General features: G+C 63.3%; 116 protein-coding genes, 1 other RNA gene and 1 riboswitch (2 of these 118 running past the window's edge). Of the genes, 60 read left to right on the top strand and 57 right to left on the bottom strand.

Features of this window, described 5'->3' with window-relative positions; genetic code table 11:
- A protein-coding gene (locus NKJ37_RS04840) for an AAA family ATPase (RefSeq protein ID WP_023811813.1) crosses the window boundary here: on the bottom strand, positions 1-532 show its 5' portion. It extends 308 nt beyond the left edge of the window; only the first 532 of its 840 coding nucleotides appear in the window; its start codon is at positions 530-532; its stop codon lies off the left edge, out of view.
- A gap of 148 nt (positions 533-680) precedes the next feature.
- Between NKJ37_RS04840 and ssrS the strand changes: the two genes are divergently transcribed.
- The 4 genes from ssrS (at position 681) to NKJ37_RS04820 (ending at position 3250) form a co-directional block, all read left to right on the top strand.
- A non-coding RNA gene (gene ssrS, locus NKJ37_RS04835) (6S RNA) lies at positions 681-836 on the top strand.
- 96 nt (positions 837-932) lie between these two features.
- The gene (locus NKJ37_RS04830) at positions 933-1520 is read left to right on the top strand and encodes a 5-formyltetrahydrofolate cyclo-ligase (protein WP_128305328.1); all 588 of its coding nucleotides are present in this window, start codon (positions 933-935) and stop codon (positions 1518-1520) included.
- 69 nt (positions 1521-1589) lie between these two features.
- Positions 1590-2414 carry a TIGR00282 family metallophosphoesterase gene (locus NKJ37_RS04825; RefSeq protein WP_023811815.1) on the top strand — a complete coding sequence of 275 codons (825 nt, stop codon included), beginning with the start codon at positions 1590-1592 and terminating at the stop codon, positions 2412-2414.
- 74 nt (positions 2415-2488) lie between these two features.
- Complete coding sequence (locus NKJ37_RS04820) at positions 2489-3250, top strand: TerC family protein (RefSeq protein ID WP_128305329.1); 762 nt, start codon at positions 2489-2491, stop codon at positions 3248-3250.
- A gap of 15 nt (positions 3251-3265) precedes the next feature.
- Here the strand turns inward: NKJ37_RS04820 and NKJ37_RS04815 are convergent, their stop codons facing one another.
- The 4 genes from NKJ37_RS04815 to NKJ37_RS04800 all read right to left on the bottom strand — a co-directional run bounded on the left by NKJ37_RS04815 (position 3266) and on the right by NKJ37_RS04800 (position 5095).
- Positions 3266-3697 carry an SRPBCC family protein gene (locus NKJ37_RS04815; RefSeq protein ID WP_352440979.1) on the bottom strand — a complete coding sequence of 144 codons (432 nt, stop codon included), beginning with the start codon at positions 3695-3697 and terminating at the stop codon, positions 3266-3268.
- Between the two features lie 61 nt (positions 3698-3758).
- Complete coding sequence (locus NKJ37_RS04810) at positions 3759-4121, bottom strand: hypothetical protein (RefSeq protein WP_352611386.1); 363 nt, start codon at positions 4119-4121, stop codon at positions 3759-3761.
- Between the two features lie 53 nt (positions 4122-4174).
- Positions 4175-4567: a VOC family protein gene (locus tag NKJ37_RS04805; RefSeq protein ID WP_352772974.1), complete on the bottom strand. Its 393-nt coding sequence runs from the start codon at positions 4565-4567 to the stop codon at positions 4175-4177.
- Positions 4568-4612: 45 nt separating this feature from the next.
- Complete coding sequence (locus NKJ37_RS04800) at positions 4613-5095, bottom strand: SRPBCC domain-containing protein (protein WP_352440976.1); 483 nt, start codon at positions 5093-5095, stop codon at positions 4613-4615.
- 52 nt (positions 5096-5147) lie between these two features.
- Here NKJ37_RS04800 and NKJ37_RS04795 point away from each other — a divergent pair, with 52 nt between their 5' ends.
- From NKJ37_RS04795 to NKJ37_RS04780, 4 genes are all read left to right on the top strand, one after another.
- A complete protein-coding gene (locus tag NKJ37_RS04795; RefSeq protein ID WP_352611388.1) occupies positions 5148-5471 on the top strand; it encodes an ArsR/SmtB family transcription factor in 324 nt (107 codons plus the stop codon).
- Positions 5472-5679: 208 nt separating this feature from the next.
- Complete coding sequence (locus tag NKJ37_RS04790; RefSeq protein WP_127296206.1) at positions 5680-6429, top strand: YebC/PmpR family DNA-binding transcriptional regulator; 750 nt, start codon at positions 5680-5682, stop codon at positions 6427-6429.
- Between the two features lie 105 nt (positions 6430-6534).
- Positions 6535-7320, top strand: a complete 786-nt coding sequence (locus NKJ37_RS04785; protein ID WP_352772971.1) for an RDD family protein — start codon at positions 6535-6537, stop codon at positions 7318-7320.
- Complete coding sequence (locus NKJ37_RS04780; RefSeq protein WP_023811826.1) at positions 7317-7613, top strand: Rdx family protein; 297 nt, start codon at positions 7317-7319, stop codon at positions 7611-7613. The genes NKJ37_RS04785 and NKJ37_RS04780 overlap by 4 nt, the downstream gene beginning before the upstream one ends.
- Positions 7614-7631: 18 nt before the next feature.
- Here NKJ37_RS04780 and NKJ37_RS04775 read toward each other — a convergent pair whose 3' ends face one another.
- Entirely contained in the window at positions 7632-7793 is a 162-nt protein-coding gene (locus NKJ37_RS04775; protein ID WP_502895188.1) for a glycine zipper domain-containing protein, read from the bottom strand.
- 5 nt (positions 7794-7798) lie between these two features.
- Positions 7799-8278, bottom strand: a complete 480-nt coding sequence (locus NKJ37_RS04770; RefSeq protein ID WP_352554264.1) for an anthrone oxygenase family protein — start codon at positions 8276-8278, stop codon at positions 7799-7801.
- 128 nt (positions 8279-8406) lie between these two features.
- Between NKJ37_RS04770 and NKJ37_RS04765 the strand changes: the two genes are divergently transcribed.
- Complete coding sequence (locus NKJ37_RS04765) at positions 8407-9048, top strand: TetR family transcriptional regulator (RefSeq protein WP_352554263.1); 642 nt, start codon at positions 8407-8409, stop codon at positions 9046-9048.
- 64 nt (positions 9049-9112) lie between these two features.
- Here the strand turns inward: NKJ37_RS04765 and rpmE are convergent, their stop codons facing one another.
- On the bottom strand, positions 9113-9334 hold the full coding sequence (gene rpmE, locus NKJ37_RS04760; RefSeq protein WP_023811830.1) for a 50S ribosomal protein L31: 222 nt from the start codon (positions 9332-9334) through the stop codon (positions 9113-9115).
- Positions 9335-9540: 206 nt separating this feature from the next.
- Between rpmE and NKJ37_RS04755 the strand changes: the two genes are divergently transcribed.
- Positions 9541-11340, top strand: a complete 1800-nt coding sequence (locus tag NKJ37_RS04755) for an ABC transporter transmembrane domain-containing protein (RefSeq protein WP_352554262.1) — start codon at positions 9541-9543, stop codon at positions 11338-11340.
- Between the two features lie 31 nt (positions 11341-11371).
- On the opposite strand, the gene NKJ37_RS04750 is transcribed toward NKJ37_RS04755, so the two are convergent.
- The gene (locus tag NKJ37_RS04750; protein WP_352772967.1) at positions 11372-12859 is read right to left on the bottom strand and encodes a carboxypeptidase M32; all 1488 of its coding nucleotides are present in this window, start codon (positions 12857-12859) and stop codon (positions 11372-11374) included.
- 142 nt (positions 12860-13001) lie between these two features.
- On the opposite strand from NKJ37_RS04750, the gene NKJ37_RS04745 reads away from it, so the two are divergent.
- Positions 13002-13355, top strand: coding sequence for a DUF1304 domain-containing protein (locus NKJ37_RS04745; protein WP_352554260.1), 354 nt, complete (start codon positions 13002-13004; stop codon positions 13353-13355).
- Positions 13356-13435: 80 nt separating this feature from the next.
- On the opposite strand, the gene NKJ37_RS04740 is transcribed toward NKJ37_RS04745, so the two are convergent.
- From NKJ37_RS04740 to NKJ37_RS04700, 9 genes are all read right to left on the bottom strand, one after another.
- The gene (locus NKJ37_RS04740) at positions 13436-13864 is read right to left on the bottom strand and encodes a hypothetical protein (protein ID WP_352772964.1); all 429 of its coding nucleotides are present in this window, start codon (positions 13862-13864) and stop codon (positions 13436-13438) included.
- 248 nt (positions 13865-14112) lie between these two features.
- A complete protein-coding gene (locus tag NKJ37_RS04735) occupies positions 14113-15144 on the bottom strand; it encodes a peptidoglycan -binding protein (protein ID WP_023811834.1) in 1032 nt (343 codons plus the stop codon).
- Between the two features lies 1 nt (position 15145).
- Positions 15146-16171: a MotA/TolQ/ExbB proton channel family protein gene (locus NKJ37_RS04730; RefSeq protein WP_013529124.1), complete on the bottom strand. Its 1026-nt coding sequence runs from the start codon at positions 16169-16171 to the stop codon at positions 15146-15148.
- A gap of 104 nt (positions 16172-16275) precedes the next feature.
- Entirely contained in the window at positions 16276-16962 is a 687-nt protein-coding gene (trhA, locus tag NKJ37_RS04725) for a PAQR family membrane homeostasis protein TrhA (protein WP_164780293.1), read from the bottom strand.
- A 106-nt stretch (positions 16963-17068) separates the two neighbouring features.
- Entirely contained in the window at positions 17069-17869 is an 801-nt protein-coding gene (locus NKJ37_RS04720) for an inositol monophosphatase family protein (protein WP_352772961.1), read from the bottom strand.
- Positions 17870-17955: 86 nt separating this feature from the next.
- On the bottom strand, positions 17956-18522 hold the full coding sequence (gene efp, locus NKJ37_RS04715; protein WP_352611396.1) for an elongation factor P: 567 nt from the start codon (positions 18520-18522) through the stop codon (positions 17956-17958).
- Positions 18523-18696: 174 nt separating this feature from the next.
- Complete coding sequence (locus NKJ37_RS04710) at positions 18697-19737, bottom strand: tetratricopeptide repeat protein (protein WP_352554257.1); 1041 nt, start codon at positions 19735-19737, stop codon at positions 18697-18699.
- Position 19738: 1 nt separating this feature from the next.
- On the bottom strand, positions 19739-20386 hold the full coding sequence (locus NKJ37_RS04705) for a thiamine phosphate synthase (RefSeq protein WP_352772959.1): 648 nt from the start codon (positions 20384-20386) through the stop codon (positions 19739-19741).
- Positions 20387-20520: 134 nt separating this feature from the next.
- Positions 20521-21426: a DMT family transporter gene (locus NKJ37_RS04700; RefSeq protein WP_352772956.1), complete on the bottom strand. Its 906-nt coding sequence runs from the start codon at positions 21424-21426 to the stop codon at positions 20521-20523.
- Between the two features lie 134 nt (positions 21427-21560).
- Between NKJ37_RS04700 and NKJ37_RS04695 the strand changes: the two genes are divergently transcribed.
- The 3 genes from NKJ37_RS04695 (at position 21561) to NKJ37_RS04685 (ending at position 23719) form a co-directional block, all read left to right on the top strand.
- Positions 21561-22040 carry an Lrp/AsnC family transcriptional regulator gene (locus NKJ37_RS04695; protein WP_127296193.1) on the top strand — a complete coding sequence of 160 codons (480 nt, stop codon included), beginning with the start codon at positions 21561-21563 and terminating at the stop codon, positions 22038-22040.
- 62 nt (positions 22041-22102) lie between these two features.
- A complete protein-coding gene (locus tag NKJ37_RS04690) occupies positions 22103-22831 on the top strand; it encodes a class I SAM-dependent methyltransferase (RefSeq protein WP_352772953.1) in 729 nt (242 codons plus the stop codon).
- A gap of 117 nt (positions 22832-22948) precedes the next feature.
- Positions 22949-23719 carry a sulfite exporter TauE/SafE family protein gene (locus NKJ37_RS04685; RefSeq protein WP_352772950.1) on the top strand — a complete coding sequence of 257 codons (771 nt, stop codon included), beginning with the start codon at positions 22949-22951 and terminating at the stop codon, positions 23717-23719.
- Positions 23720-23755: 36 nt separating this feature from the next.
- On the opposite strand, the gene NKJ37_RS04680 is transcribed toward NKJ37_RS04685, so the two are convergent.
- On the bottom strand, positions 23756-24307 hold the full coding sequence (locus NKJ37_RS04680; protein WP_352554254.1) for a DUF2269 family protein: 552 nt from the start codon (positions 24305-24307) through the stop codon (positions 23756-23758).
- A gap of 332 nt (positions 24308-24639) precedes the next feature.
- On the opposite strand from NKJ37_RS04680, the gene NKJ37_RS04675 reads away from it, so the two are divergent.
- From NKJ37_RS04675 to ruvB, 9 genes are all read left to right on the top strand, one after another.
- Entirely contained in the window at positions 24640-25020 is a 381-nt protein-coding gene (locus NKJ37_RS04675; protein WP_352772947.1) for a hypothetical protein, read from the top strand.
- 398 nt (positions 25021-25418) lie between these two features.
- A complete protein-coding gene (gene rcdA / locus NKJ37_RS04670) occupies positions 25419-25952 on the top strand; it encodes a protease adaptor protein RcdA (RefSeq protein WP_352678064.1) in 534 nt (177 codons plus the stop codon).
- Between the two features lie 76 nt (positions 25953-26028).
- The gene (ruvC, locus tag NKJ37_RS04665) at positions 26029-26538 is read left to right on the top strand and encodes a crossover junction endodeoxyribonuclease RuvC (protein WP_127296188.1); all 510 of its coding nucleotides are present in this window, start codon (positions 26029-26031) and stop codon (positions 26536-26538) included.
- Positions 26539-26594: 56 nt separating this feature from the next.
- Complete coding sequence (locus NKJ37_RS04660) at positions 26595-26864, top strand: AbrB/MazE/SpoVT family DNA-binding domain-containing protein (RefSeq protein WP_023811846.1); 270 nt, start codon at positions 26595-26597, stop codon at positions 26862-26864.
- The gene (locus NKJ37_RS04655; RefSeq protein WP_023811847.1) at positions 26842-27261 is read left to right on the top strand and encodes a type II toxin-antitoxin system VapC family toxin; all 420 of its coding nucleotides are present in this window, start codon (positions 26842-26844) and stop codon (positions 27259-27261) included. The genes NKJ37_RS04660 and NKJ37_RS04655 overlap by 23 nt, the downstream gene beginning before the upstream one ends.
- A 27-nt stretch (positions 27262-27288) precedes the next feature.
- Complete coding sequence (ruvA, locus tag NKJ37_RS04650; RefSeq protein WP_023811848.1) at positions 27289-27909, top strand: Holliday junction branch migration protein RuvA; 621 nt, start codon at positions 27289-27291, stop codon at positions 27907-27909.
- Between the two features lie 8 nt (positions 27910-27917).
- The gene (locus tag NKJ37_RS04645; RefSeq protein ID WP_352772943.1) at positions 27918-28262 is read left to right on the top strand and encodes an AbrB/MazE/SpoVT family DNA-binding domain-containing protein; all 345 of its coding nucleotides are present in this window, start codon (positions 27918-27920) and stop codon (positions 28260-28262) included.
- A complete protein-coding gene (locus NKJ37_RS04640; RefSeq protein ID WP_127296186.1) occupies positions 28259-28663 on the top strand; it encodes a type II toxin-antitoxin system VapC family toxin in 405 nt (134 codons plus the stop codon). Before NKJ37_RS04645 ends, NKJ37_RS04640 begins: the two co-directional genes overlap by 4 nt.
- Complete coding sequence (ruvB, locus tag NKJ37_RS04635; protein WP_352772941.1) at positions 28660-29697, top strand: Holliday junction branch migration DNA helicase RuvB; 1038 nt, start codon at positions 28660-28662, stop codon at positions 29695-29697. Before NKJ37_RS04640 ends, ruvB begins: the two co-directional genes overlap by 4 nt.
- 99 nt (positions 29698-29796) lie before the next feature.
- Here the strand turns inward: ruvB and NKJ37_RS04630 are convergent, their stop codons facing one another.
- Positions 29797-31047 carry a glycoside hydrolase family 5 protein gene (locus NKJ37_RS04630; protein WP_352772938.1) on the bottom strand — a complete coding sequence of 417 codons (1251 nt, stop codon included), beginning with the start codon at positions 31045-31047 and terminating at the stop codon, positions 29797-29799.
- Between the two features lie 57 nt (positions 31048-31104).
- Here NKJ37_RS04630 and ybgC point away from each other — a divergent pair, with 57 nt between their 5' ends.
- The 9 genes from ybgC (at position 31105) to ftsH (ending at position 41135) form a co-directional block, all read left to right on the top strand.
- Entirely contained in the window at positions 31105-31587 is a 483-nt protein-coding gene (gene ybgC / locus NKJ37_RS04625) for a tol-pal system-associated acyl-CoA thioesterase (protein WP_352772936.1), read from the top strand.
- Positions 31588-31859: 272 nt separating this feature from the next.
- On the top strand, positions 31860-32570 hold the full coding sequence (tolQ, locus tag NKJ37_RS04620) for a protein TolQ (protein WP_352772933.1): 711 nt from the start codon (positions 31860-31862) through the stop codon (positions 32568-32570).
- Between the two features lie 10 nt (positions 32571-32580).
- A complete protein-coding gene (gene tolR / locus NKJ37_RS04615) occupies positions 32581-33033 on the top strand; it encodes a protein TolR (protein ID WP_352750569.1) in 453 nt (150 codons plus the stop codon).
- A 7-nt stretch (positions 33034-33040) separates the two neighbouring features.
- Positions 33041-34198 carry a cell envelope integrity protein TolA gene (tolA, locus tag NKJ37_RS04610; RefSeq protein ID WP_352772930.1) on the top strand — a complete coding sequence of 386 codons (1158 nt, stop codon included), beginning with the start codon at positions 33041-33043 and terminating at the stop codon, positions 34196-34198.
- Between the two features lie 70 nt (positions 34199-34268).
- Positions 34269-35552, top strand: a complete 1284-nt coding sequence (gene tolB, locus NKJ37_RS04605) for a Tol-Pal system beta propeller repeat protein TolB (RefSeq protein ID WP_502895187.1) — start codon at positions 34269-34271, stop codon at positions 35550-35552.
- Positions 35553-35802: 250 nt separating this feature from the next.
- Complete coding sequence (pal, locus tag NKJ37_RS04600; RefSeq protein WP_013529149.1) at positions 35803-36309, top strand: peptidoglycan-associated lipoprotein Pal; 507 nt, start codon at positions 35803-35805, stop codon at positions 36307-36309.
- 225 nt (positions 36310-36534) lie between these two features.
- Entirely contained in the window at positions 36535-37629 is a 1095-nt protein-coding gene (ybgF, locus tag NKJ37_RS04595) for a tol-pal system protein YbgF (RefSeq protein ID WP_128305347.1), read from the top strand.
- A gap of 57 nt (positions 37630-37686) precedes the next feature.
- Positions 37687-39081 carry a tRNA lysidine(34) synthetase TilS gene (tilS, locus tag NKJ37_RS04590; protein ID WP_128305348.1) on the top strand — a complete coding sequence of 465 codons (1395 nt, stop codon included), beginning with the start codon at positions 37687-37689 and terminating at the stop codon, positions 39079-39081.
- A 125-nt stretch (positions 39082-39206) separates the two neighbouring features.
- The gene (ftsH, locus tag NKJ37_RS04585) at positions 39207-41135 is read left to right on the top strand and encodes an ATP-dependent zinc metalloprotease FtsH (protein WP_023811859.1); all 1929 of its coding nucleotides are present in this window, start codon (positions 39207-39209) and stop codon (positions 41133-41135) included.
- A gap of 248 nt (positions 41136-41383) precedes the next feature.
- Here ftsH and NKJ37_RS04580 read toward each other — a convergent pair whose 3' ends face one another.
- Together NKJ37_RS04580 and NKJ37_RS04575 are read right to left on the bottom strand one after the other, a co-directional pair.
- Positions 41384-41836: a hypothetical protein gene (locus NKJ37_RS04580; RefSeq protein WP_023811860.1), complete on the bottom strand. Its 453-nt coding sequence runs from the start codon at positions 41834-41836 to the stop codon at positions 41384-41386.
- A 239-nt stretch (positions 41837-42075) separates the two neighbouring features.
- Positions 42076-42921: a hypothetical protein gene (locus tag NKJ37_RS04575; protein ID WP_128305350.1), complete on the bottom strand. Its 846-nt coding sequence runs from the start codon at positions 42919-42921 to the stop codon at positions 42076-42078.
- 367 nt (positions 42922-43288) lie between these two features.
- On the opposite strand from NKJ37_RS04575, the gene glmM reads away from it, so the two are divergent.
- From glmM to serA, 5 genes are all read left to right on the top strand, one after another.
- A complete protein-coding gene (gene glmM, locus NKJ37_RS04570) occupies positions 43289-44641 on the top strand; it encodes a phosphoglucosamine mutase (protein WP_023811863.1) in 1353 nt (450 codons plus the stop codon).
- A gap of 270 nt (positions 44642-44911) precedes the next feature.
- Complete coding sequence (locus tag NKJ37_RS04565; RefSeq protein ID WP_023811864.1) at positions 44912-45748, top strand: outer membrane protein; 837 nt, start codon at positions 44912-44914, stop codon at positions 45746-45748.
- A 210-nt stretch (positions 45749-45958) separates the two neighbouring features.
- Positions 45959-46732 carry an outer membrane protein gene (locus NKJ37_RS04560; RefSeq protein ID WP_023811865.1) on the top strand — a complete coding sequence of 258 codons (774 nt, stop codon included), beginning with the start codon at positions 45959-45961 and terminating at the stop codon, positions 46730-46732.
- 201 nt (positions 46733-46933) lie between these two features.
- Complete coding sequence (locus NKJ37_RS04555; protein WP_023811866.1) at positions 46934-48109, top strand: phosphoserine transaminase; 1176 nt, start codon at positions 46934-46936, stop codon at positions 48107-48109.
- A gap of 67 nt (positions 48110-48176) precedes the next feature.
- Positions 48177-49778, top strand: coding sequence for a phosphoglycerate dehydrogenase (gene serA, locus NKJ37_RS04550; protein WP_023811867.1), 1602 nt, complete (start codon positions 48177-48179; stop codon positions 49776-49778).
- 48 nt (positions 49779-49826) lie between these two features.
- Here the strand turns inward: serA and NKJ37_RS04545 are convergent, their stop codons facing one another.
- Positions 49827-50291, bottom strand: a complete 465-nt coding sequence (locus NKJ37_RS04545; RefSeq protein WP_352441038.1) for a DUF2231 domain-containing protein — start codon at positions 50289-50291, stop codon at positions 49827-49829.
- Between the two features lie 151 nt (positions 50292-50442).
- A complete protein-coding gene (locus NKJ37_RS04540) occupies positions 50443-51348 on the bottom strand; it encodes a DMT family transporter (RefSeq protein ID WP_352772925.1) in 906 nt (301 codons plus the stop codon).
- A 208-nt stretch (positions 51349-51556) separates the two neighbouring features.
- On the opposite strand from NKJ37_RS04540, the gene NKJ37_RS04535 reads away from it, so the two are divergent.
- Both NKJ37_RS04535 and NKJ37_RS04530 read left to right on the top strand, forming a co-directional pair.
- Positions 51557-52855, top strand: a complete 1299-nt coding sequence (locus NKJ37_RS04535) for an adenylosuccinate synthase (protein ID WP_023811870.1) — start codon at positions 51557-51559, stop codon at positions 52853-52855.
- 76 nt (positions 52856-52931) lie between these two features.
- Positions 52932-54581, top strand: coding sequence for a hypothetical protein (locus NKJ37_RS04530; RefSeq protein ID WP_352772922.1), 1650 nt, complete (start codon positions 52932-52934; stop codon positions 54579-54581).
- A gap of 29 nt (positions 54582-54610) precedes the next feature.
- Here the strand turns inward: NKJ37_RS04530 and NKJ37_RS04525 are convergent, their stop codons facing one another.
- From NKJ37_RS04525 to NKJ37_RS04510, 4 genes are read right to left on the bottom strand one after another with little or no spacing between them, the layout of a single operon-like run.
- On the bottom strand, positions 54611-54910 hold the full coding sequence (locus NKJ37_RS04525; RefSeq protein ID WP_127297430.1) for a CcdB family protein: 300 nt from the start codon (positions 54908-54910) through the stop codon (positions 54611-54613).
- Positions 54910-55152 (bottom strand): type II toxin-antitoxin system CcdA family antitoxin, encoded by a 243-nt coding sequence (locus NKJ37_RS04520; protein WP_128305512.1) that lies wholly within the window; start codon positions 55150-55152, stop codon positions 54910-54912. Before NKJ37_RS04520 ends, NKJ37_RS04525 begins: the two co-directional genes overlap by 1 nt.
- Positions 55153-55210: 58 nt before the next feature.
- A complete protein-coding gene (locus NKJ37_RS04515; protein WP_352772919.1) occupies positions 55211-57031 on the bottom strand; it encodes an ABC-F family ATP-binding cassette domain-containing protein in 1821 nt (606 codons plus the stop codon).
- 1 nt (position 57032) lies between these two features.
- Positions 57033-57677 (bottom strand): thiamine diphosphokinase, encoded by a 645-nt coding sequence (locus NKJ37_RS04510; RefSeq protein WP_127297429.1) that lies wholly within the window; start codon positions 57675-57677, stop codon positions 57033-57035.
- Positions 57678-57764: 87 nt separating this feature from the next.
- A riboswitch (TPP riboswitch) is annotated at positions 57765-57879 on the top strand.
- A 43-nt stretch (positions 57880-57922) separates the two neighbouring features.
- Here NKJ37_RS04510 and thiB point away from each other — a divergent pair.
- From thiB to NKJ37_RS04490, 4 genes are all read left to right on the top strand, one after another.
- The gene (gene thiB / locus NKJ37_RS04505; protein WP_127297428.1) at positions 57923-58921 is read left to right on the top strand and encodes a thiamine ABC transporter substrate binding subunit; all 999 of its coding nucleotides are present in this window, start codon (positions 57923-57925) and stop codon (positions 58919-58921) included.
- Between the two features lie 243 nt (positions 58922-59164).
- Positions 59165-60784 carry a thiamine/thiamine pyrophosphate ABC transporter permease gene (thiP, locus tag NKJ37_RS04500; RefSeq protein WP_352772916.1) on the top strand — a complete coding sequence of 540 codons (1620 nt, stop codon included), beginning with the start codon at positions 59165-59167 and terminating at the stop codon, positions 60782-60784.
- Positions 60777-61568, top strand: coding sequence for a thiamine ABC transporter ATP-binding protein (thiQ, locus tag NKJ37_RS04495; RefSeq protein ID WP_352772913.1), 792 nt, complete (start codon positions 60777-60779; stop codon positions 61566-61568). The genes thiP and thiQ overlap by 8 nt, the downstream gene beginning before the upstream one ends.
- A 257-nt stretch (positions 61569-61825) precedes the next feature.
- Positions 61826-63295: a M48 family metalloprotease gene (locus NKJ37_RS04490; protein WP_352773072.1), complete on the top strand. Its 1470-nt coding sequence runs from the start codon at positions 61826-61828 to the stop codon at positions 63293-63295.
- 21 nt (positions 63296-63316) lie between these two features.
- On the opposite strand, the gene NKJ37_RS04485 is transcribed toward NKJ37_RS04490, so the two are convergent.
- Positions 63317-64180 carry an RNA polymerase factor sigma-32 gene (locus NKJ37_RS04485; RefSeq protein WP_023814301.1) on the bottom strand — a complete coding sequence of 288 codons (864 nt, stop codon included), beginning with the start codon at positions 64178-64180 and terminating at the stop codon, positions 63317-63319.
- 323 nt (positions 64181-64503) lie between these two features.
- Here NKJ37_RS04485 and NKJ37_RS04480 point away from each other — a divergent pair, with 323 nt between their 5' ends.
- From NKJ37_RS04480 to NKJ37_RS04470, 3 genes are all read left to right on the top strand, one after another.
- Positions 64504-65277: an amino acid ABC transporter substrate-binding protein gene (locus tag NKJ37_RS04480; RefSeq protein WP_128305517.1), complete on the top strand. Its 774-nt coding sequence runs from the start codon at positions 64504-64506 to the stop codon at positions 65275-65277.
- 139 nt (positions 65278-65416) lie between these two features.
- Entirely contained in the window at positions 65417-66097 is a 681-nt protein-coding gene (locus NKJ37_RS04475; RefSeq protein ID WP_031213968.1) for an amino acid ABC transporter permease, read from the top strand.
- On the top strand, positions 66094-66867 hold the full coding sequence (locus NKJ37_RS04470; protein ID WP_352772910.1) for an amino acid ABC transporter ATP-binding protein: 774 nt from the start codon (positions 66094-66096) through the stop codon (positions 66865-66867). The genes NKJ37_RS04475 and NKJ37_RS04470 overlap by 4 nt, the downstream gene beginning before the upstream one ends.
- Before the next feature lie 96 nt (positions 66868-66963).
- On the opposite strand, the gene NKJ37_RS04465 is transcribed toward NKJ37_RS04470, so the two are convergent.
- From NKJ37_RS04465 to NKJ37_RS04435, 7 genes are all read right to left on the bottom strand, one after another.
- Positions 66964-68306, bottom strand: a protein-coding gene (locus tag NKJ37_RS04465; protein WP_502901976.1) for an IS3 family transposase whose coding sequence is annotated in 2 segments (ribosomal slippage) — positions 66964-67818 and positions 67821-68306 — 1341 coding nt in all. Because the reading frame shifts where the segments join, the coding sequence is not laid out codon by codon here.
- Positions 68307-68386: 80 nt separating this feature from the next.
- Positions 68387-68968, bottom strand: coding sequence for a CarD family transcriptional regulator (locus tag NKJ37_RS04460; RefSeq protein ID WP_013529179.1), 582 nt, complete (start codon positions 68966-68968; stop codon positions 68387-68389).
- Between the two features lie 366 nt (positions 68969-69334).
- Positions 69335-69673 (bottom strand): ferredoxin FdxA, encoded by a 339-nt coding sequence (gene fdxA / locus NKJ37_RS04455; RefSeq protein WP_023699302.1) that lies wholly within the window; start codon positions 69671-69673, stop codon positions 69335-69337.
- A gap of 234 nt (positions 69674-69907) precedes the next feature.
- Positions 69908-70294 carry an RNA-binding S4 domain-containing protein gene (locus NKJ37_RS04450; RefSeq protein WP_127297242.1) on the bottom strand — a complete coding sequence of 129 codons (387 nt, stop codon included), beginning with the start codon at positions 70292-70294 and terminating at the stop codon, positions 69908-69910.
- Between the two features lie 16 nt (positions 70295-70310).
- Complete coding sequence (locus NKJ37_RS04445) at positions 70311-73745, bottom strand: helicase-related protein (RefSeq protein ID WP_352772907.1); 3435 nt, start codon at positions 73743-73745, stop codon at positions 70311-70313.
- Between the two features lie 716 nt (positions 73746-74461).
- Entirely contained in the window at positions 74462-75187 is a 726-nt protein-coding gene (phbB, locus tag NKJ37_RS04440; RefSeq protein ID WP_023814310.1) for an acetoacetyl-CoA reductase, read from the bottom strand.
- 93 nt (positions 75188-75280) lie between these two features.
- Positions 75281-76459 carry an acetyl-CoA C-acetyltransferase gene (locus tag NKJ37_RS04435; protein ID WP_352772904.1) on the bottom strand — a complete coding sequence of 393 codons (1179 nt, stop codon included), beginning with the start codon at positions 76457-76459 and terminating at the stop codon, positions 75281-75283.
- A gap of 301 nt (positions 76460-76760) precedes the next feature.
- Between NKJ37_RS04435 and phaR the strand changes: the two genes are divergently transcribed.
- On the top strand, positions 76761-77372 hold the full coding sequence (gene phaR / locus NKJ37_RS04430) for a polyhydroxyalkanoate synthesis repressor PhaR (protein ID WP_352772901.1): 612 nt from the start codon (positions 76761-76763) through the stop codon (positions 77370-77372).
- Between the two features lie 19 nt (positions 77373-77391).
- Here phaR and NKJ37_RS04425 read toward each other — a convergent pair whose 3' ends face one another.
- Positions 77392-78531, bottom strand: a complete 1140-nt coding sequence (locus NKJ37_RS04425) for a citrate/2-methylcitrate synthase (RefSeq protein WP_352772898.1) — start codon at positions 78529-78531, stop codon at positions 77392-77394.
- Positions 78532-78623: 92 nt separating this feature from the next.
- Between NKJ37_RS04425 and NKJ37_RS04420 the strand changes: the two genes are divergently transcribed.
- The 3 genes from NKJ37_RS04420 to NKJ37_RS04410 all read left to right on the top strand — a co-directional run bounded on the left by NKJ37_RS04420 (position 78624) and on the right by NKJ37_RS04410 (position 81868).
- The gene (locus tag NKJ37_RS04420; RefSeq protein WP_352772895.1) at positions 78624-79712 is read left to right on the top strand and encodes a citrate synthase/methylcitrate synthase; all 1089 of its coding nucleotides are present in this window, start codon (positions 78624-78626) and stop codon (positions 79710-79712) included.
- A gap of 196 nt (positions 79713-79908) precedes the next feature.
- Positions 79909-80691, top strand: coding sequence for a 3-hydroxybutyrate dehydrogenase (locus NKJ37_RS04415; RefSeq protein ID WP_502901975.1), 783 nt, complete (start codon positions 79909-79911; stop codon positions 80689-80691).
- 46 nt (positions 80692-80737) lie between these two features.
- Positions 80738-81868 (top strand): patatin-like phospholipase family protein, encoded by a 1131-nt coding sequence (locus NKJ37_RS04410; protein WP_128305526.1) that lies wholly within the window; start codon positions 80738-80740, stop codon positions 81866-81868.
- A gap of 23 nt (positions 81869-81891) precedes the next feature.
- Here NKJ37_RS04410 and NKJ37_RS04405 read toward each other — a convergent pair whose 3' ends face one another.
- The gene (locus NKJ37_RS04405) at positions 81892-82491 is read right to left on the bottom strand and encodes a TetR/AcrR family transcriptional regulator (RefSeq protein ID WP_352772892.1); all 600 of its coding nucleotides are present in this window, start codon (positions 82489-82491) and stop codon (positions 81892-81894) included.
- Positions 82492-82613: 122 nt separating this feature from the next.
- Here NKJ37_RS04405 and NKJ37_RS04400 point away from each other — a divergent pair, with 122 nt between their 5' ends.
- The 6 genes from NKJ37_RS04400 to NKJ37_RS04375 all read left to right on the top strand — a co-directional run bounded on the left by NKJ37_RS04400 (position 82614) and on the right by NKJ37_RS04375 (position 90800).
- Complete coding sequence (locus NKJ37_RS04400; RefSeq protein WP_352772890.1) at positions 82614-83075, top strand: (2Fe-2S)-binding protein; 462 nt, start codon at positions 82614-82616, stop codon at positions 83073-83075.
- Positions 83076-83077: 2 nt separating this feature from the next.
- Positions 83078-85351 (top strand): xanthine dehydrogenase family protein molybdopterin-binding subunit, encoded by a 2274-nt coding sequence (locus NKJ37_RS04395; protein ID WP_352772887.1) that lies wholly within the window; start codon positions 83078-83080, stop codon positions 85349-85351.
- Complete coding sequence (locus tag NKJ37_RS04390) at positions 85348-85956, top strand: hypothetical protein (protein ID WP_352772884.1); 609 nt, start codon at positions 85348-85350, stop codon at positions 85954-85956. The genes NKJ37_RS04395 and NKJ37_RS04390 overlap by 4 nt, the downstream gene beginning before the upstream one ends.
- A gap of 154 nt (positions 85957-86110) precedes the next feature.
- Entirely contained in the window at positions 86111-87283 is a 1173-nt protein-coding gene (locus NKJ37_RS04385) for an efflux RND transporter periplasmic adaptor subunit (protein WP_031213157.1), read from the top strand.
- Positions 87284-87369: 86 nt separating this feature from the next.
- On the top strand, positions 87370-90549 hold the full coding sequence (locus NKJ37_RS04380; protein WP_128305531.1) for an efflux RND transporter permease subunit: 3180 nt from the start codon (positions 87370-87372) through the stop codon (positions 90547-90549).
- A gap of 92 nt (positions 90550-90641) precedes the next feature.
- On the top strand, positions 90642-90800 hold the full coding sequence (locus NKJ37_RS04375; RefSeq protein WP_023810914.1) for a DUF3309 family protein: 159 nt from the start codon (positions 90642-90644) through the stop codon (positions 90798-90800).
- A gap of 63 nt (positions 90801-90863) precedes the next feature.
- Here NKJ37_RS04375 and NKJ37_RS04370 read toward each other — a convergent pair whose 3' ends face one another.
- Positions 90864-91823 (bottom strand): SDR family oxidoreductase, encoded by a 960-nt coding sequence (locus NKJ37_RS04370; protein ID WP_352772881.1) that lies wholly within the window; start codon positions 91821-91823, stop codon positions 90864-90866.
- A gap of 76 nt (positions 91824-91899) precedes the next feature.
- Entirely contained in the window at positions 91900-92109 is a 210-nt protein-coding gene (locus tag NKJ37_RS04365) for a DUF680 domain-containing protein (RefSeq protein ID WP_023810916.1), read from the bottom strand.
- Positions 92110-92223: 114 nt separating this feature from the next.
- Here NKJ37_RS04365 and NKJ37_RS04360 point away from each other — a divergent pair, with 114 nt between their 5' ends.
- Positions 92224-93132, top strand: a complete 909-nt coding sequence (locus NKJ37_RS04360; protein WP_352772879.1) for a LysR family transcriptional regulator — start codon at positions 92224-92226, stop codon at positions 93130-93132.
- Here NKJ37_RS04360 and NKJ37_RS04355 read toward each other — a convergent pair.
- The 3 genes from NKJ37_RS04355 to NKJ37_RS04345 all read right to left on the bottom strand — a co-directional run bounded on the left by NKJ37_RS04355 (position 93096) and on the right by NKJ37_RS04345 (position 95512).
- On the bottom strand, positions 93096-94271 hold the full coding sequence (locus NKJ37_RS04355; RefSeq protein ID WP_023810918.1) for an MFS transporter: 1176 nt from the start codon (positions 94269-94271) through the stop codon (positions 93096-93098). The two genes, NKJ37_RS04360 and NKJ37_RS04355, sit on opposite strands and share 37 nt — an antisense overlap.
- Before the next feature lie 123 nt (positions 94272-94394).
- Positions 94395-94703, bottom strand: coding sequence for a DUF1244 domain-containing protein (locus tag NKJ37_RS04350; RefSeq protein WP_352772877.1), 309 nt, complete (start codon positions 94701-94703; stop codon positions 94395-94397).
- A gap of 11 nt (positions 94704-94714) precedes the next feature.
- On the bottom strand, positions 94715-95512 hold the full coding sequence (locus tag NKJ37_RS04345) for an N-formylglutamate amidohydrolase (protein ID WP_352772874.1): 798 nt from the start codon (positions 95510-95512) through the stop codon (positions 94715-94717).
- A 245-nt stretch (positions 95513-95757) separates the two neighbouring features.
- On the opposite strand from NKJ37_RS04345, the gene NKJ37_RS04340 reads away from it, so the two are divergent.
- Positions 95758-96246, top strand: a complete 489-nt coding sequence (locus NKJ37_RS04340) for a DUF1036 domain-containing protein (RefSeq protein WP_127260459.1) — start codon at positions 95758-95760, stop codon at positions 96244-96246.
- On the top strand, positions 96243-97679 hold the full coding sequence (gene pyk / locus NKJ37_RS04335; RefSeq protein ID WP_023810921.1) for a pyruvate kinase: 1437 nt from the start codon (positions 96243-96245) through the stop codon (positions 97677-97679). Before NKJ37_RS04340 ends, pyk begins: the two co-directional genes overlap by 4 nt.
- Before the next feature lie 44 nt (positions 97680-97723).
- On the opposite strand, the gene NKJ37_RS04330 is transcribed toward pyk, so the two are convergent.
- The 3 genes from NKJ37_RS04330 to ykgO all read right to left on the bottom strand — a co-directional run bounded on the left by NKJ37_RS04330 (position 97724) and on the right by ykgO (position 99761).
- Positions 97724-98788, bottom strand: coding sequence for an alpha/beta fold hydrolase (locus NKJ37_RS04330; protein WP_352772871.1), 1065 nt, complete (start codon positions 98786-98788; stop codon positions 97724-97726).
- Between the two features lie 131 nt (positions 98789-98919).
- On the bottom strand, positions 98920-99525 hold the full coding sequence (locus NKJ37_RS04325) for a tetratricopeptide repeat protein (RefSeq protein ID WP_352677372.1): 606 nt from the start codon (positions 99523-99525) through the stop codon (positions 98920-98922).
- Between the two features lie 110 nt (positions 99526-99635).
- A complete protein-coding gene (ykgO, locus tag NKJ37_RS04320) occupies positions 99636-99761 on the bottom strand; it encodes a type B 50S ribosomal protein L36 (RefSeq protein WP_006327841.1) in 126 nt (41 codons plus the stop codon).
- 240 nt (positions 99762-100001) lie between these two features.
- On the opposite strand from ykgO, the gene NKJ37_RS04315 reads away from it, so the two are divergent.
- On the top strand, positions 100002-100424 hold the full coding sequence (locus tag NKJ37_RS04315; RefSeq protein WP_352772868.1) for a lysozyme inhibitor LprI family protein: 423 nt from the start codon (positions 100002-100004) through the stop codon (positions 100422-100424).
- Positions 100425-100430: 6 nt separating this feature from the next.
- Here the strand turns inward: NKJ37_RS04315 and NKJ37_RS04310 are convergent, their stop codons facing one another.
- The 11 genes from NKJ37_RS04310 to NKJ37_RS04260 form a co-directional block, all read right to left on the bottom strand.
- Positions 100431-101510: a 5-(carboxyamino)imidazole ribonucleotide synthase gene (locus tag NKJ37_RS04310; RefSeq protein ID WP_352772865.1), complete on the bottom strand. Its 1080-nt coding sequence runs from the start codon at positions 101508-101510 to the stop codon at positions 100431-100433.
- Positions 101507-102004: a 5-(carboxyamino)imidazole ribonucleotide mutase gene (gene purE, locus NKJ37_RS04305; protein ID WP_023810926.1), complete on the bottom strand. Its 498-nt coding sequence runs from the start codon at positions 102002-102004 to the stop codon at positions 101507-101509. Before purE ends, NKJ37_RS04310 begins: the two co-directional genes overlap by 4 nt.
- 101 nt (positions 102005-102105) lie before the next feature.
- Positions 102106-102999 carry a ribokinase gene (locus NKJ37_RS04300; protein WP_352772863.1) on the bottom strand — a complete coding sequence of 298 codons (894 nt, stop codon included), beginning with the start codon at positions 102997-102999 and terminating at the stop codon, positions 102106-102108.
- Positions 102996-103871, bottom strand: a complete 876-nt coding sequence (locus NKJ37_RS04295) for a MurR/RpiR family transcriptional regulator (protein WP_013529211.1) — start codon at positions 103869-103871, stop codon at positions 102996-102998. Before NKJ37_RS04295 ends, NKJ37_RS04300 begins: the two co-directional genes overlap by 4 nt.
- Positions 103868-104836 (bottom strand): ABC transporter permease, encoded by a 969-nt coding sequence (locus NKJ37_RS04290; RefSeq protein WP_128305974.1) that lies wholly within the window; start codon positions 104834-104836, stop codon positions 103868-103870. Before NKJ37_RS04290 ends, NKJ37_RS04295 begins: the two co-directional genes overlap by 4 nt.
- 23 nt (positions 104837-104859) lie before the next feature.
- The gene (locus NKJ37_RS04285; protein ID WP_352722452.1) at positions 104860-106359 is read right to left on the bottom strand and encodes a sugar ABC transporter ATP-binding protein; all 1500 of its coding nucleotides are present in this window, start codon (positions 106357-106359) and stop codon (positions 104860-104862) included.
- A gap of 69 nt (positions 106360-106428) precedes the next feature.
- Entirely contained in the window at positions 106429-107481 is a 1053-nt protein-coding gene (locus NKJ37_RS04280; protein WP_352677376.1) for a sugar ABC transporter substrate-binding protein, read from the bottom strand.
- A 41-nt stretch (positions 107482-107522) separates the two neighbouring features.
- Positions 107523-108512 (bottom strand): TIM barrel protein, encoded by a 990-nt coding sequence (locus NKJ37_RS04275; protein ID WP_352442014.1) that lies wholly within the window; start codon positions 108510-108512, stop codon positions 107523-107525.
- A 218-nt stretch (positions 108513-108730) separates the two neighbouring features.
- Entirely contained in the window at positions 108731-109936 is a 1206-nt protein-coding gene (locus NKJ37_RS04270; RefSeq protein ID WP_128305970.1) for an aminotransferase class V-fold PLP-dependent enzyme, read from the bottom strand.
- Between the two features lie 25 nt (positions 109937-109961).
- On the bottom strand, positions 109962-110423 hold the full coding sequence (locus NKJ37_RS04265; RefSeq protein WP_128305969.1) for a RidA family protein: 462 nt from the start codon (positions 110421-110423) through the stop codon (positions 109962-109964).
- A 38-nt stretch (positions 110424-110461) separates the two neighbouring features.
- Positions 110462-110593, bottom strand: partial view of an amino acid ABC transporter ATP-binding protein gene (locus NKJ37_RS04260; RefSeq protein WP_128305968.1) — the final stretch only. It continues 663 nt past the right edge of the window; 132 of the gene's 795 nt are visible here — the last part of the coding sequence; its start codon lies off the right edge, out of view; it ends in the stop codon at positions 110462-110464.

Genomic DNA, 110593 nt, shown 5'->3' with positions numbered 1-110593 from the left:
GGATGTAGTGGAAGAAGCAGCGGCGCAGGAACGCGTCCGGCAACTCCTTCTCGTTGTTGGAGGTGATGATGACGATCGGCCTGACGGCGGCGCGGATGGTTTCGCCGGTCTCGTAGACGAAGAACTCCATCCGATCGAGTTCCTGCAGGAGGTCGTTGGGGAATTCGATGTCGGCCTTGTCGATCTCGTCGATCAAAAGCACGACCTTCCTGCCGGCGGCGAACGCCTCCCAGAGCTTGCCGCGCTTGATGTAGTTCCTGATGTCGTTGAAGCGCTCGTCGCCAAGCTGGCTGTCGCGCAGGCGCGAGACGGCGTCATATTCGTAAAGGCCCTGCTGCGCCCTGGTGGTCGACTTGACGTGCCATTCGATGAGGTCGAGGCCAAGTGCTGACGCCACCTGGCGGGCCAGCTCCGTCTTGCCGGTGCCTGGCTCGCCCTTGACCAGCAAGGGCCGCTCCAGCGCGATCGCCGCGTTGACGGCCACCATCAGATCCTTGTCGGCGACATAGGCCGCCGTGCCTTCGAAACGCATTCTTGCTCCTCGGTTGATCATGGCAACCGTAAGGACGCGGCTCACCCTGTGCAAGGGTGCGCCGGCCGCGACGAATGGGCTTGAACCCTGATGGAAACATATGCCCGTCTCACTGGCGCTTAGCCGGCCGGCAGCCTATATTGGGCGGGACGGTCTGTGCTTCCCGGCAGGAGAACATTTTCCCCGGGGCCTTAACGATCCTTAGGGAGCTGTCCCTGGGAAGACCCGTGGGTTTTCTCACACGGCGCCCACCTACTTTGTAGGTTCCCGGGATCGCTCTCTCCACCGGTTGTGTGGATCGTCACTTATTGCCACGCGTCCCGCATTTCGGTGGATGATTGCGGTGGAAAACGTCGCTCCCAAAACTCCATCCAGATCTGACCTTTTCTACCCTGGCTGCATGACCTCTCTCAAAGACCTGAAAAAGCAACTTCGCCGTGAGGCCCTCGGACGCCGCGATGCGCTCGATGAGTTCTGGCGGGTGGAGGTCGCGCTTGAAATGGCAGAGACGGCACGCGATCATCTCCATGTCGAGCCAGGCCAGATCGTTTCCGGCTTCTGGCCGATGCGTTCTGAAGTCGACGTTCGGCCGTTGATGTTTGCCTTGCGTGAAAAGGGCGCGCGGCTTTGCCTGCCGGCCATTCTCGACAAGACCACCATTGTCTTTCGCGAACTGGTGCGCGGCGCGCCGATGGTCGAGATGGGTTTCGGCACGGTCGGCCCTCACGAGGAAGCCGAGGTGCTCGACCCCTCTGTGATGCTGGTGCCGCTCGCCGCTTTCGATGCGCGCGGCCATCGCATCGGCTATGGTGCCGGCTATTACGACCGCGCCATCGCCAAGCTGATCGACAAGGGACAGCCGCCGCGGCTGGTCGGCATCGCCTTCGACTGCCAGGAGGTGGCAATGGTGCCGGATGAGGAACATGACGTCGTCATTCCGGAAATACTGACCGAGAGCGGGTTGCGCCGCTTCGCGCCAAAATTGTAGATAAGTACAAGGGACGCATGATCTTCACTGGCGTCATGCAGCTTTCGCTGACCTTCGGTGCGGGATCATATGAGACTTCTCTTCCTCGGTGACATGGTTGGAAAGACAGGACGGACGGCGGTGTGGGAACAACTGCCCGGCCTGATCTCCGACTTCAAACTCGATTTCGTCATCGTCAATGGCGAGAACGCCGCGGGCGGCTTCGGCATCACCGAAGATATTTTTCGCGAGACGATCGCCGCCGGTGCCGATGTCGTCACCACCGGCAACCATGTCTGGGACCAGCGCGACGCGCTCGCCTTCGCGCCGCGTGAAGAGCGCTTCCTGCGTCCCTCCAACTTTCCCAAGGGCACGCCCGGGCGCGGCTCCGGTGTCTATATCGCCAGGAGCGGCGCGCGCGTGCTGGTCGCCAACATCATGGGCCGGGTGTTCATGCATCCCGAGCTCGACGATCCGTTCCAGGCCGGCGAACGCGAGCTTGCCGCCTGTCCGCTCGGCGAGCAGGCGGATGCCGTGATTATCGACTTCCACGCCGAGGCGACCTCGGAAAAGATGTGCTTCGCGCATTTCGTCGACGGCCGCGCCAGCCTCGTCGTCGGCACCCACACCCACCAGCCGACCGGCGATCACCAGGTCCTCAACGGCGGCACCGGTTATATGTCCGACGCCGGCATGTGCGGGGACTACGATTCCTCGCTCGGCATGGACAAGGAGGAGCCGCTCAACCGGTTCCTGTCGAAGGTGCCGAAAGGCCGCTTCGAGGCGGCGACCGGACCGGCGACCTTGTGCGGCGTTGGCGTCGATATTTCCGACCGCACAGGGCTGACCGAGCGGATCGCGCCGTTTCGTCGCGGGCCACGGCTGGAAGAAACCGCACCGTCCTTCTGGTCCTGACATTGATATAGGCACGCTTAGTACCTAACTGCCGGCGACACTGCTCTAGATCGTTAAAAGAGGGGACGACCTCCATGCAGCTCATCGAATTCCTGGCGCCGCATTTCCAATTCGTGTCCGACCCGACCGCCTGGGTCGCGCTGCTGACGCTGATTGTGCTCGAGGTCGTGCTCGGCATCGACAACCTGATCTTCATCTCGATCCTGACCAACAAGCTGCCGGAAGCACAACGGGCCCGTGCCCGCCGGCTCGGCATCTCGGCGGCGCTGATCATGCGGCTGGTGCTGCTGGCCACCATTTCGATCATCGTCCAGCTGACCACGCCGGTGTTCACGGCCTTCGGCCACGGTTTTTCCTGGCGCGACCTGATCCTGATCGCCGGCGGCCTGTTCCTGGTCTGGAAGGCGACCAAGGAGATCCATCACACGGTCGATCCCGACGACCACAAGGATACGATGATGGGCGAGACGCTGCAGATCAGCCTTGCCGGCGCGATCTTCCAGATATTGCTGCTCGACCTGGTCTTCTCGATCGATTCAATCATAACCGCCGTCGGCATGACCGACGAGATCGCCATCATGTACATCGCCGTGATCGTGGCGGTGAGCGTGATGATGCTGGCGGCCGGGCCGCTGGCCAACTTCATCGCCAAGAACCCGAGCATTGTCATGCTGGCGCTGGGCTTCCTTCTAATGATCGGCATGACGCTTATCGCAGACGGCATGGGTTACCATGTGCCCAAGGGCTACATCTATGCGGCGATGGGCTTTTCGGCATTGGTCGAGGGGCTCAACATGCTGGCGCGGCGACGTAAGAAGTCGGGCGGCGGGCATTAGGCAGACCCTGAATACCTAATGTCCTGGCACGCCCTTCGGGTGACGGTCGCCGATCAGGCCGAGCGTCAGGCCCTGTTCCAGCCACGCCTTGGCGCCGGCCAGTACCAGCGTGAAGCCGCCGGTTGAGCCGACGGCCTCTTTCACCTGCTCGTCGCCATTGCCGGCAAAGCCGAAATTGCGAACCTCGAGAAAAGTCGTCTCGTCGGGCATTTCGGTGAAGGTCCAGACCACCGTGGTCGGCGGATCGCTCCATTGCATGACGATCTTTTCGTTCGCGACGATCTCGCTGACGTCGACCGTCGTCGACACGCCGTACATGCGCCATTCCCAGCGGATCTGCTTGCCGCTGTCCAGCCGGCCGCTGCCATGAGTGAACCAGAATTTCGTTGTAATGGCGGGGTCGACGATGGCCTCGAACACCTCGGCGACAGGCCGCCGGATCAGCATGCCGGCTTCGGCGGTCGGTTTTTCTGGATGTCCATCGGATGCTCCTTTCGTGGCTTGGCGCTCACCAGGCGTCCGGTTCGCGCAGCATGTGGATGATATTGGCGGGGTTGGTGATCCAGCCGCCGCGGAAGCCCTCGCCCAGGGGCTCGATGGCATCGCAACGCACAACACCGGCCTTGGCTAAATGATCCGCAGCCATGGGGAAATCCTTGGTGAACAGCTCCAGCCATACCTCGGCCTGGCTCATCATCGGCGCCTTATCGATCCACAGACGGTTGGGGCCAAGCTCGAAGCCGATGGCCGGCGCCTTGTCCGTGAAAGGCTTCAGGCCGACGACGTCGCGGTAGAAGGCGATCGTCGCCTGATACTGGTGCGGCGGCACCTTCATGGCGATGTTGATGCCGCCGGTGATCTTCGCGGTCATAGCTGGCTCCCTTGTCGTGTTCAGCTGTTGTTGGTCGGCTTTGCCCAGGCTGGTTATGCGAGATTGACCTGCCAGGAGACCCCGAACCTGTCGTTCAGCCATGCGAAGCGGCGGCTGAAGCCGTAATTGTCGGGCGGCATCAGAAACCCGCCGTCCTTTGCCAGTGTCTCGACAATTCGGTTCAGTTCGTCCTCAGAGGAACAGTCCACATAGAGCGAGACCGACGGCGTGAACGTGAAGGCGTGGTGCCCGGGGCTGTTGAAGACCATGACTTCCAGGCCAGCGATCGACACGCGCGCCAGCTTGACCGTTCCGTCCGGGCCATCTTCGCCGGGGCCGTAATTTGTGACGTCAAGGACGCCGCTGTCAGGAATGGTCTCGCAATAGAGCGTCATTGCCTCTTCGGCCTTGCCCTCGAACATCAGGAATGGCGTTACTTTCTTCATCGTTGACCTCCGTCTTGCTCCCTGGCGGTGAGATATGGGGGCCGCTCAGATATTGGTCTCGTTGGCGGGTTCGCCCTTCATCTCGCTGCGGTAGTAGCCGTCGCGCAAATTGATGCCGTATTCGACATAGGCCTTCATGCAGGCCAGCATCTGCGACCAGCCCTCGCAATTGAGGTAGGACTTCTTCAGGCCGACCGCGCCTTCTTGCCAACCGCTCTCGGCGATGGTGACGAAGGTGCCGCCGTCGTCGAGCGGCTCGAAATTCATCTCGATGCGGGTCTTGTAGGCGGGTTTGCCGTCGGCGTCGGTGGCATCCCAGCGCAGCACGATGCGGCTGTCCTTGACCACTTCGTCGACCTCGACCGGCACCTTGCCCCACCAGACGACGCCGGCGCCAGCTTCCAGCGGGGCGCTGGCGCCGCCGATCGTGGTGAAGTAGCCGCTCAGTTTCTTCGGATTGACGACTGCGTCGAAGACGTCGGCGACCGGCTTGCCGATGCGTCCGGAAACACTGAATCCAAGTGACATATCCACAACTCCTTCCCTTGATCGGCCCAACAATATGTTATAGAAACATAACATGTCAAGCCGATCGCAAGACGACAATGTTTTCAAGGCGCTGGCGCATCCGCGCCGGCGTGAAATACTGGATCAGCTGAAGGACGCGCCGAAGACGACCGGCATGCTGTGCGAGGCCTTTCCCGACATCGATCGCTGCACCGTCATGCTGCATCTCAAGGTATTGGAGGAGGCCGACCTGATCGTTGCGCGGCGCGACGGCCGCGAGCGCTGGAACCATCTCAACGCGCTGCCGATCAAGCAGATCCACGACCGCTGGATCAGCCAGTATGCCGGACATGCGCTCAGCATCATCGACCGGCTGAAGTCGGACCTCGAGGCGTGAGCGGCCGCAGCATGCCATGCAGTGCCATGTCTTGCGCGGTGCGGCTGGACGAATTGAGCCGATTTATCTATAAGCCGGCCATTCCGACAGAGAACGCCGTGCTTCCACGAGTTGCACCTGGGACGCTCTGAAATTTTGAATTCGGGCATTGCGGCAGACGAGGTCAGATCGCTTCGCTTCGGGATGCTCTAGCCGAGAAGACGACACCATGGCTGGCCATTCACAGTTCAAGAACATCATGCACCGCAAGGGCCGCCAGGACGCGGTGCGGTCGAAAATGTTTTCCAAGCTGGCGCGCGAAATCACCGTCGCCGCCAAGAGCGGGACGCCCGATCCATCGATGAACCCGCGCTTGCGCCTTGCGATCCAGAACGCCAAGGCGGTGTCGATGCCGAAGGACAACATCCAACGTGCCGTCAACAAGGCCTCGATGGGCGACGCCGAGAACTACGAAGCCGTGCGGTATGAGGGCTATGGCCCGGGCGGCGTCGCCGTCATCGTCGAAGCGCTGACCGACAACCGTAACCGTTCGGCGTCGAATGTGCGCGCCGCCTTTACCAAGGCCGGCGGAGCGCTCGGTGAAACCGGCTCGGTGTCGTTCATGTGGGACCGTGCCGGCGAGATCTACTATCCGGCCTCCGCAGGCAGTGCCGACAAGGTCATGGACGCGGCAATCGAAGCCGGCGCCGATGATGTCGAGTCGGATGAGGAAGGCCACACGATCTATTGCGCCTTCGAAAATCTCGGCGAGGTCTCGAAGGCGCTGGAAGGCGCACTCGGTGAGGCGGAATCGGTGAAGCTGATCTGGAAGCCGCAAAACAATATTCCGGTCGACGAGGACCGGGCACAGTCGCTGATGAAGCTGGTTGCCACGCTCGAGGACGACGACGACGTGCAGAGCGTCTACGCCAACTTTGAAGTCGACGACGAGACCATGGCCAAGCTCAGCGCGGCATAGGACTGCAAGGTGGTGGCCAACGGCGCTACAGGCGGGGTAGCATGGCCTCGCTGCTTGAGACTTCCGCCAAAGGTGTAGCGCAGTCGGTTGTCGGCGAGGGGGAAGATGACTGACGAAGGCGTTGAACTTGCAGTGACCTGGCCTCGTCCAGGCGGCCTTTGGCGACGGCTTTTCGCTTCGCTTATCGACTACCTTGTCATCTTCGTCGCTCTTTATGCGTTGGTTGCGGCCTTGTTTCTGATGACCGACGGCGGAGTGAAAGGCAGCTTCTGGCTGAACTGGAAAACCTGCCAGTCCGCCAGTCTGAAAGGAACAGGCGATCCTGTCCTTTCCCGCTACGATTGGCAGGTTTGTGCAACATCCTTCTTCGGTCTTCCGGTGGCCAGATGGGCAGCCGGCACGAGCACGGACGCTCAATCGAAGGCAGTATCAACCCTTTCGATAGACCTTGATTCAAACGGAAATTTTCGAACTGCGGCACTGGATCTAGGCTTTCTCCAAGTGCTGGTCCTTGCGACCTATCTTCTTGTGATGGAAGGGGCCTTCAGTCGGTCGCTTGGCAAGGGGGTCCTGGCCCTCTTCGTCCATGACGAGCTGGATTGGCATAGGGAAGGCCTCGCTTTGCAAAAAACCGTTTGTCGGCAGTTGGTAAAATTCCTGGGCTATCTACCCGCCACGCTGGTCGGAGCTTTCTTTGCTTTCCAGACCTGGAAAACCGCTCCGGCGCCCATGCTGAACTATTCCCGACTGGAAATCGTAATCGCCTTTACCGCGTCTGCCCTAGCTATTCTCTGGCCATGTTGGATCGCGCTGACCGTCGCACTCGGCAACGAGCCAATACATGACCGGGTTGCCGGCACGACCGTGCGCGTTCTGGAGGTGGACCAATGAACGCGTCAGGGAAGCATTGCGTCGTCATCACCTACTGCACGCAGTGCCAGTGGCTGTTGCGCGCCGGCTGGATGGCTCAGGAACTGCTGTCGACCTTCGGCACCGATCTCGGCGAGGTGACATTGGTGCCCGGCACTGGGGGCATCTTCACCATCAGCTGCAATGACGTGCTGGTCTGGGACCGCAAGCGCGACGGCGGTTTTCCGGACGCGGCCAAACTGAAGCAACTGGTCCGCGACGTCATCGACCCGGATCGCGACCTCGGTCATTCCGATCGGAAGACAAAGGCGTAGAGGTCGCCGGCGCTGCCGTCACTTGCGTGGCCACGCACCGAAGGCGGCGCCAATCGCAATACCCACGGCGACGCCCATCGGAAGGTCATCCAGAGCGGTGCCGATCGCGGCACCGACACCAACTCCGATTGCCATGCCGAAGGCCATATTTGCGTATTGATCCTTCATCGGTCGCTCCATCGTCGTCAACGCGTGGCGAACCAGAAGGATGCCAGCGCGGCCATGCCGCTGATGGCGCGGACATGGTTCCACATCACCCATTCATTGAGGTAGCGTGGCCACAGGGCTGCGCCATTGCTGCTGGCTGGATCGACGGCGGCGAGCGCATCATTCAGCGGGACGTTGAAGATCATCGTCACCACCACGATGCCGATGAGATAGAGCAGGCTGCCGGCAATCAGCCAGAGCGAACCCGGCTGGCTCCAGCCAATCACCGCACCGATGGCGACAACGATGCAGACGAGCGCCGTGCCGAACAGCGCTGTCATGAACAGCGGGGTCACAGCTGTGACATTGATCGAATTCATCGCGGCAATGCCGCTTGCGGCCGGCATGCGGGCGAGGCCCGGCATGACGAAGCTGGAGAAAGCAAAGAAGACGCCGCCGACGACGCCTGAGCCGAGTGCGGCAATGAAGATGAGGGTGGGAAGAAGTTTCGCGATCATGTCATTTGCTCCATATGCCCGTTATGTTTTCCTTCGCGCCAAAACATGAATAATCCTCACGTTTGCAAAACGTGATAAACCCTCGTATTTTGTGAGTCAAGCGATTTTGATGCATTTGGAGTCAGTCATTGGAAGACACGGCAGCCCCCGTTTCCCCGCAGGAGCAGGTTGCTTCACCGCGCCGGGCGCCGAGCCAGCAGCGCAGCCGCGAGCGGGTCGAGCGCATGCTGGCGGCTGCCTCGGCGCTGATCGCCGAGCAAGGCAGCGATGCCATGCGCATGGGAGAAGTGGCGGAACGGGCCGGTGTGTCGATCGGCTCGCTCTACCAGTTCTTTCCGGACAAGCGGGCGATCATCTGGGCGCTGGCCGAGCGCTACACCGCCGAAAGCCAAGCCTGCATCTCGGCGGCACTCGCCGGCGTCAGCGACGCCGAAGGCCTGCAGTCCGCGTTTTCAGAGTTAGTCGACATCTATTACCGGCTGTTCCTGGCCGAGCCGGTGATGCGCGACATCTGGTCGGGCACGCAGGCCGACAAGGCGCTGCGCCAACTCGAACTCGCCGACAGCCGCGCCAACGCCGAATTCCTCACCGCGGTGCTGAAACGGCTGCGGCCGGCGGTCGATCCGGCGACACTGGAAACCACGGCGTTTCTGGTCTGGCAGATGGGCGAGGCCGCCATGCGGCTGGCGATCTCGGTTGAGCGCCAGGAGGGCGACAGGCTGGTCGCCGCCTACAAGCGCATGGCGCTAAGGGAATTGCTGGCCGAGTAGCGCCGCGCCGCAACAAAAAACCCGCCACGGAGGGGGGTTTTTGATCCGTGAAAGCTCGTTGAGCTTAGATGCCGAAACCTTCGAAACGCTTCTTGAACTTCGACAGGCGGCCGCCGCGGTCGAGCAGGGTCTGCTGGCCGCCGGTCCAGGCCGGGTGGGTGGTCGGGTCGATATCGAGGTTCATCGTATCGCCTTCCTTGCCCCAGGTCGAACGGGTCGTGTATTCGGTGCCATCGGTCATGACGACCTTGATGGTGTGGTAGTCGGGATGAATAGCGCTCTTCATGGCTCGGTTCCTGGCTTGCCGGCGCTGCCGACGGGCATAAGCCTGCGTCGATGCGCCTCTTTTTAAAACTCGAAGCCGCAGCTATTGAGGAGCCACGGCTTCTAAAACGGTCGGCGAGCCTATACATCAGCCGGAATTGAATCACAAGGCCGCGGCAAGCGCATATTGAGGCGCAGACCCCAAGGGCGGCTGGAGGAAACATCGGGATGGCGCAAATCACCAGCGCAGACGAGCGCCGGCGTTCGCTCAAGCCGCTCCGGCGCCTGTTCCCGTACATCACGCACTATCGCACGCTGGTCGTCGGCGCCATCATCTCGCTGGTCATCGCGGCGGCAACCACGCTGGCGCTGCCGCTGGCGGTGCGACGCATGATCGATCATGGTTTTTCGTCGTCCAGCACCACCTTCATCGCCGAATATTTCGCCGCCCTGGTGGCGATGGCCGCCCTGCTGGCGGCGGCATCGGCCGGCCGCTACTATTTCGTCATCACGCTGGGCGAGCGCGTCGTCGCCGATATCCGGCGCGATGTGTTTGCCCATGTGACGACGCTGTCGCCTGCCTTTTTCGACACCGCCCAGTCGGGCGAGATCGTGTCGCGGCTTGCCGCCGACACGACGCAGGTCAAGTCGGCGGTCGGAGCGACGGCCTCGGTGGCGCTGCGCAACGTAATCCTCGGTCTTGGCGCGGTGGGGATGATGGTCATCACCAGCCCGAAACTGTCAGGCCTCGTCATTGTCGCTATACCTGTCATCGTGCTGCCGTTGGTCGCTTTCGGCCGTTCGGTGCGGCGCAAATCACGCCAGGCGCAGGATACGCTGGCCGATGCCACGGCCTATGCCAGCGAACAGATCGGCGCGGTGCGCACGCTGCAGGCCTTCACCAATGAGAAGCTGGTCACCGGGCATTTCTCGGCCGCGGTGGAAGCTGCTTTCGAGGCGGCACGCTCCTCGATCTTCGCGCGCTCCTTCCTTACCTTCTTCGCCATTTTCACCATCTTCTCGTCCGTTGTGGCGGTGCTGTGGTTCGGCTCGCGCGACGTGCTCGAAGGCTCGATATCGCCGGGTACGCTCGGCCAGTTCCTGCTCTATTCGGTGTTCGCCGCCGGCGCGCTGGGGGCGCTGTCGGAAGTGTGGGGCGAGCTCGCGCAAGCGGCGGGTGCCGCCGAACGGCTGACCGAGATCCTGGCCGAGAAGCCGGCGATCCAGGCGCCCGCCGATCCGAAGCCGCTGCCCGCGGTGGCCAAGGGCGCGATCGTCTTCGACAATGTCTCCTTCTCCTACCCGGCAAGGCCCGACCGCGCCGCCGTGCACGGCTTGAGTTTTCAGGTCATGCCCGGCGAGACGGTGGCGATCGTCGGGCCGTCAGGGGCCGGCAAGAGCACGGTGTTTTCACTGATCCTGCGCTTCTACGATCCCGAAACAGGCAAGATCCTGATCGACGGTGTCGACGTGCGCGAGGCCGATCCCGTTTCGGTCCGCCATCGCATCGCGATCGTGCCGCAGGACGTCACCATTTTCGCGGCAAGCGCGCGTGACAATATCGGTTTCGGCCGGCCGGGAGCCAGCAAGGCCGAAATCGAGACGGCGGCGAAGGATGCACTTGCCGATGAATTCATCCTCAAGCTGGAAAAAGGCTATGACAGCCAGGTCGGTGAGCGCGGCGTGACGCTGTCAGGCGGCCAGCGCCAGCGGGTGGCGATCGCCCGCGCCATCCTGCGCGACGCGCCGATCCTACTGCTCGACGAGGCCACCTCGGCACTCGACGCCGAAAGCGAGACGCTGGTGCAGACCGCGTTGGAACGCCTGATGCAGGGCCGCACCACGATCGTCATCGCCCACCGCCTGGCAACGGTGCTGAAGGCCGACAGGATCCTGGTCATGGATGGCGGCTCGATCGTCGAGGAAGGCACGCATCAGAGCCTTGTCGCCAAGGGCGGCATCTATGCGCGTCTGGCCAAGCTGCAGTTCGAAACCGGCGCCAGCGCCTTCAGAGGCGCGGCGGAGTAGGCAGAAACATCTGCCGCTGTGCCGGCAGCCACTATACGGCTCCGTATCGCTGCTTCAGATGGTTCACGAAATAGGTGGCGTTGAGCTTTTCGCCGGTAGCGCGTTCGAGCAGATCCGGCGTCGACCAGCGTGATCCCTGCGACCAGATTTTTTCGCGGCGCCACTCGTTGATCGCCTTGAAATTGCCTTTGGCGAGATCGTCATCGGCGGCAGGATGATCCCGCGTCAGCGCCGCCCATTGCTGCGCCGCCATCATCGCGCCCAGCGTGTAGGAGGGGAAATAGCCGAAGGCGGCCCCTGGCCAATGCACGTCCTGCATCGGCCCGTCGGCCGGATTGTCGATGGTGGAAAGACCGAGGTAATCGCGCATCTTGGCGTCCCAGGCTTCGGGCAGGTCGGCGACCTCCAGCCGGCCCGCGACGAGCTCCTGCTCCAGTTCGTAGCGCAGGATGACATGCAGGGGGTAGGTCACCTCGTCGGCATCGACACGGATCAGGCCGCGCTCGACGCGATGCACATGCGGCAGGATATCGTCGAGCGACCAGGCCTCACCGAGATGCTTTTCAACCACCGGCAGCGCCCAGTTCCAGAAGGCCGGGTTGCGGCCGAGCTGTTTTTCGACGAACAGGCTCTGGCTTTCATGCACGGCCATGCCGCGCGCCTTGCCGAGCGGCCAGTGCGACCATGCCTTGGGCAGGTTCTGTTCGTAGAGCGCATGGCCGGTCTCGTGAAGCACGCCCATCAGCGCCGACAGGAAGTCGGACGTCTTGTAGCGGGTGGTGATGCGCACGTCGCTCGGCACGCCCCCGCAGAAAGGATGGTGCGACACCGACAGCGACCCGTGTGTCAGGTCGAAGCCGACCGCCGCCATCATGGCAAGGCCGAGCTCGCGCTGCCGGTCGATCGCATAGGTGCCTGAGAGCGGCTTCAGCGGGCGCTTGCGCAGCCGCGCGTCCTGGACCGCCAGCGCCTCCGGCACGAAGCTTTTCAGGAAAGCCTTCAGGTCGGTGAAGACTGGCGTGATGTCGGCGGTGCGGTTGCCGGGGTCGTATTGCTCCATCAGCGCGTCATAGGGGGCTAGGTCGAGCACATCGGCACGCAGCGCCGCCTCCTCGCGCACCAGCGCCACGACGCCCTCCAGCGCCGGCTGGAAGCCTGCCCAGTCGTTCTTGCCGCGCAGGCCGCGCCACAGCTGCTCGCAACGCATGCGCGCGGTCGTCTGGCGTTCGACGAATTCGACCGGCAGGCAGGTCAGGTTGGTATATTGGCGCCGCAGTTCCGAGACCGCGGTGCGCTGCTCTTCACCCAACGCTTCCTGCTCTGCCGCGGCGATCCAGTCTGCTATCTCCGGCGCCGTTGCCCTGGTGTGATACATGCCGGCCAGTGCCGAGATCGCCTCGGCACGCTTCTCGCCGCCGCCGACGGCCATGTGGGTGGCCTCGTCGGCACCGAGGATGGCCAGCGCATGCTCGAGTGCTTCGAGCTTGTGGCCGAGATTATCGAGTTTCTGAAAGGACATGGCGGCTTCCGTGATTGGGGACGGCGCGAAAAGATACCAACGCAAAGGCGTTGGCAACCCTCAGACGCCGTCCAGCAGATGCACCTTGCGCAGGCGAGGCCGCGCATGAAATGCTGCCGGCAACACATCAAGGGGGGAAAAAATGATCGGCAACATCCTGGTCGGGCTGGTGGCCTTGATCCATGCCTACATCGTCTATCTGGAGATGGTGCTGTGGGACACGCCGCGCGGACACAAGGCTTTCAACCTGACCCGGGAATTCGCCAGTGCCTCGAAAGTGCTCGCCGCCAATCAGGGACTCTACAACGGGTTCCTCGCCGCCGGGCTCATCTGGGGGTTATACCTTGGTGCGGCCGGTTTCCAGGTCAAAGTCTTCTTTCTGGCTTGCGTGGCCATTGCCGGCCTCTATGGCGCGGCAACGGTCGGGCGCAAGATCCTGTTCATCCAGACCGTGCCGGCGGCGGCTGCCCTGATCGCGGTGTGGCTCGGCTGGTAAAAAGGACGCCCGCGGGAGGCCCCCGAAGGCGTCAGGCGGTCCCTTCCTCTTGGACCGTTTCAGCCGTCCTCTTGGACCGTTTAGCCGTTCGGGTAATTGCCGCCGTCGGCGCCGTCGCCGATCAGGAAACCACTGCCGGTATCGATCATCAACCGCTGGTCGACATTGTCGAGACGACGCAACAGGTCATGGTATTGCGCGGCCGGTATCCTGCCATGATAGGACGCGGCGACTTTCTCGGCCGTTTGACCGATGTAGGCCGTGCGCATTTCCAGGCGTTCCGCCACGGCCGGGGTGATGTTGTTGGCCTGTCTTGCGTCCACGATGCCCTGCCGGACGCCCTGCACCTGTGCGATAAGCGCCTCGACACGCGGGCCAGTCATGTCGGTCGGATCGGTCGCGTCGAGAGCGCCCTTGTGATGGCCCGCGGCATAGGCACCGGCAAGCGGAACGGCGATGAGGAACGCCGTGAGTGTAGCAGTTCTAAGCGAGGTCTTGAAAGAGCGCATCACGCGTCTCCTCTTGTAGAGGAAAGCGGCGGTTGTCCGCCTGCCTTCCGGCCTTGGGCCGTCCGGTTCCGTCGCGTCGCGATGAGGGGGGTTCATCGCCGGCGGTTCTCGGCCCGGGCGGCAAGCTAGGACCGCCCTGCGACAATGTGTAATTAAAAAAAGATAATCTTTTCAGGCCTTGCCGGCCTCGATATGCGCCCTAGAGTTGAGCCGACGAACAAGTTCGCGTGAGTTCGCGTGATGATGGATCAACGTTCGGTGAGCTTCAGTTCAATACGGCGGTTCTTGTTGCGCGCCTCTTCGGTGTCGGCGGGATCGAGCGGCTGGAACTCACCGAAACCGGCGGCGACGAGCCGGTTGGCAGGCACGCCGTTTTCGATCAGGAATTTCACCACCGAGGTCGAACGGGCCGTCGACAGTTCCCAATTGTCGCGGTAGCGGCCGGCGCCGGAGAGCGGCTTGTTGTCGGTGTGGCCGTCGACGCGCAGCACCCAGTTGATCTCGGGCGGGATTTCCTTCTGCAACTCGATGATGGCGTCGGCGAGCTTCTTCATCTCGACCTTGCCGGCATCGTTGATCACCTCGGAGCCGGTCGGGAACAGCACTTCCGACTGGAAGACGAAGCGGTCGCCGACGATGCGGATGTTCTCGCGGTCGGCGAGGATTTCGCGCAAGCGGCCGAAAAAGTCGGAGCGGTAGCGGTTCAACTCCTGCACGCGCTGTGCCAGTGCGACGTTGAGGCGACGGCCGAGGTCGGCGATCTTGGTGTTTGAATCGCGGTCGCGGATTTCGGAGACGTTGAGCGCATCCTCGAGCGCGCCGATCTGCTTGCGCAGTGCCGCGATCTGCTGGTTGAGGATCTCGACCTGGCTCAGTGCCTGCTGGCTGATCTGGCGCTGGCTGTCGAGTTCGCCGCCGAGCGCCGCGGCGCGCTGGTTGGCGGCGTCGCCGGCGCCCGCACCTTGCGCCAGCAATTGCTGGAGCCGGCTCCTTTCCGCTTCCGCCGCCGACAGCGATGCCTGCAGATTGGCCAGCGAGTCATCCTTGTCCTGCGCCGTCGAGCGCTCCAGCGCCAGCAGCTGCGTCAGTTCGTTGATCTGGGAGTTGAGGCGCGAGAGTGCCGTATCCTTGCCGGAGATTTCGCGTCCCAGCAGGAACTGCGCCAGCACGAAGACCGTGAGCAGGAACATAATCGCCAAAAGCAGCGTCGACAGCGCGTCGACGAAGCCCGGCCAGTAGTCGATGCGGCGATCGGTGCGCCGGCCCCTGGCGAGTGCCACTTCAGTGCACCCCGGGCTTCTTCAAGGCATCGGCGATCTTTTCCAGCGTGTTGCGCATCGCCTTCTGCTCGTCGGACTGGGCCTCGACCCAGTCGCGCATGATCTGCTGTTCCGAGCGCATGTTCTTGACCAGGCCGGAAATGCCGTCGGCGAGATTGGCCATGGCGGTGGCGACGCGCGGGTTGGAGCCGCCGCCATTCTCCTGCATGCTGCGCAGCCGTTCGGACAGCACCCGGATCTCGTCGGAGGATTCGGTCTTGGCTGGGTCGGCGACTACGATGTCCGACGACAGGTCGGTCACCGAGGACAGCCAGTTTTCCAGTTCGGTGTAGAAGCGCGTCTGGGCGCGGCCGGCCTGCAGGTCGAGGAAGCCGAGCACCAGCGAGCCGGAGAGGCCGAACAGCGAGGACGAGAAGGCCGTGCCCATGCCGGCCAGCGGCGCGGAAAGCCCCTGCTTCAGGGAATCGAGCACCGCGGCGGCGTCACCGGTGCCGGGATCGAGCGATTCGATGGTCTCGCGGATCGAGCCGATGGTGTTCAACAGGCCCCAGAAGGTGCCGAGCAGGCCGAGGAACACCAGCAGGCCGACGAGATAGCGCGAGGTGTCGCGGCTTTCGTCGAGGCGGGTGGCGATGGAATCGAGCATGGTGCGCATCGAACTGGTCGAGAAGGCCATCGCCGAGGAACGGCCGATCATCGCCTTCATCGGCGCCAGCAGCACCGGTTCTGTCGTCTCAGAGCCGGCACGGAAGGAGTTGACCCAGCGCACCTCGCGAAACAGTCGCCCGACCTGGGCGAAGGCCAAAAGGATGCCGACCACCAGCACGCCGACGATCAGGCCATTGAGGCCGGGATTGCTGCCAAAGGCGGTCGAGATTTGTCGGGTCAGAATGGCGGCGATGAAGGCGACGATGACCAGGAAGATCACCATGGTCAGCAAAAAGACCTGCGGGCTCGATAGTTTATGCGGGTCGTAGATCAGGACATCAGAACGTCTGCCCATGCCGAAGGATCTGAGAAAAGCCATCCGTGCCCCGTTTCCGATGCCGCCGCCGATCACGTAAACCGCGACTCTAAACGGAATTGTGACCAAATTGAATGGCGCTTGGCAATATTGCCGCGTCGATAGTGTCAGAGGCGATTGATGACCAGACAGTCAACCATGGCGGCCAGATGCAGGCCGGCGCCGGTGACGACGAAACCGTGCCACAGCGCGTTGTGGAAGCGCAGCCCCTTCCAGGCGAAGAAGATGACGCCGCAGGAATAGACGATGCCGCCGGCGACGATCAGCGCTATCGATGTCGTCGGCAGTGTCTGGACAAGCGGCTTGACCAGGATGATGCCGCTCCAGCCGATGGCGAGATAGAAGCCGATCGCCAGCCGGTCGAAACGGCCGGGAAAGAACACCTTGATGGCAATGCCCAGCACTGCCGCGGTCCAGACCAGCACGATCATCCAGCGCGCCAGCGGCGAGCCTTCGAGCTGCGCCAGGAAAGGCGTGTAGGTCGCGGCGATCAGCAGATAGATCGCGGCGTGGTCGAAACGCCGCAACACCCATTTTGCCGGCGACGACACCGGCCACAGATTGTAGGTCATCGACACCGAGAGCACGGTGAGCAGCGAAACCACGTAGAAGGCGGCGGCGATGTATTCGCCCGGTCCGACACGGAACGCCGCCAGCGCCAGCAGTGCCGAACCGGCCGATATCGCCAGCACGATGCCGACCGCGTGGACGATACCGTCTGCGATCATCTCGGCACGCGAATAGTGCCAGCGTCCGATGAACGGGATATCGGGGTAAGGTTCGTTGTCTCTCACTAAGCCGGGTTCCTGCACCGCGCCCTCCAATTTGGGCGCATGCCGGGCAGTATTTCAAGCTTCCATTGCGGTTTTGCGACTGCGGCGCATCCGCGCGGCGTGGCTGTCAGCGGGAGGAGAGCGGCTTCTTCACGACCTTCAGCAAAGCGCGCTGGATGACCTCGTTGCCGGCGACGACCGAACCGTTATCGAGCATGTCCTGGCCGCCGTCCATGTCGGAGACGAAGCCGCCTGCCTCGCGGATCAAAAGCAGCCCGGCGGCGATGTCCCAGGCCGACAGGCCGGTTTCCCAGAAGCCATCCATGCGGCCGGCGGCGACATAGGCGAGATCGAGCGAGGCGGAGCCGAGGCGGCGGACGCCGGAAACCTCGGCCATGACGTTGCGCAGTTCGACGAGGAAATTGCCATGGTGGCCGCGGCCGAGATGCGGCATGCCGCAGCCGATCACGGTGTCGACCAGCTTGATGCGGCCAGCGACGCGCAAGCGGCGGTCGTTCATGAAGGCGCCGCCGCCGCGTTCGCAGGTGTAGAGTTCGTCCATCGCCGGATTGTAGATGACGCCGGCGATGATCTGGCCCTGGCGCTCCAGCGCGATCGAAACGGCAAAGAGCGGAATGCCGTGCAGGAAATTGGTGGTGCCGTCGAGCGGGTCAACGATCCAGCGATGCTGGCCGTCGTCGCCTTCGACCACGCCGCGCTCTTCCATCAGGAAGGAATAGCCGGGCCGAGCCTTGGACAGTTCGGCAAAGACGATGTCCTCTGCCTTGCGGTCGGCCTGGCTGACATAGTCGCCGGGGCCTTTCATCGAGACCTGCAGGTTCTGCACCTCGCCGAAGTCGCGCGACAGCGAGCGGCCGGCCTTCATTGCGGCCTGGACCATGACGTTGAGAAGGGCTGAGCGTGCCATAGTGCTTTTTCCCGGTGCTGCGCTTTAAACTCCGCCTCGATGCATGTCGGTGACCCAGAACCGAGGCCACTTTGGGGCGACATGCGTCAGTCGGCGCGGCGCACGTAAGTGATTTCGTTGGTGTCGACGATGATGCGCTCGCCGGCGCCGATGAAGGGCGGCACCAGGACGCGGATGCCGTTCTCCAGGATCGCCGGCTTGTAGGACGATGCCGCCGTCTGACCCTTCACCACCGGGTCGGCCTCGGTGATGGTCAGCGTCACATAGTCGGGCAGCGAAATGCCGATCGGCCGCTCTTCGTAGAGCTGGACCGTCACCATCATGCCGTCCTGCAGGAAGGCGGCGCGATCGCCGACGAAGTCCTTGTTCAATTCGAGCTGCTCGTAGCTCTGGGTGTCCATGAACACCAGTGCGTCTTCCTGCGCGTAGAGGAAGGAAAAATCCTTCAGGTTGAGCCGGATCTGTTCGACGGTCTCGGCCGAGCGGAAGCGCTCGTTGAGTTTGGTGCCGTTGATGAGGTTCTTCAGTTCGACCTGATTGTAGGCGCCGCCCTTGCCGGGCTTGACGGTGTTGGTCCTGACCGCCACCCAAAGGCCGCCATCATGCTCGATGACATAGCCGGGACGGATTTCGTTGCCATTGATCTTGGCCATGATGAGATGATCCGGAATGATGCCAACGGCCACGCCGTCGGTATGGGATGTTCGCTGGGAAAGCGATTTCGGGCTCCCAAGACCACAAATCGCCAGAAGAGGCAAGGGAGCGGGCAGGTCGGTGCCAGGCGAGGGGAGCCGAGGTTACACTTGCAATGACCGCGAGAACCGCCGTCAAGGCAGCCGGTTGGCCTTCTGCAGCGCCTGCTTGGTCTGGTCGTCGTCCAGCCCCTGCAGGAAGTCGTCCATCTGTGGGTCGATGAGGCCGGCACGACGGGCGACGACGTACCAGGCGCCGGCAAGCACAAGGTCCGGATCGGTGCCGATGCCTTGCATATAGAGCTTGGCCAGGCGGTTCTGGGCGGCGACATTGCCGCCTTCCGCCGCCTGCTTCATCCAGCCGAAGGCGGATTTCAGGTCGCGCGCACCGCCGCGGCCTTCGATCATCCAGGCGGCGAGATCGATCTGCGCGGTGTCGTAGTTCTGCCTGGCTGCCTGCGCCAGCAGGCGCCTTGCCTGGGCGTCGTCGCGTGGCTTGCCGCCGACGCCATTGGCGTAGATCTGCGACATCGCATATTGCGCGTCCGCGAGGCCGGTCGCGGCGGCGCGCTCATAGTAGGAGACCGCCTTGGCCATGCCGGCATCGCCGGGGTCCTGCTGGACCAGCATCTGCGCGAAATTGAATTGCGCCAGCCGGTTGCCGGCTTCGGCGGCGGCCTGCATCAGGGCGTAGGCTTCTTTTCCATCCTTTTTGACATAGCGGCCGTCGAGCAGCATCAGCGCATACTGGAACTGCGATTCCGGCACACCCTGTTCGGCGGCCAGCGCGTACCATTTCGCCGCCTGCGCCGAATTGACCGGTACACCGAGCCCCCGCGACAGGATCTCGGCCACCAAGGTCTGCGCCGCCGGATCGCCGTTTTGCGCCCGGACCAATGCCAAATTGTAAGCTGTCTTGTAGAGACCGCGCTGGAAGGCGCCATAGGCCGCGTCGGCGGGTTTTGCGCCGAAGCGGTCGGGATTGACCGTGTCGGCCGACGGCAGCGGCGCCGGTTCTGCCGTGGTGGCGGGCTGCGGCAGCGGCTTGTCGATCGGCTTGTCGGTGTGCACGCCGATTTCCGGCTTGGGCTGCGGCAGCGGGATGGTCTCCGCGGCCGCTGCCTGGACCATCAGCATCGCAAGCAGGGCCTGGAGGGGAAGCCTCGCCGAGGGCACGTCAGTCCTCGAAGCGTGGCGCGGTTTCGTCGAGCAGCGCGTTGGCGCTGGCGACCGCTGTCCTAGGATCGGTGCCGTCGGCGAACACGGCGCTCGACAGCGCCACGAATTCGGCACCGGTGGCGCCCACGGCTTCGACCGAGGCGATGTCGGATCCGGCCATGACGATGCACGGGATTTGGATCATATCCGCCCACCATGCGCCGAGCGACAGGTTGCGCGGGTGCGGTTCGGGCTTGTTGTCGTAGCCGAAGCGGCCGAAGAAGATGTAGTCTGGCCGCGTCTCGCCAAGCTCGAGCGCGTCGTCACGCGTCTTGGCGCCTCCGGTGCCGACCATCATCTTTGCCTGGAAATGCTCGATCGTCTCGGCGAGCTCGGCCTTGGAGACCTCGACATGGATGCCGTCGGCCTGGACGCGGCCGGCTATGCGGGTGTCGCCGGCGATGATGACAGCAACGCCGGCGGCTTGCGCTGCTGGCACGATCTGTTCGGCGAAAGCCTGGAAGGAGGCTTCATCCATGCCGTTCTCGGGCAGGATCAGCGAAGCGACATCGCCGCCATCGAATGCCGCGGCGATTCGGGCAGCCGGCACGCCGGACGGCGCGATCAGCACGATGCGACAGCGATTGGGGGGCGTTGCTTCATTCATGGTTCTTCGGGTCCCGCGTCTCGCCTATGCCGGGCGAAGATGGTTGGATTGCGGCATAGAGCAAAGTGCCCGCTTTGAACAGGCGGGCAGCCGGGATCGCGATGTTTGACCCGCCGGGCAGCCGGCGGGGCGCTTCATTTGATCGGGTGCGGGCTCGCCACGGGCGGTTTGCCCTTCCACAGCGTCCAGCCGAGATTCATGCCGGCGGCGGCGATCAGGATGGCGGTGGCGCCGACGACCTGACTCAGATGCAGCCGATGGCCGAAGGCGACGACATCGACCAGTATGGCGACGACGGGATAGATGAAGGACAGCGATCCCTGCAGATGCGTCGGCAGCTTCTGGATGGCGCCGTACATCAGTATGTACATCAGGCCGGTATGGACGATGCCGAGCGTCGCCAGCATGGTCCAGCTCCAGGCATCGGCCGGAAGCTCTGCAAGATTGGCGAAAGGCGCCAGCATGACGACGCCGACGCAGACCTGGATCAGCGCGATCAGGTGCGGTGGCGTGCCCTTGAGCTTCTTGGTGACGATGGCGGCAACGGCCCAAAAGAAAGCCGCGCCCAATGCCATGACGATGCCGGTAAAATAGTCCGTGCCAACATCACCGGCGTCGGGGGCCGACTGCACGATCAGCACCATGCCGGCGAAGGCGATGGCCAGCCAGGTCAGCTTGGTCAGGGTCAGCCGTTCGGCGAAGAAAAGCGCACCGAAGCCGACCAGCATGAAGGGCTGCGTGTTGTAGACAGCGGTGGCGATCGAGATCGACGCGCGCGAGAATGCGCTGAACAGCAGCAGCCAGTTGACGACGATTGCGACACCGCCGAGCGCGGCGATGCCGATGATGCGCAGCGACAGCTTGTTGCGCAGCAATCCCAGCCCGGCGCAGATGATGAGCAGCGTCATCGCGCCGAAAGCGCAACGCCAGAACACCACATCCATGATCGGCTGGCCGGACAGGACGACGAACCATCCGATCGTTCCCAGGATGGCCATTGCGGCGGACATTTCGACCGTGCCGCGTACTGTCTCGTTCACAACAAACCTCCGTATCGGTTGAGCCGCAATAATCTCATGCTGCCGCGAAGCTTTCCATCTGATTGGAAAGGGTGTATGGCCTGTTGGCCTAATTATATTAGGAGAAACTCCAAATTATCGGGGAAAGAAAAAAGATGCTGGACGATCTCGACCGAAATCTCCTTGAAATCCTGGTCAAGGATGCGCGAACCTCGCTGAAGGAGCTGGCCGCCCAGGTCGGACTGTCGTCGCCAAGCGTTTCGGAGCGGCTGCGACGGCTCGAGGAGCGCGGCGTCATCCGCGCATTCACCGTCGAGATCGATCCGCTGGCGCTCGGCTATACCTTGCAGGCGATCGTGCGCATCCGGCCTTTGCCGGGCAAGCTGCACATCGTCCAGAAGCTGATCGAGGACATCCCCGAATTCGGCGAATGCGACAAGGTGACGGGCGATGACTGTTTCGTCGCCCGGCTGTTCGTGCGTTCGATCGGCGATCTCGACGGGATTCTCGACCGTATCGCAGACAAGGCCGAGACAAGCACCGCCATCATCAAGGCGCAGCCGATCCGGCGGCGTCCACCGCCGCTCGATGCAGCTTCACCGCGCGACAGGGCAAAGGTCTTGCAGGCATCCTGATCGAGTTGGTGGAAAGCCGGTGGCCGGTTGGTTAGTGTGCCGGCCCAAACGAGGCCGGAACCATGGCGCAGAACATATACGACCGTGAGGATTTCTTCGCAGGCTACAGCCAGCTCGGCCGTTCGGTCGAAGGGCTGGAGGGTGCCGCCGAGTGGGCGGCACTGCGCGCCATGCTGCCCGATGTCGGCGGCTTGAGGGTCGTCGATCTCGGCTGCGGCTTCGGCTGGTTCTGCCGCTGGGCCCGCGAGCATGGGGCGGCGCAGGTGCTTGGCCTGGATCTGTCGGAGAAGATGCTTGCCCGGGCAAGGGCCGCCGGCCCGGATGCGGGCATAGACTATGAGACGGCCGATCTCGATCGGCTCAGCCTGCCGGAAGCCAGCTTCGATCTCGTCTACAGCTCGCTCGCCTTGCACTATGTCGAGGATGTGTCGCATCTGTTCGGGACCGTGCATCAGGCCCTGGCGCCTGGCGGGCATTTCGTTTTTTCGACGGAACATCCGATCTTCATGGCACCCACCAATCCCGGCTGGGCGATCGATGCCGAGGGCCGCAAGACATGGCCTGTCGACCAGTATCTAGTGGAAGGACCGCGCAGCACCAACTGGCTGGCCAAGGGTGTCGTGAAACATCACCGCACGATCGGCACCACTCTCAACGCTCTGATCCGGTCCGGCTTCACAATCGGCGATGTCGAGGAGTTCCGCCCGACCGATGCGCAGATCGCGGCCAAACCCGAACTGGCCGAGGAACTAGAGCGGCCGATGTTCCTGCTGGTCTCGGCCCGTCGATAGGCACAGGCCGCCGTCAGCCAACGGATGGGGCGGCCATGCCGATATTTGCTGTCGCTCCGCTCGGGATTCTGGGCTATTCAAGCGTCGATACGCTTCCCTCCAGACCAGTCCCCTCCCATGTCCGGCCTGCTTCTCGATCCGTGGTTCTATGCGGCTGCCCTTCCGGCGGTCATTCTGGTCGGCCTGTCCAAGGGCGGGTTCGGCGGCGCTGTGGGCTTCGTCGGTGTGCCGCTGATGGCGCTGACCATGCCGCCGGTGCAGGCGGCCGCCATCCTGCTGCCGATCCTGTGCCTGATGGACATCGTATCGGTGTGGACATGGTGGGGTGTCTATGACCGCAGGATGCTGGTCGACATGATGCCGGGCGCCGTCATCGGCATTGGTCTCGGCTGGCTGACGGCGGCATTCGTCACCGAAGAGGCGGTGCGGCTGATCGTCGGCGCCGTCGCCATCATCTTCGTCCTGCGCTGGCTCTATCTGCAGTTCCGCCATGGCGCCGATCACGCGGCGGCGCCCAACCGCGTGGCCGCCGCGGTCTGGGGCACGGTCGCCGGGTTCACCAGTTTCGTCGCCCATGTCGGCGGCCCGCCCTTCCAGGTCTATGCCTTGCCGATCCGGCTCGACCCGAAGGTGTTGTCGGGCACGGCGGCGATCTTCTTTGCCGCCACCAATGCGCTGAAGCTCGTGCCCTATTTCGCGCTCGGCCAGTTCGACACCGCCAACCTGACGGCGTCGGCGGTGCTGATGCCGCTGGCGCCGCTGTCGACCATCGCCGGGGCGTGGCTGGTGCGACGGATGCGCCCGGAAACATTCTATCCCTTCACCTACGCAACCGTCGCGGTCGTGGCGCTGAAGCTGCTTTGGGACGGCATCGCTGGCTTGATGTAGAAAGGCGGCCGCGCAGCCGCCCTGTTTATCCGGGGGTCACGCGGCGCTCGGCACGAGGCGACGGTTGCCGCCAAAGGCCAGTGTGGCGCCGGCCACGACGACCAGCACCATGCCGGCGAGGATGCCGATATCATGCGCGGTCGGCTTGAGCACCATGTCGGCGATGATCACCAGCATCACCGCATAGTCGAAGCGTGCCGCGCTCATCATGCGCTGACCGATGGCAAGAACAGCCGGTGTGACGCCCTCCTTGGCGATCATCTCGCCCATGCGCTCGCCCGTCGGCTTGAAGATCAACATGCCGATCGAAAAGGTCGTGGCGTAGCCGGCCAGGCCGATGAGGATCCATAGGTCGGAGAAGCCGACCCAGAACCAGCACATGATGAGGCCGAAAATCAGCGTCAGCATCGACATCGGCGCGAAGAACCTGCCGCCCAGCTGACCGCTGGCGCGCATTGCCTGCAGTTTTTCCTCGATGTTGCCCGCCCGCTCGGCAAGCATGCCCAGCAGGAACAGCACGAAGCCGCCTCCGACCCACAGAATGGCGGTAGTGACGTGGAGGAATTTGACGATCGAGTACCAGTCCATGGGTTGTTCCTGCAGTGTTCGGTCAGGTTTGCGGCTGGGCTGATTTGCGCCGGCCGTCAGAGGAGCGGGCGTTTTGCGTGGTGCCTGTTTCGGTACGATGTCGGGAAAAATTCGGCTCTGTTTCAGCCTGCCCTCAACTTACGAAGTCGCCGAGATTGTGAATGCACTATCTGATTTTCTGCTAATATACGGATGTCGGGAGGGGTTGGCGCGACATCGTCCGGATACGTTGCCGATGCTAGTGCGCCAATGCCGGGAGCCCGGTGGCGACAACAATCGCCTGACGATCAACCCATTCCCGCAAACGGGAAAAGGCAATTCGGGGGACCATTATGCAAGGGATAGCACGGAATTTCTTCACGCTGGCCATCATCTATTCGCTGTGCGGCATGGCGCTCGGCCTGTACATGGCGATCAGCCAGGATCACGGACAGATGCCGACCCACGCCCACACGATGGTGGCCGGATGGCTGATGTCGGCGGTCTTCGCCTTCTTCTACCATTTGTTTCCGGCAATCGGGAAGAAGACGCTCGCTACCGTTCATTTCTGGCTGACCGCAATCAGCGGTATCGGCCTGCTGATCGGCCTCTATTTCCTGCTTGCCGGCAATGCCGCGATCGAACCGCTGGTGGCGGCCTCCTCGATGGGCTTCTACGCGGCCATGCTGTTGTTTGCCTTCATCGCCTTGCCCGCCGTCTGGAGGACAGCCTGAGCTAGCCTGACGTAGGAGATGCTGTGCTGTTACGGCACAGTATGGCGGCGTTCGGTCAAAAAACATCCGCGCCGTTAAGGCTTCATTAAGCTTTACAGGTGTTTACTATGTTCATCCAGTGATCTGGATTCATACCGAGTGGTTGGAGCCACTTTGTTTGACGCCTCCCTGTTAAACTCCTGAGAGCCGCCTTATCCGCGGCTCTTTTTTTGTCTTCATTTCCCTTTTTGTCCGCATCTCGGCGGGGGCCGCCCAATGGCGGCTCGCCGTTAACCTTCTGTTAAACATGTGCTTGCCTTCGCCAGTGACGAAGCGCATTTTCAAGCTTCAGTCAGATAGGGTTCCGGGTGTATCGGCAGGGAGCCGAATCGGCCGGTTGCAAGTGCAGGGGCGTATCAATGAACGAGCCTTCGAAGGGCAGTGCGAAAACCGTCAAGCTGGCGGAGCGCCGGGTTTTCTCGCAATCCTTCAAGCCGCTTTACCAGGAAGGCATGGGCCTGGTCGAACAGGCCGCCGAATATCTCGACGGCAAGGGCCGGGCCGAGGCAAAGAAACTGTCGCGGCTGGGCGCCACGCTCTATGCGGCCGAATCGATGCGGCTGACCACCAGGCTGATGCAGGTTGCGTCCTGGCTGCTTTTGCAGCGCGCCGCCAATTCCGGCGAGATGACCCGCGACCAGGTCGCGTCGGAAAAGTCCAAGGTGCGCCTCGACACCGCTTCCGCCCATGACGAAGCCACCGGCTGGGCCGAGCTGCCCGAGGATTTCCTCGACCTCGTCACCCGCTCGCTGCGCCTGCAAGCACTGGTGCGCCGCATGGACGACGAGATCTATGGCTCGGGCGCCTTGGTCGACATGCAACCGATGGCGCGCCGCCTCAATCCGGTTTCCGACCAGATCAGCCTGCTCAACACGGCTTTCGCTCGGGGTTAGACCTCGGTCTGTCTTTCTGTTTCCGGTTTGTTCACATTTCGCTGGCATCGCTGTGGGCCGGAGGTAAAGTCGGCAAATGGCGGAAGCGATTCGCATCATCGGTATCGATCCGGGGCTTCGGCGCACCGGCTGGGGTATCGTCGAAAGCCTCGGCAATTCGCTGCGCTTTATTGCTTCAGGCACTGTGAAGTCCGACGACAAGGCGGCGCTGGCAACGCGGCTGTGCCAGCTGCATGACGGGCTGGCGGATATCCTGCACAGCGCGATGCCGCACGAGGCGGCGGTCGAACAGACCTTCGTCAACAAGGACGCCGTGGCGACGCTGAAGCTCGGCCAGGCACGTGGCATCGCCATGCTGGTGCCGGCGCGTGCCGGTCTCGTCGTTGCCGAATATGCGCCCAACGCCGTCAAGAAGGCGGTGATCGGCGTTGGTCATGGCGACAAGAAGCAGATCCACATGATGGTGAAGGTGCTGTTGCCAAAAGCCGTCTTCGACACCGAACATGCCGCCGACGCGCTGGCCATCGCCATCTGCCACGCGCATCATCGGCAAAGCGTGGCCTACAGGATGGCGCTGGCCGGCTAGCTATGTTCTTGACTTGTTCACGTTGCAGGGATAAGTAATACCGCAGAGGTATTACCATGCGCGTGACCACCAAGGGGCAAGTTACAATCCCCAAGCCGATAAGGGACCGTCTGGGCATCGCCCCGGGCTCCGAGGTGGAGTTTGTGGCCACCGACGAGGGCGTTCGGCTGGTTGCCGTCAACGAGAACCTCTCCCAGGAAGACAAATTGCGCAGGTTCAGCGATGTCCTCGACCGGATGGAGGGGACGTTGGATCTGGGAGGCATGACCACCGATCAGTACATGGAGTGGTTGAGGGGGCCGCGTGAAGATCTCGACGTTGATTGACACAAATGTCCTGATCGACGTCTGGGGACCGGCCGGACCGCTGACAACATGGTCGGCGTCGGCGATTGCTTCCTGCCGCCGTGATGGAGCCTTGGTGGTCAACACCATCATTTGGTCCGAACTCGCGCCACTGATAGCGACGGAAACGGCGCTTCGAAAAGCAGTCGACATGCTTGAGATGGATCGCGAACTTGTACCTTGGGACGCGGCATTCCTTGCCGGCGTCACGCATTCCCGCTATCGCCGGGCCGGTGGCATCAGGGAAAGAACCTTGCCCGATTTCTTTATCGGCGCTCACGCGACCGTCGCTGGACATCGTCTTTTGACCCGCGACGCCGCGCGTTACCGCAGTTACTTCCCGGAGCTCGACATCATCTCTCCTGAGACGCACCCATGAGAGCCCATCTTCCATGAAAGGTCTGGCATGATCGGCAAGCTCAAGGGTACGCTCGACGAGGTCGACGAGGACCATTGTCTCGTCGATATCCATGGCGTCGGCTATGTCGCCTATTGCTCGGCGCGCACGCTGGCCGCGCTGCCTTCGCCCGGCGAAGCGGTGGTGCTGTTCATCGAGACCTATGTGCGCGAGGACATGCTGCGTCTCTACGGCTTCCAGTCGCAGCTCGAGCGCGAGTGGTTCCGGTTGCTGATGAACAATGTGCCGGGCGTCGGCGCCAAGGTGGCGCTGGCCATCCTGTCGACGCTGGCGCCGGCGGATCTCGCCAACGCCATTGCGCTGCGCGACATCGCCATGGTTTCGCGCGCGCCCGGCGTCGGCAAGAAAGTGGCCGAGCGCATCGTCACCGAATTGAAGAACAAGGCGCCGGCCTATGCCGGCACCGCCTCGGGCACCATCGGCCTGAAACAGGAGCTCGGCGACGGCGTGGCATCCGCGCCGATAACCGACGCGGTCTCGGCGCTGGTCAATCTTGGCTATTCGCGCGACACCGCCGCCAATGCTGTGGCGGCGGCGCTGAAGACGGCGGGCGAGGATGCCGATGCGCCGAAGCTGATCCGCTTCGGGCTGAAGGAACTGGCGCAGTGATATGGTTGTTGGAAAAGAAAATTCCAACTATCATAGGATTGGTAGGAAATTTCTTAGAAAGTAAGAAAATGGGTGCTTACGCCAGTCTGACCTCGAAGGGTCAGCTTACAATTCCAAAAGATGTCCGGGATGCGCTGTCACTCAAAACGGGTGACATGATCGCCTGGACGGTCATGGATGGCTACCTGATTGGAACGCCGCGCAATCTCGACTTTGCGGACCTCGCCGGATTTCTGGGCGATCCGCCCGGCGGTCCGGCGTCACTGGAGGAAATCGACCTCGCGGTGCGGGATGCAGTTGGTAGGCATGTTGTCGGAGACGGATCGCAAGGCGGACGAGAGGGCGACGAGTGACGTCGATCGGCATTGATACGAACGTTCTGCTTCGAATGGTGCTGAACGACGATGCAGAGCAACGGGCGAAAGCCCTCGCATTCGGCGAAGGCCTCAGCGACGATGCTCCCGGCTTCGTCAGCTTGATCGTGCTGGTGGAATTCAGCTGGTCGTTGATTTCGCGCTACAGACTACCGAAAGAGCAGATGCAGGCGGCAATCCAGAGACTGTTGAAGGTCAAGACACTGTTGTTCGAAGATTTCGATGCCATCGTGATTGCGCTCGAAAGATCAAATTTGCCGCAGGTAGATTTTGCCGATGCGCTGATCGCCGAGCACAATCGAAATCTGGGTTGCTCGCATACAGTCACGTTCGATCAGCGGGCCGCCAAGTCCATTGCCAGTATGGAACTGCTCGCATGAGCCTGTCGCCCCGCCTGATTGCGCCGGAAAAACGCGGCGAGGATGCCGAGCAGACCTTGCGGCCGCAGACGCTCGACGATTTCGTCGGCCAGGCGGCGGTGCGGGCCAATCTCAAAGTGTTCATCGAGGCCGCCAAGGGCCGCAACGAGGCACTCGACCACGTACTGTTCGTCGGGCCACCCGGTCTGGGCAAGACGACGCTGGCGCAGATCATGGCGCGTGAGCTCGGCGTCAATTTCCGCTCGACCTCCGGCCCGGTCATCGCCAAGGCCGGCGATCTTGCCGCGCTGCTGACCAATCTCGAGGAAGGCGACGTGCTGTTCATCGACGAGATCCATCGGCTGAGCCCGGCGGTGGAGGAGATCCTCTATCCGGCGATGGAGGATTTCCAGCTCGACCTGATCATCGGCGAAGGACCGGCGGCGCGTTCGGTCAAGATCGACCTCGCCCGCTTCACGCTCGTCGCCGCCACCACCCGGCTTGGACTGCTCACCAACCCGCTGCGCGATCGTTTCGGCATTCCGGTGCGACTCAATTTCTACACGGTCGAGGAGCTGGAGCAGATCGTGCGGCGCGGCGCGCGCATCCTGCAAATGCCGCTCGGCGATGACGGTGCGCTGGAGATCGCGCGGCGTGCGCGCGGCACGCCACGCATCGCCGGCCGGCTCTTGCGCCGTGTGCGCGATTTCGCCTCGGTGGCCGGCGACGGCCATGTCGACCGCAAGATCGCCGACGAGGCGCTCACTCGGCTGGAGGTCGATGCGCTCGGCCTCGACGCGCTCGACCGGCGGTATCTCAGCATGATCGCGTGCAATTTCGGCGGCGGGCCGGTCGGCATCGAGACGATCGCCGCCGGCCTGTCAGAGCCGCGCGATGCCATCGAGGACATCATCGAGCCCTATCTGATCCAGCAGGGCTTCATCCAGCGCACGCCGCGCGGCCGCATGCTGACGGCCAATGCCTGGCGCCATCTCGGCCTCGACGCGCCGAAAGATCTGGCGCAGCAGCAGATCAACCTGTTCCAGGAAGAGTAATTTTCCAGCGCCGTCCCGTCGTCTCGGACCTGGCTCAGCATTGCGTCGGTACGTTTTTGAATGCGCCCGGAATCTTCTCGATCGATCTTGGCTGGGCGATCAACGCAGCCCACGGATCACGTCCATTACAACCGGCTCGGCCTTGTCGCCGTTGAAGGCGTCGACGATGCCGAAGGCACCGCCATAACTCCACACCGACCATGAGAAGCCATGTGCTTCGGCACGCCCGATCATGTCCCTGACATAGGCGGCCCGGTAATCGGCGGGCATCACATAGGAATTGCCATATTCCTGGCGGATCATGCCGAACTCGCCCAGCGTGATGTTTTCCGGCTTGACGCGGTTGGCCTTCGCCCATGCCTCGACCTTTTTGAACGGCGCATCCATCAAGCCGAGCAGCTTGTCGAGGCTGTCCATGCTGGCGACTTGTTCGTCGAGATAGGCAAGCAGGCCGCTCTGCCTTGTCCATGGCGCCTCGGCCTTGATCCTGGCGCGGATGGTGTCGAGCGTCACGTCGAGCTGTGCCTTGGGCACCGCGCTCAGCGGGTAAGGCAGGCCGGTCACGTAGGGGATGAAGTCGCCGGCCCAGGTCGCGCCCTGATGGGTGAGCAGGAACGGATCGTAGGAGTGGAACGCCCAGATGACGTTGTCGTCCGGGATCGTCTTCGGGTCGATCTTCTCCAGTGAGCTCGCGGCGGAATAGCAGGCGCCGGTCAGCACCAGGGTCAATTTCGTCGCCGACGATCGCGCTGCGGCGAACAGTTTACGCTGGCGGTCCGGCCACAGGGTGGTGCCATCGCTGTCGCAGTCGACGATCGGTTCATTCATCGGCTCGAAGGCGACCTGGGCGGGATCTTCGCTGGCCAGCGTGCGGGCCATCTTGCGGACCATCTCGACATAGGTGTCGAAGGTCCGCGGGTCGTCCATCACTTGCGCCATGCCGATCTTGCGGCTGCCGCCGGCCGGGATCAGGTGCATGTCGACGACCACCTTCAGCCCGGCGCGGTTGATCATGCGCACCGAGTCCAGCACGCTGGCATAGAGATCGTCACGCAAGGTCACGGTCTGGTCGGACAGAAAGGGCGATGGATCGACCGGCATGCGCAGGAAATCGAAGCCGGCGTCCTTCAGTGCCTTGAGGTCGTTCTCCCCAAGGAATTTCCGCCATTCCGGGTAGGGCAGGATGGCCGTGGCATCGCCCCACTGGTCTTCGCCGGGCCATGTGACCCATTGGTCGAGGTTGAGGCCGCGCTTCATCGAGAATGTCGCGGTCTGGCCAGGCAGCGCCAAAGCCATCAGCACGAACAGCGCCGCCGTCAAACTCTTGATCATCGCCGTCAACAGTGCCATCCGATGTTATGTTCCGCGGGAAACTGGTGCCTCGCCGGGGCTGAAAAAGGAAGCGCAATGGGCGATCATGGTGAATCGGCGACGCTGCTGGCCGGCATTTCGGGCGCTCTGACCGCGTTCGGCCACCGGCTGATGGCGCGGGTCTATTATGCCGACACCGATTTCTCCGGCGTCGTCTACCATGCGCGCTATCTCGAATTCTTCGAACGCGGTCGCTCCGACTATCTCAGGCTGACCGGCGTGCACCACACAGAGCTTGCCGACGGCAAGCATGGCGAAAGAATAGTCTGGGTGGTGCGCCGCATGGAGATCGACTTTCGCGGCCCCGCCCGCATCGATGACATCCTGACGGTCGACACCCGCACCGAGGAGATTTCCGGCGCGCGCATCTTCATGGCGCAGCAGCTCAAGCGCAGCGACGAGGTGCTGGTCGAGGCCAAGGTCGAGGCGGCGATCATCGGTGAGAATGGCCGCCCAAGGCGTTTTCCCAAGGAATGGGTGGTGGCATTCATGCCCAGGGCCTTGCCGACGGCTGACTAGCCTCATTGTGAGCGACGGCGAATGCATGTGCCTTGCCACTGGGCGTGGCAATGCGCCGCGCCTTATATACTAACCCATCCTTAACCATAACGGTTCATGAAGAGATTGGTGAAGATTGGCGTTATCGAACGCCTTCCTTTCACCAATATTTGCCCCGAAAAGGCCGATAACGGCACAGTTTGGGGTTGTTCCGGTAGCTTCGTGCGAACCGACCACAAGGGATGCCAGGGGCCAGCCGCCAGCTTCGCCCGGAAAATCTTAAGGACGTAACGATGGAAAATATCGCACTCGCCGACCCGGGCGCGCAATTGTCGGTTTGGTCGCTGTTCGTTTCGGCAAGTTGGGTGGTCAAGCTGGTCATGATCGGCCTGCTCTGCGCCTCGGTCTGGACCTGGGCGATCATCGTCGACAAGCTGGTTTCCTATGCCCGCATGCGGCTGGCGCTCAACCGGTTCGAGCAGGTGTTCTGGTCGGGGCAGTCGCTGGAGGAGCTTTACCGCACGCTCGCCGACCGCAAGACCACCGGCATGGGCGCCATTTTCGTCGCCGCCATGCGCGAGTGGAAGAAGAGTTTCGAGAAGGGCGCCAAGTCGCCGCTTGGCCTGCAGACCCGCATCGACAAGGCGATGGACCTGGCGCTGACCGGCGAGATGGAAAAGCTGGAAGGGCGCCTCGGTTTCCTTGCCACCACCGGCTCGGCGGCACCCTTCATCGGGCTGTTCGGCACCGTCATCGGCATCATGACGTCGTTCCAGGCGATCGCCGGCTCCAAGAACACCAGTCTCGCCGTGGTTGCGCCGGGCATCGCCGAAGCGCTGCTGGCGACGGCCATCGGCCTGCTCGCGGCCATTCCCGCCGTCATCGCCTACAACAAGCTGTCGTCCGACGCGAGCAAGATAGCCGTGCGCATGGAAGGGTTCTCCGACGAGTTCTCCGCCATACTCTCGCGCCAAATCGATGAAAAAGTGGCCCCCAAGGCCTGAGGAGTAGCAGATGGGTATGTCCATGGGCATGGGAGGACGCGGCGGGCGCGGCCACAGGCGGCGCGGCCGTCACCATGCACTGATGTCCGAGATCAACGTCACGCCGATGGTCGACGTGATGCTGGTGCTGCTGATCATCTTCATGGTCGCCGCACCAATGCTGACGGTCGGCGTGCCGGTCGACCTGCCGGAGACGCAGGCCAAGGCGATGAATGCCGATACCCAGCCAATCATGGTTACGATCGACGCCACGGGCAAGATTTTCCTGCAGGAGACCGAAATCCCGCAGGAAGAGTTGGTGGCCAAGCTGCAGGCGATTTCCAAGACCGGCTATGACGAGCGCATCTTCATCCGCGGCGACAAGTTAACCAACTACGGCACCGCGATGAAGGTGATGGCCCTCATCCAGGCCGCTGGCTACAAGAATATGGGCCTGATTTCATTGCAGGAACAGGATCAGTAGACAGACGATGAAGACCGGCCTCACCACATCGGTGATCTTGCATGCGGCGGCGCTGACCTTCGGCTTGTTCACGCTGACGGCGCCGGCCGCGCTTCCGTCCTCCGACGTCGAGTCGGTCGCGGTCGATATCGTGCCGATGGAAGCCATTGCGCAGACGTTGCAGGGCGACAAGAAGGCCGTGATGCACGAAAAGCCGGCACCCGTGCCGACGCAGCGCCCGGACATCGTTCCGGATGCGCAGAAGGTCGGCGAGAACAGCGTCGACACCGACAAGCCGATAACGCCGGAAGCCAAGCCGAAGCCCGTCGACATGACCTCGGCTCCGCCGCCCGCGCCGACCCCGATCGAAAAGCCGAAGCCCGAGGACGTGCCGAAGCCGCAGGAAAAGCCCAAGCCCACCCCGGCAACGGAAGTGGCGCCGGCGCCAACGCCCAAGGAAGAGGTCAAGCCCGAGCCGGTCAAGCAGGCCGACCCCAAGCCGACACCGGCCAAGCCGGCGCCAACTCCGCCGCCGCAGGACAAGACCGCCGCCATCGATCCAACGCCCGAGGTCAAACCCGACGCCGTCGCTGAAGCCATAGCGCAGGAGCCGCCCGCCGAGGCGACGCAGCTGCCCGACTCGGCGCCCGCGCCGGAAGGGCGGCCGAAGCCGCAGCCTGCGCAGGCCGAAAGCGCCAAGGCGCCGGAGCGGAAGAACGCCGACAAGCCGGTTAAGGAAGCCTCGTCGAAGCCGAAGTCCGACGACAAGCAGTTCAACGCCGACGAGATCTCCGCGCTCCTCGACAAGCAGAAACCATCCGGCGGCGGCGCCAAGCGCTCGACCCAGCAGGCGTCGCTTGGCGGCGACAAGGATCAGGGCCAGAAGCTTTCCAGGTCCGAAATGGGCGCCCTGGAAAGCCAGCTTGGTGGCTGCTGGACTCTTCCCGCGGGCCTTGAAGGTTCCGAGAACTTCGTCGTCGTGGTGCGGTTCAACCTGGATGCCTCCGGCAAGCTGGACGGACGCCCGGCGGTCGAAACGTCGAGCGGAAACCGCCAGTTCGACGAAAGTGCCGTTCGTGCGGTGCAAAAATGCGATGTCACCGGCCTGCAGGTTCCCGCCGGCAAGCAGGATATCTGGGCCGACGTCCGCGTCACCTTCGATCCAAGGGAGATGCTGGGCCTCTAAGGCGGCCCGCGTATCCGAAAATCAGTACGAGAAGCGAGAAGACATGAAATCAATCCTCAAGCCGCTCCTGATGGTCTCAGCAATGGCGATGGGCATGACCACTGCCAGCACGTTGCCGGCGCTGGCGCTGGTCGAGCTCAACGTCAACAAGGGCAACGTCGAGCCGCTGCCGATCGCCATCACAGATTTCCAGGGCGGCGACGCGCTTGGGGCTCAGATTTCGCAGATCGTCACCGCCGATTTGAAGCGTTCGGGTCTGTTCGCTCCGATCGACAAGAGCGCCTTTATCGAGAAGATCACCAACCCCGATGCAGCGCCGCGCTTCGACGACTGGAAGGTGATCAACGCGCAGGCGCTGGTCACCGGCAGCGTCAGCAAAGAAGCCGACGGCCGCATCCGCGCCCAGTACCGGTTGTGGGATACCTTTGCCGGCCAGCAGATGGCCGGCGAGCAGTTCTTCGCCAACGACGCCAATCAGCGGCGTGTCGCCCACATCATCGCCGACGCCATCTATGAGCGGCTGACCGGCGAAAAAGGCTATTTCGACACCCGCGTCGTCTTCATCGACGAATCCGGCGCCAAGAATGCGCGCAAGAAGCGCCTCGCGATCATGGACCAGGACGGCGCCAATGTGCGCTATCTCTCGGACGGCAGGTCGATCGTGCTGACGCCGCGTTTCTCGCCGAACCGGCAGGAAATCACCTACATGTCGTATGAGAGCGGCCAGCCGCGGGTCTACCTGCTGCAGATCGAAACGGGGCAGCGCGAACTGGTCGGCAATTTCCCCGGCATGACCTTTGCGCCGCGCTTTTCGCCCGACGGCCAGAAGGTGATCATGAGCTTGCTGCGCGACGACGGCAATTCCAACATCTTCGCTATGGACCTGCGCAGCCGTTCGACGACGAGGCTGACCAATTCGACCGCCATCGACACCTCGCCGTCCTATTCGCCCGACGGCAGCAAGGTGGTGTTCACCTCCGACCGTGGCGGCCGCGCACAGATCTACGTGATGGGCGCCGACGGCTCTGGTCAGACCCGCATCTCCTTTGGCGACGGCGTCTATTCGACACCGGTATGGTCGCCGCGCGGCGACCTCATCGCCTTCACCAAGCAGACCGGCGGCGAATTCCAGATCGGCGTCATGAAGACCGACGGCTCGGGAGAGCGCATCCTGTCCTCCGGCTTCCAGCAGGAGGGACCGACCTGGGCGCCGAACGGCCGCGTGCTGATGTTCTTCCGCGATTCCGCCGGTGGCCCCAAACTGGTTTCGGTCGATCTGACCGGACGCAACGAGCAATCGATCCCAACGGCGAACTTCGCTTCGGACCCGGCCTGGTCGCCGCTGCTCGAATAGGTTCGGCTGAATTGCCACACATGCTGAGAAGGGGCCGTTTCGGCCCCTTTTCCATGCCTTGGCCGCCTTTTGGCCGTATTTACGCCTAGGGTCCGCGTGAACTGTGGCTTCAGGCCGAAACGGCTGCGGACGGGCAGCTTAAACCAAAATTTAACCGTGTTTCTTGAATGCCGGTTAACCCAAACGTGGTTACTGGGTGATCAACGAAATCACTCAAAGTAGATCACTCGAAATACGAAGGAGAGGCGGCATGGGCCGTATCGCAGCACTTACCAGAAACCCGGTCATGATCGCGCTGGTGGCGATGCTCGCCATCGCCGGTTGCGCCTCGAAGAAGACGCCGAACAACGCGGCCGATCTTGGCCTCAACGGCGCCGGCGCGGCGACGCCCGGCTCGGCGCAGGACTTCACCGTCAACATTGGCGACCGCATCTTCTTCGATACGGACTCGACCTCGATCCGTGCCGACGCGCAGACGACGCTCTCGCGCCAGGCGCAGTGGCTGAATCAGTACAAGCAGTATGCCATCGTCGTCGAAGGCCATGCCGACGAACGCGGAACGCGCGAATACAATCTGGCGCTCGGCGCCCGCCGCGCCGCCGCCACCCGTGACTTCCTTGTCGCCAAGGGCGTCTCGGCCAGCCGTCTCAAGACCATTTCCTACGGCAAGGAACGTCCGGTCGCGGTTTGCGACGACATCTCCTGCTGGTCGCAGAATCGCCGCGCGGTCACCACGCTCAGCGGTGCTGGCTCCTGAGGCATCACGCAGCCGACCGGCGCGTCAAAGAACGCGCGGCCGTCTAGCGGTAAAAATGCAACATACCTGCGCGAAAGGCGGCCCTGGGGCCGCCTTTTTCATATCCGGATGCTCGAAACAAAATTTGGCCGAAGTCTCGGCTCCTGCTATGAGCCGAGGGCGCTTGGCTGGTCCCATTCTGATTGGAAGGCGCGAACAAGCTAACGAAATCACTGCGAGAGGCACATGCATTTGAGATCGGTTCTGAGCGGCACGCTTGCGCTGCTGCTCCTATCAGGCGTCACCGCCTTGGCTAGTGGCACAGGGCAATCAACCGACAGCGGCTTTACCTTCCATCTTCCCAGTATCGAATTGCCGGGGTTTTTTGGTCAAAAGAAGAAACCGGACCAGGTTCAGCTGGTGCAGTCCGATCCTGCCGCTGTCACCAGCCTGGAAGAGCAACTGCGGCAGATGAACGGCAAGATCGAGGAACTCAATTTCCAGGTCCTGCAGATGCAGGAGCAGATTCGCAAGCAGCAGGAAGATAATGAATTCCGCTTCCAGCAGCTGGAAGGTGGCGGCACGCAAGGCGGGCAGCCGCCGGCGCAGAAGAAATCGGACGCCACCACCGGCCCCGACAACGACGTGGCGGCGGCCCCGGCAATACGGGCGCCGGCCGATGCCGGCGCCGCGCCCGCCAACGACCAATCGGCAGGCGGCAAGACGGTCGAGGACGTCATCGTCGAATCTCCCGATGGCGACCCCGGCAAGGTCATTCCCGGTACGGGAGCGCCGGAAAAGAATTTCGGCACCATCACCGTCGACAAGAATGGCAATGTCATCGATGCCGGCGGCAACACACAATCGACCGCGCCGGCGCAGGACACCGCGCCAGTCGCCGGGGCGGCGCCCAAGGCCGGCAAGTCCGACACGGTAGTCGCGGCGTTGCCCGCCACCAACAACCCGGAGGAGCTTTACCGCAACTCATACCAGTTCATCCTCTCGGGCGACTACGGCACCGCCGAGCAGGGTTTTCGCGACCACATCGCCCGCTTCCCCAGGGATGCGAAGGCGGCGGACGCGCATTACTGGCTGGGCGAGTCATTGCTCGGCCAGCAGAAATACCGCGATGCGGCCGAGACTTTCCTTGCCGCCAGCAAGGACTACCCCAAGGCCAAGAAAGCTCCCGACATGTTGCTGAAGCTCGGCGTGTCGCTGGTCGGCCTCAAGCAGCATGATGTTGCCTGTGCCACCTTCAGCGAGGTCGGCAAGCGCTACCCTGATATTTCCAGTGCGCTCAAGGAACGCGTCAAGCAAGAGAAGGCTCTGGCTGCCTGCTGATCCTTGTCCTACATGTCGTTGTCCTGAAACCGGGATCACTTTTGGGCGACATGCATTATGCTCGACACCGAGCCGGACCTTTCGTCTAACCCTTTTTCGCATATCGATTTTACCAGCGGCGCTGTTGCGGCCGTGTCCGGCGGCAGCGACTCGACCGCCCTGCTCCTTCTTCTCAGACACCATCTCGACCGTACGGCGCCGGCAACCAAGCTGCTGGCGGTGACGATCGACCACGGTTTGCGGTCCGGTTCGGCTGCGGAAGCGCAAGCAGTGGCGAAGCTGTGCGCCAGACTCGGAATTTCACACCGCATCCTGACATGGTCGGGCCTCAAGCCATCGACCGGCCTGCCCGCCGCCGCTCGCGAGGCGCGCTACCGGCTGTTGTCCGAAGCGGCACAAGCCGAAGGCGTCGGCATGATCCTCACCGGCCATACCGCCGATGACCAGGCGGAGACGGTGTTGATGCGGCAAGCGCGCGCAGAAGGATTGGCGCGGGACGAGGGCCAAGGCCATGCCGAAATGGCAGGCCGGGGACTTGCCGGCATGGCGCCGGCCACCCTGTATGACTCTCGCGCGTGGATCGTGCGGCCGCTTCTCGGGTTGCGGCGCGCGGCGCTGCGAGATGTCCTGCGGCGTGAGAATGTCGGCTGGGCCGACGACCCGACCAATGCCGACGAGGCTTTCGAGCGGCCGCGCATGCGGGCAGCCCTTGCCGACGGCAACGGTGCACAGCGCATCGGCGATGCACTGGCGTTGGCCGCGCATGAGGGCCGCGCGCGCAGTCAACTCGGCCTCGCCGCCGCTAGTTTGATCGGCGATTTCGCGACCCGGCTGTCCTGCGGGCTCATTCGTCTTGATCCGCTTTTGCTGAACACAGGTGACGAGCGAGCGGCCGTCTATGCGTTGCGTATCCTGCTGGCCATGGCCGGCGGAATTGCCTTCCTGCCGGATCAGGCCCGCAGCGAGACTCTGTTCGGTCGGCTGAGGGCTGGATTTCTTTGCGCCACATTGTCGCGGACGGTTGTGGATTCCCGGCGCTCCGGCATCTTCCTGCGCCGCGAGGCGCGCGGCCTGCCCTCCGCCGCTGCCATCACGGACGGCACCGTCTGGGATGGCCGCCGGCGCATCACATTGAACGACAGCAGCAGCGCATTGTTGATTGCCCCGTTCGGCGCAGCAGCGGCGAAGCGGCTGGCGAAGGGCGATGGAAAAACCCCGCCGAGCCTGATGCGCGCCGCGCTCGCCGCCGAGCCGGCGTTGTGGCAGGCCGGTGAATGCCTTGATTTGTCGGGGGATAGCCGGGCGCCAATGGCGGTTGAAGTGCGGCCGGTCGTTGCGCCCTTTGCCCGCTTCCTGCCGTCCTTCGACCTGGCGCCGGCGCGGGCCGTGGCCGGGCTGATTGGCGCGGCCCCGGTGCCGCCCTTGCCTTTCAGCGGCCACAGTGCCGGCTGATGGTTGCGCGAAAGCTTAACCCAGACGTGCTGTTCTGCTTGGCAAGGGGGGACGCTCTCCCTATGTTAGGCGCAAGTTTCCTCTCATGACGCGTGTCCGCCCCCCGGACGCCAACGGGACAATTGATGAATCCGAACTATCGCAACCTCGCGCTCTGGGCGATCATAGCGGTCCTGCTCATAGCCCTGTTCAATCTGTTTCAGACGCCGCAGACGCGAGGGGCCTCCAGCGATGTGCCTTATTCGCAGTTCCTGCAGGATGTCGCGGCGGGCCGGGTCAAGACGGTGACCATCGCGGGCGCCCGTATCAGCGGCACCTACACCGACAATGCCAGCGGCTTCCAGACCTATTCGCCCGGCGATCCTTCGCTGGTCTCGCGGCTGCAGGACAAGAACGTCACCATCAATGCGCGGCCTGAAACAGACGGTTCCAATTCGCTGTTCGGCTATCTGATCTCGTGGCTGCCGATGATCCTCATCCTCGGCGTCTGGATATTCTTCATGCGCCAGATGCAGTCCGGCTCCGGTCGCGCCATGGGCTTCGGCAAGTCGAAGGCCAAGCTGCTCACCGAAGCGCATGGCCGCGTCACCTTCCAGGACGTTGCCGGCGTCGACGAAGCCAAGGAAGATCTGGAAGAGATCGTCGAGTTCCTGCGCGATCCGCAGAAATTCCAGCGGCTCGGCGGCAAGATTCCGCGCGGCGTGCTGCTTGTCGGCCCTCCGGGAACCGGCAAGACGCTGCTCGCCCGCTCGGTTGCCGGCGAAGCCAATGTGCCGTTCTTCACCATTTCCGGTTCTGACTTCGTCGAGATGTTCGTCGGCGTCGGTGCAAGCCGCGTCCGCGACATGTTCGACCAGGCCAAGAAGAACGCGCCCTGCATCATCTTCATCGACGAAATCGACGCTGTCGGCCGTCATCGCGGCGCCGGCCTCGGCGGCGGCAATGACGAACGCGAGCAGACGCTGAACCAGCTCCTGGTCGAGATGGACGGCTTCGAGTCCAACGAAAGCATCATCCTGATCGCTGCCACCAACCGGCCCGACGTGCTCGATCCGGCACTGCTCAGGCCAGGCCGCTTCGACCGCCAGGTCGTGGTGCCGAACCCCGACATCGTCGGCCGCGAGAAGATCCTCAAGGTGCATGTGCGCAACGTGCCGCTGGCGCCCAATGTCGACCTCAAGGTGATCGCGCGCGGTACGCCGGGCTTTTCCGGCGCTGACCTGATGAACCTCGTCAACGAATCCGCGCTGATGGCGGCACGGCGCAACAAGCGCCTCGTCACCATGGCCGAATTCGAGGACGCCAAGGACAAGATCATGATGGGCGCCGAGCGCCGCTCGTCGGCCATGACGCAGGCCGAGAAGGAGCTGACCGCCTACCACGAGGCAGGCCACGCCATTCTCGCGCTGAACGTGCCGTCGGCCGATCCGCTGCACAAGGCCACGATCATCCCACGCGGTCGCGCGCTCGGCATGGTCATGCAGTTGCCCGAAGGCGACCGTTATTCGATGAGCTACAAATACATGATCTCGCGGCTCGCCATCATGATGGGCGGCCGTGTCGCCGAGGAGTTCAAGTTCGGCAAGGAAAACATCACCTCGGGTGCCTCTTCGGATATCGAGCAGGCGACCAAACTGGCGCGCGCCATGGTCACACGCTGGGGCTTTTCCGACAAGCTCGGCCATGTCGCTTATGGCGACAACCAGGAAGAAGTGTTCCTCGGCCACTCGGTGGCGCGCACGCAGAACGTGTCGGAAGAAACGGCGCAGATCATCGACGCCGAAGTGCGCCGCCTGATCGACGAGGCCTACTCATCGGCGAAGTCCATCCTGACCAAGAAGAAGAAGGAATGGATCGCGCTGGCGCAGGGCCTGCTGGAATACGAGACGCTGTCCGGCGAGGAGATCAAGCAGTTGATCGCCGGCCACAAGCCAGCGCGCGACCTTGGCGACGACACGCCGCCGAGCCGTGGCTCTGCCGTGCCGAAGTCCGGCGGCCGGCGCAAGAAGGGGCCGGAGCCCGAAGGCGGCATGGAACCGCAGCCATCGAGCTGAGCTTGACCACTGATTTCATCGAACGCCGCGGCTTGCTCCGCGGCGTTTTTTGTTTTTGGCGTTGGGGAGGAGTTGTCCGCGACCTCGCATCTGCGACGATGACGATTGGCGAAAGCCTAGGTGATAGCCAATCTCCCCCCTTGCGGGGGAGATTGGCAACGTCGCCGCGGGCGTGCCCTCGAAGGCAACAAAGAAGGCCCGCGAACCCTGCGGTTCGCAGGCCTTCTCTTCTTCAGATGTCTTGTCGCTCAGCTCTTCAGCTTGGCATTGCACAGGCTGTAATAACCGCCGCCCTTCTGGATCCAGCGAAGGCCGTTCAACGTGCCCGCGTCCTTGTTGCCATGGTAGCCCTGGAGACAGGTCTTCATGCGCGCCTTCGCGGGCTTTTCGGTCTTGAACTCGGCGGCCAGCGTGGTTGGGAATGTCACGCCCGCGGGCGCTACAGTGGGGGCGACCGCCGCGCTGGTTTCCTTTTTCGTCTGCGGCTCGGTTTTGACCGTATCCTCGCTGACACTGTCCGCTGCTGATGTCGCGCACTTCTCCTTGCGAAAAGCCGTCCAGTCCATGCCGTTCAGAGTGCCGCCTTCCTTGGCTGTTCGATAGGTCTCGCCGCATTCCTTCATCGTCAGTGCGCTTGCGGGGGCGACGCTCCAAGCGACAAATGCGGTCGCAGCCAATACCGCCAATTTCAAACTGTGCATAAGACCCTCCTGGTTGATAATAAGTTTGACGTCTTTTTGTATACGGTTTGTTCTTTATATGTTCAACAGAATCGTTACGGACTACCGATGAGCTTGGCGGTGGGCAGTAGGCGAATTGATGATCCCGGCAGCCCGGCGACATGCAGTTGCGAGCAAGGCAGTATGCGTCTTCGCGCAACAAAAAAGGCCCGCGCATCTTGCGATGCGCGGGCCTTTGTTTGGAGACTATGGCTAAGCGATCAGCTCTTCAGCTTGGCATTGCACAGGCTGTAGAAGCCGCCGCCCTTCTGGATCCACTTCAGGCCGCCAAGCGCATTGGCGTCCTTCAAGGCATAATACTGGTCGAGGCAAGTGTGCATGCGGCCTTTACCGGGGGTCTCGCTGGAATATTTAGCCGAGATCGCGGACGGGAAAGTGACGCCCTTGGGTGCGGCCGTGGTCGGCTTTGCCGGCTCCTTGGTGTAGCTCGCCTCGTCGGCGGCCGGCACGGTGTCGTCATCCGAGGCACCGGTACCGCATTCGGCCTTGCGGAAGTCGTTCCACTTCATGCCTTTCAGCGTGTTGGCCGTCTTGGCAGCCTGATACTTGGTGCTGCATTCGGCCATGCTCAGGCCCTTGCCGTCGGCGGGAGCCGCGGCTGCCTTGGTGGCTGCCGGCTTGGCGGCGGCAGCGGCGGATGCACCGGCGGCGCATTCGGACTTGCGGAAGTCGTTCCACTTCATGCCGTTCAGCGTGCCGGCGGCCTTCGCCGCCTGGTATTTGGTGCTGCATTCCTTCGCCGTCAGGCCCTTGGCCGTGCTGTCGTCCGTCGCGGCGGCAGCCTTGGCCGGCTTCGTCTCGGCAGCCTTCGTGGTGTCAGTTGCTTTCTTGGTATCGGCCGGCTTGGCGTCGGTCGTCGCGGCGGCGTCGGTGCCGCACTGAGCCTTGCGGAACTGGTTCCAGGTCGCGCCGGCGAGTGTCCCCGCATCCTTGGCGGCGTTGTACTTCGTGCTGCACTCGGCCATCGTCAGTGCGTTGGCTGGCGCGGTCAGGAACAAGGTCGCGACGGCGAGGCCGGTCAAAGTGGCAAGTCGGTGGATGAGCATAGCGTTTCTCCGTTGCAGCAGCCCATGATACGTCCCTGCAAATCAATACCGCTCAACGGGCGGTTGCGCCAGATGCTAAGTGGCGTATATATCGCCGAAGACCGGTTTCTCCCGATAAGGTGATGAAATCGTTGTTTGTTGCCTGGTCCAAAGCAAGATTTTGCTGGTGCATCCGCGCTGAAAGGCTCGCATGACTTGTATATTGCAACATGGCAGTCTGGGCATGTCAGGTTGCGGCCACATGTGTGCAGTGCACAACAATGGTTTTCTAAGGATTGGTAACGTATAATCACACAATGTGATCATAGCGCCCTGGCCAATTGTGGCATGACGTGCCGGGGAAGAAACGTCGAGGAAGCTGACTAGCATGGCAGGGAATTATTTCGGCACGGACGGCATTCGCGGACGCGCCAACAAGTTTCCGATGACGGCTGAAATCGCGATGCGGGTCGGCATGGCCGCCGGCCTTTCCTTCCAGCGCGGCAGCCATCGACATCGTGTCGTGCTCGGCAAGGACACCAGGCTTTCCGGCTATATGATCGAGAATGCCATGGTCGCCGGTCTTTGTGCCGCCGGCATGGACGTGTTCCTGCTCGGCCCGATCCCGACTCCGGCTGTCGCCATGCTGGTGCGTTCGCTGCGCGCCGATATCGGCGTCATGATCTCGGCCTCGCACAACCCCTATTACGACAACGGCATCAAGCTGTTCGGACCCGACGGCTACAAGCTCTCCGACGAAATCGAGGAGCGCATCGAGAGCATGCTCGACAAGGATATCGAACTGGCGCTCGCCGATTCCGACGGGCTTGGCCGCGCCAAGCGCGTCGATGGCGTGCATGACCGCTACATCGAATTCGCCAAGCGCACCTTGCCGCGCTCGATGTCGCTCGCGGGCTTGAGGATCGTCGTCGATTGCGCCAATGGCGCGGCCTACAAGGTGGCGCCCGAGGCGCTGTGGGAACTGGGCGCCGAAGTCGTCGCCATCAATGTCGAGCCCAACGGCTTCAACATCAACAAGGAATGCGGCTCGACCCATCCGGCCGGCCTGCAAAAGAAGGTGCACGAAGTGCGCGCCGACATCGGCATCGCGCTCGACGGCGACGCCGATCGCGTCGTCATCGTCGATGAAAACGGCGCGATCGTCGATGGCGACCAGATCATGGCGCTGATCGCCGAATCCTGGCACCAGAGCGGGCGGCTTGCGGGCGGCGGCGTCGTTTCGACGGTGATGTCCAATCTCGGCCTCGAGCGCTTCCTCGGCGGCATGAAGCTGCAATTGCACCGCACCAAGGTTGGCGACCGTTATGTCGTCGAGCATATGCGCGCGCATGGCTTGAATGTCGGCGGCGAACAGTCGGGCCATATCGTGCTGTCGGATTTCTCGACCACCGGCGACGGCCTGGTTTCGGCGCTGCAGGTGCTGGCCTGCATCAAGCGGCAGGGCCGGCCGGTCAGCGAACTGTCGAAGAAATTCGAACCCGTGCCGCAGCTTCTGAAGAACGTCCATATTTCCGGCGGCAAGCCGCTCGAGGAGGCGCCGGTCAAGGCCGCCATCGAAGACGCCCGTAACCGCCTCGGCAAGACCGGACGGCTGGTTATCCGGCCATCAGGGACAGAACCGCTGATCCGCGTGATGGCCGAAGGCGACGACCCGCAACTGGTCGAGTCCGTCGTCAACGGCATCGTTGAAGTCATCTCGGAAACGCGCAGCGCCGCCTGACCCCAGCGCGTCCAGCAGGACGTGGATCGGACAACCAGGCGCGCCGCGCTCCCTTAACCGGTCCAAGGCCCGCCCCTCGGCGGGCTTTTTCTTGTCAGCCGCCACTTTTTTCGGTGCCCGTAAATCTCGCGCCAATCCCTAGAGTTTCGAGATTCGTGGTTAAGCAACAGGGTTAAACGCCTTTTAACCTTTGCAATTCATTATCCACGACTGAAAGCCAATCGCATTTCGGACGGATTCGCCGTTCCGAGCTTCTCAGGGGTGACAAGCATGTTCAAGACAGCAAGAAAGGTCCTGCTCGCCTTCCTGTTCGCAGGCCTGGCAGGACCGCTGTTCGCAGCCGACCTGCCGGAACCGATGGTCGAAGAGGCTCCGCCTCAGGCTGTCTACGAGCAGCCGGTCGAGGTCGGCGGCTGGTACATCCGCGGCGACATCGACTATCACAAGTCGACCGTGCGCGGCATCGACTATATGACCTACACCGTCGATCCCTGTAACTGTACGGTTACGCCCGGCACCAGAAGCTTCGATTTCGGCAAACTCAAGGGCGGTTTCTCGCTCGGCGCCGGCGTCGGCTACAAGATCAACGATCACTTCCGGACCGATTTGACCGCCGACTACTGGTTCAAGTCGAACTTCAACGGGGGCACCTCGGACATCAACGGTACTTCGACCGAAGTATCGAAGATGAGCGCCCTGTTGCTGCTGGCGAATGCCTATGTCGATCTCGGCACCTACCATGGCATCACGCCTTACGTTGGCGCCGGCATCGGCGGCGCCCGCGTCAAGTGGGATGATGTCTACGACCCGAACACCACCGAGTTCAATCCCGGCAGATCAAGCTGGCGTTTCGCCTACGGTCTGATGGCCGGCGCTTCGTACTGCCTGACCGACAAGATCATTCTCGATGCCGGCTACCGCTTCTCCCATATTCAGGGCGGCCGCATGTTCGACTGGAACATCACCAGCTCCGGTCCCGGCTTCGACCGTGGCATCAACACGCACGAAGTGCGCGGTGGCCTGCGCTACCAGTTCGGTGGCAGCAATGGTTGCGCCGCGCCGGTCGTGGCCTACCAGCCCGAACCCGAGCCGATCTACACCAAGTAACGCCATCTACATCACTTGAATTCTTCGAAAACCGTCCGGCCTCAAGCCGGGCGGTTTTTCGTTTGGGCCGCCTGGAATCGACAGGGGAAATGAATTCGCTAACGCTCTGTTAGCCTTAACCGGCACTTAACCACTATGGTTAACAATGCTCCTTGAAACGATGGCTGCCGCTGCGATTGCGGGCTGAGCCAAATTCGGGAGTCGGGGACCATGAAACTTACATCGCGTATGGCGCTGGCGCTCGGTGCACTAGCCCTCCTGCCGCTGACGCCGGTGCACGCGGCCGATTATGACCCGCCGATCTACGTCGACCAGGCGCCCGACTACGTCCCGGTCGAGGTCGGTTCCGGCTGGTACCTGCGCGGCGACGTCTCCTATCTGGCGCAGAAGAGCTTCAAAAATGAGGATTTCGCCTTCACACCTTCGCCACCTGCAAGCTTCAGCGACAAAGAAGATCCGATCTTTGCCAGCATCGGCTTCGGCTACCATTTCAACGACTATCTGCGCGCCGACCTCAATCTCGGCTATCTGCCTGGCAACGAGATCGGCGTCGGCTATGACGATTCAGCGACTGCGGCAGAGCCGACCGTGGCGTCGGCATCCCTGAAGAACTACGCCTTGTCGGGCATACTCAACGGCTATGTCGATCTTGGCACCTATGTCGGCATCACACCCTATCTCGGCGCCGGTATCGGGGTCGTTCGCAGCAAGCGCAGCCTGTCGGCAAGCTATTTCACCGACAATGGCGACGACACGGACGATTTCGCCGTAAGTGACAGCAAGACCCAGTACTCGCTGGCCTACACGCTGAATGCGGGCCTCGCCTATCAGGTATCGAAGAACGTTTCCGTCGACCTGGGCTATCAGTATTTCTCCGCCCCGGACGCTGAATATGTGACGGCTGAGAGCCTGACCTCCTATCCGGTCAAAAAAGGTATCAGCAACCATCAGGTCAAGCTCGGGCTGCGCTACGATCTCTGGTAGGCGCGGCGAGCACGAGGTTCAGGACGGCGGATCTTCGGGGTCCGCCGTTTGCGTTTGAAGTCACGACATCCCGATCAGGGATCGCCGGTATCCCGGCAGCGACAAAAACTTTCCTCTTGACGCCCGAAGTCTGAACGCATATCGCCGTCCGTGGGCCACCCCTCCCCAACGAGGGGCCACTATCTGGAAGGATAGACCACGATGACGACGCATACGAAGCCCGGACTCCGTCCGGCAAACCCCAATTTTTCCTCAGGTCCCTGTGCAAAACGTCCCGGCTGGTCGGTCGAGGCGCTGAACAATGCCGCGCTCGGCCGTTCCCACCGCGCCAAGATCGGCAAGACCAAGCTCGAACAGGCGATCGAGCTGACGCGGGAGATTCTCCAGGTCCCGGCGGGTTATCGCATCGGCATTGTGCCGGCGTCGGACACCGGTGCGGTCGAGATGGCGCTGTGGTCGCTGCTCGGCGAGCGCGGCGTCGACATGGTCGCCTGGGAGAGCTTTGGCTCCGGCTGGGTCACCGACGTGATCAAGCAATTGAAGCTCGCCGATGTGCGCAAGATCGAAGCCGGCTACGGCGAACTGCCTGATCTTACCAGGATCGATTTCGACCGCGATGTGGTCTTCACCTGGAACGGCACCACGTCGGGCGTGCGCGTGCCGAACGGCGATTTCATTCCCGCGGACCGCAAGGGCCTGACCGTCTGCGATGCGACTTCCGCCGCATTCGCGCAGAGGCTCGACTTCGAAAAGCTCGATGTCGTCACGTTCTCCTGGCAGAAGGTGCTGGGCGGCGAGGGCGCTCACGGCATGCTGATCCTGTCGCCTCGTGCCGTCGAGCGGCTGGAGACCTACAAGCCTTCATGGCCGCTGCCGAAAATCTTCCGCCTGACTTCGGGCGGCAAGCTGATCGAAGGCATCTTCAAGGGCGAGACCATCAACACCCCCTCGATGCTGTGCGTCGAGGATTACCTCGATGCGCTCAACTGGGCGAAGTCGACCGGCGGCCTCGACGCGCTGATCGCCAGGGCGGATGCCAATGCGGCCGTCCTCGATCGCTTTGTCGGCAAATCCTCCTGGCTCGGTCATCTCGCCGTCCAGCCGGCGACACGGTCGAACACGTCCGTCTGCCTGTCCTTCACCGATCCGGACGTGTCCGAGCTCGACGCCGACGGGCAGGCGGCTTTCGCCAAGGGGCTGGTGTCGGTGCTCGACAAGGAAGGCGTCGCCTACGATATCGGTGCCTATCGCGACGCACCGCCCGGCCTGCGCATCTGGTGCGGCGCGACGGTCGAGACGTCGGATCTGGAAGCGCTGCTGCCCTGGCTCGACTGGGCCTTCGCCGCACAGAAGGCGTCGCTCAAAGCGGCGGCCTGAGATCATTCGCGGCGGCCTCCGGGCCGCCCATTCCCATCAGGATCAAATCCATTTCAAGGAGGTCGCCATGGCGCCCCGCGTTCTCGTCTCAGACAAACTCTCCCCCACCGCCGTGCAGATATTCAAGGATCGTGGCGTCGAGGTCGACTATCTGCCCGATCTCGGCAAGGACAAGGAAAAGCTCGCCGAAGTGATCGGCCAGTATGATGGCCTCGCCATCCGTTCGGCGACCAAGGTCACCGAAAAGCTGATCAACGCCGCTACCAATCTCAAAGTCATCGGCCGCGCCGGCATCGGCGTCGACAATGTCGATATCCCGGCGGCAAGCCGCAAGGGCATCATCGTGATGAACACGCCCTTCGGCAACTCGATCACCACAGCCGAACATGCGGTGGCGATGATCTTTGCGCTGGCGCGCCAGATCCCTGAAGCCAACGCCTCGACCCATGCCGGCAAATGGGAAAAGAACCGCTTCATGGGCGTTGAGATCACCGGCAAGACGCTGGGCGTCATCGGCTGCGGCAACATCGGTTCGATCGTCGCGACACGCGGCGTTGGCCTCAAGATGCACGTCATCGCCTTCGATCCGTTCCTGTCGGACAGCCGTGCCGAGGAGCTTGGCGTCGACAAGGTCGAACTCGACGAACTGTTCGCCCGCGCCGATTTCATCACCCTGCACACGCCGCTGACCGACAAGACGCGCAACATCATCGATGCCGCGGCGATCGCCAAGATGAAGAAGGGCGTGCGCATCATCAATTGCGCACGCGGCGGTCTGATCGTCGAGGCCGACCTGATCGCGGCGCTGAAGAGCGGCAAGGTCGCCGGCGCCGGCGTCGACGTCTTCGAGGTCGAACCCGCCGAGAACAACGAACTGTTCGGCATGGAGAATGTGGTGGCGACGCCGCATCTCGGCGCCTCGACGACGGAGGCCCAGGAGAATGTCGCGCTGCAGGTTGCCGAACAGATGGCCGACTATCTGATCAAGGGCGCCGTCTCCAACGCCATCAACATGCCGTCGATCACCGCCGAGGAGGCGCCGCGGTTGAAGCCGTTCGTCAAGCTTGCCGAGGTGCTCGGCGCCTTCGTCGGCCAGGTCACCGAGGATCCGATCAAGGAGGTCGAGATCCTGTTCGACGGCTCCACCGCGACGATGAACACGCGCGCGCTGATCAGCGCCGCACTCGCCGGGCTGATCCGGCCTCAGGTCTCGGACGTCAACATGGTGTCGGCGCCGATCATGGTGAAGGAGCGCGGCATCATCGTCGCCGAGGTCAAGCGCGACAAATCGGGCGTGTTCGACGGCTATATCAAGCTGACCGTGAAGACCGAGCATATGACGCGTTCGATCGCCGGCACATGCTTCTCGGATGGCAAGCCACGCTTCATCCAGATCAAGGGCATCAACCTTGATGCCGAGGTCGGCCAGCACATGCTCTACACCACCAATGCCGACGCGCCGGGCATTATCGGGCTGCTCGGCACTGTCTGCGGCGAGAATGGCGTCAACATCGCCAACTTCCAGCTCGGCCGCAACCGGCCGGGCGGCGATGCCATAGCGCTGCTCTATCTCGACGCGCCGTTCCCGGAAGCCGTGCTGGAAAAGGTCAAGGCGCATAAGTCGATCGACTCGGCCAAGCGGCTGCAGTTCGACGTCAACGCGATGTGATCGAGGACAGGGGTCGCCCTCGTTGAACCGGCCGCCGCGGCGGCCGGTTCAGGTCAACTCGTCCGAGCCATCGGAGACACCCACGCGATGTCGGTAGACCAGTTCCCAGCCCTTCCAGCCCGTAAACAGCAGGATGAGAACCACGATCAGCGATAGGACGAAGCCGGTTGGCATCACGGCCGCCGCTCCGCCCGCATACCGCGAGTACCAGTTGTAAAGCTCGATCAACACGACGAGTACATTGCCGCCGGCATGGAGCCATGCCGTCGTGAGATTGCGGATCTGAACATCGCCGAGAACATCCGTCAGGCCAGCAAGCGCAGCCAGGGCAGCCATGATCAGGCCTGCGCCGAGAAGCCAAAGCGACCCGGTGACCCATCCGGGATCGGCTGTTCGCCAGAAGATAAGATCGCAAACGAAGGTGCCGACGAAAAAAGCAATCGGAAACGGAATCAGCATGGGATGGATAGGGTGACCAGCGATGCTTGCCGTGCTGCGAGGGTTGTGGCTCATCATGTCGCCTCCCTGCCGTTCAAACTCCGCTGGAGGTGAAATGTTCCAAGTGGGACGCGGCAGGGTTTATGCCGCCGTTCCGCGGCCATTGGCGAAGTCCAGGCCGTTCGCGTGAATTGCCGCGACGGCGGAGGGCGTCAGCCGCCACATGTCATCCGCGGTGGTCCGCCAACGCCATCTTGCGCCCGCTGTATTCGGCAAGTCCGATGCCGCCCAGCACGAGCACCAAAGCCAATGCCTGATAGAGGTGGAACGTCTCGCCGACGATCAGCACCGATAGCAGCGTGCCGAAGATCGGCACCAGATTGATGAACAGGCCGGCGCGGTTGGCGCCGATCAGTTCGTTGCCTCTGATGTAGAAGATCTGCGAAACGACGGAGGCGCCGATCGCCGTATAGACGATGACGGTCCAGCCGCGCGCGTCGGGCATGATGACCTTGCCGGCGACGACCTCCCACAGGAAGAACGGCAGCGAAGTGACGAGTGCCGCAACCGACAGGGCCAGCATCAGGCTTTGCCAATGCATCACTGGTTTCAACCGCAGTCCGACCGAATAGCCGCTGTAGAGAAACACGGCGACCAGCATGATGGCGTCGCCGAAATTGAGTTCCAGCGTCAACAACCGGCGCGGGTCGCCATGGCAGGCGGTGAGGATCACGCCGGCGATGGTCAGCACGACGCCGACAATCTGAGCCCAGTTCACGCGCAGGCGGAAGAAGACGAAATTGGCAGTCATGATCAGGATCGGCATCGCCGCCTGTTCGATCGAGACATTGATCGCTGTCGTGTAGTTGAGCGCCGTGTAGAAGATGGTGTTGAACAGGGTGAAGCCGCTGGCGCCGAGGGCGACCAGCACGAACCAGTGCTTGCGGACGACCGGCCAGTCCTTCTGGATGGTCTTCCAGCCGATGGGCAGCATGATCGTCACGGCCAGAACCCAGCGCAGGAAGACCAGCGTCATCGGCGAGACGTGATCGACCGCCAGCTTGCCGGCCACCGAATTTCCGCCCCAGAGCAAGGTGGTGAGCAGCAGGAATATGTAGGCGCTTCGATGCATCGCGGGATTCCAGTCGCCGGAGCTGCGGTGTTTGCCGGCCTATTGCCCTCGCTCGCCCAAGTAAATGATGTCAAAGCCGAAAATTGTTGTGCCTCAGGGCATTTTCGACGGCAAAGAAAGGTCGCGCTCGCGAGGTCTTGACGTTATAGAGGCCTGTCGTTTCGAACCATATTCAAGCCGCTTGGCGGCGTCTCAAGGGAAAAGAAACATGGCCAATGTGGTGGTCGTCGGCTCGCAGTGGGGTGACGAAGGCAAGGGCAAGATCGTCGACTGGCTGTCGGAGCGGGCCGATGTCGTGGTGCGTTTCCAGGGCGGCCACAATGCCGGCCATACGCTGGTCGTCGACGGCAAGGTCTACAAGCTGTCGTTGCTTCCGTCGGGCGTCGTGCGCCAGGGCAAGCTGTCCATCATCGGCAATGGCGTCGTGTTCGACCCGCATGCTTTCGTCGCCGAGGTGGCCAAGCTCAAGGCGCAAGGTGTCGAAGTGGCGCCGGATCGCCTGAAAATAGCCGAAAACACAGCGCTTATCCTGTCCCTGCATCGGGAGCTGGACGGATTCCGTGAGGACGCCGCATCCAATTCCGGGACGAAGATTGGCACGACCCGTCGTGGCATCGGCCCCGCCTACGAGGACAAGGTGGGCCGGCGCGCGGTCAGGGTGATGGACTTGGCGGATTTGGAAACACTGCCCGTGAAGGTTGACAGGCTGCTGACGCACCATAATGCGCTGCGTCGGGGGCTTGGCCATGCGGAAGTCACGCATGACGCGATCATGCAGGAACTGACCTCGGTCGCCGACGACATCCTGCCCTATATGGACCGGGTCTGGAAAATCCTCGATGACAAGCGCCGGGCTGGCGAGCGTATCCTGTTCGAGGGCGCGCAGGGCACGCTGCTTGACATAGACCACGGCACCTATCCATTCGTGACCTCGTCGAACACGGTTGCCGGACAGGCTGCCGCCGGCTCCGGCGTCGGCCCAGGCGCTATCGGCTATGTGCTCGGCATCACCAAAGCCTATACGACACGCGTCGGCGAGGGTCCGTTCCCAACCGAGCAGAAGAACGAGGTCGGCGAATTCCTCGGCACGCGCGGCCATGAATTCGGCGTCGTCACCGGCCGCAAGCGCCGCTGCGGCTGGTTCGACGCGGTGCTGGTACGCCAGGCCGTCGCTGTCAACGGCATCAAGGGCATCGCGCTGACCAAGCTCGACGTGCTTGACGGGCTGGACGAGATCAAGGTCTGCACAGGTTATCATCTCGACGGCGAGATGATCGATTATCTGCCGGCAAGCCAGGGTGCGCAGGCACGTGTCGAACCGGTCTACGAGACGCTCGAGGGCTGGAAAGGCACCACTGCCGGCGCGCGCAGCTGGAACGATCTGCCGGCCCAGGCCGTCAAATACGTCCGCTACATCGAAGAGCTGATCGGCGCCCCGGTCGCACTCCTTTCCACCAGCCCGGAACGGGACGACACGATACTTGTGACCGATCCGTTTCAAGACTAGTTTCTGAAGCCTTTTCCGGGCATCGCGGCCGATTTGCGGGGGCCGGCGCGGAAACAAAATACAGGTCGACTGAAGCATGGCAGATTACGTTGCTATTCTGAAAAAGGCGCTCGGCAAGCATGGCGACGAGACGCCGGAAAAGCGTACGCGCATCTATGCCAGCGTTCGCACCATGCTGGCGAAGAAGCTTGAGGAATATTCGCCGCCGCCGGCCGCCGAAGCCATAGCCACGCAGATGCGTTCGCTGGAAGACGCGATCGCGAGTGTCGAGCGGGACTATGCCAAGAGCCTGCCGGAGACCGATCCGCTGGCGGAGCTGGAACACATCTTTTCGTCGATCGATCGCAACAAGAATCAGCCGAGCCATACACGGCAGCCGGCCAAGGCCGAATCGGCCTGGCCCGCACCGCCCGCTGCAAAGCCTGAATCTTATCAGCCCGCGCCACCACCTGCCGCCAAGGTCGAGCCGAGCTGGCAAAGGGCGACGCCGGCGCCTTCCCAGCTGGCTCGCGCCGACACGCCTCTTCCAGGTATGGATGCCGACGAGGAGGAGGACGAGGCCGATGTGTTTTCCAGCGACGAAGAACCGGTGTCGGATACCTTCCAGCGCCTGCGTCCCGCCGAGCGCAAGCGCAGCTATGGTGGGCTGATCGCGGCCGTCGTCGCTCTTCTGGTCGTAGCCGGCGGTGGCTACGGAATCTGGCTGAACAAGGATGCCTTCGGCAAAATGCTTGGGCTTGGCGGCAATCAGGTCGCCAAGACCGAGCCGGTGAAACCAGCGCCTGCCAAGCCGGCAACCGATGCCGCGGCAACGCCTCCGGCGCCCGCGGCTGGCGGCACGGAAGCCGAAAGCACGAAATTCACGCAGCGGCTGACGCCGCAGGGCAGTGAAGTCGACCCGGGTCCGGCCGGTGGCCAAAGCGGCATCGGCGAAGGCGAATCGGTCGCCGCGCTGACCACGCCGCCCTCGGCGACGAACCCACCGGCGATTTCCGCTCCGGCCGCAGGCACACCTGCCGCGGCAGCGCCCCCCGCTACAGGTGCCGCCCCCGCAACACCGCCTGCCAACGGAGCTGCCCCGGCAGCGCCAGCCGATGCTGCCGGCACGCCGACCGCACCGGCCGGCGCCGCGCCGCCCGCCACGGCAGCTGCGCCTGCGGAAGCCGCTCTGCCTGTCGGCCAGAAGGCGATCTTCTATGAGGAGCGCACCAGCACCGCCCAGGGTTCCGCCGAGCCCGGCAACATCGTCTGGTCGCTGGTGCAGGAATCGCCCGGTGGCGACCTGCCGCCGGAGCCGGCGATCCGCGCCGAGGCCACCATTCCCGGCAAGGACATCCAGTTGCGCATGACCATCCGCCGCAACACCGACCAGACACTGCCGGCCAGCCATATCATCGAGATGATCTTCCTGACGCCCGACGGTTTCGAGGGCGGCGGTGTCGACAACATCCTGCGCGTCGCCATGAAGGGTTCGGAGCAGGATGCCGGCAGCCCGTTGATCGGCATTCCGGCCAAGATCGCCGACGGCTTCTTCCTCGTCGCGCTCAACGATACCAAGGCCGACGAAGACGCCAACATGACCCTGCTTCGCGGCCAGGACTGGATCGACGTACCGGTCGTCTACAAGACCGGACGGCGGGCACTGCTGACCATGGAAAAGGGCATTCCCGGCGAGAAGGTGTTCGACGAGGCAATCAAGGCCTGGCAGGCGAAGACGGCGGGCTGAGAAGGAAGCCGGCCCGAAGCCTCGTTGACTCAGAAGCCCTGGAACAACATATCGAGCGCGGCGACGATGTCGTCGTGGTGCCGGGAGAGATTTCCCTCGGCATCCGGCAATTCAGAGGCCATCAAGGCTGACATGAACTGCGTGACCATTACATGATCTTTGCCATCGATAGCGAAGGTCGGATTTAGTCGGCGGCCCGGAACCGGTGCTATGTTGGGCGGCATCAACGGAATGACGACTCTTGTGCTCAGTCCTTCAAGAAGGTCGGACTGAACATCGAGAAAATAGCCGCCGCCTTCAGCATTCCGATAAAGATCGTAACGTGCCATCAAAACAGCCGGTATTTGGCTAATGGCAGTCCGTTGCGCCTGACATATTCATTGGAGCTTTCAATGGCTTCTTTGTTTTCCTCTTGCCATCGACGCGTCTTTTCCGCCGCAATCGCTTTCGCGATCCCCGCCTCGGCGGCACGGGAAATGTTGATGCCCAACGCTTTCGCGTCGCTGATCAACTGGGAATCGATGGACGTGTTGACGGATTGCCGTTGAGGTTTTGACGTCGATTGAAGCATGGAAATCGCTCTCTTTTATGCGCATAATGTAGGCGCATAAAAGTTCACACACAATCCCTTACCCTTCCATCTCCTCGCGCAGCATCTCCAGTTCCAGCCACTCTTCCTCCAGCGCCGCCAGCGTGGCGCGCTCCTTGTCGAGGGCGGCGATGGTTTTCTGGAAGGAGGCCGGGTCGCGCTCGTAATAGGCCGGATCGGCAATGTTGTTCTCCAGCCTTGAGATCGAAGCCGTCACAGCCTCGATTTTCTTGGGCAGCGATTCCAGCGCGAATTTCTGTTTGAACGACAGTTTCTTCGCCGGCCCCTTTGGCGCGGCCGCTTCACTTCTGGTCGTCACTGGCGCTTCGCCGTTTTCGGCCTTCGCACGCGCCTTGCGGTCGTCCAGCCTGGTGCCGCCGCGCTGCGCCAGCATGTCGGAGTAGCCGCCGGCATATTCGATCCAGCGGCCTTCACCATCCGGCGCGATCAGGCTGGTCACGGTGCGGTCGAGGAAATCGCGATCGTGGCTGACCAGGATGACGGTGCCGGCAAAGCCGGCGACCAGTTCCTGCAGCAGTTCCAGCGTCTCCATATCGAGATCGTTGGTCGGCTCGTCGAGCACCAGAAGGTTTGCCGGCCGCGCCAGCACCCGCGCCAGCAAGAGCCGTGCCCGTTCTCCGCCGGACAACTCGCGCACCGGCGTGCGTGCCTGCTCCGGCTTGAACAGGAAATCCTTCATGTAGGAGACGACGTGGCGCTGCTCGCCATTGATGACGAGGTTCTCGCCGCGCCCGTCGGTGAGATATTGCGCCAGCGTCTCCTGCGGGTCGACCGCCTCGCGCTTCTGGTCGAGCGTGGCGATCTCCAGATTGGTGCCGAGCCGCACCGAACCGGCGTCCGGCTTCATCTCGCCGGTCAGCATCTTCAAGAGCGTCGTCTTGCCGGCGCCGTTCGGCCCGACCAGGCCGACGCGATCGCCGCGCTGGATGCGGGTCGAAAACCCCTTGACCACGGTGAGATCGCCAAAGCTCTTCTCGATGTTCTTCGCCTCGATCACCAGCTTGCCGGACTCGGCGGCGTCGCTCGCCACCATGGTCGCCGACCCTTCGGCACCGCGATGGCCGCGAAAACGCTGGCGCATGGTCTGCAACTCGCCGAGCCGGCGCATGTTTCGCTTGCGCCGCGCCGTCACGCCGTAGCGCAGCCAATGCTCTTCGCGAACGATCTGGCGGCCGAGTTTATGCTGCTCGCGCTCTTCTTCCTCCAGGACCAGGTCGCGCCATTCCTCGAAATGGCCAAAGCCCTTGTCCAGCCTGCGGGTCTGGCCGCGATCGAGCCAGATGGTGGCGCGCGACACACGTTCGAGAAAGCGGCGGTCGTGCGAGATGACGATCAGTGCCGAGGAGGTGCGGATGAGTTCTTCTTCCAGCCATTCGATGACCGAGAGGTCGAGATGGTTGGTCGGCTCATCGAGCAGCAGGATGTCTGGCTCCGGCGCCATCACGCGGGCAAGGGCAGCACGCCTCGCCTCGCCTCCCGACAGATCATTCGGACGTTCCTCACCCGACAGTCCGAGATGCTCCATCAGATAGCTGGCTCGGTAGGGATCGTCGGCGGGGCCAAGCCCGGCCTGGACATAGGCGCGGACGGTGGCAAAGCCCTCCATGTCCGGCATCTGCGGCAAATAGCGGATAGTTGCCGAAGGCTGGCGGAACACCTCGCCGTCCTGCGGCTCGATCAGGCCAGCGGCGATCTTCAGCAGGGTCGACTTGCCCGACCCGTTGCGGCCGACCAGTGCAATCTTGTCGCCGGCCGAAGCCGTCAAGGCGGCGCCGTCGAGCAGCGGCGTGCCGCCGAAGGTCAGTTTTATCCCGTCGAGGTTGAGAAGAGGCGGGGCCATGTCAGCTTTCAGGTAAGGGATAGGGATGAGCGAGCAGCATCGCGCGGCCATGGTCCAGTGCGATTTCGAGGCGGCCCTTGACCTCGTTGGAGATGGTCAGCGACGAACCGAACGCCACCTTGACGTGGTTCAGCGGCCATTTGGCGCCGGTGACGGTCAGGCCGGCGAGCTCGGAAAAGCCGAGCACCGAAAACAGCGTGCCATCGGCATAGTCGAAGCCGGCCGTTCCGCGCAGCAGGGGAATGCCCTCCTGGGCGCCGCTGGTCAGGAGCACATCAGTCCCGGCCTCGGCCAGCCGGAGGGCAAGCGCCAGATGCAGGAAAGCGTGGTCGGCGCGCTTGCCGCCGAAAGCACCGGCGAGCACCAGGCGGGTCGCGCCGCGCTCGAGTGCGGCGGCAATGGCCAGTTCGCCATCGGTCTGGTCCTTTTCCGCCGGGAAGGTCCGGCGCGGCACGGAAGCGAGATCGTCAGGCAGCTTGGCTGGCACGGAATCGAAATCGCCCACCCACAGTTCGGGCACGAGACCCAGCAGCCGCGCATGCCCGATGCCGGCGTCGGCGGCGATGACGCGGGAGCCTTCGGCCTGGCGGTCGAGCCGTGGCGTGCGGATGAGATCGCCGCCAAGCAGGATGGTGAATGTGCTCATATCGTGTGGCCCTTACCAGCCCGGCACGGGAAACGGAAGGCGGCAAACTCCCACTTGCATGGGGGATCGGCCCGGCCTATGTGTCGAAACGCTCTAACGGGGTGCCGGACGCGATCTTCGCGGACCGGCTGAGAGGCAGTCTCGCCAACCCGCTGAACCTGATCCGGTTTGTACCGGCGGAGGGATTAGACGTTTCGGACAGTCCGACGCCTCAATTCCTTTCAATTCGAACGAAGGAGGCGCCGATGCGCACGCATTTATACGCTCTAGTCTCAGCAATGGCCGTGGTCCTGTCCGGACCGGCCTTGGCCAAGGACAAACTCACCGTCTACACCTATGAGAGCTTTACCGCCGACTGGGGTCCGGGTCCCGTGGTGAAGAAGGAGTTCGAGGCCGAATGCGGCTGCGATGTCGAGTTCGTCTCGGTCGCCGACGGCGTCGCGCTGCTCAACCGCGTCAGATTGGAAGGCGCGTCGACCAAGGCCGATATCGTGCTTGGCCTCGACACCAATCTCACCGCCGATGCCAAGGCGTCAGGCTTGTTCGCGCCGCATGGCGGCGTAACTGATGTCAACGTGCCGGGTGGCTGGAGCGACGATACTTTTGTCCCCTTTGACTACGGATATTTCGCCGTCGTCTACGACTCCGAGAAGCTGAAGAACCCGCCGAAAAGCCTGAAAGAACTGGTCGAGGGCAGTGCCGATGACAAGATCGTCATCCAGGATCCGCGCACCTCCACGCCGGGCCTCGGTCTGCTTCTGTGGGTCAAGTCGGTCTATGGCGACAAGGCGCCCGAGGCCTGGGCCAAGCTCAAGGCGAAAGTGCTGACCGTGACGCCGGGCTGGAGCGAGGCCTATGGGCTGTTCACCAAGGGCGAGGCGCCGATGGTGCTGTCCTACACGACGTCGCCGGCCTACCACATGGTCGCCGAGAAGACAGAGCGCTATCAGGCAGCGTCGTTCGAGGAGGGCGAGTATTTGCAGATAGAAGTCGCGGGTATCACCACGGCGGGGGCCAAGAACCCGCTGGCGGCCAAGTTCATCGCCTTCATGACCGGGCCGAAATTCCAGGATGCCATCCCCGAGACCAACTGGATGTTCCCGGCCGGCAAGACCGACAAGCCGCTCAATCCGGCCTTCGACAAATTGGTCAAGCCGACCAAGACCTTGCTGTTCAGCCCCGACGAGGTCGCCGCCAACCGCAAGGCCTGGGTCGATGAGTGGCTGGCGGTGATGAGCAAGTAGGCTTGCGAGTTCTTTTGATGTTCGCGCCACTCCACCCCCCTCTGGCCTGCCGGCAATCTCCCCCTCAAGGGGGGAGATTGGCAGCGTCGTTGCTGGTTATAGTCCGGCAACGTTGGAGACTAGCGGAAGCATGGGTGGCGGCCGATCTCCCCCCTGGAGGGGGAGATGTCCGGCAGGACAGAGGGGGGCGCCAAGGAACGCAATCCTTTGTAATTGCCGCGATGGAAAGAATGGTGGTCCAGCGTGCAACGCGCGTCTGACCCCCGCATCACTGCTGGCACCCTCGCGCTCGCCGCAATCGCGCTGCTGATCGGCGGCGCGTTTGCTGGCCTGCTTTTCGAGGGCGCCCATGATTTCTCGGGCGCCTGGGCAGCCTTCGATCCCTATCTGCTTCGCGTCATTCGCTTCACGCTCTGGCAAGCGGCTCTCTCGACGCTGCTTTCGGTCATCCCGGCGCTGTTCGTGGCGCGCGCTCTGTCGCGACATCCACGTTTCTTCGGTCGCGCCTTCATCCTGCAGATATTCGCCGTGCCGTTGGCGCTGCCGGCTATTGTCGCAGCGCTCGGCATTCTGGCGCTTTATGGCCGTGCCGGCTATTTCGCCGGCGTGTTTGCTGTGATGGGCGGGGGAAGCTGGCCGGGCATCTATGGCCTGTCCGGCATCCTCGTCGCCCATGTCTTCTTCAACCTGCCGCTGGCGACGCGGCTGTTCCTCGAGGCGCTGCAGACCATACCGGCCGACCAATGGCGGTTGGGGAGCCAGCTCGGCATGGCGGCGCGGCCGGCGTTCCGGCTGATCGAATGGCCAACGCTGCGCGCCGCACTGCCCGGCGTCGCCGGGCTGGTGTTCATGCTCTGCATCACATCCTTCACCATCGTGCTGACGCTCGGCGGCGGGCCGGCCGCGACGACGCTTGAGGTCGGCATCTACCAGGCGCTGCGCTTCGATTTCGATCCCGCGCGGGCCGTTACACTGACGCTGTTGCAGATCGCCTTGACCTTTATCGTTGTGCTGGCCCTGACGCGCCTGGGCGCCAATGTGGTCGGCGACACCAATTTGCCGGTCGCGCAACGCCGCTATCTCTCGGTCAATCGGAGCGAGACCTGGTTGAACGCGCTAGTCATCATCCTGGCGCTGCTGTTCGTCGTTGGGCCGATGGCGGCAACCGTGGTGGCCGGGTTGGGTGCGGACCTCGGCCGTTTGGCCAGCGAGGCCACTGTCCGGCAGGCAACGCTGACCAGCGCGGCGCTCGCCTTCCTGTCGGCGCTGCTTTCGGTGATGCTGTCGCTGGCGCTGACCATGGCGCGGCGGGCACTGGCGCTGAACCGCCGTGCCGGCGCAAAGACACTGCTCGAACGCGCCACCGATACAGGCGCCGGTTTTGTCCTTGTCGTGCCGCCGACCGTCGTCGGCGCCGGCTGGTTCCTGTTGCTGCGCCATGCCGGCGATGTCTTTGCCATCGCCCCGGTCATGGTCGTCACCGTCAATGCGGTGATGGCGATGCCGTTCGCCCTGCGCGCCGTGCGTCCCGCCTATGATGCGGCGAGCGAGCGTCACGAACGGCTCTGCGCACTGCTCGGCATTGCGGGCTGGAACCGGCTGATGCTGGTCGACTGGCCGTCGCTGCGGCGACCGCTCGCCACGGCCTTCGCTTTCGCCATGGCGCTGTCGCTCGGCGATCTCGGTGTCATTGCCCTGTTCGGCAGTGATTCCGTGCAGACATTGCCCTACCTTCTTCTGGCACGGATGGGCAGCTACCGCACCGAGGATGCCGCCGGCCTGGCACTGCTGCTCGGCCTCGTCTGTCTCGCGTTGATCGTGGCGGCGCACTGGCTGGGAAGGGAGAAGGTCCGCGATGCGTGAGAGGGCGGCCAACAGGCTCGAAAAGGGCGCGCCGGTGCGGCTGGACAATGTGTCGTTCAGTTATGGCAGCTATGGCGATGCGCCACTTGTCTTCGACGTCGAGTTCGCCACGGCGAAGATCACCGCCATCATGGGTCCGAGCGGTTCGGGCAAGTCGACGCTGCTCAATCTGGTCGCCGGCTTCGAGACCCCACAATCGGGCCGCGTGCTGATCGGCGGGGCCGATGTCAGCGCCGAGCCGGCCTCGGCGCGGCCGGTGTCGATGGTGTTCCAGGAGAACAATCTCTTCGCGCATCTTTCCGTTGAGCAGAATGTCGGGCTCGGCCGCTCGCCCTCCCTGGGACTGACCGAGGCGGACCGCGCCGCGGTCGCCGAGGCGCTTGCGCGCACCGGTCTCGCGGGCAAGGAGAAACGCCTGCCGCGCGAGCTCTCCGGGGGCGAACGCCAGCGCGTCGCACTGGCCCGCGTGCTGGTGCGCGACCGACCGGTGTTGCTGCTCGACGAGCCCTTCGCTTCGCTCGGACCCGCTTTGCGCGACGAGATGCTGGATCTGGTTGCTGCCGTTCATGCCGAACGCGCCATGACGGTGCTATTTGTCACCCACCAGCCCGAGGATGCACGCCGCATCGGCGAGCACATGGTGTTTGTCGACAATGGGTTGGTGGCCGCAACCGGCAAGGCTGATGATTTCTTCACCGGGGCTGGTCCGGAGGCGTTCCGACGCTATATCGGCGCGGGTGCTGGATATTCCACATCACGCGATGTTGCCCGGAAGCGGACATAATTTACGGTCAAACCGGCTCCAGGCGATGTGGCGTTTGCTTGCCATGACCGGGGGAGTGTGGCTAGGTCGCCCTACCGGTCCGGCACAGGCCGTGATTTGCCTGCAGTATCCGCCGCCCGCCCTAAGGGACGGGCAACGGATGCTGCAGCAGTTTGAGATAGCGCATGACACATTCCGAAGATCGCCCCCGATTTTCGTGGTCATGCGCCGGGACCCGAAAGGAAGCCGTTCTGGCGATCGGCGCTAACACATTGGGAATGAAACCGCTGGCGCGTTTTCTCGCGCTGGCCGGTTTTGCCGTGGCGTTGGCAAGCTGCCAGATGTTCACGCCACCGGAAGTTCAGGAATCCGGCTTCCAGCCTTCCGACAAGCCGATCACGGTGGACAATGTCGGCGCCAACAACAAGCTCGCCGCATTGGCCAAGGCGCAGCACCCGCGCATCCTGGCGACTTATGGCGGTGAATATTCCGACCCCAAGCTCGAGCGCATGGTCGCCAAGGTGGTCGGTAGTTTGACGGTGGTGTCCGCCAACCCGACACAGACCTATCGCATCACCATTTTGAATTCGCCCAACGTCAACGCCTTCGCGCTGCCGGGCGGCTATCTGTACATCACCCGCGGCCTGCTGGCGCTGGCCAATGATTCGGCCGAGCTTGCCGCCGTCATCGCGCATGAGATGGGCCACGTTACCGCCAATCACGGCCTGCAGCGCCAGCAACTGGAGGCCGAGGAAGGCCTGGCGACCAAGGTGGTTTCCGACGTGCTCGGCGACAGCCCGACCGCCAAGGCGGCGCTGATCCGCGGCAAGCTGAGGCTGGCGCAATTTTCGCGCAACCAGGAGCTGGAAGCCGACGCCATCGGCATCAAGTCGATCGGCGAGGCCGGCTACGATCCTTTCGCCGCCGGCCGCTTCCTGCAGTCGATGTCGGCCTATACCGATTTCCGCTCGATCAGTGGCGCCACCGACGCCAGCCTGGACTTCCTGGCCACGCACCCCAACACGCCGCAGCGCATCGATCTGGCGCAGCGCCATGCCCGCCAGTTCGGCGCGCCGGGCGTCGGCACGCGCGACCGCGATTCCTTCCTCGCCGGCATAGACGGCCTGCTCTATGGCGACACGCCCGAGGAAGGCTATGTGCGCGGCGAAACCTTCCTGCATCCGGGCCTTGGCGTGTCGTTCACGGTGCCGGACGGCTTCATCATCGACAATTCGGCGGCAGCGGTGACGGCCACCGGCCCCGGCGACATAGCGATCCGTTTCGATGGCGTCTCCATCGACAAGAACCGGGCGCTGACGGACTATATCCGCAGCGGCTGGGTGGCTGGTCTTGTCGACAGCAGCGTCAAGCAGGAAACCATCAACGGCAATGAGGCGGCGACCGCGCATGCCGTCGCCGAAGGGTGGCAGTTCGACATTGCGGTGATCCGCGCCGGCGGCCAGGTCTACCGGCTGCTGACCGCTGCCCCTTCCGCCAGCACGTCGCTGGATACGATCGCCCGCTCGGTCAGCGGCTCGTTCCGGATTTTGAGCGCTGCCGAAAAGGCGGCGCTGAAGCCGCTGCACATCCGCGTCGTCACCGTCCAGCCTGGGCAGACGATGGGTTCGCTTTCGGCGCAGATGGTCGGCGTCGACCGCAAGCTCGACCTGTTCCGCGTCCTCAATGCGCTGTCGCCCGGTGCCGCGGTTTCGGCCGGCGACAAGGTCAAGATCGTCACCGACAAGTAGGCGCCGCTGGACGCCTGCCGTTCAGGCGGCAGTCGCCATGAACTCCGGATTCTGCTTCACCAATGCGACCTTGAGCTTTTCCATGGCGCGGGCCTCGATCTGGCGGACGCGTTCCTTGGAGATGCCGAGCGTTTCGCCGAGCGCTTCGAGTGTGGCGCCCTCGTCGTTCAGCCGCCGTTCCTCGATGATCCTCAGCTCCCGTGCGTTGAGCGCGCGAAGCGCCTCCCTCAGCCAGAGCGAGCGGCGCGCGACATCGATCTTGTCGCCGACGATCTCGTCGGGCAGCGGATCGTCCGAAATCAGGAAATCCATGCGCTCGGTCGAACCCGCATCGTCGGCAATAGGCATGTTGAGCGAGGAGTCGGGCGCCGAGAGCCGCGAATCCATCATCGCCACATCGGCTTCGGAGACGCCAAGCGCCTCCGACACCTCGCGATAGAGCGTGGCGTTGGAGAGCGGCTCCGTGCCATTCGCCAACCGCGCGCGCAGGCGTCGCAAATTGAAGAACAGCGCCTTCTGGGCCGAGCTGGTGCCACCACGCACGATAGACCAGTTGCGCAGGATATAGTCCTGCATCGAGGCGCGAATCCACCATGTCGCATAGGTCGAGAACCGCACCTCGCGCTCCGGCTCGAAGCGGGCGGCGGCCTCGAGCAGTCCGACATGACCCTCCTGAACCAGGTCGCCGAGCGGCAGGCCGTAATGGCGGAATTTGGAGGCCATGGAAATGACCAGCCGCATATGGGCGACGGTGATGCTGTGCAGCGCGTTCTGGTCGTTGTCCTCTTTCCAGAGCAATGCAAGCCGATGCTCTTCGTCACGCTCGAGGTAGGGAGCCTTCATTGCCGCGCGGACCATGATCCGTCCTGCCGTGTCTTCCATCATGAGGCGCTCCCTGGGTGGTGCGGATGACTTTGCAAACTTGGCTGGCGCCCGGGTTGAAATGGCGGCGTCGTGCCCTACAACAGCCAGAACTGCCATGCGCGGGAAAGGTTCCGCGACCGTGGCGGCGGGATTGTGTTGCCTGAAGGATTCCCAGGACGGTTCGTGATGGCTGCGATGACGAGCAGAAAGTGCCATTTGGAGAATTAGGTTTCATAAACCGGTTGTTTTTGAAATTCTGTTCCTTATTTTTTCGGCTTGCATCTGTCAGTTTCCAGCGCTCACAAATATGCCGGCCAGCCGGCCAAGGACGGGATCACAGAAAAATGAAATGGCTCAAGTCGCTCATCATCGCCGGAACGCTGCAGGCCCTGGCTGTCACTGCAGGCCATGCCGGCGCCAATCTCGACCAGATCAAGCACGCCGGTGTCATCAAGGTCGGCACGGAAGGCACCTATGCGCCGTTCACCTACCATGACACGTCCGGTGCACTGGTCGGCTTCGACGTCGAAATCGCCAAGGCGATCGCCGACAAGCTTGGCGTCAAGGCCGAGTTCCTCGAAGGCAAGTGGGATGGACTGATCGCCGGCCTCGACGCCAATCGCTACGATGCCGTTATCAATCAGGTCGGCATCACCGACGCCCGCAAGGCAAAGTACGACTTCTCCGATCCCTACATCGCCTCTAAGGCGGTGCTGATCGTGCGCGGCGACAACACCGACATCAAGAGCTTCGCCGATCTCAAGGGCAAGAAGTCGGCGCAGTCGCTGACCTCGAATTTCGGCAAGCTGGCCGAAACGAACGGCGCCGAACTGGTCGGCACCGATGGCTTCGACCAGTCGATCCAGCTGCTTCTGACCGGCCGCGCCGACGCCACGATCAATGACAGTCTGTCGTTCCTCGACTTCAAGAAGCATAAGCCGGACGCCAATGTGAGGATCGCCGCGCAAGAGGAAAACGCCGACTATTCCGGCGTCATCGTGCGCAAGGGCGATCCGGAGCTGGTCGCCGCGATCAACAAGGCGCTGGCCGACATCAAGGCCGACGGCACCTACAAGAAGATCTCCGACACCTATTTCGGCCAAGACGTTTCGAAGTAATCCATGAGGCGGGCCGGTCCGCGGCCCATGAGACACATCGAGCGGCGAGCCGTCTTTGACGGCCCGCCGCTTTTGTCGTGATATGGCCGACGCATTCTTGCTTTGACCAAGCTGCTTCGACCAATCTGGAGGGTCTTACGTGCCGCACTGGCTGCAACTGATGCTGGAGTCGCTGCCTTCGCTCCTGTGGGCGGCGCTGATCTTCACCGTGCCGCTGACGCTATTGTCCTTTGCTCTCGGCTTGACGGTCGGCCTGGGTGCTGCACTCGCCCGGCTGTTCGGCCCCAAGCCGCTGGTCGCGCTGGTGCGCTTCTATGTCTGGATCTTCCGCGGTACGCCGCTGCTGGTGCAGCTGTTCCTCATCTTCTACGGCCTGCCGTCGGTCGGGATCCTGCTCGACGCCTTCACGGCGGCGCTGATCGGCTTTACCTTGAACATCGGCGCCTACACGTCGGAAATCATTCGCGCGGCAATAGGCTCGGTGCCGAAAGGCCAGTGGGAAGCCGCCTATTCGATCGGCATGACCTGGGGCCAGGCGATGCGGCGCACCATTCTGCCGCAAGCCGGCCGGGTCGCGGTGCCGCCGCTCTCCAACACCTTCATCTCGCTGGTCAAGGACACGTCGCTGGCCGCCGCCATCACCGTGCCGGAGATGTTCCAGGCGGCGCAGCGCATCGTCGCCACCACCTATGAGCCGCTGATCCTCTATGTCGAGGCGGCGATCCTTTATCTGGCGCTGAGTTCGGTGCTGTCGGCCTTGCAGACGCGGCTGGAGATCCGGCTCAACCGCTATGGCGGCTTCCTGGAGGCACGCTCATGATCGGCCTCAGCAACATCGAAAAGCGCTTCGGCGACAATCTCGTGTTGAAGGGCGTGACAGTCACCATTGCCGAAGGCAGCGTCACGGCGCTGGTCGGACCTTCGGGCGGGGGGAAGAGCACCCTGCTGCGCTGCATCAACCTCCTGGAGATTCCGACTTCGGGCACGGTGCGGATCGGCGACGAGACGCTCGAATTCCACCCCGGCGGCAGGGTTCCGGCCAGGGATATCCAGCGCCTGCGGCTGCAGACCGGCATGGTGTTCCAGAATTTTCAACTGTTTCCGCATCGCACCGCGATCGAGAATGTCATGGAAGGGCTGGTGACGGTGCTGAGATGGCCGCCTGAGAGGGCACGCGAGCGGGCGCTGGCTTTGCTGGAGAAGGTGGGGATGGCGCACAAGGCCGACGTTTGGCCAGCGACCTTGTCGGGCGGCCAGCAGCAGCGCGTGGCGATCGCCCGCGCGTTGGCGCCCTCACCGAAAGTGCTGCTCTGCGACGAGCCGACTTCGGCGCTCGACCCGGAACTGGCGCAAGAGGTGGTCGACGTGCTTGGCAAGCTCGCCAGCGAAGGCACGACCATGGTGATGGCGACGCATGATCTGCGCCTCGCCTCCAAGATCGCCCGGGAAGTGGTGTTCCTCGATGCCGGCGTCGTCGTCGAGAAAGGGCCGGCCGCGGTGCTGTTCAACAATCCGGAGCAGCAACGGACGAAGCGGTTCATTGCAACGCTGAAGCAGGAGGCTGAGAAGGAAGGCGGCGGCGAGGTGTAAGCGCGGCCCTCGATTCAGCACCATTTTCCAGAAAGCAAAAAACCCGGCGCGATGAACTGACCCCTTAAAGTTGGACAGTTTAAGGTGGCGGCAGATTTAAGGGCTGGTTCTGTATTGCACAGGGCTCAGCCCTTTCAGTTTCAGTTTGATGCGATCATGATTGTAGTAGTGGATGTAATCCTCGATGCTGGCCTTGAGGCTCTGAACGTTCTCGAAGGTATTGGGGTAGAAGAGCTCGGATTTGAGTGTTGCGAAGAAGCTCTCGATAGGTGCGTTGTCGAGGCAATTGCCTTTGCGTGACATGCTCTGGGCAATGCCTCGTGCCTGGAGCCTGCGCTGGTAGGCAGGCGTCTGATACTGCCATCCCTGATCGGAGTGTAGGATGGGCCGTTGGGTTTGGTCGAGCCGGTCCAGCGCTCTGGCGAGCATATTTTCCACCAGCTTGAAGAGTGGTCGCCTTGCGGTCTCGAAGGCGATGATCTCGCCATTATAAAGGTCCATGACCGGTGAGAGATAGAGTTTGTCGCCCGCCAGGTTGAACTCCGTCACATCGGTCACCCATTTATGGTTGGCGCTGTCAGCGTTGAACTGGCGTTGAATGAGATCGGGAGCCGTCCTTCCGATGCCGCCTTTGTAGGAGCGATACTTCTTCGGCCTGACCAGCGACTTCAATCCCATCTCCACCATCCGACACTGCACCGCCTTGTGATTGACGACATGACCGAGCCGGCGCAGTGCAGCAGCCACCCGGCGATAACCGTAGCGGCCCTTGTGGCTGTCGAAGACGGCTCTGATCTTCTCCTTGAGACCAGCATGGCGGTCGACGCGGGACGCCTTCTGTCGATAGTAGAACGTGCTGCGGGAAAGCCCTGCCAGTTTGAGCAGACCATCGAGCGGATAGAGCAGCCTTAACGCTTGGACAGCTTGCGCTTTTTGGGCGCGTGTCCCTGCGTTAAGGCCTCCAGTTTTTTTAGGTAGGCGTTCTCCATGCGCAGATGGTTCAGTTCCGCAAGCAGCTCTTCGCGGCTCTTGGTCTCATCACTCTGCGCCACGGGCGGCTCGCCAGGCGACGGCTGGTCTGACATCGATCGCGGCCTTCCTCTGCGGCGCGGCGCGAGCGCCTCTATCCCACCGGCTTCGTAGCGCCTCTCCCAGTCCGGAAGGCAGCCGGCGTTGCGGATATTGAACAGCGCGGCCGTCTGTCGGCAGGACAGTCCATCCTCCCACATCCGGTGCAGAACCGACAGCTTGAACTCGCCGTCATAGTGGCTGAGCTTGCGAGCGAGGCCGGCAACCCCGTGCGCTTGATAGCTCGCAACCCATTTGCGCACCGTTGCAGCATCTACGCCGTCGGCTGCACCGGCGCTCGCATAGCTCTCTTCACCACTCAAATAACGATCAACAACAGTGCGCTTCAAACTCTCGCTGTGTTTGGACATGAAAACCCCCGAAGGTTGATGTCCAACTTTCGGGGGTCAGTTCATTGGCCGGGCTTTTCATCAATTCAGAGGTGACGAGATCAGGCAGCTTCTTCCTGCTCGGCCTCTTCATTGTCGGCCTTGGCGCCACGCTTAGGGCCCTTGTTGAGGTTGACCTCGATCAAGCGCACGGCTTCGGTTTCCGACATGCGGTTGACGGCCGCGATCTCGCGGGCCATGCGGTCGAGCGCCGCCTCATAGAGCTGGCGCTCGGAATAGGACTGCTCCGGCTGGTTGTCGGCACGGTAGAGGTCGCGCACGACTTCCGAGATCGAGATCAGGTCGCCCGAATTGATCTTCGCATCATATTCCTGGGCACGGCGCGACCACATGGTGCGCTTGACGCGGGCGCGGCCCTGCACGACCTTCAGCGCGCGCTCGACATAATCCTCTTCCGACAGCTTGCGCATGCCGATGGAGGTCGCCTTGGCGACCGGCACCTTCAGGCGCATCTTGTCCTTCGAAAAGTCGATGACGAACAGTTCCAGCTTGTGTCCAGCAACTTCCTGCTCGTCGATCGAGACGATCTGGCCGACGCCGTGCGCCGGGTAGACGATGTACTCGCCGGTCTTGAAACCGTGACGCGCAGCGGTGGACTTCTTCTGCGGGGTGATCGTTGCCATTACGCCCTGAACTCCTTGTTGTGGCACCGGCGTCCTGCCGGTCCGAACTCGCGCGATCGGGGAAGCCGATCGTTAGCCGCACAACAGATGAACCCATCGGAAAAGCCGGACCGGCAAACGCGACATTGCGACCGCCTGGCCCAGATCGCTCTGGTCCGAATGGGATTTTCACCTTTCAGTGATTTGGGGCGTCTGCGCCATAAATCGACGTTGTGTCACCGGCATGTTTCGCTGATGTAACACAAAAAGTCGGAAGAATCAAGGTTTTGCTGCACAAGCGAAGGCCACAGGCCAGCGCCGCCTGTCAAGCCGGTTAATGCGACGTGCCTCTTACCCAGCGTAATACCGGCCTTTGCGGCCGTGTTGTCAATCGCCTTCGCCGGGCTCTGCCGAGAAGTATTTCTCGAACTTGCCGGCCTCGCCGTCGAAGGATTTGGCGTCGGCCGGCGGTTCCTTCTTGGCGGTGATGTTGGGCCATTTGTCGGCGTATTCGGTGTTGACCTGCAGCCATTTGTCGAGGCCGGGTTCGGTGTCAGGCTTGATCGCGTCGGCCGGGCATTCCGGCTCGCAAACGCCGCAGTCGATGCACTCGTCGGGATGGATGACGAGCATGTTCTCGCCTTCGTAGAAACAGTCGACCGGACAGACTTCGATGCAGTCCATGTATTTGCATTTGATGCAATTGTCGGTCACGACATAGGTCATCGGTCGGCTCCGGGACGTCCCATTTTGTTGGGCTTTTTCCGTCAGGTAACGCCTTTGTCGACCGCTTGCAAGGGTAGCCATTGCGGACGGTGCCGGTGTTTCCGGAATGGAATTCCAGACTGAAGGCCCGGCGGAAGTCAGTCATGTCCCGCAGAGCGTCTGTTTGCCGGGCTCAGTTCTCGCCTCAGGCGTGCCGTTGTCCCAAAACCGCTGCGTGTTTTTGGACGCCAGGCATCAGTCTTCGCCGAGCAATCGGTCGGTCTGGCGACGTTCCTTCTTGGTCGGGCGGCCGCTGCCGGCCTCGCGCAGCCCCGGAATTGCATCGGGAGGGGCTTCGCCCTTCGGTGCGGGCGGTGGCGACATGTCCTCGTAAAGCGTACGGGCCTCCTCGGCCGGGCCGCGCCGCGTACCGGCGCCGAGCACCTTCCAGATGAAGATGCGGCGCTCGAGCGTGATGGTCAGGACGTCGCCTGGCTTGACCTGATCGGAGGCCTGCGCTGCTTTGTCGCGATTGATGCGGACGCGGCCGGCGACGACCAGTTTTGCCGCCAGCGAGCGCGATTTCACGGCGCGTGAGAAGAACAGCCATTTGTCGATGCGCTGGCGGCCTTCGGCAACCATCGAAGCGAGCCGGGTTCTACTTCTTCAACTGGTCGCGCAATGCGGCGAGCTTGGCGAAGGGCGAATCCGGGTCGAAGCGCACCGGGCGCTCCTCGCGCGGCTTGGGCTGGAAGGCCGGCTTGCCGCCTTGCGGACCACCTTTGGCATCCGGCCTGCCACCCTTCCAGTCGGGACGGCCCTCACGGCGGTCGGGACGCTCGCCTTGCGGCCTGCCGTCACGCCGCTGTTCGCCTTCGGACTGCGGCTTGGGTTTGAATTTCGAGCGGTCGAAGCGCGGCTTGCCGGCTCCATCGCGCCGGCCTTCATGGGCAGGCCGTTCTCCGGGTGCAGCTACGGCCGGTGCGCCGGCGGTATCCACGGGTGCATCGCTTCGACCGCGCGCTTGTCCGTTGCGTGGGCGATTGTTCCTTCGGTTGTCGTCGCGGTTGCGCGGACGCTGTTCGAACCGGCCCTGACGCCACAACAGGATGGGTTTTGGCGCTTCGGCTTCCGGAGCGGGTTCGCCAGCGGCTGCTTCAGTCACCGCCACAGGTTCGTCCGGCGCGGCGTCCGTTGCCGGCGCGGCATTTGACACCAACTCGGCCGTTGCGGCTTCTTCTGCCGCTGCAACTTCGATCTCGGCAGTCTCAGTCTCTGCCTGCGGTTCAACCGGCGCCGGTTCGGCGACGTCGGGCGCAGCCTCGGCTACAGACGCTTCGTCTTGCACGGTTTCGACAGGAGCGTCCGCCTGTTCTTCCACGGCAGGCGCAGCAGGTTCAGCCGCGGCGTCGGAGGTGATTTCGGCGGGAATTTCGGCCGCGGTTTCCGAAACGGCCACTGCGTCCGATGCCGGCTCCGACCCTTCGACGGCTGCCTCTGCTGCGGCATCCGTTGCCGCGGCTTCCGCCGCTTCGGCCTGCTCGACTCGTGCAGCTTCTTCCGTCGCAAGCTTCGCCACCGCCGCTTCGCGCGCGGCATTGTCCTGTGCTTCGAGCCGCGCCTTGACCTCGACGGCCGGCTTCGGCTCGGCACGATAGCCGAGACCCTTGAGGATTTCTTCCATGTCGTCGGCGGTGGCGCCGAGGATCGACATCATCGGCGGCGTCACCATGAAGGACTGGCCGTCATAGGCGCCGTCCGGGCGCTGACCGAGGCCGGGCTTCCAGTTGGTCGCCGGACGGATCAGATCCGCCAGCCGTTCCAGTATGTCGATGCGCACGGCGCGACGGCCGAGATTGCGGTAGCCGGCAAGCTTGTAGAACGTCTTGTCGAAAGCAGGGTCGATCACCACCGAGGTGCGACCCGAGGCGAGCGCATGGACCACGTCGCCAAAGCCCGGCTTGTCCTTGCCGTCGTTCTTCAGCGCCCACAGCAATGTCACCAGCCCGGCAGGCGCCGGCTTGATCAGCGCCGGCACGAAGACATGGTAGGCGCCGAAGCGCACGCCAAGCCGGCGAAGGGCGGCGCGGCCTTCCTGGTCGAGCGACTTCATCTCCTCGGCGATGTCGCGGCGGTTGATGAGGCCGAAATTCTCGACCAGCTGGAAGGCGATGCCGCGGCCGATGCCAGAAATCTGGTCGGCGTTCCTGAGATCGACCAGCGGCTTCAGCAGCGACTCGATCTGGAAATTGACGAATCGCTCTGCACGCGCGGCGACCTTGTCGCGCGCCGGGCCGGTCAGCTGTTCGTCGGCCAGCAGCACCAGCCGCGGCTTCAGCGCGTCTTCGCCTGATACCAGCGTGCCGATCGGCGCGCCGATCCAGCGCAGCGTGCCGTCCGAGCCAAGCGCAATGTCGCCATTGGCCGAGGCGCCGAAGCGTTCGGCCCGGGCCTCGAACTCGGCGGCCAGCGCCTTCTGGGCGGCGGTGCGCACCGCCTTGGCGTCTTCACCGCCGGCGGTCTGGTCCGCGGTGAAGCGGAACCCTTGCAGCTCGCCGACATGATGGCCTTCGACAAGGACGGTTCCGGTAGGACTAATTTCGGCTTCAGGCATGGTATTTTCTCTAAGGCGCCGCATGAGGACGGAAGTCCTGCGGTCTACGAAGCGTTTCGTCAACCGCTCATGCAGCGCATCCGACAATCTGTCTTCGATTTCGCGCGTCTTTTCCTGCCAGTGTGCCTGATCGGCCAGCCAGCCGGGCCGGTTCGACACGAATGTCCAGGTGCGGATCTGGGCAATGCGATGCGACAGCGTGTCGATATCGCCCTCGGTGGTATCGGCGCGGCGCACCTGCTCGGCCATGTAATTCTCGTCGACATGGCCGTAGCGTGCGAGGTCCGTGTAAATGGAAGCGATGAGGTCGGCATGCTGCGCCGGCGCGATCCTGCGGTAGTCGGGCAGCGCGCAGGCTTCCCACAGCAGCGCCACGCGCTTGGCATTGGTGGTGAGTGCGCGAATGTCCTCGTCGCGCGACAGATGCTCGAGCGCCTGTGCATCGACGGCAGGCAATGCCCGCGTCAGTCCCTCGACGGGGGCGTTGGTCTCGATCGAGCGCTTCAGCGCGTCGAGGCTGGCAAAGTCGAAATGCGCGGTGCGCCACTGCAGCACCTTCACCGGATCGAAATCGTGGCCTTCGATCTTCTTGATCAGCTCTTCGTCCAGCGGGTCGACCTGGCCGGTGACACCGAACGTACCGTCACGCAGATGCCGGCCGGCGCGGCCGGCGATCTGGCCGAGCTCGGCCGCGGTCAGGTTGCGATACTGAAAGCCGTCGAACTTGCGGTTCTGGGCGAAGGCGACGTGGTCGAGATCGAGGTTGAGACCCATGCCGATGGCATCGGTGGCGATGAGGTAGTCGACATCGCCGGACTGGAACAGCGCCACCTGGGCGTTGCGGGTGCGCGGCGAGAGCGCGCCGAGCACGACGGCGGCACCGCCCTGCTGGCGGCGGATCAGCTCGGCGATGGCGTAGACCTCGTCGGCGGAAAAGGCGACGATCGCCGTGCGCCGCGGCAGGCGGGTCAGCTTCTTGGAGCCGGCATAGGCAAGATGCGACAGCCTCGGCCGCGTCACCACCGAGACACCCCTCAGCAGGCGCTGCAGAATGCCGTGCATGGTGGCTGCACCGAGCAGCAGCGTTTCCTGGCGGCCGCGCAGATGCAGGATGCGGTCGGTGAAGATGTGGCCGCGCTCGAGGTCGCCGGCGAGCTGCACTTCGTCGATGGCGACGAAGGCGGCGTCGGTCTCGCGCGGCATGGCCTCGACAGTGCAGACCGAATATCTGGCGCCCGGCGGCTGGATCTTTTCCTCGCCGGTGATCAGCGCCACTTTGTGGGCGCCGACCTTTTCGCAGACACGGGCGTAGACCTCGCGCGCCAGCAGCCTGAGCGGCAGGCCGATGATACCACTCTCATGCGCCACCATGCGCTCGATTGCGAGATGGGTCTTGCCGGTGTTGGTCGGCCCGAGCACGGCGGTCACGTCGCGGCCCGACAGGATCAGCGGCTCGGTGTGTTTGGGCTGGATGTTCATCAACCTAGAATAAGGCTTCTGGGACCTGGAAATAAGGCTTCTTGGCCTCTGGTTGTCGGGAGCGTGCCTCAAATGGCGCGTATGACAGGCGACACATAGGGATTTCGGGCGCGAAGCGAAAGCGGAATGTTCCGCCGGCGGCCAGAAGGTGGTTTTGTCAAGCTTTCAACCGGCTGCGGATTAACGGATAGAACGAGTCTGGAACGAATCGGCGACGAATCAGTGACTCCTGCAGATTCAGCTTTTGTTCACGGCTACATGTGGATTTCGCGACCGCGAGTCGCACCACATGCTGAATCGCTGAACTGGCCCGTTTGATGCTAAGAGGGCGTTGCCGTTAACCTTTGCCTGGAAACAATCACGGTGGCTTGGCGAGCTCGACCAACATTATGAAATTGTTGATCTTTCTTAACCTGCGTTAAGCAGTTGGGCAGGCGATTCCGGCTGTCGTCGTTAACGCTCAGCTCATAACCGGAACGAATCGGCGACGAATCGGCGATGGCGTAATTTTCCCGATTTGTTCACCCCAATATCTTGTGTTGTGAACAGTTTATCCACCGAGAATCCACAGGTTGCCAGGGAGCTTTTGCACAGGGCGGCTGCCGGCTGTTAACCTTCGCGTGCCGAATTGGGTTAGCTACGGTCGCGAGCACGTCAAAGGGACCGTGCCGGAAACGGGCCGGTGTGCCGGCCCGTCGATCTCCTACATCGCCACGTCAGGCGAAGTATTGGCCACCGTTGGCCGTGATGGTCGAGCCGGTGATGAAGCCGGCATCTTCGGATGCGAGGAAGACTACGCAGCGCGCGATCTCTTCCGGTTCGCCGAGGCGACCGACGGGGATTTGCGGGATGATGCGGTCGTTGAGCACCCTCTCGTCGATCGCCTTGACCATCTCGGTGGCGATGTAGCCAGGGCAGATGACGTTGACGGTGATGCCCGCGCGGGCTCCCTCTTGAGCGAGGGCTTTGCTGAAACCGATGTCGCCAGCCTTCGCGGCGGAATAGTTGACCTGGCCGGCCTGGCCTTTCTGGCCGTTGATCGACGAGATGGTGATGACGCGGCCGAACTTGCGGTCGCGCATGCCGCTCCACAGCGGATGCGTCATGTTGAAGACGCCTGACAGGTTGGTGTCGATGACCTCTTTCCACTGCTCGCGCGTGATCTTGTGGAACATGGCGTCGCGGGTGATGCCGGCATTGTTGACCAGCACCGAGACCGGGCCGAGATCGGCCTCGACCTGCTTGATGCCGGCGGCGCAGGAATCATAGTCGGCGACCGACCATTTGTAGACCGGAATGCCGGTCTCGGCCTTGAATTTCGCCGCTGCGGCGTCATTGCCGGCGTAGTTCGCGGCAACCGAATAGCCGACGGTCTTCAATGCGATCGAGATCGCCGCGCCGATGCCGCGCGATCCGCCTGTGACGATTGCTACCTTGGTCATGCATTTCCCCTTTTTTTGATATCGCCCTGTTGTCGGGCTTGGCAGGCACTGGATACAGAACGGGCGGCTCGCGCCGCCCGGTTGGTGAGTTCTTCAGAGTGCTTCGATGCACATGGCGACGCCCATGCCGCCGCCGATGCACAGGGTAGCGAGACCCTTCTTGGCGCCGCGCCGGCGCATCTCGAAGACTAGCGTGTTGAAGACACGGGCGCCGGAAGCACCGATCGGGTGGCCGATGGCGATGGCGCCGCCATTGACGTTGACGATCGAGGGGTCCCAGCCCATGTCCTTGTTGACGGCGCAGGCCTGCGCGGCAAAGGCCTCGTTGGCCTCGACCAGGTCGAGATCGCCGACCGACCAGCCGGCCTTTTCCAAGGCCTTGCGCGATGCTGGGATCGGGCCGGTGCCCATGATCTGCGGATCGACGCCGGCGGTTGCCCAGGACACGATGCGTGCCAGCGGGGTGATGCCGCGCCTCACCGCTTCCGCCTCGCTCATCAGCAGCGCGCCGGCGGCACCGTCATTGATGCCGGAGGCGTTGGCGGCGGTCACCGTGCCGTCCTTGTCGAAGGCCGGCTTCAGCTTGGTCATGGCGTCGAGCGTGGCGCCATGGCGGATGTATTCGTCCTGGTCGACAATGGTGTCGCCCTTTTTGCCCTTGAGTGTGACGGCGACGATCTCGTCCTTGAACTTGCCGGCCTTTTGCGCGGCCTCGGCCTTGTTCTGCGAAGCCAGCGCAAACTGATCCTGGTCTTCGCGGGTGATCTGGAACTGACGTGCCACGTTTTCGGCGGTGTTGCCCATGTGATAACCGTTGAAGGCATCCCACAGCCCGTCCTTGATCATGGTGTCGATCAACTTGAAGTCGCCCATCTTGACGCCGGCGCGCAGGTGCTGGGCATGGGTCGAAAGCGACATCGATTCCTGGCCGCCGGCGACGATGACCTTGGCATCGCCGGTGGCGATCTGCTGCATGCCGAGCGCAATGGCACGCAGGCCCGAGCCGCAAACCTGATTGAGGCCCCAGGCTGTGGTTTCCTTGGGCAAGCCAGCATTGATCGATGCCTGGCGGGCCGGGTTCTGGCCTTGCGCGCCGGTCAGCACCTGGCCGAGGATGACCTCGTCGACCTCGCCTGGTTCGACACCGGCACGTGACAGCAATTCCCTGATGACAACGGCACCGAGCTCATGCGCCGGGGTGGCGGCAAAGGCGCCGTTGAAGGAGCCGACCGGCGTGCGCGCCGCGCTGGCAATGACGATGGAAGCGGACATTTTCTTCTCCAGACTTCAAGGGTGTCGTTCTGTCGTTAGGGACTTTTCTTGCCCTTTCCCAACCCCAAGTCAAACCGGAAATAGGCAGGGCGCCCATGCGCCGCAAGCAGGTCGCGCCTTGCCATGGCGCCCATTCGTCCATTGCTGCGCAGCATATTTTGCCTGCTATGCAGCATTTAGTGATCCCGCACTGCACAAACTGCTTGGAATTGTGAAGCTTTTGCGCATATCCTCAAAAAAAAGGCACAATCGTTATCGGCGGCTTGCTCAGAGGCGCGCCGGTGTCCCCGGGAGGATGTAGATGGCCGCTAAAGACGATCCGATCATCATCAAGAAATACGCCAATCGCCGCCTCTACAACACCGGCACCAGCACCTATGTGACGCTCGAGGACCTCGCCGAGATGGTCAAGAAGGGCGAGGAGTTCACCGTCCAGGACGCCAAGACCGGCGACGACATCACGCATCCGGTGCTGACCCAGATCATCTTCGAACTGGAGAACAAGGACGGGCAAAACATGCTGCCGATCCCGTTCCTGCGCCAGCTCATCGCTTATTACGGCGACCAGATGCAGATGATCGTGCCGAGCTTCCTCGAACAGTCGATGTTCGCCTTTTCCAAGGAGCAGGAGCGCTTTCGCGAGCAGATGAAGGGGGCGATCGGCAAGTCGCCGCTCGACATGATGAAGATCACCACGCCGATCAAGGCGCTGGAGGAACAGACACGCCGCAACATGGAAATGTTCCAGAATGCGATGCGGCTGTTCACGCCGTTCCCGCCCGCCGGCACCGCGCCGGCCGCTGCGCCGTCGCCCGAGCCGGCCAGGAAGGAAACACCTGACAAGCCCGACGATCTTCAGGAACTGAAGGACCAGATCGCGGCCATGCAGCGCAAGCTCGACACGATGTCCTGAGCTTAGCGCTCTTGCGATCTTACGGCAGCACGCCCTCATAGCGGCCGCGCGGCCTGATGACACTTCGGCTTGTAATCTGTTCGACCGTGTGCGCTGCCCAGCCGACGCTGCGTGCGAGCGCAAACAGGCGGAACGGCGTATCGCGCGGCAAGCCAAGACTGCGCGTCAGCGCGGCCAGCCCAAAGTCGATGTTGGGAAGCGCGCCGGTCGCCGCAAAGGCAGCGTCGCGCAGCGACGATAGTGTGCCGTCAACCTCGATCACCGACAGAAGCGCTGCCCCTCGGGGGTCGCCGTCGGGATAGAGCTGATGACCGAACCCCGGCAGCGGCCGGTCATGGCTGAGCCAGCGCCGAATCGCCGCATCGGCGCCATGCCGCGCCGCATCCTCAGCCAGTTGCATCACCGCCTCGCCGGCGCCGCCATGGCGAGGGCCTGACAGCGTCGCGAGCCCGGCCAGCAGGCAAGCGGCCAGCGGCGCGCCGGTGGAGGCTGCGACGCGCGCGGCGAAGGTCGATGCATTCAGCTCATGATCGGCAAGCAGGACAAGCGCGCGGCGGATCGCATCGGCGCCGCCGGCATCCACCGACCAGGCCTGTGCCAGCCGCTGATGGACGGAATCCGGTCCCGCCGGTGCGCCCAGCGCGGCGGCCAGCACGCCGACCGCGTGCGCGGCGTCGGCATGCAGCGAGGCGGCGCTGCGCCCAAGTGACGGGCGCCCCTGGCCGGCAAGCACGGCAAGTTGCGCAAAAGCCGAGGCCCGGCCGGCTTGATGGGGCGCGTCCGGCGATGGTGCTTCGAAAGCCACCGGTTCCGGCAGAGCCCAGAGAACGGCGGCGGCTTCTTCCAGTGTGGCGTGCCCGGAGAGCACCGCGGCGTCCTGTCCGCGATAGATGAGCCGACCGTGCGAGACGGTCGAGATCGCCGTTGCGATCGAGGGCTCGCCCCAGGCAATGGCGCTTTCAGCGATGGCTGATGGGCTCCGTCCGCGCGCCCTCCGCGTTGCCAGCGCTTCTATATCGTCGGCACGATACTGGCTGCGGCGCGGATCGGCGCGGTCGGGCCGCATGCCGATGCGCCCACGGCTGACATAGGCGTACAGCGTCTGCGCCCGCACCTTAAGCCTCTCCAGCGCTTCTTCCCTGGACAACCACTCGGACATATCGAACCCTGATATTGATTCTATTGATCAAGATTGATGGAAACGTTGCCCATCTCTATCTCCGATCTGGAAATGCTTCAAGGAGACAGGCTATGGCGAATGGGCTCGATGACGTGGTGGCGGCGGAAACCGTGCTTTCCGATGTGGATGGTCTTGGCGGCCGTCTGACGATCCGAGGTCATTCGCTGCCCGAGCTGGCCGGCCGCTGGGACTATGCTCAGGTGATGCGCCTACTGCTCGACGGCTTCTTCGACAATCTTCCCGGCGATGCGAAGCTGACGGGTGCGCTGGGCCAGGCACGTGCTGAGGTGTTCGAGCGACTATTGCCCTCGTTGCCCCGGCTGGCGTCGCTCGATGTCTACAGCGCCATGCGCGCCGGCATGGCGCTGCTGCCGGACGGCGACACATCGACGAACGCCTTGCTGCTCATCGCAGCGCCCGCCGTGCTGACGCCGGCCCTGCTGCGCCTGCAGCGCGGCGAGGAGCCGATCGCGCCGGACAGCCGGGCCGATCATGCCGCCGACATGTTGAGGATGCTGAACGGCAGCGTCGCCTCGCCGGCGCTGGCGAAGGGGCTCGACACCTATCTGGTGACCGTCTGCGACCACGGCCTCAACGCATCGACCTTCGCCACCCGCGTGGTCGCTTCGACACTGGCCGGCCTGACATCGTCCGTGCTGGCCGGGCTTGGCGCGCTCAAGGGGCCGCTGCATGGCGGTGCGCCAGGCCCGGTGATCGAGATGCTGGATGCGATCGAGGCGCATGGCGATGCCGCCGGCTGGCTGCGCGACGAGATCGCGCATGGCGAGCGCATCATGGGTTTCGGTCATCGCATCTACCGCGTGCGCGATCCGCGCGCTGATGTGCTGAAGGCGGTCGTGCGGCAACTCGGCGGCGAGGGCGAAACCGGCCGCCGGCTGGCCTTCGCGGAGACAGTGGAGCAGGTAGCGCTCGACGTGCTGCGGATCGCCAAGCCGTCGCGCTCGCTGCAGACCAATGTCGAGTTCTACACCGCGCTGCTGCTGGAGGCGGCGGGCTTTCCGCCACAAGCCTTCAGCAATGTCTTTGCCGCCGGGCGCGTCGCCGGCTGGATCGCGCATGCGCGCGAGCAGCAGACGATCGGGCGGCTGATCCGCCCGCAGTCGCGCTATGTCGGGCCGGTGCCGGATCTCGTCGCCTGAGGCTTTTTCGCTTCGCTGGTGATGGCGGCACCCCCTAAAGACTCCGATCATGTCCTCCTGGTGAGCGGCCGCGTGGCTGCTTATGACGAAAATTTCATCTCGCCCACAAATCTGGCCGCTGTTATTGCGTCGTATTGAGCATATATGCTGCACTGCAACATAGATGCATTCTTGCCGTAACCAGAGGATTCCGCCCATGGCCGCCAGAAAAACCGCCGTAGTCACAGGCTCTACCTCTGGCATCGGCCTGGCCATCGCCCAGGCGCTGGCGGCCGAAGGCCGCAACGTCGTCGTCAATTCCTTCTCCGACACGGCGGCCGACCACGCCATCGCCGACGCGATTACCAAACAGTATGGAGTGAAGACCGCCTACATCAAGGCCGATATGTCGAAACCGGCGGAATGCCGGGCGCTTGTCGCCAAGGCGGCCGAAACATTCAGTTCGGTCGATATCCTGGTCAACAATGCCGGCATCCAGCATGTCGCGCCGGTGGAAGAGTTCCCGATCGAGAAATGGGACGCCATCATCGCCATCAACCTGTCGTCGGCATTCCACACCATTGCAGCCGCCATTCCGCTGATGAAAAAGGCCGGCGGCGGGCGGATCGTCAACATCGCCTCGGCACACGGCCTGGTCGCGTCGCCGTTCAAGTCGGCCTATGTCTCGGCCAAGCACGGCATCATGGGATTGACGAAGACCGTCGCGCTCGAACTGGCGCGCGAAAAAATCACCTGCAACGCCATCTGCCCGGGCTATGTGCTGACGCCGCTGGTCGAGGCGCAGATCCCCGATCAGATGAAAGCCCATCAGATGGACCGCGAGACCGTCATCCGTGAGGTCATGCTGGACAAGCAGCCGACCAAGGAATTCGTCACGGTGGAGCAGATCGCGGCAGCGGCGGTGTTCCTGTGCTCGGACGCGGCAGCGCAGATCAACGGCACGCATCTCTCGGTAGATGGCGGCTGGACCGCCGCGTGAGGCGCGAAATCTTCTCATCTACCCAAAACGAACTAAGGACGACGCCATGACCAAAAACGGCAAGGCGGAGGAGACGAAGAAGATAAACGTCGCACTTCAGGGCGGCGGCTCGCACGGGGCCTTTTCCTGGGGTGTGCTCGACCGCCTGCTGGAGGACGGACGGCTGGAGATATCAGCAGTGTCCGGCACCAGCGCCGGCGCCATGAACGCGGTGGCGCTGGCCGACGGATATGTGCGCGGCGGTGTCGAGGGAGCGCGGCAAAAACTTGAGGATTTCTGGCGCGCGGTGGCGGCCAAGGGCCGGTTCAGCCCAGTGCAGCGCATGCCGTGGGATGTCGCCTGGGGCAACTGGTCGATCGAGAATACGCCTGGCTATGTCTTCTTCGACACCATGTCGCGCGTGTTCTCGCCCTACGTCGCCAATCCGCTCGGCCTTAACCCGCTGCGCGACGTGGTGGAGCAGGAGATCGATTTCGACAATGTCCGCGCCTGCAAGTCGATGGAACTGTTCATCTCGGCGACCAATGTCGAGACCGGACAGTTGCGCGTTTTTTCCGACGGCGAGATCGACCTCGACGTGGTGATGGCTTCGGCCTGTCTGCCGCAATTGTTCCGCGCCGTCGAGATCAAGGGCGTGCCCTACTGGGACGGCGGCTATGGCGGCAACCCGGCGCTCTATCCGTTTTTCAAGACCGCGGCGACCGAGGATGTGCTCCTGGTGCAGATCAATCCGGTGGTGCGGGAGGGAACGCCAAGGAGCGCCAACGAGATCCAGAACCGCATCGACGAGATCACCTTCAACGCCGGGCTGCTGCGAGAATTCCGCTCGATCGCCTTCGTCAAGGAACTGATCGCCGCCGGCCGTCTGCCGCATGGCGAATATCGTGACATCCGCATGCACCGCATCGATGCCGACGAGGCGTTCAAGGACCTGTCGGCGTCATCGAAGGTCAATGCCGAATGGGCGTTCCTGACCTATCTCAGAGACCTCGGCCGCACAGCCGCCAGCGACTGGCTGGAAGAGAATTACGACGCCGTCGGCAAGCGACCGACGCTCGATCTCTCCGGCGAACTCGATGACGGCTTCAAGCCGGTGCGCGGTCCGGCACCCGGCCGGCGGGTCAAGGAATTCCTCGCTGTGCGCAAAAATCCGGAGGTGGTTCGCCGTCGGGCCTGAACTGAAACCTGATACAGCTGGTTTCATCGAGCTTTCAAGGTCAGGTCGATCACCCTGATCAGGGCAGCGGCCGCCTGCCGCTGTCCCTCCGGATCTCTGATCCGCGCCTTCATGCCTTCCAGCCCGTCGAGCAGCATGTCGGCGAGCAGTTGTGCCGACAGGCCCCTGGCCGCCAGGTCGACGCCGTTCCTGGCTGCCTCGCCCTCTATCGCGGCGCCGATGTGTTGGCCAAGCCCGCCGCGCCAGCAGCCTACCAGATCGCCAAGGCTCGATTTCATATCCAGCAATTCGGCGCCGTGCGGCGAGGCAACGACCGCGCCCATCATCGAGATGAATGCCTCATCGATGGCCCGCATCATGCGCTCGGTGAAAGGGCCATCGCCGGATAGGGCAATCTTTGCCGCCTCGACCGAGCGCGACAGGATCATCATGGCGATGGCGCGGAAAATGTCGGTCTTGTTCTTGAACAAGAGATAGAGCGCCGGGCGCGACATGTCTGCGGCGCGGGCGATGTCGTCCATGGTGGTGCGGGTGAAGCCATAGGCCAAAAACACCTTCATCGCGCCATCCAGGATACGGACGCGTTTGGGATCTGTGGCGGCGATGTCTTCGATCTGGTTCATGGAGCAATTCTATCCTGCAAAATCCTATTTGACAAAATGACGAAATTTGTCAATCTGTATTGGGCGAAACGGTCGAAAGGACGCTTCGCCCTTGGCAGTGGACGACAACAAAGGGTATCCCCATGCGCCTTACCGTCGACGGTCAGTCTTTCGATATCGATGCCGATCCTGACATGCCGCTGCTGTGGGCGCTGCGCGATCTCATTGGCAAGACCGGGCCGAAATTCGGCTGCGGCATCGCCGCCTGCGGCGCCTGCACGGTTCATGTCGACGGTCAGCCGGTGCGTTCCTGCTCACTCCCGGTTGGCCAGGTCAGCGGCGCTGTCACGACCATCGAAGGCATCGGCACAGCAGGCGGACTGCATCCGGTGCAGCAGGCATGGCTGGAGGAACAGGTCGCGCAATGCGGCTACTGCCAGCCCGGCCAGATCATGAGCGCGGTGGCGCTGCTCGACGAAGTCGCCAGCCCAAGCGACGCCGATATCGACAACGCCATGGGCGGCAATCTCTGCCGCTGCGGCACCTATCCCAAAATCCGCTCGGCCATCAAGAAGGCCGCGGCGCTCAAGACGGCGGGGCTCTGACCATGGCCAGTGTCGGAAAGATCGCCCGCCGCACGTTTCTGATCGGCGCTGCCGCCGTCGCGGGCGGCGTTGCCGTCGGCTATTACTACTATCGCAAGCCCTTTCCGAACCCGCTCGAGGCCGAACTCGGCAAGGGTGAGGCGACGTTCAACCCCTATGTGAAGATCGGCGCCGACAACACCATCACCATCGTCGCGCCGCGGGCCGAGATGGGGCAAGGCATCTCGACGACGCTGGCGGCCATGGTCGCAGAGGAACTCGACGTTGGGCTCGACCGGGTCAAGGTGGAGCATGGACCGGCCTCCCATGCCTATTACAACGCCGCGATCCTCGAAGAGGGCGGTCCGTTCGCCTTCTTCGACGAGAGCATGACCGCGCAGGCGGTGCGCTCGGGTCTCGGTGTGGTCGGCAAGTTCCTTGCCCTGCAGGGCACCGGTGGTTCGGCTTCGACACGCGACGGTTTTGACAAGATGCGGCAAGCGGGTGCAGTCGCCCGGCAGATGCTGATCGCGGCTGCGGCGCAAAAACTCGGTGTCGCCGCCGCCGATCTGGAAACGGCCGACGGTTCGATCCTGCACAAAGCGTCCGGCAAGTCGCTGACCTATGGCGCGGTCGCCGCGGCCGCCGCCGCGATGGCGCCGCCGGCCGAAGTCAGGCTCAAGGACCGGGCCGACTGGAAACTGCTGGGAAAGCCGCAAAAGCGCATCGACATGCTGGCCAAGGTGACCGGGGCGCCGATCTTCGGCATCGATGTCAGGCTGCCGGACATGGTCTACGGCACGGTCAAGATGAGCCCGCGCTTCTGGTCGGCGCCGATCAAGGCGGACCTCTCGAAAGCCGAGAAAATGCCCGGTGTGATCAAGATCGTGCCGCTGGAGACGAATTACGGCCATGGCTTCGGCATCATCGCCGACAACACATGGGCGGCATTCAAGGCGGCCGAGGCGATCGATGCCCAGTGGTCCGATCCCGAATACCCGCTCAGCAGCGCCGCTATTTCAGATGTCCTGAAGCAGGCGCTCGGCACCAAGGGGTCGGTGATGCGCGACAATGGCGACGTCGACACCGCCTTTGCCGACGCGCCGCGTGAAAGGATCGTCGAGGCCGACTATGCGGTGCCCTATCTGGCGCATGCGACGATGGAGCCGATGAACGCCACGGCGCAGCTCAGGGACGGCGCGCTCGACATCTGGTGCGGCAACCAGGCGCCGACCCTGGTGCGGCAGCTTTGCGCCAACGCGGTCGGCATCGAGCAGGACAAGATCACTGTGCACACCACCTTCATGGGCGGCGGTTTCGGCCGGCGCGTCGAGGTTGACTACGCGCTGTGCGCCGCGCTGATGGCGAAGGAGACGGGCGGGCGCCCGATCAAGGTGACCTGGACGCGTGAAGAAGACATGCGCCACGACGCCTACCGGCCGGCCGCTATCGGCAAGTTCCAGGCGCGGCTCGGCGACGATGGCATGCCGGTCGCCGTCGACATGAGGATGGCCTCGCCATCGGTGATTGCCGGCATGCTGCGCCGGCTGTTTCCTTCGATATCGCCGCTCGGTCCCGACAAGAGCATCGTCGACGGTGCCTATGACCAGCCCTACACCATTCCGAACTACCGGGTCAGCGGTATCGCGGCGCCGGTCTCCATCCCTGTCGGCTCCTGGCGCTCGGTCGGCAGTTCGGTCAACGGCTTCTTCCATGAGGGTTTCATGGACGAGATCGCCATTGCCGGAAAAATCGATCCGGTCGAGATGCGCAAGAGACTGATGGCCGCTTATCCCTCGGCGGTGAAGGTGGTGGAGAAAGTCGCCGCGATGGCGAAATGGGGCGAGGCGCTGCCCGCCGGCAAGGCCAGGGGTATCGCCTTCACGCTGTCCTTCGGCAGTTGGGTCGGCGAGATCGTCCAGGTGGCGGACACGCCGGCCGGCATCCGCATCGAGAAGGTGTGGATCGCCGCCGATGTCGGCACCGCGCTCGATCCCGGCATCATCGAGGCGCAGCTGATTTCGGCCGCCATCTACGGACTCTCCGCAGCTATGGGTCAGGAAATCACCTTCGCCGACGGCATGGTCGAACAGTCGAACTTCCACGATTTCGACGCCATGCGGATCTTCCAGTGCCCGGTCTTCGAAGTCGCCATCCTGGAAAACTTCCACAAGATGGGCGGCGTCGGCGAGGTCGGCACACCGCCGGCGGCTCCGGCGCTCGCCAACGCCATCTTCGCGCTCACCGGAAAGCGCGTCCGCACGCTGCCGCTGTCGAAAACGGTGGCCTTCGCATGAAGAAGCTCCTCATCATGCTGACGCCTGCTGCCATGCTCGTGCTCGCAGCGCCGTTTGCGATCGCGCAAGAGAGCCAGATGCCGGCGCCGGCGACCGTCGACGCGGCGAAAGGCCTGTCCGAATGGGACAAGGTCTATGCGGTGTTCTCGCATCCGCGCTGCGCCGACTGTCATGTCGCGGACGAGCGGCCGCGCTGGTCGGGTGCGCATTACGGCGGTACGCGCGTTCACGCCTTCAATGTCCAGCGGGGTGCTGACGGGTCGGGCTTCGGCAATCCGGGCCTGCGCTGCACGACTTGCCATTTCGCCAGCAATTCCAAGGCATTGCACGGTCCGCCCGGGGCCGAGAACTGGCATCTGGCGCCAGCCGAGATGGCCTGGTTCGGCAAATCCTCGGCCGAAATCTGCGCCCAGATCAAGGATCCCCTGCGCAACGGCAACCGTAGCTTGAAGGATATCGCGCTGCATGTTCGCGACGACAGATTGGTCGCCTGGGGCTGGGCGCCAGGAGCGGGTCGTGAACCAGCCCCGGGCTCCGCCGAAGCAACCTATCAAGCGATCGAAAACTGGGCAGCGGCCGGCGCATCTTGTCCGCCGGCGCAATGATCTTGCAACTTTCAGACTATATTGCGGTGCAACTTTGATGTAGAAGCGCGCTTCGCCGATCACGGCAAATTGAACACGGCTCGGCGCGCACCCATATCGGCGACGCGCCCGCGTTATGAGGACGCTGGCCGAACCCGCAGTGGAAAAAACGACGATGAGAATCAGGTTTCACAAGCTTGCAGCCGTTGTTGTGCTCATTGGTTTCGCGGCGTGGATGGCGACAGGCGAGTTTTCGTCGGTCGGCAGCGTAGCCGCCAACAAAGCCAAAGCAGCCGAAGCCGAACAGGCCAAGGCGCCGGACGCGAGCAAGCCGAAGACGGCGGAAGCCGAGCCGAAGGCACCGCTGCGCACGGTCGCGGTGGTGACACCGCCTCGCAAGACCTATGCACGCGCCATCCGCATTTCCGGGCTGACCGAAGCCGACAAGCGGGCGGTGCTGGCGACGCGCGTCGCCGGTGTCATCGACAAGCTACCTGTCAAGCAAGGCGATCACGTCAAGACGGGGGATCTGGTGCTGATGCTTGCGGCGGAAGAAAAGATCTCGATGGTCGACAACGCCAAGCAGTTGGTGGTGCAGCGCCAGGCCGAGCTGGACGCAGCCTTGCGGCTGATGAAGACCGGCAATCTGCCGAAGCTGCAGCTCGACACCGCGCGCTCGAACCTGACCTCGGCGCAGTCGCTGCTGGAAACGGCACAGGCCGAACTCGACCGCAACGAGGTGAAGGCGCCTTTCGACGGCGTTATCGACCGGGTGCCGGTGGAACTTGGCAGTTCCGTCATGCAAGGCGGCGAGGTGGCAACCATCCTCAAGCTCGATCCGGTGATTGCCCGTGGCGAAGTCAGCGAGCGCGATCTCGGCTATCTCAAGCTCGGCGACAAGGCCACCATACGGCTGGTCAGCGGCCAGACGGTCGAAGGCACCGTGCGCTACATCAGCCGCGACGCCTCGTCGGCGACCCGCACCTTCCGCGTCGAGGTTGCCGTCCCCAATGCCGACGGCTCCGTGCCGGCCGGCATGACGGCGGAAATCGCGCTCAACGCACAGCCGACCGACGCGGTGCTGCTGCCGCGCTCGGTTGTGACGCTCGGCGACAAGGGCGACCTCGGCATCCGTGCCGTCGGCAAGGACAACAAGGTGGCGTTCTTCCCGATCGACCTCGTTGACGACACGCCGACCGGCCTCGTCCTCGGCGGCATACCGGCCGACGCCCGCATCATCGTCGCCGGCCAGGAACTGGTGAAGGAAGGCGATCTGGTCAATCCGGTCGAGGCCGACCAGGCGATCATCAAGAAGCTGCTCGGCGAGGCGACGACCGGCACCCAGTAGCGTAGCACAAGTCGCGACGGACTAGCCCTGGGCGGGGACAATCGGCTGCGACGCAGCTCGTGGAAATTCAAGAACAGGCGTTAGCCATGGATATCGTCAGACTCGCAATCAACAATGCCCGCCTGACCATTTCGGTCCTCGTCTTCCTTCTGCTGGCGGGCTGGGTCGCCTATCAGGCGACGCCAAAGGAAGCGGAGCCCGACGTTCCGATTCCGATGATGTATGTCAGCCTGATCTATCAGGGCATTTCGCCCGAGGATTCGGAGCGGCTTCTGCTGCGGCCGATGGAAAGCAAGCTGAAAAGCCTGAAGGGCCTCAAGGAGATGCGTTCGGCCGCCTTCCAGGGCGGCGGCTACGTGCTGGTCGAGTTCCAGCCGCAGACCAATCTGGCCACCGCGCTGCAGGACACGCGCAGCAAGGTGCAGGACGCCAAGGCCGACCTGCCGCAGGCGGCGGAAGAACCCGTCGTTACCGAAGTCAACATTTCCGAATTTCCCGTGCTCGTCGTCACGCTCTCGGGAAATCTGCCCGAACGCGTGCTGACCGCCGCCGCGCGTGAACTGCGCGACCGCATCGAGGAGGTTCCCGGTGTTCTCGAGGGCTCGCTGCAGGGTGCGCGCGATGATCTCGTCGAGGTCGTCATCGATCCGATGAAGCTGTCTTCCTATGGATTGCAGCTCGATCAGTTGATCGGTGCGGTCGGCAACTCCAACAGCCTGGTCGCCGCCGGCAACATCGAAGGCTCGGAGGGCAAATACGCCGTCAAGGTGCCGTCGCTGATCGAAACGCCGGAGGACGTCGCCGCACTGCCGGTGGTCGCCGGCCCCAATGCCGTGGTGCAGGCCAAGGACATCGCGACGATCCGCTCGACCTTCAAGGATGCCGAAACGGTGACCCGTCTCAACGGCAAGCCGGCCATCGCCATCGAAGTCAAGAAGCGCATCGGCTCCAACCTGATCGACACCATCGCCAAGGTGCGAACGGTGTCCGACGAGTTCGTCAAGTCGATGCCCGAGGGCATGAACGTCACCTACACGCAGGACAAGTCGGTCTTCGTCAACCAGCTGCTCGGCGACCTGCAGAACCATGTGATGATCGCCGTCATCCTGGTGTTCATCGTCATCCTCTACGCGCTGTCCGGCCGCGCCTCGCTGCTCATCGGGCTTGCGATTCCGTCGTCGTTCCTGATCGGCATCCTGCTGCTGGCGATGATGGGCTACACGATCAACATGATCGTGCTGTTCAGCCTGATCCTGGCCGTCGGCATGCTGGTCGACGACGCCATCATCGTCACCGAGTTCGCCGAACGGCGGATGAGCGAAGGCATGCCGAAGGAGGAAGCCTTCGCGCTCGCAGCCAAGCGCATGGCCGGTCCGGTCATCGCCGCGACGATGACGCGCATCGCCGCCTTCTCACCGCTGCTGTTCTGGCCGGGCATCATCGGCGACTTCATGAAGTACATGCCGATCACGCTGATCGTCACGCTATCGGCCTCGATGCTCTATGCGCTTGTCTTCGCGCCGACGCTGGGTGCGATCTTCGCCAAGGCGCCGCCGCATCATGAGGATGACAATCGCGACGGCTGGTACATGGCGATCGTCAAGCAGGCGGTGCGCTTCCCCATCACCGTGCTGGTGCTGACCGTCGCGCTCTTGTTCGGCGTCGGCTTTGCCTATTCGAAATACGGCGCCGGCGTCGAGTTCTTCCCGAATGTCGAACCGGATTACGGCCTGCTCTACGTGCATGCGCGCGGCAATCTTTCGCTGGCCGAAATGGATACCGCGACCAAGATCGCGGAAGACAGGCTGCTCGGCTGGCCGGGCGTGAAGTCGGTCTACACCCGCGTCGGCAAGACGCAAGGCGGCGGCCAGGATATCCCCGAAGACGTCGTCGGCGTCATCCAGTACGAGTTCATCGACTGGCGCGAGCGCAAGGCGGCGAACCACATCCTGGACGATCTGCGCGGCGTCATGGCCGGCATTCCCGGCGTCGATGTCGAGGTGCGCGTGCCGGAAGCCGGTCCGCCGACCGGCAAGCCGATCCAGATCAGGCTTTCGGCCGTCGACCCCAAGGGGCTCGACGACAAGGCCCGTGAGGTTGCGGCGCGCATCGGCAAGGTGCCCGGCGTCATTGATATTTCCGACGGCCTGCCGCCGCCCGGTGTCGACTGGGCGCTCGAGGTCGACCGTGCCAAGGCGGCGCAGTACGGCATCAGCCCAACCTCGGTCGGGACGGTGGTGCAACTGGTGACCAACGGGCTGAAGCTCTCGGAATACCGGCCTGCCGGAGCCGACGACGCGGTCGACATAAGGCTGCGGCTGCCCGAAGACCGGCGCACGCTGTCGACGCTCGACGAACTCAGGGTGCAGACCTCACAAGGCTCGGTGCCGATCTCGAACTTCGTCGTGCGCAAGCCCGAGCCGACGGTCGGCATCCTCAACCGCATCGACGGCGCGCGTACGGTGGTCGTCCAGGCCAACGTCGCCGCCGGCGCTCAGGTCGCGGCTGTGCAGGAGCAGGTCACCAAAGCCGTCTCCGACATGGATCTCGGCAGCGGCATCCGCTGGAAGCTGGCCGGCTCGAACGAGGACAGCGCCGAAGCCAGCGCCTTTCTTAGCAAGGCCTTCGGGGCGGCGATCTTCCTGATCTTCCTGGTGCTCTTGGCGCAGTTCAACAAGTTCACCAGCGTCTGGCTGGTGCTGTCCTGCGTGGTCATGGCGACGATCGGCGTGTTCCTCGGCCTGCTGATAACAGGCGAGACGTTCGGCATCGTCATGTCGGGCATCGGCGTCATCGCTCTGGCCGGCGTGGTGGTGAACAACAACATCGTGCTGATCGACACCTATGACCGGCTGCGTGAAGAAGGCTGGGACAAGGTCGAGGCGGTGCTGCAGACTTGCCGCGAGCGCGCCCGTCCGGTGGTGCTGACGGCTGTTTCGGCCATTCTCGGCGTGCTGCCGATCGCCTTCGGCCTCGGGTTGGAAATCTTCCATCACGAGACGACGATCAACGCGCCGTCGACGCAATGGTGGATTTCGCTGTCCTCGGCGATCGTCTTCGGCCTGTCCTTCGCCACCGTGCTGACGCTGGTGGTGACGCCGTCGATGCTGATCGTGTTCACCCGCGCCAAGGTCAAGCCGGGCGCACGGCGCGGTTGGTTCAGCCGGCTGTTCCGGCGTGGCAAGGGCGAGATTTCCTCGACCGATGCGCAGGGGCAGGATACCGGAGCCGAGCCGGATATCGCCTTTCCGAAAGCCGCCGAATAGACCAATGCCGATTTGACCGCAAAAGGCCGCCCGGGACAACCCGGCGGCCTTTTGGATTGTTGTTGGGCGAAACGTCGAATTGCGGGGTTCTCATGCCGATCACCACCATCGTCATCATCGTCCTGGTCCTTATCCTCATCGGCGCGGTGCCGGCCTGGCCACATTCGCGCTCCTGGGGCTATGGGCCCTCGGGTATTGTCGGCGTGGTGCTGGTGGTGCTTATGGTGCTGCTGTTGATGGGACGGCTCTGAGGCGCCCTCTCAGTCCGCGGAGATTGTCAATGTGCGGAGGAGCATCGCCCGCCATCGCGGACGTCAGGCAGCTTTCGCAACGCGGGTCACGGTGGCAATGCCGATATCCCCGAGAGCTTCAGTGACGGCCTGATCCAGCGGCGTGTGCGGGATCGCGCCGATGATGCCTTCCAGCCTTGCCGACGCCAGTTGGTGCGGTTCGAAGCGCAGATAGGACATCGACACGATCTCACGCCACATCGCCACGAACGGGCTACCGGCGCGCAGCACCCACCAGGCCATCGAGGTCATCTTGAGCGGACGCCCAAGCGCCTTCTCTGCGGCTGCCTTGATCTCCAGGTCGGTGACGGGATGGCCGGGGAAGTTGAAGGCTTCATAAGCGCCGAGCTTGTCCAGGTTCTGCGCCAGTACGACGAAAGCCCTGGCCAGATCCGGTAGGTAGGCCCATTCATGCACGAGGTCGACCGGGCCGGGCGCCGTATAGATACCCTTGTTGATCTTGGCAGCGACGACCAAGTCGAACCACGAGCCGCTGCCGGTGCCGCCGAAGAAGTCGCCGGCCCGCAAAATGATGGTGCGGACGCGGCGTGCTTCGGCCTCGCGGTGAAACAGGTCCTCCATGGCGACGCGGATGCGCCCCTTGTCGGTCGTCGGGCGGAACGGCGTGTCTTCCGTGATCACCTCCGGCATCGGCGATCCGTAATTGTATACGGTCCCGGGAAAGAGATGCAGTGCGTTGTTGGCATGGCAAGCGGCCATGACATTCTCGGCGATCGGCAGGCACTTGACCCATTCGGTGTAGATCGGGTTGAGGCCGTTGAAGATGATATCGACACCTTCCGTGGCGCGGATCAGCGCTTCCCGGTCGAGCGCGTCACCGGCAACGGCCGTAGCGCCTTCAAGTTCAGTTGGCAGTTTGCCGTTGCGGGTGACGGCGCGGACCTCGTAGCCCACGTCGATGAAGGCCTTGGCGACCACGCGGCCGAGCCGGCCATTGGCACCGAGAATTGCGATACTGGTCATTGGAAGCACTCCTGGGTTGGGATTTGCGTGGCCGGTCTGGACGCGCGATCGGGATCAGCGACAAGCGCGATCGAGATCAGCGGCTGCCGAAGAGGTCGCGGTTGCTGCCTTGCGTGACCGGCTGCCGGACGGCCGCATCCGGGTTGTGGATCGAAGCGGTGGTCGTGTTGTCGGTGCTGGTGACAGTCGGCTGGCTGGCGTCGTTCGACCCAAACTTGTCGCTGCCGGCAAAAGCGGCGCTGACGGAAATGAGGATGGCGGCGGTGGTGAGAGCGATCTTGGTCATCTGAGTTCTCCTGGTTGGTGTTTGCAGTCCGTGTTGGTGTCTGCAGCCGGAATATGGTCGCTCCGAACGCGAATGGAAATTGACTACAGATGGCGATCTGATATTCATAAATGAATGGCTGAAATCGACTGGAACCTGATCAAGAGCTTTGTCGCCGTGGCGGAATCCGGCAGCCTGTCGGCCGCCGCGCGAAAGCTTTCGGCCAGCCAGCCGACGCTTGGCCGTCACATCGGCGAATTGGAACAGGCGCTGGGCATCACACTGTTCCGTCGAGGACGGCACGGCTACGAACTGACGGAGGCCGGCAGCACGCTGTTCGAACGCGGCAAGGCGGTCAGTGAGCAGGCAAGCGCCTTCTCATTGCTGGCGCTGGGTTCGGTAGAGGCCATCGAAGGCACGGTGCGCATCGCCGCCAGCGAGGTGGTGGCGGCCTATGTCCTGCCTGAAATGACGATGCGGCTGGGGATCGAGGAGCCCGGCATCGAGGTCGAGATCGTCGCCTCCAACCAGGTCGAAAACCTGCTGCGTCGAGATGCCGACATCGCCATCCGCATGGTCAAGCCGGCGCAGAACGAGCTGATGGCACGCAAGGTCTGCGATATCGAGCTCTGCGCCTGCGCCGCCAAATCCTATCTCGACAGGCGCGGCCCTCCGCTGAAGCCCGCCGACCTTGTCGACCACGACCTGGTCGGCTTCGACCGCGGCGACGAGATCATCAGGGGCTTTACCCAGCATGGTATCCCCGTCACCCGGAGCAGCTTCCGCTTCAGGGCCGACAACCAGATCGTTTTGTGGGAAGCGGTGCGGGCGGGAAACGGCATCGGCCTCGGTCAGGAGCCGCTGGCCGACAGGGATCCTTTGATAGAGAAGGTGCTGCCTGACCTGCCGCTGCCAGTTCTGCCGGTGTGGCTGGCGATGCATCGCGATGTGCGTACCAGCGTGCGCATCCGCCGGGTGGTGGATTTTCTGCATGAGGAGCTGAAACGCTATTCGGCGGGTGCTGGCGCGAATTCAGCGCGGTGAGCGAGCCCGGCCATCAGCAACACGATGATCAGCAGTCCCGACATGGTGATGAAGATCGGGCCGAAGCTGGAATGCTCGGCAACGAAGCCGATCGCCGACGGCGCCACCAGTATGCCGCAGTATCCGATAGTGGTGACCACGCTCATGCCGGTGCCGGAAGACATGCCTTCCTGGTTGCCGCCGGCCGAAAAGATGATTGGCACCATATTGGCGATGCCGAAGCCGCAAAAGGCAAAGGCTGCAATAGCGAGCCAGGGCGAGGGCGCCAGGCCAGCCACCAGCATGCCGACCGCGGCTACGAGGGCCGACACGCGCAGCGTCGTCACCGCGCCGAAGCGATTGCGTATGCCGTCGCCGAAGAACCGCGTAACCGCCATGACGCCCGAAAATCCGGCGTAGGCGAGGCCGGCAACGGCGAGATCGGCGCCGAGTTCCTGGCGCAGATACAGGGCTGCCCAGTCGAGCACCGCGCCTTCGGAGATCATCGCCAGCAGCGCCATCAGTCCGATCAGATAAACCAGCGGGTTTGCCGGCAGTGCGAATTTGTGGTGCTCGGCTGCCTGCGGTCTGTCTTCGGTGAGGAGATGGCGAACGGCCACCGCGATCACCGCGAAGGCAAACACCGTTACCGCCACCGCGTGGGCGAGGTGGCCGTAGTGCTGGATGGCAAAGCCGCCGAGGCCGCCGCCGGCGAAGCCGCCGAGACTCCAGAAGCCGTGCGAGGACGACATGACGGCGCGGGAGAGCCGCCGTTCGACCACCACGGCATTGGCATTCATGGCAACGTCCATGCCACCGATCGAGCCGCCGAAGATGATCATGGCCGCGGCCGCCAGCGGTACGTTGGGCGCCAGCGCCACGACCATCAGACCGAGGCTGCCGCACAGGGCGAACCAGCGCAGTACGGTGCGCGAACCATGTCTGGAGATCAAATGGCCGCACCAGGTCATCGCGACGACGGCACCGACGCCGAATAAGAGTATCAGCAGACCGAGCGTGAACTTCGAAATCTCCAGCCGGGTCAGGAACACAGGAATCTGCGGCGCCCAACTGCCCGTCAGGAAGCCGTTGGCGAGGAAAATGGCCGCGAGCGCCCATCGTCCGCGAATGGCAGTCAGCTTGGCAGTTGACGCGTTCATGAGGCGAATCCCGCTGAAAATGGCTTCGCGCGGCAAATTAGATCGATTCAATTTTCAGTCAAGGCTCTTTCTGGGAGCATTTTGAGCCAAACATAGCCGTAAGCGATCACTGGGGCGACGGCGTCAATGGTCTTGGGGGCGCCTTGCCTCGAATTCGGCCTTCTTGGCGTCGGAGGCCTCGGTTTGGTTGAGCGCCTGCCACTCCCCATAAGGCATGCCGTAGACGATCTCGCGCGACTGACCCTTGGTGAGTTCGACGCCCTCGGCATTGGCTGCCTCGCGATACCAGTTCGACAGGCAGTTGCGGCAGAAGCCGGCGAGGTTCATCAGGTCGATGTTCTGCACATCGTTGCGCTCGCGCAGATGCTCGACCAGCCGGCGGAAGGCGGCCGCCTCGAAATCGCGTTGCTGCTCGTCGCTGAGTTCGTTCATCGAAACCTCCGTCATAGCGGCCCGGTGCGCGAGCCGAACATCTTCACCACATGTATATCGGGACGGCGGTCTATCGCGTCAACGATCGGCGCCAGCCGTTCGGCCCAGGCGAGCGCGCCCTTCTGGTCCGATATCAGATCCTGTCTGATCTCGATCAGCGCATGGGCGAAGCCGTTGACGATGGCGTGCTTGTACATGGTGTCGCCGCGCAGCGCGCCGTCATAGGGTTCGTTGTCGCCGACGACGAGGTTCTTGTCCTGCGCCAGCATGTCTATCAACGGCCGCGCCACGCGGTCGTCGAGGTCCCACAGGATCCCGACGTGCCAAGGACGCTGGATTCCTTGCATGGCGGGGGTGAAGGAATGCACCGAAAAGATGAAGGGCACCTGGGCGGAAGCCTGTGCGACCGAGGCGATCATGGCGCCGACGGCGTCGTGATAGGGCCGGTAGAACCCGTCGAGCCGCCTCTCGCGCTCATCGGCAGCGATGGGGTAATTCCCAGGTACGACAGTGCCGTCATAAAGCTGGCGAATGAGCGTCGGGTCGTCTTCGCCGCGATTGGGATCGATCAGCAGCCGCGAAAAATTGGCAAGCACCGCCGGCACGCCGAGCAGGGCAGCCAGTTCGCGCGTCACCGCCTCGACGCCGATGTCATAGGCGATGTGCCGGTCGAACTCGGCCGAGGGCAGGCCGAGGCTGCCGTAGTCGTCGGGCAGGTCGCGACGGGCATGATCGCCCAACAGCACGATGCCTCGCTTGCGGTCGCCCTCGATGACGTCGAAAGGCGCGAAAACTGTGGATCGGGTCATTGGCGGGAAATGGTCTGTTCGCGGGCTTCCGGGGAGGGTGCTATCGTCATTCCACGAAGACGACGCTTGCGCAATGCCGTTGTTTGGCCAAGGTTTCCCGGGAAATCTGGCACACGTCGGCGAATTGTGCGCCGGAGCCTTTCTAAATCGATTGGAATTGGACAAAACGGTGCGTTGACATGCGCCCGGACTTTTCCGAAAAGGGGCGCAGAGAGATGCTGATGTGGTTTTTGAGGGGTTTTCGGATGAGTTCCGCCGGCGGGCAGCGCATGCGCTCTGCCTTTGCCATGCCGCTCCTCACTCTTGCCATAGGCCTGTCGGCGATGGTCGTGGCTTCGCCGGCGCGTGCCGATTTCCGCGTCTGCAACGCCACGCAGAACCTGGTCGGTGTCGGCATCGGCTATCGCGCCAAGGCCGGCTGGATCACCGAAGGCTGGTGGCACATCGAGGGATCGAGTTGCAAGACGCTGATCGAAGGGCCGCTGTCATCAAGGTTTTACTATCTTTATGCAGAAGACGCCGAGCGCGGTGGACGCTGGGACGGCCCGATCAACATGTGCGTGGCTGAAAAAGAGTTCAAGATCGCCGGCGTAACCGACTGCGTCGCCCGGGGCTTCCAGCGCGCCGGATTCCAGGAATATGACACGGGCGAACAGGCAAGCTGGATGGTCCAGCTGACCGATGAGTCCACAACGGGAGGCGCTCCAGCCGCCCCGGGAACAAACAGTCAATGAGACGTAGCCGCAAGGTCAAGATCCTAGCCACCATCGGTCCGGCCTCCTCGTCGGAGGAGATGCTGAAGAAACTGTTCGAAGCGGGCGCCGATGTGTTCCGCATCAATATGAGCCATACCGACCATGAACTGATGCGCACGCTGGTCGGACGCATCCGCGCTGTCGAGGAAGCGGTTGGCCGGCCGATCGGCATCCTGGCCGATCTGCAAGGGCCAAAGTTGCGCGTGGGCAAGTTCGCCAACGGCAAGGAAGTGCTGACGCAAGGCCAGACCTTCACCCTCGACGACAATCCAGAGCCTGGCACCTCGACCAGGGTCTATCTGCCGCATCCGGAAATCCTGAGCTCGGTCGAAGCCGGCCATCGCCTGCTGATCGACGATGGCAAGCTCGAGCTGAAGGCGGTGAAGAGCGACGGCAAGTCGATCGTCTGCACCGTCGTCGCCGGCACCACCATTTCCGACAAGAAGGGCGTCAGCCTGCCCGACACCGACCTCCCGGTCGGCGCGCTGACCGAGAAGGATCGCAAGGACCTCGATGCCGTGCTGGCCACGGGCGTCGACTGGGTGGCGCTGTCCTTCGTGCAGCGGCCGGAGGATCTGGCCGAAGCGCGCAAGATCGCACGCGGCCGGGCGCTGATCATGGCCAAGATCGAAAAGCCGCAGGCCGTCGCCCGGCTGGCCGAGATCATCGAATTGTCCGACGCGCTGATGGTCGCCCGCGGCGATCTCGGCGTCGAAATGCCGCTCGAGGCGGTGCCCGGCATCCAGAAGCAGATCACGCGCGCCGCACGCCGCGCCGGCAAGCCGGTGGTGGTTGCAACGCAGATGCTGGAATCGATGATCACGGCACCGGTGCCGACCCGCGCCGAGGTGTCCGATGTTTCGATCGCCGTCTTCGAAGGCGCCGATGCCATCATGCTGTCGGCGGAATCGGCGGCGGGTGCCTATCCCGTCGAGGCCGTGGCAATGATGAACCGTATCGCCACCAAGGTCGAAACCGATCCGACCTATGCCGGCATCATCAACGCCCAGCGCTCCGAGCCGGAGGCGACTGGCGCCGATGCCATTTCGCTGGCCGCGCGCGAGATCGCCGAAACGCTGAAGCTGGCGGCGATCATCACCTACACCGCATCAGGCACCACAGGCCTGCGCGCCGCCCGCGAGCGGCCGCAAGTGCCTGTTATCGCGCTGTCGCCGATCCTCAACACGGCGCGGCGGCTGTCGCTTTTGTGGGGCACGCATTGCGTCGTCTCACCCGACGCCGTCGACCTCGACGACATGGTCAATCGCGCCTGCCGCATCGCCTTCGACGAAGGCTTCGGCAAGCCGGGCGACCGCGTCATCATCACCGCGGGCGTACCGTTGCGGACACCGGGTTCGACCAACATGCTGCGCATCGCCTACATCGGATCGGACACACAAGTCAGCCGCTAGATTCCTAAAGCGTGTCGCCTCTGAACGGATTCAGGTGATCCGCTTTAGGTCGGCGCGAGTTCGGCCTGCGGTACCTTGATATCGGCGCATCTGCCGGCGCCGTAGGCGTCGCCGGCGATGCGCGCCTCCACTGCCGTTGCCATCGCCTGCAGGTCTATACTCTTCCCGGCGACCTTCTCGATGGCGCCGACGGTCAGGTCGGGCGCGATCCAGTCTGGCTTGTGGCCGAGATTGTGCACCCAGACGAGTTCGGCACCGGCAATGTCGCGCGCCAGGCCGACCGAATGGATATGTGCATAGACCACCTTGTCGCGATCGCCTGAAATGACCACGGTTGGCGCCTTGATCTCGTTGTAGCGCGGTGCGGCGCCGAGGGCATAGCGATAGAGCCCGGCGACATCGGTGGCGTTGGCACGAAAGGCTGTTGGTCGCAGCACCAGCGGGATAGAGGCCATTCTGAGATAATTGTCGGGCACCTTGTTGGGCGAGAAAACGCAGGTGGTGGCGTCGGCCATCTGCAGTGTACCGGCCGGATAGGTCAGCGTCTCGGAAAACAGCCAGCCGAGCACCGGCATGGTAGTCAGATCGTAGTACCAGGCGGTTGCGCCGCCCGGCCATGGGTGGGTCGCCGGTGCGAGGAAGACCAGCCCGAGCGTCTTGTCGGGATGCTCCCGGCCAAAGGCCGATGTCACCACGCCGCCGAAGGAATGGCCGACGATGACAGCCTTCTTGATGCCGAGATGGTCCATCAGTGCGGCAATGGTGTCGGCCTGCGCCGACGGGTTCTCGTTGTTGGTGCCGCGACCCGACCAGCCGTGGCCTGGCCGGTCGAAGAACAGCATTTCGGCGCGGCCTTCGAGCAAGGGACGCAGCGGCAGCATCTGGTCCCTGAGATTGGCGCTGGCGCCGTGGATGAAGACGATCGGCGGCAGCTCGGCATTGGCGGGTGCCGGAACATGGACATAGTGGATGCGGGCGCCGTCAATGTCGGCGAACTCGCCGATCGGCGGATTGCGGCGCTCGATCAGCCATGAGCCGACGCGGGTGACGCCGACGAAGCCGAACACAAGCGCCATCAGGAAGGCAAGGGCGGCGTAGATCAGGTTCATGGGGGAGATACGGAGGTGGAGGGGGATGAGTTGTAGGGGAGTAGGGGAGTAGGGGAGTAGGGGAGTAGGGTGTGTGTTCCGCAGGTACAATCTGCCCCTACTGCCTTATTCTCCCCACTCCCCTAGAGCAATCAAATGCCTTCACCGGCAAGTTCCTCCGAAATCGTGCCGACCTGGTCCTGGGCGCTGCGCATCATCGGATAGATGGCCAGCACCTTTTGCCAGGCCTCGAGCGCCGATTGCTTGTGGCCGGTCAACGCCATGATCTGCGCCAGGCCGGACAGCGCACCGAAATGGCGCGGCTCGAGCTGCAGCGTATGGTCGATGTCGGACATCGACTTGCCGTAGTTCTTCATCATGAAATGCACGGTGGCACGCCGGTTCCAGCCTTCGGCATAGGTCGGCTGCAAAGTCACCACTTGGTCGAGGAAATCGAGCGCGACGTCGAATTTCTGGCTTTCGACGGCTTTTTGCGACCATTGCATCATCAGGTCGATCGAGGCGCTGCCGGATTGCGACCACTCGCCCCAGATGTTGCCGGCGATGCGCTCGGCCGCCTTTTCGTTGCGCTCGCGTTTCAGATCGCTGAACAACTGGTCGAGGCGGGCTTGTTTCGTCGTTGCGGCGGGCGGGGCGTCCTGAGTGGCCGGCGGCGCGACAGCATCATCCGCCCATGCCGGGCCATAAATGGCGCCGGAAACAAGCAGAGATGTCAAAAATGCAAAAAGAATCCGCATCACCGGACTCTAGTCCCGGGCGGCGGAACGTCAAACTGAATTTGGCGTGAAAGGCCGGCAGGCGGCAACAAGCATCAAATGGGCGGAGGCAACAGCCTCCTGCCGAAAGCTCAGCCCTGGCGTGCCTTGTAGCGCGGGGCGGTCTTGTTGATGATGTAGACGCGGCCCTTGCGGCGAACCAGCTGGTTGTCGCGGTGACGCGCCTTCAGCGCCTTGAGCGAATTCTTGATCTTCATGGTCTTGCCTGTCGGTGTGGACCCGGTCCGGGTCGAAATTTTAAGGCGCGCCAGAAGACGCGCCTTTGAACTGTGGGTGGCTCATAAACGAGGAGCCTTGTCCCTGTCAACCGCAAGCGTGCTCCATTGCGGCTGTGAATCATCCCTGTCATCAATTATCCGCCATATCGGCCTGGCGCATTGCGCGGCCCTGGGCCGGCTGGGATGATGCGGTCGCCGTGAAGTGATTTGGAGAGAACCATGCGCCGAATGTTCCTGTCCGCCTGCCTTGTCCTGCTGGCGGCAGCTTCGGTTGCGCGCGCGCAGGAATGCGACCGCAGCGATGATAGCCAGCAGATGATGAACATCTGTGCCGGCGAAGACTATCAGGCCGCCGACGCTAGGCTCAACAAGGCCTATCAAAACCTCACCAGCTCGGATGATGCCGGCGGCAAGAGATTGCTGCAGGTGGCGCAACGCGCCTGGATCACTTTTCGCGATGCCGAGTGCGCGCATTCCACTGCCGCCAGCGAAGGCGGATCGATCCATTCGATGGAAGTCTCGCAATGCCTGACCAGATTGACCAATGATCGCGTCAAGCAGCTCGCTGCCGCGGCCAATTGCGAGGAAGGCGATGTGAGTTGCGCCAATCCAGGCGAGGACGAGAGCGACGACGTGCAGTAGGCAACCTTATGAGGCGCGACGGCTGATCCGAGTGAAGTGGCCCATCTTGCGGCCGGGCCGCGCTTCGGCCTTGCCGTAGAGATGCAGCATCAGATCGGGCTCGGCGAGAAGCTCAGGGACGCGCAGCACATCGTCGCCGATCAGGTTCTCCATCACGCAGTCGGAGTGGCGGTCCGGGCTGCCGAGCGGCAGGCCGGCGATGGCGCGGATATGCTGCTCGAACTGCGAAACGATACAGGCGGCTTCCGTCCAATGGCCGGAATTGTGCACGCGCGGCGCGATCTCGTTGGCCAGCAGCGAGCCGTCCGCCAGCACGAAGAACTCGACGCCGATGACACCGACATAGTTCAGCGCCGACAATATCGTCGATGCCGCCATTCGGGCTGCTGTCGCGGTTTCGGGCCTTACGCCGGCCGGCAAGGTCGACGTATGGAGAATGCCATTGCGGTGGACATTCTCGGCCGGATCGTAGGCGACGACCGCACCGTCCAGCCCACGCGCCGCGATCACCGAGATCTCGCGCTCGAACGGCACGAAGGACTCCAGGATCAGCGGCACATTGCCCATCGCCTCGCAGGTGCCGGCAAGACCGCCGGCTTCCATGTTGCTGAAGACGCGCTGGCCCTTGCCGTCATAGCCCATGCGCCGAGTCTTCAGGATGCCGCTGCCGTCGAACGCTTTCAGCGCCGCCGTCAGCTCGTCATCATTGTCGACGGCGTGGAAATTCGCGGTGGCAATGCCGATGCCGTTGAGGAATGTTTTTTCGTCCACCCGGTCCTGCGCCACTTCCAGCGCACGCGCCGGCGGATAGACCGGAACCTTGGCGGCCAGAGCGCTGGCGGCCGCGACCGGGACGTTCTCGAACTCGTAGGTGATGACGGAACTCGACGCTGTCAGTTCGGCAAGGGCGGCCGAGTCGTCATAGGCAGCTGTTATTTGCCGGTTGGCGACCTGTGCCGCGGGGCAATCCGCTTGCGGCTCCAGCACCACGGTGCGGTAGCCGAGGCGGGCGGCGGCAACAGCCAGCATGCGGCCGAGTTGGCCGCCGCCAATGATGCCGATGGTCGATCCGGCGGGCAGGCTCACGGCGTATCCGTCGGTTCTGCCGCGACCTTAGCGGTCTGCGCGGCGCGCCAGGCATCCAGACGGACGGCAAGGCTATCATCGTTCAGGGCCAGCACGGCAGCGGCCAGAAGGGCTGCGTTGGCGGCGCCGGCCTTGCCGATGGCCAGCGTGCCCACGGGAATGCCGGCCGGCATCTGGACAATGGACAGCAGCGAATCCTGCCCGGAAAGCGCTTTCGATTCCACCGGCACACCGAACACCGGCAGCGGCGTCATCGCCGCCGTCATGCCGGGCAGGTGCGCCGCACCGCCGGCGCCGGCGATGATCACCTTGTAACCGGCCGCCTTGGCGCCTTTGGCGAAATCATAGAGCCGGTCCGGTGTGCGATGCGCGGAAATGATCAGCCGCTTGTGCGGGATGCCTAGTGCTTCCAGCGTTTCGGCGGCATGACGCATCGTCGCCCAGTCGGACTGGCTGCCCATGATGATGGCTACGTCGGCGCGTTGATCGTCCAAGTCCGTGTTCCCCGGCGACAAAGGCGCGCCTTAGCGGAATTCGCGCGAGGCCGCAAGGATAGGCGGCCGCCGCTTCGGTCCGGCAAGACGAAACCAGCCGTTCAGATGCCGTCGCGCTCGGCCTCTGGCGTCGAGACCAGCAACGCCGAAGCCGCGTTGGCAGCGGTGACCGCCGCGTGCATGGTCTCTCCTCGGGCAAGTCCCGCGGCCAGCGCGCCAACGAATTCATCGCCGGCGCCATGCGTGCTGGCGACCTTGACCGGGACGGCCAGCAGCGCAAAGGCCTCGCCGGTCTGGTCGCAGGAGGCGACGCCCTCGCCGCCCGCCGTGACAATCGCCACCGGATAAAGATCGGCCAGCAATCGTGCGGCTTGCGCGGCCCCGTCCTGCGTCTCCACCACTGCTGTGCCAGCCAGGAATTCCGCCTCGATTGCGTTGACCACCAATATGTCGACCAGGGCGATCAACTCGTCGGAGAGTTTGCGCGCGGGGGCCGCGTTGAGCACGACGCGGCCGCCCTGTGCTTTGACGGCGCGTGCGGCGGCAATGTTGCCGGCTTCCGGCACTTCGTTCTGTAACAAAAGCACTGCCGTTTGGGCCATCACATCGGAAGCAGAGGCAATGTCGGCATGGCCCAGTGTCAGATTGCTGCCTGAGACGATCACCGCGCCATAGTCGCCGCCCGCGTCGAAGATCGCCACGCTCATGCCGGAGCTGGCGCCAGCGGCCACCCGCACGAAGCGGTGGTCGACCAGCGCGCGATCGAGATTGGCCAGCAACGCCCGCCCGAAATCATCGTCGCCGACGGCGCCGATCATCGCCGCGCGCACGCCGGCCCGCGCCGCCGAGACAGCCTGGTTGCCGCCCTTGCCGCCGCATTTCGGGTGCCAAGCATGGCCGGTCACCGTCTCGCCCTTGCGTGGGCGGTCGGGCGCGTCGACCATGATGTCGTAGTGCAAGCTGCCGAACACGGTGACCAGCGGCGTTGTCGTCATGAGCCCCGGTCTTTTCGTTTCGATGTCACCGCCGACATGGTGCGGCCGAGGTTGCGCTCCGCCGCCTGATAATCGCGCTGCGCCACCGCCACGAACAGCGCGTCGAGGATGTTGAGCTGGGCAATGCGGGCCGCCGCATTTTCGCCCATCAGCGGCGAACCCTGCGCGGTCGAGCAAAGCACGATGTCGGCGACCGCAGCCAGCGGCGAGTTGTCGTAATTGGTGATGGCCAGCGTGCGGGCACCGTTCTTGCGGGCCAGCTGGATGGCGTCGATGACGGCCGACGTGTTGCCCGAATGCGAGAAGCCGACGGCGATGTCGTCGCCGCCGAGCAGCGAGGCCGACATCAGCATCATATGCGAATCGTCATAGACCGATGCGCGGATGCCGATGCGCAGAAACTTGTGCGAGACATCGCGGGCGATCTGCGCCGAGCCGCCGACGCCATAGAAATCCCGGTTCTTGGCACGGAAGAGCAGCTCGGCGGCGCGGTCGAAATCCTCGATGTCGAGGATTGCCAGCGTTTCCTCCAGCGCCTGGATGGAGGTGCGGAACACCTTCTGCACGATCTCGGCCGAACTGTCGTCGGACGACAGTTCCTGGTGCATCTCGGCGGTCGGCAGGCGACTGTATTCATAGACGGCGGTGCGGAAGTCGCGATAGCCGGAAAAGCCGAGCTTCTTGGCGATCTTGACCACCATCGCCTCGGACACGCCGGACTCTTCGGCGATCTGCTTCAGCGGAATGCTCTCATCGAAGCCGCGCCGGCCGAAGACGGTTTCCACCACCTTCGCCTCCAACGGGGTGAGATGCGGCATCATCATGCGGATGCGCGGTCCTACCGCTTTCAGGTCCAGCCCGCTCAAGGTCATCCACGCCCCCTCGTCACGCGATCGATAAGCATCGCGGCGAGGATTATAAGACCAGTTGCCAGAAGCTGATAGAAGGACTGGACGTTCATCAGCGTCAAACCGTTGCGCATGGCGCCGAGGATGATAGCGCCCAGGATGGTTCCGACGATGCTGCCCTTGCCGCCCATCAGCGAGGCGCCGCCGATGGCGGCAGCCGCGATGGCGTCGAGTTCCCAGAGATTGCCGAGGATGGGCTCGGCGGCGCCGAGCCGGCCGATCAGGATCTGCGCGGCAAGCGCCGCCAGCAGGCCCGAGATCATGTAGGCGGCGATCTTGGTGCGGGCAATCGGCACGCCGGCGATGTAGGCCGCCTCCTCGTTGCCGCCGACGGCAAGCAGATATTCGCCGAAGGGCGTCTTCTTCAAAACGACCCAGGCGACGACAGCCACGCAGGCGACGATGACGACCGCCAGAGGCAGTCCAAACAGCGATCCGTTGAAGATGGCGCGGAACCCCGCGGGCAGGCCCAGAACCGGATTGCCGCCGGTGTAGATCAGTGCCAGCGCCCGGTAGGTGCTGAGCGTCCCCAATGTGACGATGAAGGGCTGCAGCCCGACATACGCGACGAGCACGCCGTTGACGAGGCCGCAGGCAAGGCCAATGGCGAAGCCGGCGGCGATGGCCAGCGGAAACGGCACGCCGGCGACCATCATAGAGGCCGAGATGACGGCCGAGAGTGCCGCCGTCGGCCCGACCGACAGGTCGATGCCACCGGAGATGATGACCAGCGTCATGCCCAGCGCCAGACAGGCATTGATGCTCGACTGCTGCAGGATGTTGATCAGGTTGCGCTCGGCGAAGAAGCCAGGCACCAGCGCGCCGAATACTGCCAGGATCACGACAAGGCCGATCAGCGTGCCGGCGTCGCGCATGGAAACGCCGCGCAGGAATTCGGCGCGTGGCCGCACCAGAGTGGTATCCGACATATCCGTCACCTCTGCCTTGCCTGTTACGCGGCCGGCGTTTGCGTTTGCGGGATGGCGTGCGCCGCGATCGCCTGTTCGCTGATATCGTCTCTGTGGAGTTCGGCCGCGATCGTGCCGTCGCGCATGACCAGCACGCGGTCGGCAAGCCGGATCACTTCGGGGAGCTCGGAGGAGACGACGATCACGGCATGGCCCTCGGCGGCGAGTTCCTCGATCAGATGATAGATCTCCGCCTTGGCGCCGACATCGATGCCGCGCGTCGGTTCGTCGAACAAGAGGATGCGGGTTCCCGCCGCCAGCCAGCGGCTGATGATCGCCTTCTGCTGGTTGCCGCCGCTGAACAGGCGAATCGGCCGGTCGAGCAGAAACGGCCGCAGGTTGACACGGCTCATCTTCTCGACGGCCACGTGTTTCAACCTGGCGTGATCGATGAGACCGCGCGGCGCGAACACGGCCATCGAGGCGAGCGCCATATTGCAGGTGATCGAGCGCAGCGGCACGATGCCTTCGCGTTTGCGCTCCTCCGGCACCAGTCCGACGCCGGCGGCAATCGCATCGCGCGGGCTGGCGAAGCGCGCCGCCTTGCCGTCGATTGCAATCGTCCCGGCCGTGGCGCGATCGGCGCCGGCCAAGAGCCGCAAAAGTTCAGTGCGGCCGGAACCGACCAGGCCGGCAATGCCCAGCACCTCGCCGCAATGCAGATTGAACGACACGTTGCGCACCTTCGTCGCCGAAGAGAGGCCACGCGCGCTCAGCATGACCTTGTTCGTGGCATGGGAATTATGGTGTTCCCGCGCCAGTTCGCGGCCGACCATCATCGCCACGACCGCTTTCTCCGACAGGTCTTTCAGATCGACGGAATCGACGACGACGCCATCGCGCATGATGGTGGCGCGCCGGCAGATGCCGAACACCTCATCCAGCTTGTGCGAGACATAGACGACGGCGACGCCATCGCGCGCCAAACCTGTAATGACTTCGGCGAGCCGTTCGAATTCGCTCGGCGTCAGGCTCGATGTCGGCTCGTCCATGGCGACGATGCGGGCGCGATCGAGCAGCGCGCGAGCGATCTCGACGATCTGCCGCTGCGCCACCTTCAGGGTACCAAGGGGTGCCGCCGGATCGATGGAGGGATCAATGGCCGCAAGAGCATCCGCAGCACGGCGCTCTTGCTCGCGCCGGGCGACGAAGATACCGCCGCGCGTCAGCGGATGGCCGAGGAACATGTTCTGGGCGACGCTGAGGCGCGGTACCTGCTGCAATTCCTGATGGATCATGGCGACGCCCGCAGCGCGTGCGGCGACCGGGTTGGCGAGTGTAACCGGCTTGCCGTCGATGAGGATGCTTCCCGCTGTCGGCCTGTAGACGCCAGACAGGACGCGCAGCAGCGTCGACTTGCCGGCGCCGTTTTCGCCGAGCAGGCCGTGGATTTCACCGGCCCCGACCGAGAGTGACACCTCGTGGAGCGCCCGTACGGCCGGAAACAGCTTGGAAATGCCCTTGAATTGCAGCCGGGGTGACATCGGGTTCTATCTCCGGGCAAGAGTGCCGGCCGGCAGCGAATTGCTCTGGCCGGCACCCGCCGATTAGCCTTATTGGCCCGCTGCCGCGTCCTCGAGCAGGGCCTTGCGCGCGCCGGTGCCGGAATAGCGGTCGGCATTGTCCTTGGTGATCAGCGCCTGCGGCGTGGCGACAACGCGCGGCAGCTTCTGTCCCGCGACGAGACGCAGAGCTGTTTCCAACGCCACTTCGCCAGTCAGCACCGGGAAACTGTCGACCGTGCCGGTCAGTTCGCCGGCGCGGATCGAGGCATAGGCGTCGGAAATGCCGTCGGTGCCGAAGACCGCAACCTTGTCCTGCAGGCCGGCGGCCTTGACAGCCTCGACGATGCCCAGCGCCATGCCGTCATTGTTGGCATAGAAGCCGATCAGGTCGGGGTGCTGCTGTAGGATGTTGGTGGCCGCGTCATAGGAGGCTTGGCGGTCCCAGTTGCCGGGAACGCTGGCGACAACCTCGAAATTGCCCCCCTCGGTGATGGTCGACTTGAAGCCGTCGGTGCGCTGCACGGCGGCATAGACGCCAGCCTGACCTTCGACGATGGCGACCTTGCCGCCATTCGGACGATTCTTGATGAACCATTTGGCGACGCGCACGCCATTGTCGCGTTGGACATTGCCGACATAATGCTCGGCCTGCGGGATGACGGCGTCATTGACGTTGACCACCGGCACGTTGGCGGCCTTGGCCTGCTCCATGATCGGCTGCAGATTGGCATCCGTCTGCGGCGAGACGAGCAGCACGTTGTAGCCCTGCGTCACCAGGCCTTCGGCGATGGTGAGCTGGCCGAGCTGGTCGCCCTCGCTCTGCGCTGCCTGATAGACGACGGGAACGCCGACCTTGGCGCCGAATGCCGTGTAGCCCTCGCCCAGCGAGCGCCAGTATTCATTGGTCAGCGTCTTGGAGACCGCGCCTGCCTTGGTGCCTTCGGGCAGCTTGGGGAACGCGCCGAATTTAGCCTCGACCTGCGACCAGTCGATGCGGTCCTTTTCCGTGTCGGAATTGAGCGGCGCGAGGTCGGCGGCAAAGGCAGAGCCGATCGAGAGCGCCATCAGTGCGGCGGTAGCGGTGGCAAGCAGAAGTTTCATTGTATTCCTCCCTGGTTGAAAACGGTGATGGCGCGGATGCCTCAGCTATCCGGCCCGAGCATGATTTCCTGGATGATGGCCTGCGACGTCACCGCGTCCTGGCTGTCCATGGCGGCGGACAGGCGATTGTCCTGCTCCAGCCGGTCGACGACGCGCAGCATGCGCTTGACGGTGGCGATGTTGACTTCGCACTCGCGCACCGGATCGAGCCCGGTCATATCGGGGAACGTGTCGAAATAGATGGCGCCGGCGTAACCGTCGCGGCGAATCTGCCTGAGCAGCTCGATGGTCTGCAGCGTGTGCACCGCGCCGACCATCAGGCCGTCGTCGCGCTTGGCGTAGCCGTCGTTCAGGTGCACGCCGAGCAGCTTGCTGTGACGCGCCACCAGGGCCGCGGCAAAGGCCGGCTGTTCGTCGGCGTAGAGCACATGAGCGAAATCGAGCGTGACGCCGAGATTGGGCAGGCCCACATCGCGGATCGCCAGCAAGGTCGTCGCCGCATCCGGCATCAGGCTGTAAGAGCGTGGTTCGTTCGGTTTGTATTCAAGGCTGATCTGACAGTCGGGATCATGTGTCGCAACTTCACGAATCCCATCAATTTCGTGTTGCCAAAGCGTTGAATAGTCGGCCTGGAAGGCGTAGTCGAAGCCATCTTGGCCGAGCCACAGCGTCATCAGGCTGGCGCCGGCCTCACGCACGGCATCGATGCCGGCCTTGGTCAGGTCGATGGCCTCGCGGCGCACCGCCGGATCCGGATTGGTGAAGGCGCCGAGCTTGAAGGCGGGGTTGGAGTAGTAGCGCATGGCAAAGCCATTGATGGAAAGCCCGAGATCGCCCAGTTTCAGGGTGATTTCCGTGGGCTTTTCACCGACGTGGTCAGGAAAGTTGAGGTCGAGATCGGTAAGCCCCTCGACCTTGGCGGCGCGCGCCGCCATCTGCAGCAGCGACGGCTTGCCGGTAAGATCGGGCCACTCGGCCTGCGGTCGCGAGGCAAAGGAATTCAGGCGCGTGGCGAAACGGTTGGCTGTCATGAGCGATCCTTCATCGTCATAACTTCACATAAATATAGATATTTGTAAAGTTATTGTTGAAAAGTTGTGAAGCAGCCGCCAAGCTGGAACCGCCAAGGCGCGCAGAGGGAGCCGGCAGTTTCCTGGCCGGTGCCCTGGAGAGCCCGTCAGGGCAGGAGGCGCATGATGGCGCGTGCCGGTTACGGCCGACGCATTTCAGGTAGCGATTCGCCGGGTGTTCAATCTGGCCAGCGTAAGACGCCGGACGAATCCTTGCGGGCGACTTTCATCGCATCGGCCGGGCGGTCCTTGGCGGTCAATATGGCGCGCAGCCGTTCGGCGACGATCTCGGCCTCGCCGGGATGAAGATTGCAGGGGTCGAGGAAGAAATGGCCGCGCTCCACCTCGTGGTTGCGCACGATAATCGGCGGCGAGCCCGTCGCCAATGCCGAGGTGAGACCGGCCGCCGTGAACCGGCTTTCGGGCAGTACAAAAATCTGAAGCCGATCCAGAGGGTTGGCGGTCGGATCCGGGATGATCTGCGCGATGACGCCCGGCAGCCCGTGCAACGTGTCCTTCCACAGGTTGAGCGCGGCGTCTTCGCGGCGGCGGATGCCGGCATGGTCGCGCTTTTCCCAGGCTTCCAGTGCGGCCATGGTGCCGGCGATGCTTTCCTTGCCGACCTTCATGGCGCGGGCGACGCCGCGGTTCTGCAGATAAGCGGCGCGAACCAGATCCTTGCGGCCGGTGACGATGCCGCTGGTCGGCCCGCTCAGGAATTTGTGGCCGCTGTAGATGACAATGTCGGCGCCGCGCGCGAGGAAGTCGCGCAGATCATACTCTGAAGCCGCATCCACGATCACCGGGACACCCCTGGCGTGGCAGATCTCGCAGAATTCCTCCAGCGACAGCATGCCATACTGCACGGTGTGGTGCGCAACGACATAGAGGCCCGCCGCCGTGCGGTCGTTGATCGCGTCGCGCACATGATAGTCCTGCGTCACGCTGACCGTGCCGGCCGGCACGACCCTGGCGCCCGCCAGCCGGACCGACTGGTCGATCGGCGCACCATAGTTGACGATGTGGCCGAGCTGGACGATGACCTCCGACTTGAGACCTTCCGTGTTATCAGGCAGCCGCTCGATGGCGAGCAGATTGGTCCCCGTCATCGCACCGGCGATCGCCATGGTGATGCCGCTGGCGCAGCAGGCAGTGATGAAACCGGTTTCGCCGCCGGTCAGGCGCGCGACGATCGTGCTTGCGGCGCGTTGCAGGTCATCCATTTCCACCCATTGCGAGGCCATTTCCGCCATGGCGCTGATCGCTTCGGGGACAATGATCGACGCGCCGAGCGCGGTCATCGTGCCGGAGACATTGATGATCGGGCGAAGGCCGAGCCGTTCGCGGATGGTGGTGTTGGAGCCGTCGGTGGAAGTGGTTTTCATCTCTCGGATTCCATTCTTCTAAAGGTCAGGCGGCGATCTCGACAACCGCCTCGATTTCAACGGTGATGTTTCCAGGCAAGGAGCCGACGCCGATCGCCGAGCGGGCATGGCCGCCGATATTGTCGAACACATCGGCAAACAGGTCGGAACAGCCATTGACCACTTTCGGGTGGTCGCTGAAGGTCGGTATGGCGTTGACGAAGCCGAGCAGCTTGACGACGCGCACGATCCGGCCAAGGTCGCCGGTGGCTGCGTGCATGACGGCAAGCAGATTGAGGCCGGTGAGGCGGGCATGGCCATAAGCCTGCTCGACGGTGACATCGTCTCCTACCTTGCCGGTGAACAGTTTGCCATCGGTGCGCAGCGGTCCCTGGCCGGACAGGAAGATCAGCCGGCCGCTTTCGGCATGGGTGACGAAGTTGGCGATCGGGGTCGGCGGCTCGGGCAGCGTCAGGCCCAACGCGGCGAGCCGGATATAAGGCGTCATGAAAGAAGGCTCCTTACGACAGCGTTCGCTGTCCCGTTCTAGAAATGCGAGGCGCGGAAGCGTGCCAGGAAGGTGCGCAGGCGCTCATTGTCGGTGTCGGCTGCCAGGATTTCGGCGGGTGGACCCGCCGCGCTGACGCCGCCATCGGCCATGAAGATGATGCGGCTCGA

The organism is Mesorhizobium sp. M0140, assembly GCF_040322475.1.
Classification (GTDB): Bacteria; Pseudomonadota; Alphaproteobacteria; order Rhizobiales; family Rhizobiaceae; genus Mesorhizobium.
The sequence above is the reverse complement of the archived record's forward strand: the minus strand, read 5'-3'. Positions and strand labels throughout refer to the sequence as shown.

Bases quoted from the DNA above. Each gene is read 5' to 3' on its own strand.
- NKJ37_RS04830 (WP_128305328.1), top strand. From the start codon at position 933: ATGACCTCTCTCAAAGACCTGAAAAAGCAACTTCGCCGTGAGGCCCTC.
- NKJ37_RS04825 (WP_023811815.1), top strand. From the start codon at position 1,590: ATGAGACTTCTCTTCCTCGGTGACATGGTTGGAAAGACAGGACGGACG.
- NKJ37_RS04820 (WP_128305329.1), top strand. From the start codon at position 2,489: ATGCAGCTCATCGAATTCCTGGCGCCGCATTTCCAATTCGTGTCCGAC.
- NKJ37_RS04815 (WP_352440979.1), bottom strand. From the start codon at position 3,697: ATGCTGATCCGGCGGCCTGTCGCCGAGGTGTTCGAGGCCATCGTCGAC.
- NKJ37_RS04810 (WP_352611386.1), bottom strand. From the start codon at position 4,121: ATGACCGCGAAGATCACCGGCGGCATCAACATCGCCATGAAGGTGCCG.
- NKJ37_RS04805 (WP_352772974.1), bottom strand. From the start codon at position 4,567: ATGAAGAAAGTAACGCCATTCCTGATGTTCGAGGGCAAGGCCGAAGAG.
- NKJ37_RS04800 (WP_352440976.1), bottom strand. From the start codon at position 5,095: ATGTCACTTGGATTCAGTGTTTCCGGACGCATCGGCAAGCCGGTCGCC.
- NKJ37_RS04795 (WP_352611388.1), top strand. From the start codon at position 5,148: ATGTCAAGCCGATCGCAAGACGACAATGTTTTCAAGGCGCTGGCGCAT.
- NKJ37_RS04790 (WP_127296206.1), top strand. From the start codon at position 5,680: ATGGCTGGCCATTCACAGTTCAAGAACATCATGCACCGCAAGGGCCGC.
- NKJ37_RS04785 (WP_352772971.1), top strand. From the start codon at position 6,535: ATGACTGACGAAGGCGTTGAACTTGCAGTGACCTGGCCTCGTCCAGGC.
- NKJ37_RS04780 (WP_023811826.1), top strand. From the start codon at position 7,317: ATGAACGCGTCAGGGAAGCATTGCGTCGTCATCACCTACTGCACGCAG.
- NKJ37_RS04775 (WP_502895188.1), bottom strand. From the start codon at position 7,793: ATGGAGCGACCGATGAAGGATCAATACGCAAATATGGCCTTCGGCATG.
- NKJ37_RS04770 (WP_352554264.1), bottom strand. From the start codon at position 8,278: ATGATCGCGAAACTTCTTCCCACCCTCATCTTCATTGCCGCACTCGGC.
- rpmE (WP_023811830.1), bottom strand. From the start codon at position 9,334: ATGAAGAGCGCTATTCATCCCGACTACCACACCATCAAGGTCGTCATG.
- NKJ37_RS04755 (WP_352554262.1), top strand. From the start codon at position 9,541: ATGGCGCAAATCACCAGCGCAGACGAGCGCCGGCGTTCGCTCAAGCCG.
- NKJ37_RS04750 (WP_352772967.1), bottom strand. From the start codon at position 12,859: ATGTCCTTTCAGAAACTCGATAATCTCGGCCACAAGCTCGAAGCACTC.
- NKJ37_RS04745 (WP_352554260.1), top strand. From the start codon at position 13,002: ATGATCGGCAACATCCTGGTCGGGCTGGTGGCCTTGATCCATGCCTAC.
- NKJ37_RS04740 (WP_352772964.1), bottom strand. From the start codon at position 13,864: ATGCGCTCTTTCAAGACCTCGCTTAGAACTGCTACACTCACGGCGTTC.
- NKJ37_RS04730 (WP_013529124.1), bottom strand. From the start codon at position 16,171: ATGGCTTTTCTCAGATCCTTCGGCATGGGCAGACGTTCTGATGTCCTG.
- NKJ37_RS04720 (WP_352772961.1), bottom strand. From the start codon at position 17,869: ATGGCACGCTCAGCCCTTCTCAACGTCATGGTCCAGGCCGCAATGAAG.
- efp (WP_352611396.1), bottom strand. From the start codon at position 18,522: ATGGCCAAGATCAATGGCAACGAAATCCGTCCCGGCTATGTCATCGAG.
- NKJ37_RS04705 (WP_352772959.1), bottom strand. From the start codon at position 20,386: ATGAATGAAGCAACGCCCCCCAATCGCTGTCGCATCGTGCTGATCGCG.
- NKJ37_RS04695 (WP_127296193.1), top strand. From the start codon at position 21,561: ATGCTGGACGATCTCGACCGAAATCTCCTTGAAATCCTGGTCAAGGAT.
- NKJ37_RS04690 (WP_352772953.1), top strand. From the start codon at position 22,103: ATGGCGCAGAACATATACGACCGTGAGGATTTCTTCGCAGGCTACAGC.
- NKJ37_RS04685 (WP_352772950.1), top strand. From the start codon at position 22,949: ATGTCCGGCCTGCTTCTCGATCCGTGGTTCTATGCGGCTGCCCTTCCG.
- NKJ37_RS04680 (WP_352554254.1), bottom strand. From the start codon at position 24,307: ATGGACTGGTACTCGATCGTCAAATTCCTCCACGTCACTACCGCCATT.
- NKJ37_RS04675 (WP_352772947.1), top strand. From the start codon at position 24,640: ATGCAAGGGATAGCACGGAATTTCTTCACGCTGGCCATCATCTATTCG.
- rcdA (WP_352678064.1), top strand. From the start codon at position 25,419: ATGAACGAGCCTTCGAAGGGCAGTGCGAAAACCGTCAAGCTGGCGGAG.
- ruvC (WP_127296188.1), top strand. From the start codon at position 26,029: ATGGCGGAAGCGATTCGCATCATCGGTATCGATCCGGGGCTTCGGCGC.
- NKJ37_RS04660 (WP_023811846.1), top strand. From the start codon at position 26,595: ATGCGCGTGACCACCAAGGGGCAAGTTACAATCCCCAAGCCGATAAGG.
- ruvA (WP_023811848.1), top strand. From the start codon at position 27,289: ATGATCGGCAAGCTCAAGGGTACGCTCGACGAGGTCGACGAGGACCAT.
- ruvB (WP_352772941.1), top strand. From the start codon at position 28,660: ATGAGCCTGTCGCCCCGCCTGATTGCGCCGGAAAAACGCGGCGAGGAT.
- NKJ37_RS04630 (WP_352772938.1), bottom strand. From the start codon at position 31,047: ATGGCACTGTTGACGGCGATGATCAAGAGTTTGACGGCGGCGCTGTTC.
- ybgC (WP_352772936.1), top strand. From the start codon at position 31,105: ATGGGCGATCATGGTGAATCGGCGACGCTGCTGGCCGGCATTTCGGGC.
- tolQ (WP_352772933.1), top strand. From the start codon at position 31,860: ATGGAAAATATCGCACTCGCCGACCCGGGCGCGCAATTGTCGGTTTGG.
- tolR (WP_352750569.1), top strand. From the start codon at position 32,581: ATGGGTATGTCCATGGGCATGGGAGGACGCGGCGGGCGCGGCCACAGG.
- tolA (WP_352772930.1), top strand. From the start codon at position 33,041: ATGAAGACCGGCCTCACCACATCGGTGATCTTGCATGCGGCGGCGCTG.
- tolB (WP_502895187.1), top strand. From the start codon at position 34,269: ATGGTCTCAGCAATGGCGATGGGCATGACCACTGCCAGCACGTTGCCG.
- pal (WP_013529149.1), top strand. From the start codon at position 35,803: ATGGGCCGTATCGCAGCACTTACCAGAAACCCGGTCATGATCGCGCTG.
- ybgF (WP_128305347.1), top strand. From the start codon at position 36,535: ATGCATTTGAGATCGGTTCTGAGCGGCACGCTTGCGCTGCTGCTCCTA.
- tilS (WP_128305348.1), top strand. From the start codon at position 37,687: ATGCTCGACACCGAGCCGGACCTTTCGTCTAACCCTTTTTCGCATATC.
- ftsH (WP_023811859.1), top strand. From the start codon at position 39,207: ATGAATCCGAACTATCGCAACCTCGCGCTCTGGGCGATCATAGCGGTC.
- NKJ37_RS04580 (WP_023811860.1), bottom strand. From the start codon at position 41,836: ATGCACAGTTTGAAATTGGCGGTATTGGCTGCGACCGCATTTGTCGCT.
- NKJ37_RS04575 (WP_128305350.1), bottom strand. From the start codon at position 42,921: ATGCTCATCCACCGACTTGCCACTTTGACCGGCCTCGCCGTCGCGACC.
- glmM (WP_023811863.1), top strand. From the start codon at position 43,289: ATGGCAGGGAATTATTTCGGCACGGACGGCATTCGCGGACGCGCCAAC.
- NKJ37_RS04565 (WP_023811864.1), top strand. From the start codon at position 44,912: ATGTTCAAGACAGCAAGAAAGGTCCTGCTCGCCTTCCTGTTCGCAGGC.
- NKJ37_RS04560 (WP_023811865.1), top strand. From the start codon at position 45,959: ATGAAACTTACATCGCGTATGGCGCTGGCGCTCGGTGCACTAGCCCTC.
- NKJ37_RS04555 (WP_023811866.1), top strand. From the start codon at position 46,934: ATGACGACGCATACGAAGCCCGGACTCCGTCCGGCAAACCCCAATTTT.
- serA (WP_023811867.1), top strand. From the start codon at position 48,177: ATGGCGCCCCGCGTTCTCGTCTCAGACAAACTCTCCCCCACCGCCGTG.
- NKJ37_RS04545 (WP_352441038.1), bottom strand. From the start codon at position 50,291: ATGAGCCACAACCCTCGCAGCACGGCAAGCATCGCTGGTCACCCTATC.
- NKJ37_RS04540 (WP_352772925.1), bottom strand. From the start codon at position 51,348: ATGCATCGAAGCGCCTACATATTCCTGCTGCTCACCACCTTGCTCTGG.
- NKJ37_RS04535 (WP_023811870.1), top strand. From the start codon at position 51,557: ATGGCCAATGTGGTGGTCGTCGGCTCGCAGTGGGGTGACGAAGGCAAG.
- NKJ37_RS04530 (WP_352772922.1), top strand. From the start codon at position 52,932: ATGGCAGATTACGTTGCTATTCTGAAAAAGGCGCTCGGCAAGCATGGC.
- NKJ37_RS04525 (WP_127297430.1), bottom strand. From the start codon at position 54,910: ATGGCACGTTACGATCTTTATCGGAATGCTGAAGGCGGCGGCTATTTT.
- NKJ37_RS04520 (WP_128305512.1), bottom strand. From the start codon at position 55,152: ATGCTTCAATCGACGTCAAAACCTCAACGGCAATCCGTCAACACGTCC.
- NKJ37_RS04515 (WP_352772919.1), bottom strand. From the start codon at position 57,031: ATGGCCCCGCCTCTTCTCAACCTCGACGGGATAAAACTGACCTTCGGC.
- NKJ37_RS04510 (WP_127297429.1), bottom strand. From the start codon at position 57,677: ATGAGCACATTCACCATCCTGCTTGGCGGCGATCTCATCCGCACGCCA.
- thiB (WP_127297428.1), top strand. From the start codon at position 57,923: ATGCGCACGCATTTATACGCTCTAGTCTCAGCAATGGCCGTGGTCCTG.
- thiQ (WP_352772913.1), top strand. From the start codon at position 60,777: ATGCGTGAGAGGGCGGCCAACAGGCTCGAAAAGGGCGCGCCGGTGCGG.
- NKJ37_RS04490 (WP_352773072.1), top strand. From the start codon at position 61,826: ATGAAACCGCTGGCGCGTTTTCTCGCGCTGGCCGGTTTTGCCGTGGCG.
- NKJ37_RS04485 (WP_023814301.1), bottom strand. From the start codon at position 64,180: ATGATGGAAGACACGGCAGGACGGATCATGGTCCGCGCGGCAATGAAG.
- NKJ37_RS04480 (WP_128305517.1), top strand. From the start codon at position 64,504: ATGAAATGGCTCAAGTCGCTCATCATCGCCGGAACGCTGCAGGCCCTG.
- NKJ37_RS04470 (WP_352772910.1), top strand. From the start codon at position 66,094: ATGATCGGCCTCAGCAACATCGAAAAGCGCTTCGGCGACAATCTCGTG.
- NKJ37_RS04460 (WP_013529179.1), bottom strand. From the start codon at position 68,968: ATGGCAACGATCACCCCGCAGAAGAAGTCCACCGCTGCGCGTCACGGT.
- fdxA (WP_023699302.1), bottom strand. From the start codon at position 69,673: ATGACCTATGTCGTGACCGACAATTGCATCAAATGCAAATACATGGAC.
- NKJ37_RS04450 (WP_127297242.1), bottom strand. From the start codon at position 70,294: ATGGTTGCCGAAGGCCGCCAGCGCATCGACAAATGGCTGTTCTTCTCA.
- NKJ37_RS04445 (WP_352772907.1), bottom strand. From the start codon at position 73,745: ATGAACATCCAGCCCAAACACACCGAGCCGCTGATCCTGTCGGGCCGC.
- phbB (WP_023814310.1), bottom strand. From the start codon at position 75,187: ATGACCAAGGTAGCAATCGTCACAGGCGGATCGCGCGGCATCGGCGCG.
- NKJ37_RS04435 (WP_352772904.1), bottom strand. From the start codon at position 76,459: ATGTCCGCTTCCATCGTCATTGCCAGCGCGGCGCGCACGCCGGTCGGC.
- phaR (WP_352772901.1), top strand. From the start codon at position 76,761: ATGGCCGCTAAAGACGATCCGATCATCATCAAGAAATACGCCAATCGC.
- NKJ37_RS04425 (WP_352772898.1), bottom strand. From the start codon at position 78,531: ATGTCCGAGTGGTTGTCCAGGGAAGAAGCGCTGGAGAGGCTTAAGGTG.
- NKJ37_RS04420 (WP_352772895.1), top strand. From the start codon at position 78,624: ATGGCGAATGGGCTCGATGACGTGGTGGCGGCGGAAACCGTGCTTTCC.
- NKJ37_RS04415 (WP_502901975.1), top strand. From the start codon at position 79,909: ATGGCCGCCAGAAAAACCGCCGTAGTCACAGGCTCTACCTCTGGCATC.
- NKJ37_RS04410 (WP_128305526.1), top strand. From the start codon at position 80,738: ATGACCAAAAACGGCAAGGCGGAGGAGACGAAGAAGATAAACGTCGCA.
- NKJ37_RS04405 (WP_352772892.1), bottom strand. From the start codon at position 82,491: ATGAACCAGATCGAAGACATCGCCGCCACAGATCCCAAACGCGTCCGT.
- NKJ37_RS04400 (WP_352772890.1), top strand. From the start codon at position 82,614: ATGCGCCTTACCGTCGACGGTCAGTCTTTCGATATCGATGCCGATCCT.
- NKJ37_RS04395 (WP_352772887.1), top strand. From the start codon at position 83,078: ATGGCCAGTGTCGGAAAGATCGCCCGCCGCACGTTTCTGATCGGCGCT.
- NKJ37_RS04390 (WP_352772884.1), top strand. From the start codon at position 85,348: ATGAAGAAGCTCCTCATCATGCTGACGCCTGCTGCCATGCTCGTGCTC.
- NKJ37_RS04385 (WP_031213157.1), top strand. From the start codon at position 86,111: ATGAGAATCAGGTTTCACAAGCTTGCAGCCGTTGTTGTGCTCATTGGT.
- NKJ37_RS04380 (WP_128305531.1), top strand. From the start codon at position 87,370: ATGGATATCGTCAGACTCGCAATCAACAATGCCCGCCTGACCATTTCG.
- NKJ37_RS04375 (WP_023810914.1), top strand. From the start codon at position 90,642: ATGCCGATCACCACCATCGTCATCATCGTCCTGGTCCTTATCCTCATC.
- NKJ37_RS04370 (WP_352772881.1), bottom strand. From the start codon at position 91,823: ATGACCAGTATCGCAATTCTCGGTGCCAATGGCCGGCTCGGCCGCGTG.
- NKJ37_RS04365 (WP_023810916.1), bottom strand. From the start codon at position 92,109: ATGACCAAGATCGCTCTCACCACCGCCGCCATCCTCATTTCCGTCAGC.
- NKJ37_RS04360 (WP_352772879.1), top strand. From the start codon at position 92,224: ATGGCTGAAATCGACTGGAACCTGATCAAGAGCTTTGTCGCCGTGGCG.
- NKJ37_RS04355 (WP_023810918.1), bottom strand. From the start codon at position 94,271: ATGAACGCGTCAACTGCCAAGCTGACTGCCATTCGCGGACGATGGGCG.
- NKJ37_RS04350 (WP_352772877.1), bottom strand. From the start codon at position 94,703: ATGAACGAACTCAGCGACGAGCAGCAACGCGATTTCGAGGCGGCCGCC.
- NKJ37_RS04345 (WP_352772874.1), bottom strand. From the start codon at position 95,512: ATGACCCGATCCACAGTTTTCGCGCCTTTCGACGTCATCGAGGGCGAC.
- NKJ37_RS04340 (WP_127260459.1), top strand. From the start codon at position 95,758: ATGAGTTCCGCCGGCGGGCAGCGCATGCGCTCTGCCTTTGCCATGCCG.
- pyk (WP_023810921.1), top strand. From the start codon at position 96,243: ATGAGACGTAGCCGCAAGGTCAAGATCCTAGCCACCATCGGTCCGGCC.
- NKJ37_RS04330 (WP_352772871.1), bottom strand. From the start codon at position 98,788: ATGAACCTGATCTACGCCGCCCTTGCCTTCCTGATGGCGCTTGTGTTC.
- NKJ37_RS04325 (WP_352677372.1), bottom strand. From the start codon at position 99,525: ATGCGGATTCTTTTTGCATTTTTGACATCTCTGCTTGTTTCCGGCGCC.
- ykgO (WP_006327841.1), bottom strand. From the start codon at position 99,761: ATGAAGATCAAGAATTCGCTCAAGGCGCTGAAGGCGCGTCACCGCGAC.
- NKJ37_RS04315 (WP_352772868.1), top strand. From the start codon at position 100,002: ATGCGCCGAATGTTCCTGTCCGCCTGCCTTGTCCTGCTGGCGGCAGCT.
- NKJ37_RS04300 (WP_352772863.1), bottom strand. From the start codon at position 102,999: ATGACGACAACGCCGCTGGTCACCGTGTTCGGCAGCTTGCACTACGAC.
- NKJ37_RS04295 (WP_013529211.1), bottom strand. From the start codon at position 103,871: ATGACCTTGAGCGGGCTGGACCTGAAAGCGGTAGGACCGCGCATCCGC.
- NKJ37_RS04290 (WP_128305974.1), bottom strand. From the start codon at position 104,836: ATGTCGGATACCACTCTGGTGCGGCCACGCGCCGAATTCCTGCGCGGC.
- NKJ37_RS04285 (WP_352722452.1), bottom strand. From the start codon at position 106,359: ATGTCACCCCGGCTGCAATTCAAGGGCATTTCCAAGCTGTTTCCGGCC.
- NKJ37_RS04280 (WP_352677376.1), bottom strand. From the start codon at position 107,481: ATGAAACTTCTGCTTGCCACCGCTACCGCCGCACTGATGGCGCTCTCG.
- NKJ37_RS04275 (WP_352442014.1), bottom strand. From the start codon at position 108,512: ATGACAGCCAACCGTTTCGCCACGCGCCTGAATTCCTTTGCCTCGCGA.
- NKJ37_RS04270 (WP_128305970.1), bottom strand. From the start codon at position 109,936: ATGAAAACCACTTCCACCGACGGCTCCAACACCACCATCCGCGAACGG.
- NKJ37_RS04265 (WP_128305969.1), bottom strand. From the start codon at position 110,423: ATGACGCCTTATATCCGGCTCGCCGCGTTGGGCCTGACGCTGCCCGAG.